Raw genomic sequence first — 111,948 nt, forward strand, 5'->3', positions numbered from 1 at the left:
GTCCGTCGCCGCCGGGGCACGTCCGCCCTCCTTCCCTGCCCCGCCGCCCGCGCAACGGTAAAATGACGCCTTTCGATTCGCCCTTTCCCATCACGTCATGACGCAATTCCGCATCGCTCCCAGCATCCTGTCCGCAGACTTCGCGCGGCTCGGCGAAGAAGTCCGCAACGTTGTCGCCGCCGGCGCCGACTGGATTCACTTCGACGTGATGGACAACCACTACGTGCCCAACCTGACGATCGGCCCGCTCGTGTGCGAGGCAATTCGCCCGCACGTCCAGGTGCCGATCGACGTGCATCTGATGGTGCGCCCCGTCGACCGCATCGTGCCCGACTTCGCCAAGGCCGGCGCGAATCTGATCAGCTTCCATCCCGAAGGTTCGGACCACATCGACCGCACGCTCTCGCTGATCCGCGATCACGGCTGCAAGGCGGGCCTCGTGTTCAACCCGGCCACGCCGCTCAACTACCTCGACCACGTGATGGACCGGGTCGACCTCGTGCTGATCATGTCGGTGAACCCGGGCTTCGGCGGCCAGTCGTTCATTCCCGAAGCGCTCAACAAGCTGCGCGAGGCACGCCGCCGCATCGACGCCTATCGCGACAAGACCGGCCGCGAGATTCACCTCGAGGTGGACGGCGGCGTGAAGGTGGACAACATCGCGGAAATCGCGGCAGCCGGAGCGGACACCTTCGTGGCCGGCTCGGCGATCTTCGGCAAGCCCGACTACCGCGCCGTCATCGACGACATGCGCGGCGCGCTCGCCACCGTGAAGCACGGCCAGTAATGCGCGCGCCTACCTTCACGGCGCCGCGCATCGAAGCCGCGATCATCGACCTCGACGGCACGATGGTCGATACGGCCGACGACTTCGCCGCGGGCCTCAACGGCATGCTGGCGCAGCTCGACGCGGAAGAAACCTCGCGCGAGGAAGTGGTCGGCTACGTCGGCAAGGGCTCGGAGCATCTGATCCGCAGCGTGCTCGCGCCGCGCTTCGCCGAAGACGAAGCGCAAAGCCGCTTCGACGAAGCTCTCGCGCTCTACCAGGACGAGTACGCACGCATCAACGGCCGTTACACGCGGCTCTATCCCGAAGTGGAAGCGGGCCTTGTCGCGATGCGCGACGCCGGCCTGAAGCTCGCCTGCGTCACCAACAAGCCGCACCGTTTCGCCATCGAACTGCTGCGGCAATATGGCCTCTTCGACTACTTCAGCGTGATCCTGGGCGGCGACAGCGTGGCGCGTAAAAAGCCCGATCCGCTGCCCATGCTGACGGCGTGCACCGCGCTCGGCGTGGCGCCGCAGGTCGCGGTGGCTATCGGCGACTCGGAAAACGATGCGCTCGCGGGCCGGGCGGCCGGCATGGCGACGCTCACCGTGCCCTACGGCTACAACCATGGCCAGCCTGTACACAAAATCGATTCGGATGGTATAGTCGCCACGTTGCTCGACGCCGCCAAGGCGATCGCGGCGCACAATTCACCGACTTGAACAGTCCTTCCTCATGTTTCTGAATAAAAAACGGAGTCTGAGCAGCATCGACCGGGGAGCATGGCCCTGGCGTCGCTGGTCGCACTAACCTCTGCTGAGGTACGCTGAAGCTCGTCTTCGGCGCTGTTTTTTACTTCGTTGCGCGTTCCATCCAGCCTTAGTCGTACAGAGGTCTTCCACACCTCGGGCTGCGCTGGACGCCAGTCCCCTCGCGTTATCCAACTTGTCGTCGTAGTCCCTTCCGGCCGTTCGGGTCATAGCCAGGCCCCTGCAGGCTGTGCGTGCCGCGCGAGCGTGTACCCTTACCCGGTATGCCGCGCGCCGCGCCGGAACAGGATCGCGCCAATGAGCCGGAGAATCGCCGGGACTGCCCGCAGCGCCGGTTCCGCAGGCAAAACGCCTGCCCCACGCCGGCAACGCAACGCCCCAGACCAGGCCCGTCGACCGGCCGCCAGTATGAACAGGATCGGAACATGACCGAACTCGAATTCCAGTCTCTCGCCAACGAGGGCTACAACCGCATTCCGCTCATCGCCGAGGCGCTCGCCGACCTCGAAACACCGCTCTCGCTCTACCTGAAGCTCGCGCAGACCGAACGCGCCGGCGCCAATTCGTTCCTGCTCGAATCGGTGGTGGGCGGCGAGCGCTTCGGGCGCTACTCGTTCATCGGCCTGCCCGCGCGCACGCTCGTACGCACACGCAACGGCGTGTCGGAAGTGGTGCGCGACGGCGAGGTTGTCGAAACGCACGAAGGCGATCCGCTCGAATTCATCGCGGCGTTCCAGGCGCGCTTCAAGGTAGCGCAGCGTCCGGGCCTGCCGCGCTTCTGCGGCGGTCTTGCAGGCTACTTCGGCTACGACGCCGTGCGCTACATCGAGAAGAAGCTCGCCCACACGGCACCGCCGGACGACCTGGGCATGCCCGACATCCAGTTGCTGCTCACCGAGGAAGTGGCCGTCATCGACAACCTCGCGGGCAAGCTCTACCTGATCGTCTACGCCGATCCCGCCACGCCGGAGGCTTATACGAAGGCGAAGCAGCGTCTGCGCGACCTGCGCCAGCGGTTGCGCACCACGGTTCAGCCGCCCGTGACGTCGGCGAGCGTGCGCACCGAAACCTATCGCGAGTTCAAGAAAGACGACTACCTGACCGCCGTGCGCAAGGCCAAGGAATACATCGCAGCCGGCGAACTGATGCAGGTGCAGGTCGGACAGCGTCTCACCAAGCCGTATCGCGACAACCCGCTTTCGCTGTACCGCGCGCTGCGTTCGCTGAATCCGTCGCCGTACATGTACTACTACAACTTCGGCGACTTCCACGTGGTGGGCGCATCGCCGGAAATTCTCGTGCGCCAGGAAAAACGCGGCGAAGACCAGATCGTTACGATCCGGCCGCTCGCGGGCACACGTCCGCGCGGCAACACGCCGGAACGCGACGCCGAACTCGCCACCGAACTGCTCAACGACCCGAAGGAAATCGCCGAGCACGTCATGCTGATCGACCTCGCGCGCAACGACGTGGGCCGCATCGCGCAGATCGGCTCCGTGGCCGTGACCGACAAGATGGTGATCGAAAAGTACTCGCACGTGCAGCACATCGTGAGTTCGGTGGAAGGCAAGCTCAAGCCCGGCATGACGAACTTCGACGTACTGCGCGCCACGTTCCCGGCCGGCACGCTTTCGGGCGCGCCGAAGGTGCGCGCGATGGAACTGATCGACGAACTCGAGCCCGTGAAGCGCGGCCTGTACGGCGGCGCCGTGGGCTACCTGTCGTTCAGCGGCGAGATGGATCTCGCCATCGCCATCCGCACCGGGCTCATCCGCAACGGCAATCTGTACGTGCAGGCCGCGGCGGGCATCGTCGCGGATTCCGTGCCCGAGTCCGAATGGCAAGAGACCGAGAACAAGGCCCGCGCGGTGCTGCGCGCGGCGGAGCAGGTGCAGGACGGCCTCGACAGCGACTTCTGACCGGAGACAGACCATGTTGCTCATGATCGACAACTACGACTCGTTCACCTATAACCTGGTCCAGTACTTCGGCGAACTCGGCGAAGACGTGCGGACCTACCGCAACGACGAAATCACGCTCGACGAAATCGTGCAGCTCAACCCCGAGCGCATCTGCCTTTCGCCGGGCCCGAGCAATCCGCAGCACGCCGGCATCACGCTCGACGTGCTGCGTCACTTCAGCGGCCGCATTCCGATTCTCGGCGTGTGCCTTGGCCACCAGGCCATCGGCGAAGCGTTCGGCGGCCGCGTGGTGCGCGCGAAGACCATCATGCACGGCAAGGTGAGCCAGATCGAAACCGACTGCAAAGGCGTGTTCGCCGACCTGCCGCGCCACTTCAACGTGACGCGTTATCACTCGCTCGCCATCGAGCGCGACACGCTGCCCGACTGTCTCGAAATCTCGGCCTGGACCGAAGACGGCGAAATCATGGGCGTGCGCCACAAGACGCTGCCCGTGGAAGGCGTGCAGTTCCACCCGGAATCGATTCTGTCGGAGCACGGCCACGCGCTGCTCGAGAACTTCCTGAAGCAGTCGAAACGCGTAGCAGCGGAGCAAGGTGCGTGATGAAGAGCGGAGCAGACATCATGATCACCCCACAGGAAGCGCTTCAGCGCACCATCGAACACCGCGAGATTTTTCACGACGAGATGCTGCACCTGATGCGGCTCATCATGCGCGGCGAGCTGTCGCCGGTGATGACGTCGGCCATTCTCACGGGCCTGCGCGTCAAGAAGGAAACCATCGGCGAGATCACCGCGGCCGCCACCGTGATGCGCGAGTTTTCGAATCGCGTGAACGTGCCCGATAGCGACAACTTCGTCGATATCGTCGGCACCGGCGGCGACGGCTCGCACACGTTCAACATCTCCACGGCGACCATGTTCGTGACGGCAGCCGCAGGCGGGCGCGTGGCGAAGCACGGCAACCGCGGCGTGTCGAGCAAGTCGGGCAGCGCGGACGTACTCGAAGCGCTCGGCGTGAACATCGACCTGCAACCGGACCAGGTAGCTGCCTCCATCGCCGAAACGGGCATGGGCTTCATGTTCGCGCCCAACCACCACCCGGCGATGAAGAACGTCGCGCCGGTGCGCCGCGAACTCGGCGTGCGCACCATCTTCAACATTCTTGGCCCGCTCACGAATCCGGCCGGCGCGCCGAATCAGTTGATGGGCGTGTTCCATCCGGACCTCGTCGGCATCCAGGTACGCGTCATGCAACGCCTCGGCGCGAAGCACGTGCTCGTGGTGTACGGCAAGGACGGCATGGACGAGGTCTCGCTCGGCGCGGCTACGCTCGTGGGTGAATTGCGCGACGACGAAGTGCACGAGTACGAGATTCACCCCGAGGACTTCGGCATGCAGATGGTGTCGAACCGCACGCTGAAGGTGGCCGACGCAAACGAGTCGAAGACGCTGCTGCTCGAAGCGCTCGACAACAAGCCGGGCGTCGCGCGCGAGATCGTGGTGCTGAACGCGGGCACGGCGCTCTATTCGGCGAACGTGGCGGCGTCGATTGCGGACGGCATCCAGGTGGCGCGCGAAGCGATTGCGAGCGGCCGCGCGCGGGCCAAAGTGGACGAGCTGGTACGTTTCACGCAGCAATTCAAGCGTTAACCCAAGCAACCATCGAAGCAGTAATCGAAGCGGTAAGGATCGCAAACCATGAGTGACATTCTCCAACGCATCATCGCGGTGAAACACGAAGAAGTGCGCGCCGCGCAAGAGAGCGCGCCGCTCGAAGAGCTGCGGCTGGCGGCGTCGGCGCGAGACTTGCGCGACTTCGTGGGCGCCATTCGCGCGAAACACGAGAGCGGCCTCGCCGCCGTGATTGCCGAAGTGAAAAAGGCGAGCCCCTCCAAAGGCGTGCTGCGCGAGCATTTCGTGCCGGCCGAGATCGCGCGCTCGTATGCCGCCCACGGCGCCGCGTGCCTTTCCGTGCTCACCGACGTGCAGTTCTTCCAGGGCAGCGCCGCTTACCTGGAAGAAGCGCGCGCCGCGTGCAACCTGCCGGTGCTGCGCAAGGACTTCATCGTCGATCCGTATCAGGTGCTCGAAGCGCGCGCCATGGGCGCCGACGCCATCCTGCTGATCGCCGCCGCGCTCGAAACCTCGCAGATGCAGGAACTCGAAGCGTACGCGCACTCGCTCGGCCTCGCCGTGCTCGTGGAAGTGCACGACAGCCGCGAATTGCAGGAGGCGCTCAAGCTCACCACGCCGCTCATCGGCATCAACAATCGCAATCTGCGGACGTTCGAAACGTCGCTGGAAACGACGCTCGGCATGCTGCGTTCGATTCCGCACGACCGTATCGTCGTGACCGAATCGGGCATCCTCTCGCGGGCGGACGTCGAGCGCATGCGCGAGCATTCGGTGAACACGTTCCTCGTAGGCGAAGCGTTCATGCGGGCCGCGGAACCGGGCGCGGAGCTTGCGCGCATGTTCTTCTGAACCCGCTCATCCGTCCCCTCAGCAGTCATGGCCATTGAACGCGAAATCAAGCTGGCGTTGCCGCAGGCGCAGGTCGCCACGGCGGCCCAGTTCTTCACCGCGCGCGCCGGGCACGCCGGCCGCGCCATCCGGCTCGAAAACGCCTACTTCGACACGCCGCAACTCACGCTTTCCACGGCCAGAAGCGCACTGCGTCTGCGCCGCACGCCGCAGGGCTGGCTGCAGACTTTCAAGACCGCGGGCAACGCCACCGGCGGATTGCACGCGCGGCACGAATGGGAAATGCCCGTGGCCGGCGCGGCGCTCGAAATCGACGCGCTGTTCGCGGCCTGCGACGAACCCTCGGCCGCCGCGGCACTGCAGAGCGCGGCGCCGCATCTGATCGAACTCTTCCGCACGGACTTCACGCGCACGCTGTGGGAGATCCACACGGATGCGGCCGACGTGGAAGCCGCCATCGACCAGGGCGAAGTCGTGGCCGAGGTAAGCGGCGGTTCGGCGGCTGAAGTGCGCCGCATGCCGATCTGCGAGATCGAGCTGGAACTCAAGCGCGGCGACGAAGCCGTGCTGCACGCACTCGCGGCCGAACTCGGCCGGCTCGTTCCTGGTCTCGCTCCGGACAACGTCAGCAAAGCCCAGCGCGGCTACCGGCTGCGCGAAGATTGAGCCGCCACGCTTTTGCTGCGACACTTGCGCGCCATGACCTCAGCCTCCCGCTCCCGATCCCGATCGCCGCAAACGTCCGCGGCATCGCAGCCCTCGCTCTTCGACGACGAGAACGCGTCCGTTGACGTGCAGCCGACCGCCGCTGCTTCCTCGTCGCACCCGCCGTTGCTCGAAGACCAGTTCGACGCGCTGCCGCCCGCCTGGCGCGAACATTTGCGTCCGTTCATGGAAAGCGACGCCTACGCGCCGCTGTGCCGGTTCGTGGACGGCGAGCGCGCCGCCGGCAAGACCGTCTATCCCGCCGACGTGTTTCGTGCGCTGCGCCTGACCTCGCCCGACGAGGTGAAGGTGGTAATCCTGGGCCAGGACCCGTACCACGGTGAAGACCGCGGCACGCCGCAGGCACATGGCCTCGCCTTTTCGGTGCCGCCGTCGGTGCGGCCGCCGCCGTCGCTGCGCAATATCTTCAAGGAGATCGCGGCCAATTTCGGGCATGACGTGCCGCATCACGGCTGCCTCGACACCTGGGCGCGCCAGGGCGTGCTGCTGCTCAACACGGTGCTCACGGTCGAACGGGACCAGGCGGCGAGCCACGCGAAGCGCGGCTGGGAGCAATGCACGGACACGCTGATCCACGAACTGGCCATGCGTCACGAGCATCTCGTGTTCATGCTGTGGGGCGCGCATGCGCAGGCAAAGCGCGCGCTGCTGGCGGGCCGGCCGCACTGTGTGCTGGAGGCGCCGCATCCGTCGCCGCTCTCGGCGCATCGCGGCTTTCTGGGTTGTCGGCACTTCGCGCTTGCGAACGACTATCTGCAGACACACGGCCGCGCGCCCATCGACTGGCGGTTGCCCGACGAGGCCGAAGTACTCGCCTGAACGGGGCGACACGCCGCCCGGCTCGATCGCCAAAGAAAAACGCCATGGAACGTCGTGTTCCATGGCGTTTTCATGTCCGGCGTTGCCGCCGGCAGATCTGATACGTGATCGCTCAGACCGTCGCAATCGCCTCGCGCGCGCCGGCCAGCGCGGCGCTTGCCGCATCGGGACCCATGTTCAGGCCTTCGGCGTAGATGAAGTCGACGTCCGTGATGCCGATGAAGCCGAGGAACGTCTTGATGTACGGCGTCTGCGAATCCGCGGGCGTACCGGCGTACTTGCCGCCGCGCGCCGAAACCACATACACCTTCTTGCCCTTCACCAGACCTTCGGGACCGTTCTCCGTGTAACGGAACGTGATGCCGGCGCGGGCGAGCTGGTCGAAGTAAGCCTTGAGCTGCGTCGACACGCCGAAGTTGTACATCGGGGCGCCGATCACGACGATGTCGGCGGCTTGCAGTTCGGCGATCAGCGCGTCGCTGCGCGCGGCGATGGCTTGCTGCTCCGGCGTGCGCTGCTCGGCCGGCGTGAAGAAGGCGCCCAGCACGGCGTCGTCGAGGTGCGGCAGCGCGTCGGCCAGCAGGTCGCGGACGACAACCTTCGCGCCCGGCTTCGACTGTTGCAGCTTTGCGGTGAGTTCGGTGGCGAGCAGCGTCGACTGCGCGCCTTGCGAGCGGGCTGCCGAGTTGATTTGCAGAATCGTGGTCATGTTTGGCTCCATCCGGTTTCGGAACGCGCAGATGTCGCGCGAGTGGGGCCATTCTGTGGATTCGCCGGCGCGCGAAAAAGTATCGCGGCGGCGAAGCATTGTTGCATCGGTGGAACAATCGGCGGCTGGAGGCTCGGCCGACGGCTGGCCGCAGGCGGGAGACAGGTCGCGGGCGTTTGCGCCCTGCCCGCCTCCCTGGGACCGTTCAGACGGCCAGCCAGCGCGAGCGCGCCGTGCGCGCCGCCGTGCGGTTATCCGCCACGGCAAGCTTGTAGCGTGGCACTTCCGGGCCGTCGAGCGTGAGACGCGCAACACGCAGCTCGTCGCGACGGAACGCGTGCACCTCGACCTTCGCGCCCGGCCGATAACGGGCGAGCAGCGCGTCCAGATTCGAACCGGTCACGCGCAGACCGTCGATTGCGACCAGCACGTCGCCTGCGGAAAGCCCCGCCTTCTGGGCCGCGCCGCCGTCATGAACCGCCGCGATCGTGCATTCGGCCGCGCCGCGCGTGCGCGCGCCGAGCGACGGCTTGCCGTCCCTGGCTCCGTTTTTGTCGCCGTTTTTGCTGCCAGGCTTGCCGAGGTCCGGTTCCAGCGACACACCAAACGGCGCCAGCAGTTCGGCGAGCGGCAGGTCGCGCGTGCCGCGCACGCCTTCCGCAAAGAGCACCGACAAGTCCACGCCCGTCGCTTCGGCAAACAGCGCCTCGACGGCGGATTCTTCGATGCCCGTTGCGCGGCCGCGATAGAAATCGCGCCCGTAGCGCTGCCACAAGAGACGCATCACGTCGTCGAGCGACTTGCGGTTGCCCGTTTGCGCGCGAATGGTGAGATCGAACGCGAGCGCCACGAGCGACCCCTTCGCGTAATAACTGACGATGGCGTTCGCGGCGTTCTCGTCCTGGCGGTAGTACTTCACCCACGCGTCGAACGAGCTTTCCGCCACGCTCTGCTTGAAGCGCCCCGCGCCGCGCAGCACGTTGCCCACGGTCTTGCCGACGAGATCGAAATACTCGTCCGGCGAAATCGCGCCGCTTCGCACAAGCATCAGGTCGTCGTAGTACGACGTGAAGCCTTCGAACAGCCACAGCAGCGTCGTGTAGTTTTCCTGCGTGAGGTCGTATGGCGCGAACGTGGCGGGCTTGATGCGCTTCACGTTCCACGTGTGGAAGTACTCGTGACTGCACAGGCCGAGGTAAGTCCGGTAGCCCTCGGTCATCGCGTCGCGACCCTTCACGGGCAGGTCGGTGCGATTGCAGATGAGCGCCGTGGACGCGCGATGTTCGAGGCCGCCGTAACCGTCCGCGACGGCTTGCGTCATGAAGACGTAGCGGTCCATTGGCGCCTTCTTCGACCTCGGCTCGAAGAGCGCGATCTGCGCTTCGCAGATGCGCTTCAGGTCGGCGGCGAGGCGCTCCGTGTCGAGCGCGATCACGCGACCGGCGATCACGATGTCATGTGGCACGCCGTGCGCGTTGAAGGTGGCGAGCGCGAACTCGCCGAGCGTCACCGGATGGTCGATCAGTTCGTCGTAGTCGGCTGCGCGGTACTCGCCGAATCCGTAGCGCTTCGTGCCGCGCGCTTCCGGCAGCGCCGTGGCGACGCGCCAGTGCCGATACGCCTCGCCCTCGGGGCGCTGGATGTCGACCACGCACGGCGCCGCTTCCTGCCCCAGCACGGCGAGGAAAACGCTCGTGCCGTTGAAGAAGCCCGTGGTGTCGTCCAGATGCGCGGCGCGCACGGAAAGGTCCCACGCGTACACCTCGTAGCGCAGCGTCAGCGCGCCGTTGACGGGCGCCGCCTGCCATGAATGCTTGTCGGTCTTTTCGATGCGCACCTTGCGGCCGGCTTCGTTGAACGCGCGCAGCGTGACGATGTTGCGGGCGAACTCGCGCACCATGTAGCTGCCCGGAATCCACACGGGCAGCATGAAGCGCTGGCCGGCGGGATCGGGGTCCGGCACGGTGACGGTGACTTCGAAGAGATGAGCGGCGGGATGCTTGGGAACGATGCTGTAGCGGATCGGCTTCATCGTGTGGGCTGGTTGGGGTGGCAAGTCGGTGGCAAGTCGGCGGCAGATCAGCGGCGGGCGGTGGCGGGTCAGCGGCTCGGCAGTGTGGCGAGGCGCCCTGGCCGCTGCTTGTGGCTGCCGGACGCCCGGGGCGGCGCCGGCGGCTCAAAGAGCGAGCGCCGTCCGGTTCAGAATCGACGATCCGGACGGCGGCGAGACGAGCGGTTTAGCGCACCGCCGACAATTCCTTGTCGAGCGTGGCGGCCGGCACGGCGCCGGGCAGGCGGCGGCCGTCGGCGAGGAACACGGTGGGCGTGCCGGTCACGTTCATCTTCTGACCCAGCGCGAGGTTGCTGTCGAGCGCGGCCGTGTCGCACGAACCGCCCGAGGGCGCGCGGCGATCGAGCATCCATGCCTCCCAGGCCTTCGCGCGGTCGGCCGAGCACCAGATCGCCTTGGCCTTCGCCGTCGAATCGGGCGAAAGCACGGGGTACAGGAAGGTGTAGACCGTCACGTTATCCACGGACTTCAGCGTGTTCTCGAGCTGCCGGCAATACGGGCAGTTCGGGTCGGAGAACACCGCGATCTTGCGCGAGCCGTTGCCCTTCACCACCTTCACGGCGTTCGCGAACGGCAGACTCGCGAAGTCGATGCGGTTGAGGTCGGCCAGACGCGCTTCGGTCAGATTCTTGCGCGACTTCGCATCCACGAGGTCGCCGAGCAGCAGATAGTCGCCGTTCGCGTCGCTATAGATGATCTGCGAGCCGAGGTTCACCTCGTAGAGCCCCGCGATGGGCGACTTCGCGATGCCCTTGATCTGGGCGTCCGAACCCAGACGCGCTTCGAGTGTGGCCTTCAGTTTGTCGGTGACCGGGTCGGCCTGCGCCACGCCACCCAGCAAGGTTGTGGCGGCCGCGAGTGCAAACGCCCAGTGTCGGATACGCATCTTCATTGCTGCTTCCTGGAGTTTCTGGATTAACTGCCTTGATTGACTGAGGCGAATCGCCTTGACGGGCCTTGACGAAACATCGGTCGCGGTGCCCGCACGCTGAATGGGCATTCACCCCAACGCCGCCGCGACGAGCCAGCGTTTGACGAGCGGCTGCGAGCCCACCAACGCCATGCCCGTATTGCGCACCGCGCGCGCAATGCTGCCGGGCACCGAAAAGAGCCGCTGCAGGCCGTCCGTGGCAACCACCAGCGAGCGGATGTCCTCACGCCGGCCGCGTTCGTAACGGCGCAGCAGCACGGTGTCGCCGAGGTCGCGGAACGACTCCTTCTTCGCGATCACGTCGGCGAGCACGGCGACGTCGCGCAAGCCAAGGTTCATACCCTGGCCGCACAGCGGGTGGATCAGGTGCGCCGCATCGCCCACCAGCGCCACGCGCGGCGCGATCAGCTTGTCCACGGTTTGCAGCGCGAGCGGAAAACCGCGCGCGGGCGTCACGCATTCCAGCGCGCCGGGGTGGCCGTGCGTGGCGCGCTCCACTTCGGCGGCGAGCTGCGCCGGCGTCAACCGCAGCAGTTCGTTCGCGTGCTCCGTGCGCGCCGACCAGACAAGCGACACGTGCGGACCCGGCAACGGCAAGAGCGCGATGATTTCGCCGTCGCGGAACCACTGGTAGGCCGTCTCGCCGTGCGGCCGCTCGGCGCGGAAATTCGCCACCACGCCGGTCTGGCGATAGTCGCGCCGCTCCACCTTCGAGCCGATCTGCGCGCGCACCCACGAGTGCGCGCCGTCGGCGCCCACCACGAGATCCGCTTCGAGCACCTGGCCGTTCGCGAGTCCGATCGTGGCGGCATCGGCCTTCACGTCGAGCCCCTGGGCGCGCGTGTCGAGCCACGTGAGATTCGGCTGGAAACGCAGCGCGGCGTCGAGCGCACGCTCGATCAGCGACGACTCCGCAATCCACGCCAGTTGCGGCACCGCAGCCTGGAAGGCGGAAAAGTGCAGCTCCGCATGAGCGTCGCCGTACACCCGCATGTCGTAGACGGGCGAGACGCGTGCGAGGTCGATTGCCTGCCAGACACGCAGCCGCTCGAGCAACGCATGAGAACTCGCCGAGAGCGCGTAGACGCGTGCATCGAACGCCTCGTCGGCGGGCAGCGGCGAAGAGGGCTGCGCGAGCAGCGCGACACGCAGGCCACCCTGCGTGAGTGCAAGCGCCGCAGTCTTGCCGACCAGCCCGCCGCCGATCACGGCGACGTCAAATGTCTGAGGATGGGTAGTCATCCGGCCATTATAGCTTTGGGGGGTGATGCGGCCGTGGCGGGAAAGACGGGTAGCGCACCGATAGCGAGCCCGCCGATTCCCGCCAGGACGAGCCGCCGCGCGACACAGCGCCGCGGCTTCTCCGGTCGGCCGTGCGCAGACGGAAAGCATGCCGACAGGACAGCCGTCGGACCACCACCGGGACAGGGTTACAATTACGGTTTTTGGTGACAGCCCACGTCACCGCCTCCCGACGTGCCGCCCGCGGCGCGCCGCCCGGCACGGCGCACTCAGCCCGGCCGACTGCGCGGCGCAAGACCCACCCGCCGCCCCGGCAAGCGCGTCACCACCTGATTGCAGAGAATTCCATGAGCCTCAAATGCGGCATCGTCGGCTTGCCTAACGTCGGCAAGTCCACCCTGTTCAACGCGCTGACCAAGGCGGGCATCGCCGCGGAAAACTACCCGTTCTGCACCATCGAGCCGAACGTCGGCGTGGTCGAAGTGCCGGATGCGCGGCTTCAGGCGCTCGCCGAAATCATCAAGCCCGAGCGCATCGTGCCGGCCGTCGTCGAGTTCGTGGACATCGCTGGCCTCGTGGCGGGTGCGAGCAAGGGCGAAGGACTCGGCAACCAGTTCCTCGCCAACATCCGCGAAACCGATGCCATCACGCACGTCGTGCGCTGCTTCGAAGACGAGAACGTGATTCACGTGGCGGGCAAGGTGGATCCCGTTGCGGACATCGAAGTGATCAACACCGAACTCGCACTGGCCGACCTCGGCACGGTGGAAAAGGCGCTCGCGCGGTACTCGAAGGCGGCGAAGTCCGGCAACGACAAGGAAGCCGTGAAGCTCGCCGCCGTGCTCGAAAAGGTGCGCGCGCAGCTGGACCAGGCGAAGCCCGTGCGCGGCCTCAGCCTCTCCGAAGACGAGCAGGCGCTCATCAAGCCGTTCTGCCTCATCACGGCCAAGCCCACGATGTACGTGGCCAACGTGAAGGAAGACGGCTTCGAGAACAACGCGCACCTCGACGCCGTGCGCCGCTATGCCGAGACCGAGAAGGCGCCGGTGGTGGCGGTCTGCGCCGCGATCGAAGCGGAAATTGCCGATCTCGCCGACGAAGACAAGGAAGTGTTCCTCGCCGACATGGGCATGGACGAGCCGGGCCTGAACCGCGTGATCCGCGCTGGCTTCAAGCTGCTGGGCCTGCAGACGTACTTCACGGCGGGCGTGAAGGAAGTGCGCGCGTGGACCATCCACATCGGCGACACGGCACCCCAGGCCGCGGGCGTGATCCACACCGACTTCGAGCGCGGCTTCATCCGCGCGCAGACCATCAGCTACGACGACTTCATCGCGTACAAGGGCGAACAGGGCGCGAAGGAAGCCGGCAAGATGCGCGCCGAAGGCAAGGAGTACGTGGTGCACGACGGCGACGTGATGAACTTCCTGTTCAACGTGTGACGTAACGTCCCGGCCATGGCTGCATGGCCGCACTCACCACACAGAGCCGCGCCACCCGCGCGGCTTTTTCTTTTCCACGGCGGCGAGGCTCATACAATCCGCTGAATGCGGCATCCGGCATCGGCCGCCCGCGCGGCCATCCAACAACATTACGCCAGCAAGCGAGAAGACCATGAGCCTGCTCACGCGCGTCCGTCCACGACGCCTCGACTTGAGCGCGATATGCGCGGCCGGACTCACGGCCCTCGCCCTCGCGCTGCCTTGCGTGCCGGCCTTCGCGTTCCAGCCGTCGTCCGTCCAGCCCGACGAAAGCAATCTCGACAACCATCAGACCTACCGCAACCGTGACGGCGCCACGGTCCATTCGCCAGCCCATTCGCTTTCGGGCAAGGCGCCCGAAGGTGCCACGGCGCGCTGCCGGGACGGCACCTACAGCTTCAGCCGACATCGCAGCGGCACGTGTTCGCGGCACGGCGGCGTGGCATCGTGGCTTTGAGCCCGGCCTCCCACGGCCACGCCCCGGCTCAACCCCGGCGGTGCGCCACCGCTGCCCGCAACATGGCGCGCAAGCGCTAGCCGGCACCCACGCCACCACCCCTTACAATACGGGCTTCGGACCCACGCGCCGCGCTTTGGCGCCGCCGCTATCCGGCCCCATTCTGCATCCTCCTTCCTCATCCCTTTACAGGTTCCAGACAAGACTCACATGGCCCAATACGTCTTCACCATGAACCGGGTCGGCAAGATCGTGCCGCCCAAGCGCCAGATCCTGAAAGACATCTCGCTCTCGTTCTTCCCGGGCGCGAAGATCGGCGTGCTCGGCCTGAACGGTTCGGGCAAGTCCACGCTGATTCGCATCATGGCCGGTGTCGACAAGGACATCGAAGGCGAAGCCACGCCCATGCCGAACCTCAACATCGGCTATCTGCCGCAGGAGCCGCAGCTCGATCCGCAGAAGACGGTGCGCGAGGCGGTGGAAGAGGGTCTCGGCGACATTCTCCAAGCGCAGAAAAAGCTCGACGAGATCTATGCCGCCTACGCCGAACCCGATGCGGACTTCGACAAGCTCGCCGCCGAGCAGGCGAAGTACGAAGCAATCCTTGCCACCGCCGACGGCAGCGCCGAACAGCAGCTCGAAGTAGCTGCCGACGCGCTGCGCCTGCCGCCGTGGGACGCGAAGATCGAGAACCTCTCGGGCGGCGAGAAGCGCCGCGTCGCGCTCTGCAAGCTGCTGCTCGAAAAGCCCGACATGCTGCTGCTCGACGAGCCGACCAACCACCTGGACGCCGAGTCGGTGCAGTGGCTCGAGCAGTTCCTCACGCGCTTTCCCGGCACCGTGGTGGCCGTCACCCACGACCGCTACTTCCTCGACAACGCCGCCGAGTGGATTCTCGAACTCGACCGCGGCCACGGCATTCCCTGGAAGGGCAACTACAGCAGCTGGCTCGACCAGAAGGAAGAGCGCCTGAAGCAGGAAGAGTCGTCGGAGTCGGCGCGCCAGAAGGCGATCAAGAAGGAACTGGAGTGGGTGCGCCAGAACCCGAAGGGCCGCCAGGCGAAGTCGAAGGCGCGTATTGCCCGCTTCGAGGAACTGAGCAGCCAGGAATACCAAAAGCGCAACGAAACGCAGGAAATCTTCATTCCGGCCGGCGAGCGGCTCGGCAATGAAGTGATCGAGTTCAAGAACGTGAGCAAGTCGTACGGCGACCGCCTCCTCATCGACAACCTCAGCTTCAAGATTCCGGCGGGCGCGATTGTCGGCATCATCGGGCCGAACGGCGCGGGTAAGTCGACGCTGTTCCGCATGCTCACCGGCAAGGAGCAGCCCGATTCGGGCGAGATCGTGGTGGGCCCCACGGTGAAGCTCGCTTACGTGGACCAGAGCCGCGACGCGCTGGACGGCTCGAAAACCGTGTTCGAAGAAATCTCGGGCGGCGCGGACGTGCTGGCCGTGGGCAAGTACGAGACGCCGTCGCGCGCGTACATCGGCCGCTTCAACTTCAAGGGCGGCGACCAGCAGAAGATGGTGGGCAACCTCTCGGGCGGCGAGCGCGGCCGTCTGCATCTCGCGAAGACGCTGATTGCGGGCGGCAACGTGCTGCTGCTCGACGAACCGTCGAACGATCTCGACGTGGAAACGCTGCGTGCACTCGAAGACGCGCTGCTGGAGTTCGCCGGCTCCGTGATGGTGATTTCGCACGACCGCTGGTTCCTCGACCGCATCGCCACGCACATCCTGGCGTTCGAAGGCGACTCGCAGGTGGTGTTCTTCGACGGCAACTTCCAGGAATACGAGGCGGACAAGATCAAGCGCCTCGGCGAAGAAGCCGCGCGGCCCAAGCGCATCCGTTACCGTCCGATCACGCGTTGATGCGTGCGGGGCGCTTCATGAAGCGCCCCCGTTGAACGGCGCGGCGCGCAGGCTTTCGAACTGCGCGCCGCGCCGTTTTTCTCCTGCACCCGGCGCCGTCCTGGCGGCCGCCTCTCTCTTCCCTTCACCACTTTCGCGCAACGCTTCGCGAGATCGCCTCGCGGGCTCGCGCATGCCTCGTCCCGCTCCACCATCCCACTATTTCGGCACTGCATCGCCAGGTTGACAGCGCCGCGCCAACGGTTCGACCATTTGTCCACAATACGATCTATAAATCCATATTATGGACAACCGGAGACACTATGCCCGCCCCAGCCGCCGGCGCTGACGCCCTGACGCCTTATCAGTTGCCGAACCCGCCCGAAGCGCTGCCCGAAATCGTCGTGGCGCCCGCCATTCCCGAAGACGAGCGCGTCTGGGTGCCGCAGGCCGAGAACGTATGGTTCCGGCCGCTCTGCCTGAACGTCTCCACCGGCTACTGGATGAACCTGCTGCGCGTGCGCAAGTCCGGCGTGCTGAGCCGGCATCGTCATCCGCAGGCGGTGCACGGCATGGTGCTCAAGGGCAAATGGCGCTACCTGGAACACGACTGGATCGCCACCGAAGGCAGCTACGTCTTCGAGCCGCCCGGCGAGACGCACACGCTCTACGTGCCCGAAGACGTCGAAGAAATGATCACGTACTTCCAGGTGAACGGCGTGATGTTCTACTGCGACCCGCACGGCAACTTCACTGGCTACGAGGACGTCTTCACGAAGCTCGACATGTGCCGCGCGCACTACGAGCGCGTGGGACTCGGCGCCGGTTACGTCGATCAGTTCGTGAGATAGCCGCGCCCGCAGCGATACCCGCAGCCGCAGCGGCAACACCACCGAAGGTACCCACAGCGGCCCTGCACGGCCGCCGCATTTCGAAGGATTGCAGCACCTTCCACTCACAGACTCGAAAGAGCGCAGGAGGAGACACATGCAGGTGAAGACACCGCGCCTTGGGCGCATCCAGCGTATTGCCGTGACGTTTCTCATGCTCGCGGGCATCGTCAACTATCTCGACCGCAGCACGCTTTCCATCGCCAATCACTCGGTGAGCGGGGAGCTCGGTCTCTCCGCATCGCAGATGGGCTTGCTGCTCTCGGCCTTCTCGTTTGCTTACGCGTTTTCGCAGTTGCCGGTGGGCGCGTTGCTCGATCGGTTCGGCGCGCGGCTCATGCTGGGACTCGGCATGCTGGTGTGGTCGGTCGCGCAACTGTGCGGCGGCCTCGTGCAGACGTTGCAGCAATTTCTCGTGGCGCGCATCGCGCTCGGCATTGGCGAAGCACCGCAGTTTCCGGCCGGCGCCAAGGTGGTGAGCGAATGGTTCGCGCTGCGCGAGCGCGGCCGGCCCACCGGCATTTTCACGACGTCGTCCACCATCGGGCCCGCGCTCGCGCCGCCCATTCTCACCGCGCTGCTGCTCGCGTTCGGCTGGCGCTGGATGTTCGTCGTGATGGGCGTGCTGGGCATCGCGGTGGCGCTGGGCTGGTACATCGTCTATCGCAACCGGGGCGACGTAACGCTCGCGGAAGAGGAAGTCGCCCACCTCACCGAAGACGAGCCGCACGCGCGCGCCGAGCGCCGCATGACCTTCGCCGAGTGGCGCGGCCTGTTCGGCTCACCCACCACGTGGGGCATGATCTTCGGCTTCATGGGCGTGATCTACATGGTGTGGCTGTACCTCACCTGGCTGCCCGCCTACCTGGAGCACGAACGGCATCTCTCGATTGCGAAGACGGGCTGGGTGGTCTCCATTCCCTACCTCTTCGGCACACTCGGCATGCTCTCCAGCGGCTATGTGGCGGACGGCCTGATGGCGCGCGGCATGGCGCCCATCCGCAGCCGCAAGTGGCCCATCTGCACGGGCCTCATCTGCGCGGCCGTGTTCACGGTGCCTGCCGCGTTCACGCCGAACACGACGCTTGCCATCGTGTACCTCTCGCTCGCCATGTACTTCGTCAACATGGCAAGCGGCGGCGCCTGGGCGCTCGTGAGCGTGACGGCGCCGCGCCATCTGGCGGCATCGCTCGGCAGCATCCAGAACTTCGGCGGGTATTTCGGCGGGTCGTTCGCGCCGTTCATTACGGGCATCGTCGTCGACCGGACGCACTCGTTCGTCAACGCGTTCCTGATCAGCGCGGCCGTGTCGTTTGCCGCGGCGCTCGTCTACATGTTCGTCGTGCGAGCGCCCATTGCCGAGCGCAGCAGCAGCGAGGCCGCCGTCGAGCTCGCATGACGCCGCAGGGCGGCGCGGCCGCCCTGCTTCTTCGTTCTTCGCCCCTGCGCGAGACAAGACACGCTTCCTGTTCCCATTCGACATGACCTTTCGACCCGACCTCTTCACCGGCAAGACCGCCGTCGTCACGGGCGGCACCCAGGGTATCGGCGCGGCTATTGCGCGCCAGTTCGCAGCGCTCGGCGCGCGCGTCATTGCGGCGGGGCTCTCGCCCACCGACGCCCAGCGCGACGCGCTCGGGCCCGGCATCGAGATCGCCGCAGCCGACGTGCGTCTTGCGAGCGATATCGAAGCGCTCTTCGCTCCGCTCGATTCGCTCGACGTGCTCGTGAACTGCGCGGGCATGATCCGTCGCGGCGAGGAGCACCAGCCGGAGGTGTTCGAGCAGGTGATCGACGTCAACCTCAACGGCACGCTGCGCGCCTGTGCCGCGGCGCGCCCGCTGCTCGCGGCAAGCCGCGGCGCAATCGTGAACACGGCGTCGATGCTGAGCTTCTTCGGCGGCGGGCTCGTGCCGGCGTACAGCGCGAGCAAGGGCGGCGTCGCGCAGCTCACGAAGTCGCTCGCCATCGCCTATGCCAGAGACGGCATTCGCGTGAACGCCGTGGCGCCCGGCTGGATCGCAACGCCGCTCACCCAGGCGCTACAGGCCGACGACGCGCGCTCGCAAGCCATTCTGGAGCGCACGCCGCTCGCACGTTGGGGCGAGCCCGAGGACATCGCGCCCGTGGTCGCGTTCCTCTGCTCGCCGGCCGCCGCGTTCGTCACCGGCACTGTGCTGCCCGTGGACGGCGGCTATCTCGTATCGTGACGAGCACACGGTAACGGCGTGATACCGTTGCGTCCGCTTACGCCCGTCTAGCCCACGCTACACATTTGTTCCGACCATGCCGAACCCCGCTGCCGACGCCGTCGAAGCCGCCCGTGCCACCGGCACCGCCGCCTTCTCGAAGTTCATGGCGATCCTGCAACTGATCGCCGACGCCGGCACGCCGCCCACCATCGCGCGGCTCGCCACGCAAAGCGGTTTTCCGCGGCCCACGGTGTATCGCATCGTCGGTGCGCTGATCGCGGAAGGCCTCGTAGCGGAGAGTTTGGGCGGCAGCACGTTGATTCCGGGCCCGCGTTTGATGACGCTCGCCAGCCGCAGTTGGGAGCGCTCGGACCTGCGCGTGGCAGCCATCGATGCGCTCCAGCAACTGCGCGACGCCACCCAGGAAACCGTGCACCTCGCCGTGCGCAGCGGCACGGAGATGGTCTACATCGAGAAGCTCGAAAGCCCGCATGCGGTGCGGATGGCGTCGCGCATCGGCACGCGCGTGACGCTCTATTCGAGTTCGGTGGGCAAGGCGTACCTCGCGGCCCTCGATGCGGCCACGCGCGACGCCTTGCTGCGCACGCTCACGCTGGAGCGCCTCACGCCCAACACGATCGTGGAGCGCGCCGCGCTTGCCGCGGAACTCGACGCAACGCGCGAGCGCGGCTATGCCGAAGACCGCGAAGAAAACGAGGCGCAGATCTTCTGCTACGGCTGCGCGATCATCGGCCCAGGCGGTGTGCCGGTGGGCAGCATCAGCGTGAGCATTCCGCTCTTTCGCAAGAGCGCGACGCCGCTCGAAACCTACGTTGCGCCCTTGAAGACGGCGTGCCGCGCCGTGAGCGAACGCATCGCGCCGCTGCCCGCCGGCAGCTTCTGAGCGCGGGCGCGAATATTGCGCCTCGGCGCCATGCAAAGGCGCAGCAGCACAGAACTCAACGAGCGACGAGGATGACGAGGCAATGGACACGGCCATGTCCCGCAGCAAACGCATCGCGGCGATTGTCGCGGGCGCTGTCGTCGTGGTGCTCGCGGGGGCAGCCATCGCGGTCTACATCGCCGAACGCGAAGTCAGGGAGTACGTGGTGGCCGCGCTCGGTCCGCAAGGCAGCGCCGCGCGCATCGACGTGGGACTCACCGCCATCGCACTCACCGACGTGCGGCTCAAGGCGCCGGCCGGCTGGCCCGCGCAGGACGCGCTGCGCGCCGCCCACGTCACCATCGTTACCGACCTGCGCGACCTGATGGCGCGAAGGCTCCACGTGCGCGAGGTCGCGGTGAGCGGTTTCGACCTGACGGTGCGGCGTGCGCCCGACGGTCGCATCGAACTGCTGCCGGGACTGCGCCAAACGCTCGCCAGCCCGGGTGACGCCGCTCCGACAAGCAGCGACGAGGACACGCTGCCGCGCGAGAAGCGCATCGACCGCATCGCCTTCGAAGACGGCACGTTCGATTTTTACGACGAATCGGTGAGCCGGCCGGCATGGCACATCGCCGTGACGAACGCGCGCGCCACTGTCGGGCCGCTGCACTTTCCCGCGCTGGCCGAACCATCGAACGTGAACGTGACCGGCGCCATTCGCGGACCATCGCACACGGGCACCCTCTCGTTCGCGGGCTGGATCGCCCTTGCGAACCGCGACTCACAGACCACGACGAAGCTCGCGGGCGTCGATGTCGTGCGGTTCGCGCCGTATCTGCTCAAGAAAGTGGGCACGAAAACGCAGATCGCGGCCGGCACGCTGGATGCGTCGGTGGAAGCCTCGGTGCGTAATGACCAGTTGCGCGCGCCCGGCACGATCACGCTGCACCACCTCGAACTCGCAGACACGGGCGATCCGCTCGACACCTTCCTGTCGATTCCCACCAAGGCCGCCGTGGCCGCGCTCAAGCGCCGCCACGACGACATCACGCTGCACTTCGTGCTGGCGGGCAATCTGCACGACCCGAAGTTCTCGCTCAACGAGAACCTCATGACGAAGATGGGGAGCGGCTTTGCGAGCGCCCTCGGCGTGAGCGTCGAGGGCGTGGCGAAAGGCGTGGGCGAAACGGCGAAGGGGCTGGGCGGCGCGCTGATGAATCTGCTCGGGCAGTGATGCCCTTGCTGTCACGTCAGTCACGTCATGTCACATACGCAGCGTGCGTAAAGGCGCGCCTCAGATGGGCAGGCCGAGGGCGCGCAGCTTCGCGTCGGTCTCGGCGTTGCTGGTGTGATGCACACCGTGCCAGCCCAGCGCGGTGGCGGCTTGCGCGTTCTTGAGGTTGTCGTCGATGAAGACAAGTTCGCCGGGCTGCACGCCGGGCAGATGCGCGTCGATGCGGCGAACCATTTCGGCGAAGATCGCGGGGTCCGGCTTCACCAGCTTCACGCGGCCCGACACCACGATGTCGCGGCAGCGGCGCAGGATCGGAAAGTTCTCCCACGCGTACGGAAACGTCTCCGCCGACCAGTTCGTGAGCCCGAACAGCGGCACGCCCGCCGCCTCCAGTCTCTCGAAGGTTTCGACGCCGCCATCGAGCAGCCCGCCCAGCATCTCGTGCCACCGTTCGTAGAACGCGCGAATCAACGGCTCGTGATCGGGAAACTTCGCGATGAGTTCGGCGGTGCCTTCCTCGATGGTCTGGCCGCCGTCCTGCTGGATGACCCAGTCCATCGCGCAGACGTGCGTGAGAAACCAGCGGCGCTCGGCTTCGTCGGGAATCAGTTCGCGGTAGACGTACTCAGGGCTCCAGTCCACGAGCACCCCGCCGAAATCGAAGACGACTGCCTTGATGGTCATACGAGCTCCATAGCGAGGATATCGGTGAGTGAGCGTAGGGTCGGCGCGCCGGCGGGTCCAGTGAGCGAGCGCCACTCGCCGCAATGCTGCGCGACGACGTCGGCCGCACGCGTGTCGCCCACATCGTGCGTGGTGTGCAGATCGTCCGCGACGGTGACGCGATAGCCGAGTTCGACTGCACGGCGTAGCGTGGCGTTGACGCAATACGGCGTGGCGTAGCCGCACAGAACGAGATGCCGCGCGCCTATGTCATCCAGCCAGTCTTCGAGATTCGTTTGGTGGAACGCATCACGCACGGTCTTGCGCACAATGCCGTCGCCGTCGTGGCGTGTGAGACGCGCAGCGATTTGCCAGCCGGGCGTACCCGACTCGACCTCACCGTCCCCCGGCGCGCCGTCGTGCTGCACGAAGCAGACCGGTACGCTCGCCAAGCGCGCTGCGGCAGTCAGACGGTTGATACCGTCGATCACTTCATCAGCGCGATACGCAGGCTTCGGGCCAGTGAAGAATTCTTGCTGCACGTCGATCACGATCACGGCGACATCGGTCATACGGCGCACTCCTCGTTTTCAGCTACTTGTTTGTGTTACCCGCGCCCTCACACCGCCTGCGTGCGCGCCTCAAGCCACGTCTTCGCCTCACCGCTCACGTGCGGCGAGACGCGCGCGCGCACCGTCTCGTGGTACGCGTTGAGCCACGCCCGTTCGTCGTCGCGCAAGAGCGGCAAGGCGAGGCAGCGCGTGTCGATGGGGCAAAGCGTGAGCGTTTCGAACTTCAGGAAGTCGCCGAATTCCGTGGTTTCGGACGCCACGTTCAGCACGAGGTTCTCGATGCGCACGCCCCACTTGCCGGGCCGGTAGATGCCCGGCTCCACCGAGGTGATCATGCCCTCTTCCATCGCCGTCCACGGCTCGGGCGGCGCGTAGTAGGAAATCACCTGCGGCCCTTCGTGCACGTTCAGGAAGTAGCCCACACCGTGGCCCGTGCCGTGACCGTACTCGGCGCCCGCTTCCCAGATGGGCGCGCGCGCAATGGCGTCGAGCATCGGCGAGCGCACGCCGCGCGGAAACTGCGCGCGAGAGAGCGCCATCATGCTTTTGAGCACCACGGTGAAGTCGCGCTTCTCGGCGTCGCTGATTGTGCCCACGGGCACGACGCGCGTGATATCCGTCGTGCCGTCCAGATACTGGCCGCCCGAATCGATCAGCAGCAAACCGTCGCCTTCGATCACGCTGTGCGATTCCGGCGTCGCCCGATAGTGCGGCATGGCGCCGTTCGCCTTGAAGCCCGCGATGGTCGCGAAGCTCGGCGAGATGAAGCCGGCGCGGCGCGCACGGGCAGCGGTGAGCCGCTCGTCGATGGTGAGTTCGGTGATGCGTTCGCGACCCAGCGCGCCTTCGAACCACGCGAAGAATTCCGCGAGCGCGGCGCCGTCCTGCTCCATGGTCGCGCGCACGTGGCCGGCTTCCGGCCCGGTCTTGCACGACTTGAAGAACGTGGACGGATTGATGGACTCCACGATCTTCACGTTCGCCGGCACCTTCTGCATGAGGCCGAACGTGACGCGGCGCGGATCGACCAGCAGCGCAGCGCCGGCCGGCAGCGCGGCGAGCGCGCCGGCTGCCCCGGAGTACGGTTCGATGCGCACGCCGTCGCGCGCGAGCGCCTCGGCGAGCGGCTCAGGCACTTTGCCGTCGGCGACGAAGAGCGTGGCGCGATCGAGCCCGATCAACGCGTGCGCGACGAACACCGGGTTGTAGTTGACGTCCGCGCCGCGCAGGTTCAGCAGCCAGGCGAGGTCGTCGAGCGTGGAAACGAAGTGCCATTGCGCGCCCTTCTCCTGCATGGCGCGGCGCACGCGGTCGAGCTTGCCCGCGCGGGTCACGTCCGCGTGCGGGGCCGCGTGCTCGTAGACGGCGGCAACAGGAAGCGAAGGGCGGTTCGGCCAGACGGCGTCGAGCAGATCGAGGTCGGTGCGCAGCTTCACGCCGCGCGCGCCCAGCGCGCCTTCCAGCGCCCGCGCAGCCGCCACGCCCAGTACCGCGCCGTCCACGGCAACCGTCGAACCCGCAGGCACGTTCTGCGCGAGCCATTCGACATGAGGCTGCGTCTGCTGGCCACCCGTCATCTTCATGAGCTGCACGCCGGTGCCCGCCAGTTGCGCCTGCGCCTGGACCCAGTAGCGGCTGTCCGTCCACACGCCCGCGAAGTCGCCGGTCACGACGAGCGTGCCCGCCGAGCCCGTGAATCCGGATAGCCACTGTCGCGCCTGCCAGCGCTCGGGCAAGTACTCGGACAGATGGGGGTCGGCGGATGGCACGAGGCAGGCCGCAACGCCCTGGGTGGTCATGGCGGCGCGCAGCGCGGTGATCCGTTCGGGAATGGAGGAGGTTTCGGGAAGTCGGGCGTTCATTGTTTCACCTGCGGGATTCAGCGACGCGACGCAAGGCCGGCCGTCACGGCAACGGCGAGAAGCGCGGCGGCCGTGCAAACCGGCCATTCGAGCGTATCGCCGTCAAGGAAGATGCCGGTCACGCTGCCGGCCATTTTGGCGACTGCCGCGCCGGCCACACCGGCTGCGATCGCAATGGCCATCTGCATGCCGCGGCGGCTGCGTGCACTACGATTACGCCGCGGGTGGAGCCACCAGCCGGCCAGACCGACCGCGGCACCCAGCACGACGATGCCAGTCCAGCCCATCAGCAGCCGCGCGCCTTCGCTATTTTCTGGCCTGTCGGACGGAAGGGAGGAACGCGGAGGCTTGCGGAGCGTGACATATTGTTCTCGGAGATTTTCACAGAAACCCGCCCCAAACGGGGGAATCCGACTGGACATTGGCGTGCAGGTCGACGTCGCACGCCGGACGCGGGCAGGCGTCGAGTGTAGGGGGCCAGATGTCCCAAAGCAAGCGCAAGCGGGTAAGCGCCGCGAGGCCGCACGACCACGCCGGCACTCGCGCCTGCCGGTGCGCCCCGCCCCATGCGGCAAAGCGGGAAACGCTATAATGGAGCCTTCGACCATAGCCCCACGTATGCAGCTTCTAACGATCGGAATTAATCACCACACCGCGCCCGTCGCCTTGCGCGAACGCGTGGCGTTTCCGCTCGAACAGATCAAGCCTGCACTCGATACGTTCCGCGAGGCCTGGTCGGCGCGCCGCTCGCTGGCCGCGCCGGAAGCCGCGATTCTTTCCACCTGCAACCGCACCGAGCTTTACTGCGCCACCGACGACCGCGCCGCGCGCGACGCAGCCATCCAGTGGCTCTCGGCGTACCACAACGTGGCGGTCGACGAACTCGCGCCGCACGTCTACGCGCTGCCGCAGTCCGAAGCCGTGCGCCACGCGTTTCGCGTCGCGTCCGGGCTCGATTCGATGGTGCTCGGCGAAACGCAGATTCTCGGTCAGATGAAGGACGCGGTGCGCACCGCATCCGAAGCGGGTGCGCTCGGCACGTACCTGAACCAGCTGTTCCAGCGCACCTTCGCCGTGGCGAAGGAAGTGCGCGGCACGACCGAAATCGGCGCGCAGTCGGTTTCCATGGCCGCCGCCGCCGTGCGGCTCGCGCAGCGCATCTTCGACAAGATTTCGAATCAGCGCGTGCTCTTCATCGGCGCGGGCGAAATGATCGAACTGTGCGCCACGCACTTCGCCGCCCAACAGCCGCGCGAACTCGTGGTCGCCAACCGCACCGCGGAACGCGGTCAGCGGCTCGCCGAGCGCTTCAATGGCCGCGCCATCCCGCTTGCCGACTTGCCCGCGCGCATGCACGAGTTCGACATCATCGTGTCGTGCACCGCGTCCACGCTGCCCATCATCGGTCTGGGCGCCGTGGAGCGCGCGGTGAAGGCGCGCAAGCACCGTCCCATTTTCATGGTCGACCTCGCCGTGCCGCGCGACATCGAACCCGAAGTGGGCCAGCTCGAAGACGTGTTCCTGTACACCGTGGACGACCTTGGCGCGATCGTGCGCGAAGGCAACGCCTCGCGCCAGGCAGCCGTCGCGCAGGCGGAAGGGATTATCGAAACGCGCGTGCAGAATTTCATGCAGTGGCTAGAGGCGCGCAGCATCGTGCCGGTGATCCGCCATATGCATACCCAGGCCGACGCGCTGCGCCGCGCCGAAGTCGAACGCGCGCTGCGCATGCTGGCGCGCGGCGACGACCCGACGGCCGTGATCGAAACGATGTCGCAGGCGCTCACGAACAAGCTGATCCACGGCCCGACTCACGCGCTGAACCGCGCAAGCGGTGAAAACCGCGATACGCTCATCGAACTGATGAGCGGCTTCTACCGACACTCAGGCCCGTCCGAGCGTTAGCGGCACTGCAGCACGCCGCGCCGAGCCTGCTGAAGCTCGCTCGCGGCTCACAACGCCTCGGGTCGCTACCCGGCCCCACCCATTCCCGCAGTCCTTTACGGAGCCCCTGGCACCGCCCGATGAAGACGAGCATGCAAAACAAGCTCGACCAGCTCACCACCCGGCTGGCCGAACTGAACGACCTGTTGAGCCGCGAGGACATCACCTCGAACATCGATCAATACCGCAAGCTCACACGCGAGCATGCGGAACTCGGCCCGGTCGTGGAGCACTACGCGCTCTGGCGCCAGGCGCAGAACGACGCGGCCACGGCGCAGGAACTGCTGGCCGACGCGTCGATGCGCGAGTTCGCCGAAGAAGAAGTGCGCGCCTCGCGCGAACGCATGGCGCAGCTCGAAGGCGAACTGCAGAAAATGCTCCTGCCGAAGGACCCGAACGACGAGCGCAACATCTTCCTCGAAATCCGTGCGGGCACGGGCGGCGACGAGTCGGCGCTGTTCGCGGGCGACCTGCTGCGCATGTATCTGCGCTACGCGGAACGCAACCGCTGGCAGGTGGAGATGATCTCCGCGAGCGAGTCGGACCTGGGCGGCTACAAGGAAGTGATCGTGCGGATCGCGGGCGAGAAGGCCTACTCGAAGCTCAAGTTCGAGTCGGGTGGACACCGCGTGCAGCGCGTGCCGGCCACCGAAACGCAGGGGCGCATCCACACGTCGGCCTGCACGGTGGCGGTGATGCCGGAAGCGGACGAAATCGGCGAAGTGGAAATCAATCCCGCGGACCTGCGCATCGACACATTCCGCGCCTCTGGTGCGGGCGGTCAGCACATCAACAAGACGGATTCGGCCGTGCGTGTCACGCACATTCCCACCGGCATCGTCGTGGAATGCCAGGACGACCGTTCGCAGCACAAGAACAAGGATCGCGCGCTCAAGGTGCTCGCCGCGCGCATCAAGGACAAGCAGTACCAGGAGCAGCACGCGAAAGAAGCGGCCACGCGCAAGAGCCTGGTGGGCTCGGGCGACCGCTCGGAGCGCATTCGCACCTACAACTTCCCGCAGGGCCGGCTCACCGACCACCGCATCAACCTTACGCTGTACCGCCTCGACGCCATCATGGACGGCGAGCTCGATGAATTGATCGCGGCGCTCGTGACCGAGCATCAGGCCGAGCAGCTTGCGTCGCTTGGCGACGCGGATTGACGGGTAGCCGTAGAACATGAACCACGACGCGCGACAACAGGACGACGCCAGCGCGAGTGCCTGCCCGAAGGCCGGCGAGCCTGGCGCGACGGCGGCCGAGTTGCTGCGCGCGTCGCCGCTGCCCGCGCTCGAAGCACGCATCCTGCTCGGTCACGCGCTGGGCTGGCGCCGCACGGACCTGATCACGCGCGGGGCCGAACCGCTCGACGAAGACGCCATCGCGCGGTTCCATTCGCTCGAATCGAGGCGCGTGGCCGGCGAGCCCGTCGCGCAACTCGTGGGCCAGCGCGAGTTCTACGGACTGGATTTCGAAGTCACGCCGCACGTGCTGATTCCGCGGCCGGAAACCGAACTGCTGGTGGAAACGACGCTAGCGGCCATCGCGGCTACGAACCGTCCGCGCGTGCTGGACCTCGGCACGGGCACCGGCGCCATCGCCGTTGCCATTGCGTCCACGCGGCCCGACGCGCTCGTCTGGGCCGTCGACCGCTCCAGCGAAGCCCTCGCGGTGACCCGACGCAACGCGGCACGGCTCGCTGACCCGGCTCGGCCTGGCGGGCCGCTCACGCTGATCGAAAGCGACTGGTACGCCGCGCTCGACCCGGCGCTGCGCTTCGACGCGATCGTGAGCAATCCGCCGTACATCGCGAGGAACGACCCGCACCTGGTTCAAGGCGACCTGCGCTTCGAACCGCGCGGCGCGCTCACCGACGAAGCCGACGGACTCGCGGCCATCCGCCGCATCGTGGCCGGCGCGCCGGCCTGGCTCGCGCCGCGCGGCGCGCTGTGGATCGAGCACGGCTACGATCAGGCCGAGGTGGTGCGTACGCTGCTCGCAGCAGCGGGCTTTCGCGAGGTGCGCTCGGAGCGGGATCTCGCCGGTATCGAACGCATCAGCGGCGGCGCGCTGGCCGGCTAGACACGGCTCGCCGCGAGGTCGGCCGCCGCGTGGCACGCTCAGCCCGCTTGAACGAAATCCGCTATCATTTCCATCTATCTCGCACAAAACCGTACACGCAAGGGCGCTTATGGACACGCAACAACGCATCAAGCAAATCGTCGACGAAAACGCGGTCGTGCTCTTCATGAAGGGCAACGCGCAGTTTCCGATGTGCGGCTTCTCGGGCCGCGCGGTGCAGATTCTGAAGGCCTGCGGCGTCGACCAGTTCAAGACGGTCAACGTGCTGGAAGACGACGAAATCCGCCAGGGCATCAAGGAATTCTCGAACTGGCCGACCATTCCGCAGCTTTACGTGAAGGGCGAGTTCGTCGGCGGCTCGGACATCATGATGGAGATGTACCAGAACGGCGAACTGCAGCAGCTTTTCACCGCTGCCTGATAGACGTCCAAGCGAGACGTCCGAGCGGGAGCGGGGCTGATCGTCGTACGGTTGGCGTCATTGATGCCGTTGGTGCCATTGGTGCCATTGGTCCGGCTTCCCGGTTGCGGCGCGGCGGCATAACGTACGCCGGCCCTCCCGCCCAACGCCTTTCCGTTTCTCTCCGCTCTCCAAGGCGCCGCCTTTCATGGATTCGAACGCAGTGCGCCGCCCCGGTCCCCGACGGCTGATCGTCGCCATCACGGGGGCGACGGGCGCCATCTACGGCGTGCGCACGCTCGACATGCTGCGCCGCATGGGCGGCGTCGAAACCCATCTGCTGATCTCCAGCGCTGGCTGGCTCAACATCCAGCACGAACTTCAGCTGACCAAAGACGACCTGCACGCCCGCGCCGACGTCGTTCATTCGGTGCGCGACGTGGGTGCGAGCATCGCGTCCGGTTCGTTTGCGACTGAAGGCATGATCGTCGCGCCGTGCTCGATGAAGACGCTCGCGAGCGTCGCCCACGGTCTCTCCGATAACCTCATCACGCGCGCCGCCGACGTCACGCTCAAGGAGCGCCGTCGCCTCGTGCTGCTCGTGCGCGAAACGCCGCTCAATCTCGCGCATCTGCGCAACATGACGGCCGTCACGGAAATGGGCGGCGTGATCTTCCCGCCGTTGCCCGCGTTCTACAACCGCCCCACTACGCTCGACGAAATGGTGGACCACACTGTGGGCCGCGTGCTCGATCTATTCGCGCTGGGGCCGGCGCTCTCGCCGTCATGGCCGGGCTTGCGCGGCGAAGAGGGATAAGCGGCGCTCGCACGCGTTGCGCAGGCCGTTATTCGCAACGCCGGCGAGGCAATCAAATCCGCGCAGACTCGTTTATCAAACGGCAGTGCGGCTTTATATTCGAGTCAACGAAACCTCGTCTGCCGCCTGCAAGGCGGCTCGCTGACATGACCCAATCCACGCCGCACGCCGACCGCGTGCCCAGCCTTTATCTCTCGCACGGTGCGCCGACGCTGCCTATCGATCCGGCTCTGCCCTCGGCTGGATTCACCGCCCTCGCGGCACACCTGCCGCGCCCGCAAGCCATTCTGATGCTCTCCGCGCATTGGGGCACGGCGCGACCGCTCGTGAGCACCGCGACGAAACCCGAGACGATCCACGATTTCTACGGCTTTCCGCGCGAACTCTACGAAATCGAGTATCCCGCGGCAGGCGCGCCGGACGTTGCGCGCCGCGCCGCGCAACTGCTCACTGCCGAAGGCATTCCGACCGGCGAGGAAGCGCACGGGCTCGATCACGGCGCGTGGGTGCCCATGCTGCTGATGTTCCCGCAGGCGGACGTGCCGGTCGCGCAGATCTCGATCCAGCCGCACATGGGTCCCGCGCATCATTTCCGTATGGGACGCGCACTGCGTGCGCTGCGCGACGAAGGCGTGATGGTGGTCGGATCGGGCCAGATCACGCACAACCTGCGCGCCGCCGACTTCGGCGCACGCCCCGAAGACGCCGACCCGCGCGTTGCCGAATTCACGGACTGGTTCGAAGCGCACCTCGCCGCCCGCGACATCGACGCGCTGCTCGACTACCGCGCCCGCGCCCCGCACGCGGCGCTCATGCATCCGACCGACGAGCATCTGCTGCCCGTCTTCGCGGCCCTCGGCGCCGCGGACGACGACTACACCGTCGGCGTGCAGTCGCTCGGCACGTACCAGCGTGCGCTCGCCATGACGAACTACGTGTTCGGTCACGCGTAAGCGTTTCATCGCGGGCGAAAAGTACAGTCGCTGCAGCCCATAAAAAAGCCTGCCTGAGCAACTCAGGCAGGCTTTTTCGTCACTGCGCGGCGCGGCGACTACACGCCGCCCTTACCGGAAGGATCAGCCCCAGATCACACGCCGATACCCTCAAGAATCTCGTCGTGTTTCTCGCGCTCGTCCAGGTACTCGGTGCGGTAGCCCGTACGCACACCCCAGTAATAGAAAACCAGCGAAAACGCGATCACGACGACCATGTCCCAGCCGTAGGGAATCAGGTTGTGTCCGCCGAACTCCTTGCTGCCGATCAGCGAGAGCAGCGCCATGATGGGCAGATACGCCACGAGCCACCACGCCGCTTTCAGGTCGCGGCCCCAGCCGCTCCAGCCCGACTTGCCCTGGAAGTAGAAGTACACCGGCAGTGCGACGATCATCAGCAGAATAATCTCGCCCGTCAGCGGCCACTTCGCCCAGTACAGGATCAGCGACGCGCACACGAACGCGAACGGCGCGATCACCGACATGCCGGGAATGTGCAGCGGACGCTCGAGGTCCGTAGCCGAACGGCGCAGCGCCATCAGACTGATCGGGCCCGTGAGGTACGAGATCACGGTGGCAACCGAAATCACCGCCGCGAGCGAGCTCCAGCCGCGGAAGAAGAACAGGAAGATGAACGACACGAGCAGGTTGAACCACATCGCCTGACGCGGCACGCCGTAGAACGGATGCACGTTGCCGAAGATCTTCGGCATCGTGTTGTTGCGCTCCATCGCGTAGATCATGCGCGTCGTGGTCGCCATGTAGGTCGTGCCGGTGCCGCTCGGGCTCACGAACGCGTCTACGTAGAGCAGGATGGCGAGCCAGTTCAGGTTCAGCGCCATCGCCAGTTCGGCGAACGGCGACTTGAAGTTGAACTGGTTCCAGCCCTTCATGACGTCGGACGGGCTCACCGCGCCGATATAGGCGATCTGCAGCAGCACGTAGATGACAAGCGCCAGCAGGATCGAGCCGATCACCGCGAAAGGCACGCTCTTCGCCGGGTTGCGCGCTTCGCCTGCAAGGTTGATCGGGCTCTGGAAGCCGTTGAACGCGAACACGATGCCGCTCGTCGCCACGGCCGTCATCACCGCAGACCAGCCATACGGCGCGAACGTGCTGGCTTCACCGAAGTTCTCGTGATGGAAGCCTGTGGCCATGAGACCGGCGATGGTCAGGCCCGGAATCAGGAACTTGAACACGGTGATTGCCGAGTTCGCGCGCGCGAAGACCTTCACGCCCCAATAGTTGAGCAGGAAGTACACGATCACGAGCAGCGCCGAGAGCAGTAACCCTGTTGTGGTGAGTTCACCGCCCACGAAGAGCTGGTGCGCCCACTCGTACGGCCAGGTGCTCATGTACTGGATAGAAGCTTCCGCCTCGATGGGGATCACCGACACAATGGCGATCCAGTTGGCCCACGCGCTGATGAAGCCTACGAGCGAGCCGTGCGAGTACCGCGCATAGCGCACCATGCCACCGGACTCGGGGAACATCGCACCGAGTTCGGCATAGGTGAGCGCGATGGCGAGAATCACGACAGCACCGATGATCCATGCACAGATCGCGGCGGGCCCGGCAATCTTGGCGGCCTTCCATGCACCGAAGAGCCAGCCGGAGCCGATGATGGAACCCAGCCCGGTCAGCATCAGCGCGATCGGACCAATGTTCCGTTGAATAGAACTTTTCACGTCATCTCCTGTATCAAGCGCAGCTTGACGCTGCGGCGCCCCCTCTGACGTGGGGCTCTCGCGGGCGTCGCACATGCATGCGCGAGCGTGTTTTCTGGGTGCAACCGCCGCGCGGCGCGTAGTTTACCGGTTGCACCAGCCGAATGCAGTCAAAATCCGGGTTGTCCCTACAAAAAAATGCGCTTTAGCGCAAGCTTTGTAAGAGTGAATGCGGCCCCATTCAGGCACGTCAGATAGAAAAGACCCTGCAATTTCCTCGGTTGCGGTTGACCTTCTTTGAAAATCGCCGTATAAAGTCCGGGCAGGATTTCAAGCGGCGAGTGTGAATTGGTCTTTCGTGGTTCGCCCATCAACGGTACTCCGGCTGTCCTATTACCCCCTTCCTTGATTTTCGTGCACATCCCAACGGGCTTCGGCTCAAATTCATCTTTAGGAAAGTAATATGGAAACCGGTACCGTCAAGTGGTTCAATGACGCTAAGGGCTTTGGCTTCATCACCCCGGACGGCGGCGGTGAAGACCTGTTCGCGCATTTCTCGGAAATCCGCGTGGAAGGCTTCAAGACGCTGCAAGAGAACCAGAAGGTTCAGTTCGAAGTGAAGACTGGCCCGAAGGGCAAGCAAGCCGCGAACATCAAGCCGCTGTAAGCAGGAGCAAGCGGCACGCCCAAGCCACATGCGGCTTGGGCCTCTGCGCTTCCTGACGCGGGAAAAACCCCACGCTTCGTTCGAAGGTGGGGTTTTGTCATTTCTGGAGCGTTGCAAGGGGGCGTTGCAGGTGCGTCGCCGGGACAGGTGACTAGCATCCAGCAACCGTGCTCGACCGGCGGATCGTCCGCCGGCCCGTAACCGTTCTCTCAGTGCTCAGCCGAACTCAGCCGAACAGCCGTCGGGCGTGAATGCCGAGCCCCGTCGCCACGCTGGCAAGCCGGTCGCCGAAGACCGGGCGAGCGTCAGGAAACGCGGCGGCAAGCGCGTTCGATAGAAAGGCGAGCCCCGTCGAGCCCCCCGTGAAGTACACCGCGCTCACCTCGCGCGGCGCGACGCCTGCGGTGCGCACCGTCTCGCGCGCCGCCTCGACGATGCGGCGGGTTTCCTCGATGCCGGCCTCGATGAGTTGCGCCTCGTCGAATGCGAGGCGCAACCCTTCTTCCACCTCTTCCAGATCGATCATCGTTTCGCCACCGGCGGCCACGCCGATCTTGGCCTCCTCGGCACGCGCGGCCAGCGCATGACCCAGCCGCCGTTCGACCACGCGCATGAGGCGGTCGTGCTGGCGCGTATCGCAGAACAGATGGCGCATCAGCTTCAGCTCCGTCACCCGCTTGGGCGTGTAGACGGTGTTGATCAGATGCCACGTCGCGAGATCGAAATAGATACGGTTCGGCATCTCGCGCCCTTCGGGGTCGAGCGCCCGATTGCCGAATTCGGGCAGGATGGCCGTGAGCTCCACGCGACGGTCGAAGTCCGTGCCGGCCACGTGCACGCCGTGGTGCGCGAGCACGTCGTCCTTGCGCTCGATGCGTGCCATCCGATCCGGGCCGACGCGCACGAGCGAAAAGTCCGACGTACCGCCGCCGATGTCGGCCACGAGCACGAGCCCCTCTTCCGCGAGGCGCGACTCGTAGTCGAACGCCGCTGCAATCGGCTCGTACTGAAAATGGATTTCCGCGAGCCCGATGGAGCGCGCCGCCGCTTCGAGCTGGCGCTGCGCGAGCGCGTCGGCGCGAGGGTCGTCGTCGACGAAGAACACGGGGCGGCCCAGCACGGCGCGCGCGATCGGGCTGCCCGCGCAGGCTTCCGCGCACTGTTTCAGGTGCGCGAGGAAGGTGGCGATCACGTCCGTATAGCGGATGGCGCTGCCGTCGCCGAGGTCCGTCGTGGTTTCGGCGAGCGGCGAGCCGAGGATGCTCTTCATCGACCGCATGAGCCGACCGTCGAAGCCGTCCACGTACGCCGCCAGCGCGGCGCGGCCGAATTCGCGCGTGTGTTCGTCGGTATTGAAGAAGACCGCGGTGGGCAGCGTGGTGTACGCACCCTCCACCGGGGCAAGGCGCATCGACGCGCCATCGGGCAAGGCAACGGCCGAATTGGACGTGCCGAAGTCAATCGCGCAGAAGTTCATGGCTGGACTCGCCGCTCACGGCTGACGCGGAAAAATGAGGACGGGCTTTGTATCATGAAAACCGCTTGGCGATCAACCGGATAGCCGCGCAGGCAGCGGCCGGGAACGGCGATTGCGGCACCGCTTGGCTACGCCTGCTGCGGCCCCGAAGCAAGGAGATGTACGGAAGCGGAAGCGCGCCGTGAAGCGTGTTCTGGGCGGCCGCACTCCGGCGCGGCATGCCGCACCGTGCAGCAACGCCGCGACCACATCGCGACAACACTGCGCTACCTATCCGGCAACCAGCGCCACCACGCCGCGCCACCCACGCAGCACCAAGGAGACGCCACGCCATGTCCCGGCTACCCCGTGCCTCAGCAGGCGATTCGTCGCCCGCCGCCGCGGTCGTCCAGACCGATCTGCCCTCGCGGCTCGACCGGCTGCCGTGGGGCCGGTTTCATACGCTGATCGTCGTGGCGCTTGGCGTCACATGGCTGCTCGACGGCCTGGAAGTAACGCTCGCCGGCGCCGTGGCGGGCGCCTTGAAGGCGAGCCCCGCGCTGCGCTTTTCGAATGCCGACGTCGGGTTGGCCGGCAGCGCGTACATCGCGGGCGCCGTGCTCGGCGCGCTCGGATTCGGCTGGCTCACCGACCGCCTCGGCCGCCGGCGCCTTTTCTTCGTCACGCTCGGTCTCTACCTCACGGCGACCGCGGCCACGGCGCTGTCGTGGAATCTCGCGAGCTTCATCGCGTTCCGCTTTCTCACGGGGGCGGGCATTGGCGGCGAATACACCGCCATCAACTCGACGATCCAGGAGTTCACGCCGGCGCGCGCGCGCGGATGGACCGATCTGGGCATCAACGGCACGTTCTGGGTGGGCGCGGCGCTTGGCGCGACCGGATCGCTGGTGTTGCTCGATCCCAACCTGCTGCCGGGCGACTGGGGCTGGCGCGCCTGCTTTCTGATCGGCGCCGCGCTCGCGCTCGCCATCCTGCCCATGCGCCGGTGGATTCCCGAAAGCCCGCGCTGGCTTATGACGCACGGCGAGCACGAGACGGCGAAGTCGGTGGTCGAGGACATCGAGGCCCGCTTTCGCCGCGCCGGCCACACGCTCGCCGACGACGTGCTGTGGCCGCTGCGTCTGCGCGCCCGACACCGTACGCCGCTCGGCGAAGTGCTGCGCGCACTCTTCGTGCTGCACCGGCGCCGCTCGCTCGTGGGCCTTTCGCTGATGACCGCGCAGGCGTTCTTCTACAACGCGATCTTCTTCACTTATGCGCTCGTGCTTACGGACTTTTACCGCGTACCCAGCGCACACGTAGGCTGGTATCTGCTGCCGTTCGCGGCAGGCAACTTCATCGGGCCGATCGTGCTGGGGCGGCTCTTCGACATAGCGGGCCGGCGCACCATGATCGCCGCCACCTATGCCATTTCGGGCGTGCTGCTGACGGTGAGCGGCTATCTGTTCGAGCAGCAGTGGCTCACCGTCACGACACAGACGGCAGCGTGGATGGTGATCTTCTTCTTCGCCTCCGCGGCGGCGAGTTCGGCCTACCTGACGGTGAGCGAGTCGTTCCCGCTTGAGATCCGCGCGCTCGCCATCGCGGTGTTCTATGCGTTCGGCACGGCGCTGGGCGGCATCGCGGGGCCGGTCTTCTTCGGGCGGCTGATCGACACGCATCAGCGCAGCGAAGTCTTCACCGGTTATCTGACAGGGTCGATGCTGATGATCGCGGCCGCGGTGATCGCGGCGATCTGGGGCGTGGACGCGGAGCGCAAGTCGCTAGAGACGGTGGCGGCGCCGCTCTCCGAGGTGAGCGACGAAGAGGCGGACAACGGCGCCCGGCAGGTGCGGAAAAATGCGCCGACAGACTCGATGGGCACCGTTGCCCCAGGTGTCGCCCACGAAAGCGGCCCCGCGAACGAAGTCCGGGGAAGCGGCAAACGCGCATAGCAGAACGCGGTGCGGGGGCGCGCGGCGAGTATGGCAATGAGATGCCGCAGTGGGACGCGGCGGTGGCACTCCGGCGCGGGGCCTCACGCGGCTTGACCGCACGGCGCTGCGTGGTCCGCGAGCGCAACGCCAATGCGATGCGATGCGATGCGATGCGATGCAATGCAATGCAATGCAATGCAATGCGGGCACCTTGGCACAGCCAACACCAACCATCCATGCAAGCCTACCCTTTCACCCCACACCCACCACGCCGCCCCGCCCCCTCAAATCCTCAAAACGCCTTGTTCCACGCCCCGCCGTAGGCGATCTCACCCACCGGCAAGCGCGCACGTTCCGCCTTTTCGCGGTCGCGCAACACCGGCTCCAGCTTCTGCGCGTCGCCATGGTGGGCGAGCGAGATAACCGCGATCACCTCGACGTCTTCCGGAATCGCGAATTCCTTGCGGAACGCCGGCACGTCGACGCCGCTCATCTGATGCGCGGCGAGACCGAGCGCGTGCGCCTGGAGCACGAGCGACATCGCCGCCGCGCCTGCGTCGTAAAGCGCCGTGCGGTTCACGTCGCCCTTGGCATTGCGCGTGTGCGCCGTGACGGCGATCAGCACGGGTGCCGACGCATTCCACTGTTGATTGAACGGCACGAGCGTGCCGAAAGCGCGCTTGAAAGCAGCCTCGTCGGCGAAGCGGTCGAAGACGATAAAGCGCCACGGCTGCGCGTTGTATGCCGACGGCGCCCAGCGCGCGGCTTCGAGCACGGCGCGCAGTGCGTCGCGGGAAAGCGGCTCGGCGGTGTAGGCCCGCGGGCTCCAGCGGCCGGCGAGCAGTTCGTGGATGGGCACTTCGGTAGGGGCGGGTTTGTGGCTCATGGCGTCTCTCGGTGCAGTGGGTCGTGATGATCCTGATGCCCCGCGGCCCGAAGATGCCGACCGCGGAAATATGAACGGCCGACGACCGGCGCCTGGCAGACGCCGGCCGTCAAAGGGCCATAGCATAACCGGGAGACACGACAGGTGCTGTGCAATCTGTTCCGATGCTCAGCACCTCAGAGGGAATAGACGCGCAGCGCCTTGCGCCTATACCGCCGCAGCGACCGCCCGCTGCTCGCCGCGATTGATCCGCAGCACGATGACAGATGCAATGAGACACAACCCGCCTGAAATCATCGACGCCACCGTGTAGGTGCCGAGGCTTGCGCGCAGCATGCCGGCGCCCAGCGCCGCGAACGCCGCGCCCAGCTGGTGGCCCGCCACCACCCAGCCGAACACGACCGGCGCAGCCTCTTTGCCGTAGACGTCGGTGGCGAGTCGCACGGTGGGCGGCACGGTGGCGATCCAGTCGAGCCCGTAGAAGACAGCGAAGATGGGCAGCCCGAAGAAGTCGATACCGAAAGCATGCGGCAGGTAGATCAGCGAAAGGCCGCGCAGTCCGTAGTACCAGAAGAGCAGCACGCGGCTGTTGAAGCGATCCGAGAGCCAGCCCGAGAGCGTCGTGCCGAACAGATCGAAGATGCCCATGGTGGCGAGCAGCGACGCGCCCTGCACTTCGGTCATGCCGTAGTCGCCGCACATCGCGATCAAATGGGTACCGACATAGCCGTTCGTGCTCGCGCCGCAGATGAAAAAGCTGAAGAACAGTAGCCAGAAGTCGCGCGTGCGGCTCGCCATCGCGAGCGTGCCGAAGGCGACTTTGAGCGGATTCTGGGCGGCGGCCATGGGCGCCGGCGGCGCGTCGTGCGCTTCGCCGAACGGGCGCAGCTTGAGGTCCGCAGGACGCTCCGGCAGCAGGAATGCCACAAGCGGCAGCACCACCGCAGCGGCAGCGGCCACAACGAACACGACCGCCTGCCAGCCGTGCTTCTCGGCGACGGCCGCGAGCAGCGGCAGGAACACGAGCTGCCCCGTGGCGGAACTCGCGGTGAGAATGCCCATCGCGAGGCCGCGATGCGTGCTGAACCAGCGGTTCACCACCGTCGCCGACAGCGTGAGCGCCGCCACGCCCGTTGCGCCGCCCACCATCACGCCCCAGACGAGAATCATCTGCCACGGGTGGGTCATCATCGAAGAGAGCGCCACGCCCGCGCCCATCGTGCCGACCGCCGTGAGGATGGTGGGACGCACGCCGAAGCGCTGCATGGCGGCGGCCGCGAACGGCCCCATCAGGCCATAAAGCGCGATGTTCACCGATATGGCGAGCGAAATCGTCGCGCGGCTCCAGCCGAACTGGTGCTCGAGCGGAATCATCATCACGCTGGGCGTGGCGCGCGTTCCGGCCGCCGCGAGCAGCACCAGAAACACCACTGCCACCGCCAGCCAACCGTAGTGAAAGCGTCCGCCTACCATCCTTGCTGCCCAGTTCATCCGCGCTCCTTTGTGTTCTTGTTGGGCGCGCTTTCGGCGCCGCACTCCACCCGCCATCCGATGATTGTTACCGGTCAGTAACAAGATTGTTGCGATCTTAGTTACCGCTCGGTAACATGTCAAGGCATCGCCCCGACGTCACTACAGGCAGCATGGACATGTCGCAACACGAATCGTCACCTGGAACCGGCACGCGCCGCCCGCCCACCGCCGCATCACAGGCGCAGGAGCATCTGCTCTCCGCTGCGGCCGATCTGTTCTACCGCGAAGGCGTGCGGGCCGTCGGCGTGGAAGCCGTGGTGGAACGCGCGGGCGTGAACAAGATGAGCCTCTACAGGCAGTTTTCGTCGAAGGACGATCTTGTCGTCGCGTACCTGAAGCGCTCCGACGAACGCTTCTTCCAGCGCTTCGAGCGCAGCATCGAGAAGCATCCCGGCAACGCCGCGAAGCAACTGCTCCAGTATTTCGAAGACCTCGCGGAACGGGCGTCCGTGAAGGACTATCGCGGGTGCCCGTTCGTGAACGTCTCCGCCGAGTTTCCCGACACGAACCACCCCGCGCGGCGATGCGTGACGGACAACAAGACGAAACTAATGGCGCGGCTCACCGAGCTGGCCGCCGAGGCCGGCGCGAACGACGCAGCCGCGCTCGCCAACGCGCTCGCGCTCTTGATCGAAGGCATTTACGCGGCCAGCCAGACCTATGGGCCGGGGTGCGGTCCGGTACTCGCCGCGCCGAAAGTAGCCGCGCAGTTGATCGCAGCGGCCCGCCCGCAGGCACCCACCCAAAGCGCGCCGTAACCGCATCTAGAATGACGGCTTTCGTTCGCCCCGTCGCCCCACCACCATGCCGCTTTCCCCCGCCTCCCGCGAAACGATCCTGAGCGACACGCGCCACTGGCTCACGCGCGCCGTGATCGGCCTGAACCTGTGTCCGTTCGCGAAGAGCGTGCACGTGAAGAACCAGATTCGCTACACGATCAGCGAAGCGACGGACCTGGAAAGCGTGCTCGCCGATCTCGAAACGGAGCTGAAAACGCTGGCCGAAGCGGACCCAGCGGATATCGACACGACGCTGCTGATTCTCCCCAACGCGTTCGCCCACTTCGCCGATTTCAACAACTGCACGCACTTCGCCGACCGGCTGCTCCGGCAACTGCGACTGGAAGGCACGCTGCAGATTGCGAGCTTCCATCCGCAGTTCCAGTTCGAAGGAACGCAAGCCGACGACATCGAGAACTACACGAATCGCGCGCCGTATCCGATCTTGCATCTGCTGCGCGAGGCGAGCATCGACCGCGCCGTGGAGGCCTTTCCCGACGCCGCCCAGATCTACGAGCGCAACGAGGCTACGTTGCGCGAGATGGGACTCGAAGGCTGGCGTAAATGGATGAGCGAGAAAGACTGACTCGCCCTTTGCGGCACGTTCGCTCGTCCCTGCCGCACCGGGTCGCCCGTCAGGCCTCCACGAAAAACCGCTCGCGCAGTTCGGCGATGCCGAGCGTATCCAGAATCTCGTTGAGACGCTCCGCAGGCTTGCGGCGCGGCAAATTCTTGTACTGGGCAATGATGAGTTCGTTCTTCATCGAATGCTCCCAGCCCACCAGTTCGGTGACGCTCACCTGGTAGCCGTGCGCCTCGAGTTGCAGGCAGCGCAGCACGTTCGTGATCTGGCTGCCGAATTCGCGCGTATGCAGCGGATGCCGCCAGATTTCCGTCAGCGCGTTCGCGAGCGACTTGCCCTTGTTACGCCGCAACACGCCCGCCACCTCGGCCTGGCAGCACGGCACCACCACGATGTACTGCGCGTGTTTCTTCAGTGCAAATCGGATGGCGTCGTCGGTCGCGGTATCGCAGGCGTGCAGTGCCGTGACGATATCGACCGTTTCCGGCAGTTCGCTCGACGCGATGGACTCCGCCACCGAGAGATTCAGAAACGACATCCCGCCAAAACCCAGCCGCGCGGCAAGCTCGCGCGACTTCGCGACCAGTTCTTCGCGCGTCTCGATGCCGTAGATATGCGAGCTATCGCACTGCTCCTTGAAAAACAGGTCATAGAGAATAAAACCAAGGTATGACTTGCCGGCGCCGTGATCGACGAGCGTGATGTTCGCTTTCTCGTTCTTCAGTTCTTTGAGCAGGGGCTCGATGAACTGGAACAGGTGATACACCTGCTTGAGCTTGCGCCGGCTGTCCTGGTTCATCTTGCCGTCGCGCGTGAGGATATGGAGTTCCTTCAGGAGTTCGACAGACTGATTGGGGCGGACTTCGTAGGTCTTGGCGGCAGTGGACATCGTAAGCGGATCGTGAGGCAGCACAGACGCAGCGACGCGTGGCGAAGGGCCACGAAACGTGCGACAGAGGACAGAAGGAACGGAAAGTACCTGTCATTTTACGGAAAAAGCCGGACGGAACCGGCGGCGCGGCACCATCTTGCCCGAGTGCGCCTGGAACGCTTCGTGCAAGACCCGGTCGCCGGACGGCCGGCAGGGAACGCCGCACCGGTGGGCCGTGCGTAGAACCCGCATAAACAAGACATCAGAGGGACCAGACTCGCCCGCCGGCGCAACAAGCCGGCAGGCATGTGGGGAGGACGCGCCGGAACATGGGCGCTCATGTTACGTAACCTGCAGTGCGCCGGACAGCGTCGAACACGCCCAGAAGCGCACGCGGCATGAAATGAGGCGGCAATGGACGCACTACCCGACGGAAAGGCCGAGCAGAAGTTTCAGGAACTGCTCGCGAAGCTCACGGCCACGCCTGAGTGGACGGAGAAGCAGCAGATCGAACTCGAAATGGCTCGCGACATTTCGGTGGAGATGCTGCAGCTCGCGGAACACATGCGCGACGGCGAAGCCAACCTGGAAACCTGCCTGATCCTGCTGAAATACGCGAAGGTGCTCGACTTCGTGATGACCTCGCTTGCCGCGCGCCGCGACATCAAGCCCCAAACGCTGCGCGTGATCTTCAAGCTCGCCGGGCTGAAGGTCGACGAGGCTTATCCGGGTTGATGCAGCCTGACGCGGGCTGACGAAGGCGAGCCTGGCTGGACAGACTCAGCGGCACCAGCACGCACGCGTTGCGCGCACGGTCTACCGCATGGCCGCGCGCAGCACGATTTCGGCACCGGCAACAGCGAGCCCCGCGGCAGGCGAAGGCGAGTGCCACGCAGCGCGCGCCGGAAAATGCCTTGACCGCCTCCCCCTCCCATTCCTACTATCAATGACCGCGACAGCCGCCTGTCGCGTGGCGCGGCGCAGCACGCACACAGCCAGCGCCACGCCGCAAGCAGGCTATGGCGCAAGACGCGCTCGTCGAAGGCTCCGCCCAACGCATCGTTTAGCGTCACTGTCGGGCGATACAAGAAGCCGATTCACCCGAACCGTCCGCCATGCGCGTCGCGCGAGTTTTCCGTTCTCGCGCGGCACGTCCCATGCTGTAGTCATCCGCACGCTTTCAGAACAAGACACCGGCGCCGAACGCAAACGCGGCGCACCAGTGTGGTCCGCTGTCCGGCATCGCAGCGGGCCGCCATGCATCGCCATGATGCCGTTCGAGGAGGAGACAAGAGACATGAGGAAAATGCGCTGGGTCGTCGTCCTGTTGTGCTTTCTTGCGATCGCGGTGAACTACGTCGATCGCGCCAACCTCGCCGTCGCGGCGCCGCAGATCCAGCACGCGCTCGGCATTGGGCCCGCCGAAATGGGGCTCATCCTGAGCGGCTTCTTCTGGACCTATGCGTTCATGCAAATGCCGTTCGGCTGGTTCGTCGACCGCGTGGGCGCGCGCATCGCGCTACCGCTCGCGGTGGGCTGGTGGTCGCTCTTCACGGCGGCTACCGCGGGCGCAACCAGCGTGGCGTCGATGTTCGGTTGCCGGTTGATGCTCGGCGTGGGCGAGGCAGGCGCGTACCCGTCGTGCGCAAAGCTCGTCGCGCAGTGGTTTCGTCCCGCCGAACGTGCGCTCGCCACGAGCATCTTCGACAGCGGCTCGCGCGTGGGCTCGGCGCTTTCCATTCCGCTCGTCGCGCTCATCATCAGCACGCTCGGATGGAAGGCCTCGTTCATCATCACAGGCGTTGTGGGCTTCGTGTGGGTGGTGGGCTGGTTCGCCATCTACCGCGCGCCCGCACACGCCGACATGACTGGCGCCGACGGCGAAGTCCCCGCACCGCAATCCGCCGAGCGCCGCGCCGGTCCCGAAGAGCCCTCCGTGAGCTGGGGCTCGCTGTTTCGCTACCGCACGCTGTGGGGCATGATGCTCGGCTTCTTCTGCCTCAACTTCGTGATCTATTTCTTCATCACGTGGTTTCCCAGCTATCTCGTCGCCACGCGTGGCTTTTCGCTGAAGTCGCTCGGCACGCTCGGCATGATTCCGGCACTGATGTCGATTCCGGGTGGCTGGATAGGGGGCCTCGTTTCGGACGCGCTGTTCCGCCGCGGCTGGAGCCTCACCGCGGCGCGCAAGACGTGCATGGTGGGCGGCATGCTGATGTCGTCCGTGATTACGCTTTGCGCGTTCACCTCGAACATCTGGCTCATGCTGGCGTTCTTCGGCATTTCGTATGGCAGCCTCGCGTTCGCCGCCGCGAGCATCTGGTCGCTGCCCGCGGACGTGGCGCCCACGCCGCGGCACGTCGCGTCGATTGGCGGCATCCAGAACTTCGCGTCGAATCTCGCCGGCATCGTCATCACGACCTTCACGGGCGCGATGGTTCAGCTCACCCAGGGCTCGTTCACCATTCCGCTCGTCGTGGCAGGCGGCTTCTGTTTTCTCGGAGCGTTCAGCTATCTCGTCATCGTGGGCCGGATCGAACCGCTTTCCGCAGCCGACGACCGGCGCCAGCAGATGGACGGTGAAGCGCGGTCGGCCATGTAGTCGCGTTGCTGCCTTGCCGCGCTCCAACGGAAGTCACGCCAGTCACGCCGCTCGCACCACTTCGACGGGCGGCGCGCCGTCATGGAACAGCGTCTTCAGTTGCGTGCGCAGCGCCGGCGTATCGGTGTGCTGATGCACACTCACGGCGTGCTGCAACTTGCTTCAACGCACCTTGAGCCGCCACAGCGAAGTGACTTCCGCGGCGCGCGCCTTGAAGAGCGGATCGGTTGGATCGGCGGCTTTGGGATGACGCGGGCGGATATCCTCGCGGCCGGCCACTTCGAGGCCTGCGGCATCGATCGCCGCAAGCAGTTCATCGCGCGTGCGCAGGCCGAGGTGCTCGGCGAAGTCCGAGAGAATCAGCCAGCCCTCGCCGCCAGGTTCCAGATGATCCTTCAGACCGTTGAGAAAACCGAGCAGCATGCGGCTCTCGGGATCGAATACAGCGTGCTCGACGGGCGACGACGGTCGCGCGGGCACCCACGGCGGATTGCACACGACGAGCGGCGCGCGGCCTTCGGGAAAGAGGTCCGCCTGCACCACGTCCACCTGCGACGCGTAACCGAGCCGCGCCAGGTTCTCGCGGGCACACGCGAGCGCGCGCGGATCCTGATCGGTCGCGACGATGTGCTTCACGCCGCGCTTTGCGAGCACCGCGGCAATCACGCCGGTGCCCGTGCCGATGTCGAATGCCTTCGCCTGCGAGGGCAGAGGCACGCTCGCGACGAGATCGAGGTACTCGCCGCGCATCGGCGAAAAGACCCCGTAGTAAGGATGAATCCGGTCGCCCAGCGCGGGAATCTCCACGCCCTTCTTGCGCCATTCGTGCGCGCCGATCAGACCGAGCAGCTCGCGCAGCGAAACGACGGAGCCTGTGTTTCCTGAAGGGCCTGCCTCACCGTACACCTCCTCGCATGCCTGCTTCACGTCCGGCGCGCGACGCAGGGCGATCGTGTAATCCGCGGCGAGCGGAATCAGCAACATGCCGAGCGTGCGTGCGCGCTGCGCCTGCGCGAGACGGTGCAGGTTGAACGCGTCGCGCGGCGACGGCGGAGGCGATTTCGCTTTCTTGTGAGGCTTGCGCTCCATGCGCCGCGCCATAGCCTGAAGCAGCTGACGCGCGTTCTGGAAATCGCCGTGCCACAGCAGCGCCGTGCCCTCGCAGGCGAGGCGCCACGCGGCGTCGGCCGTGATGCGGTCGTCGGCGACGACGACGCGTTTCGGCGCGGGCACGCCCGCTTCGGAGCGCCAGCGCGCGACGTGCGTGCCTTGTTCGTCGGACCAGTTGAGGGTGGGGAAATCGGTCATGGCGGATGCGATGGGAACTCGATGACGAGTGATGACGAGAAGCGCGCGTGCCAGGCGGCCGCGAGCGCGTCATCTTAAAGCATCGGTATAGCACGTCGGGGGGCGGGGCTTGCCGGCCAGGAAGCGATGCGTGGAACGGGGGGAGCCGGCCCCAGCCAAATGCGGATCACCGCGCGTCCTGCTGGTGCGGAACGCCTCAGCGCGCGCGTTACTGGCCCGAGCCTTCCGCGGATTTCCCCGGCGCCGCATCCAGCGCATCCCTCACCGCCCGCGCCAGGTCTTCCAGACGGTACGGCTTGCCGATGAGCGCCACGCCCTCGTCGAGCTTGCCGTCGTGGAAGATCACGTCGCGCGTATAGCCAGAGGCGAACAGAATGCGCGCGTTGTGCGGCGGCCCGCTTGCAATGCGCGCGAGCTCGCTGCTCCTCACCGTGCCGGGCATCACCACGTCCGTGAACAGCAGATCGACGCGCTGCCCGCCCTGAAGCTGCGCCAACGCGGCATCGCCATCCTGCGCGGAGATCACCTTGTAGCCGAGTTGGGCGAGCATCTCGATCGCGGCGATCCGCACGTCGGCGTCGTCCTCCACGACGAGGATGGTTTCCCCGCCGCGCGTGGCCAATCTGCCGATGGGCGCAGCGGCGTCACTCGCGGGGTCGAGGCTGCGCGGGAAGTACAGATCCACCGTGGTGCCGCGGCCTTCGGCGCTCAGCAGGTCGACGTAGCCCGCGCTCTGCGAGACAAAGCCGAACACCATGCTCAAGCCCAGGCCGGTTCCCTGCCCCTCGGCCTTGGTCGTGAAAAACGGCTCGATGGCGCGCGACTTCACGTGCTCGGGCATGCCGGTGCCCGTGTCGGAGACCGAGATACGCACGTACTCGCCGGCAGGCACGCCGGCCACGCAAGCGCGTTCGTCGCTCGCGGCATGCACGCACCCGATCTCGATGCGAATGCTGCCGCGACCGTGAATCGCGTCGCGCGAATTGATGACGAGGTTGAGCAGCGCGATTTCCAGCTGGTTGCGATCCGCGCAGATGTTCCACCGGTCAGCGGGAACCGCCGTCGTAAGCTCCGTCGTTTCGGGCAGCGTGCGACGCAGCATTTCGGCCATGCCTTCGACAAGGCGGACGGGGTCGAACACCGTGGGCACGAGCGGCTGCCGCCGCGCGAACGCGAGAAGTTGCGCCGCGAGCTTGGCGCCGCGCGCAACCGCGTTGCTCACCGCCGACACCCGACGCTTGAGTGCGTCGTTGCCTCGCGTGGCTATTTCGATGAGCTGAAGATTTGCGGAGATGACCTGCAGGACGTTGTTGAAATCGTGCGCAACACCACCCGTCAGACTGCCGATGGCTTCGAGCTTCTGCGACTGGCGCAGCCGCTCTTCCATCGCGACGCGCGCCGATACCTCCTCGGCCACGCGTTGCTCCAGCGTCTGCGTGAGCTTCAGCAGTTCCTCTTCGGCACGCTGGCGCTGCCGCAGCGCCAGCACCTTCGCCGTGGTCTCGAAGACGATGGCGAGCACGCCCGCGGGACGGCCGTCGTCATCGGCGAGCGGACTGTAGCTGAGGTCGAGCCACACGTCTTCCGCGCGACCCTCGCGATACAGCACCAGGTCCTTGTCCCGGTACGAAAGCGTGCGCCCGGCGAGGCAACTGTCCACCACATTGCGATTGAACGACGCCACCTCCGGCCAGCCGATCTCCACCGGTTTGCCCAGCAGAAACGGGTGGCGCCCGCCTGCAAAAACGGCATAGGCGTCGTTGTAAAGCATGGTGCCCTCGCGGCCCCACAACATGACAAGCGGCGTGGGGGAAGCGAGCACCAGCCGCACAGCGGCGAGCAGGCTCGCGGACCACGCCTCGCGCGGACCGAGCGAGGTGCCGCTCCAGTCGAACTGGGCGATTCGCTGGGCCATCTCGCCCTGCCATCCTGGGCACTGCGGGTCGACGGGAATCGGAGCGACGGACGCCATCGTAGGAGGAATGTGCGCGGAAGAAAGTCAATTCAGTGGACCGCCGCAATTCTTGTGCCGCGGCGACGAGACCGGGGAGCGGAGAAGCTGCAGCGTATGCCTTGCGTCTTTACAGGCATACGTTCGCGCAGCGGGTCATTCGTTCGAACTTGCCGCGCGGCGGTGGCGGGCGTTGCGGCAGGAACTACAGGCAGGCGAGAAGTTGTTCGAGCGTGGCCGGCTTGGTGATGTTTTGTTCGAATCCGGCGTCTGCGGCGCCTTGCCCGATGTCGGGCAGCGACGATCCCGACAGCGAGATGAAGCGCGTGCCGGACAGCGCGGGATTCAGCCGCAGGCGCGCCACGACGTCGCCGCCGCTCATGTCCGGCAGGTTCCAGTCGATGAACGCCACCTGCGGCACGAACGATTCGACCACACCCAGCGCTTCGCCGCCGTCGCAGGCATACCGGACGTCGTGGCCCTCGAGCTCGAGGAGTAGCGCGAGGGCCTCGGTGGCATCGCGGTTGTCGTCTACGAGGAGGATTCGTGTCGGCATGAGGCGAAAGGATGGGGGGTGCGGGCGCGGGGCGGCGGGATGGGGAGCGGCGCGCGGGGCGTGTCCGTTATGGTACGCGGGAGTGACGGTGGGTGTGCGAGAGGACGTTTGAAGATTCACGCGCAGGCTGAGAGGAGGAGCCGGCCCGGAAAAGAAAAAAGGGGTTACGCAATGTTTGCGTAACCCCCTTGCTTTCGGCTGCAGGACTCACGATCTCCCGCTAATCGCTTGATTATAAATTTATTTATTAAAGGCTCTGACCAAATATACTCCCAAACTGTTCCGTTAATACAAACGTTGTCCCCGAAAGGAGAGAGGTTTTCCATAAGAAGTAGCGCGGTCACGTCCCTGTGAAAAGCGGGGACTTAGATTCCTCTGTACCGTCACCGCCCAGACGGAACTGCTCGATAATCCGTTGGTTATAGTCGTCAAGGTAGGCCTGCAATTCACGGCGGCCCGTCAGGCGTACTGATGCAGCGTTGGCGAGTTCGATAGCTGACCGTGTGAAATACGAGTTAGTGACGACCATGGCATCATCGCAATCATAGAAACTCTTCGCGGAGATGGCTTCTTGGACTGCCGAATTACCAACGTTTCCTGAGTAATTTTTCGCCTGGATCACCATCTTCTTGCCAAACTTGCTTACAAAAAGGTCTGCACCCTGATCGCCGCTCAATTTGGTTCCCTCGACATCGTAGCCCGCTGTCAGAAAGATCTTGGAGAGAAATTTCTCAAATTCGTACCCATTCATGGAGTCTACGTGGTACATCGTGACGAACTGGTTGGGATCGAAGAACTCCAGTTTCGTTGCCAACCTCTCGACGAGGATGTCGAAGTTGATCTGTTCGCAGACTTCAAGCCAAGTTTCCACGGTCTGCCAAGGTAAAAGCGGCGTGCCGAATGTCGAGGACGCCTGATCCACGTACTGTACTTCCGGATGTCGGATGTTGTTGTCCCAGAGAAAATAGAATAACAGGCTGAGATCATCACGGTAGCTAACCCCTGCTTCCGCAATCCACGACCGGAGAATTTCACGCAGCGAGCCCTTGATGTGTCTCGATATCTCGGTGGAGAAACCAAGGTATGCCGAATTGAACCCAGTCGTCAGCAGGAGTTTGTCCAACAGATGCGGGAGCTCTTCTAGTTCTGTAAAACCCTTGCGAATCAAAACTTCGCGAAAAAGCTCACGGTTAGAATATGCCCCGTTCTCTCTTGCGCCAGGCGTCTCGGCATCACTTGGCTCAACGCCGACGTTTCGAACTGTGTAAAAGAAGTTGACAAAGTAAGGTTTTTTGAGCTCGGAGTATTTTCTGAGTACCGCACGAAGGAGGTCGTTGAGCTGGGCCTGCTCTTTCTTCTTGCCGAGCAGATCTTTCAGAAACCCCTTTGTCTGATACTGGAATTCCGGGTAAAAGGAAGGGTCGAGCGGGACCTGCAGCGGCACATTCGCTGACTGACCCGATGCTTGGACCGGGGCATTCGTACACCACGGACACTTAATTTCGAATGATTTTCGTCTGCATGAAGTACATTGGTAAATCACGAACTCTCTCCAGACCGTAAATCAGTTGCTTTGGTAGCCATCAACCAGCCAATTTAATCTACGCTGCAGCGCGCGGAACTAAAAGACGCCACGCATCAATTGCGTTGCAAGGGCCAAGGCCTGAATTCGGCACATGCCGAAGCATAACCGCCCGCCCGCTTCGCTTCAATCGCAAAGCCGACCTGAAAGATTGACCGTAAACGCGGGCCATTCGGGTCGAAATTGCAAGTTGGTGCTGCGTGGAGCGGCCGCCTAGCTGCTTGAACGCTATCTGCGTCAGCAACCTAATCTATCCAGGACGCCCAAGCGAGCCTCCTCAAAGGCCAACCAATGGTCGGCGACGATTCGCACGCGGTTGAGCGCTTTACTTAGGAATTCGATAGTCGGGCCACGGCGGGAAAATTGGGCGAGAAGGGGGCGCGTTATGCTTTTTGCATTGCGCGCACGCTTAAGCCGATAGTTGCGGACGGTCGTCGAATTGCGGCCCTCGGCCCGCACTACCTAGCAGATATTTGAACGTCCGCACGGCTCAAGCAGCGAACTTCGCGCATCAGTCAGATTCGTCACAACGTTGGACTGATCGACGTTTGTTGCGTGAGGCGACCGCAGCGAGCGCCGTAAACTGCGTGCTCTTTCAGCGTGGCTCACTCTTCTCGAACTCATGTGCGTAAGCGCGAATCTCGGCGAATAGCTTTTCATCGCCGAAAGCCTTCGCGGCTATGCCAAAGGACAAAATACCGCGATATATGTAGTTCCAGAGGTCGTCGGCGTGGTCACGCCATAGAGGAGTGTGGCGCATTCCCGCCATATGAAACCTAGCCGGCTCACCACCATACATCTCCATTAGATGAGGTGACGCGCCGTGGATGTAGCCCGAATAAGCCTTGTGGATGGTCTGCATCGTCGCGGAGGCCGTGCTTGGGTCCGACACGGCGGCTAGGCTTTGGGATAGGTATGCATGGATCCGAGCCCGTGGAATATTGCCACGCTTGATCCTCGTTTGGACCGGGCGAGCTGGATCCTCAAACTCTTCTTGATAAAAGTCTTCGAGGAACTTCCTATGCAGATCTTTATCGCCATACACCATTCCAAGCGAAAGAAAGCTTATGTCTTCCTCTGCTTCATCAATCATTCGGTGCATGGCGGCCTGCTCTCCGATGAACCCGTGCGCAAGGAGCAGCCTCGCCGCCCTAAGCGAGCTCACTACCCGGGCCATCTTCTGCACGATCGCCTCAGCAGCACCTTTACTGGAAAAACGAAAACCGATGGCAATGCCCCCAACGGTAACCATCTCCGGATGGGAAAGGCGGCTAGCAAGGCCATGGACTGTGCGCTCCATATTTCCGATTGCTTGATCGTACAGCTCATCACGTGTCATCTCGTGAGCCTCCGGGCCAAATACAGGCTATCGATGCGGCAGTGCGTTTTCATCTTGAGCGTACCGTAAGAGCGGGACGCAGACCGAGAACGTTCGAGCGAAGGAAGTCACAAAGCATTACCGATGAAGAAAAGGTCAATGCTATCGATAGATCTCATTCAATTGATGTGCAACGCGACTCTCTGGATCGATATTCGCATAAGTTGATCCATTGAAGAATATCGAAATAGATCTTCTTCCGTCGTCCGTCCGGAAATGCCAAATCTATTACATCAAATCGTATTTTTTCTGATTCACTATCCGACGTTTCTGCCAACTTCAAACGACCCAGTGAACGTCAGCAGGCTTTCCTTTTCGTCAAACCGAAACTTGAGGCGCCACTTCTTTGTGCCGCTCGGCCGCAAGTCAAGAAACAACCCGCCACCGTCAAAAAGCTTATTGCCACCAGCCTCGCCGTACTTCGCGTATCGGCATCTGGCGTCTGTAAGAGGTTTCGATTTCATCACATGCCTGGGTAAAAACCATACCCCCAAATCGGGGAGCCATACTCCAAACCTCCCCCCCAAATCTTGGGGACTTACCGAAGCCTTACGGAGTGACCAGAAACAAAAAACCCGCGCCAGCACTAGGCTTGGCGCGGTTTCGGGACTTCCGGGTGCTACTTGGTGCGATATGTTGGTGCGGCTGCAGGACTCGAACCCGCCACCTGATGATTACAAAGCTTCGCAATTATCAAGCATACTCAAAGGGTTAGCGTCAGATCTGTTCTACTAACCTATACAGTCGCCGTCGCGCGGCGCCCTGTATTCCGGGCTAGAGGCGCGTCTTTGTAGATCACTCTGCGTGACTCGTAAGCGCTAGTGTAAGGTGGGCCGAGTAAATGAACTGAGTTTGGCTTTTTACATTGTGTTTGCGAATCGCGTTATAGAAGATGACTAAATGTCGCTATCCAGATAAGTATTACATCCTAGCCTCAAATGCTTCAAAGCGGATTTTGCATCGGGACGATAAAACTCTCAGCGCGGCTTCTTTTAATGAACGAGCGGCGTTCTACCGCGTTCCAGGTGTTATCACCGAACCGGAGCTATATCTAGTTCGCACGGGGAGGAAAAGTTGTTTCTGGTGCGATTGTGTCTTCACTGCCACATGCCGCCCTACTGTTGACCATATATGGCCGTTGTCGAAAGGTGGCTGGAATGTCGCTTCGAACATGGTGGCAGCGTGCAAGTCGTGCAACTCATCGAAGGGGAGCCGGAGCCCACTCGACTACGCCGTTGAACGGGTTAGCCCCGTTAGACTTGAGGAGGCGCAGCATCGTATCGCATTAGCTGCTGAGGGAGCGGGCAGCACCTCGGCGTTGATGCAGATGGAAACAACGAAAGTGTGCGTCTACTATCAGTTCCACACTGGGGAGCGTCTGCATTTCTACATCGCACCGAACTATCTTGCATTTAGTAAGGCGCTCTATCCGTTTTATCTGGAGCTAGGCAATGATCGGCACCAAGTCCGAATCATCGTGTCCAGGGAGGCGCTTCGGGGCCGGCCGTGGCGAGCCTTGCTCATCACGGATGACAGTGTGTCTAGCGCAGCTCGTAGCCATATCGGTGCTTCAAATAGGCTTATACCGATGCCTGAGTTCGTGCCGAAGTCGTGATTGGGCGGGTGAGGATCGAACGATTTGCTGAGCAACTCTGATGCGTGCGGCGACGCTGTAGATGCGCGATGAGCGTGAGAGTAGACGGAAGGGCACAAAGAGGCCCGGCTCGTTGTGGCGGGTGCTGGGGAGCCCGCGCCAGCAGCCCATCCCGAAATTTCGCCGCGCCGGAGGCGGGGAACACTTCGGGGCCACCAGCAGTGGTACCACTTAACCCTGACGGGCCTTGGCGATTCTTTCCATTATGCGGCGATGCCGCATAGTTTGCTCATCAATTTCGTCGACCCTGCTCTTTAGCCTTTGCATTTCGGCCACCATTCCGTGTTTTTCGTAGCTTTTCATTAGTTCAGCAAGTAGACGCCTTAGTGGTTTCAAGCCGCCCTCCACCTCGTCGAGGTCGAGGAACGGCATATTTCCGAACAAGGCAATTTCGGCTTGTCGCAACTTGTCCGCGAAATCGGCACGTTTCAGACTGTCCGAGAGCTCCGCCGTTACGGCGTGCATTTGGTGTGTTCCCCTGAGTAAGTCATCGCTCGACGCCACCGCGGCCGCCAGTTCTGGGTCTTCAAATCGTGCATCCAGCCATTTGATCAATGCGGATTCAGCTGCTGCTCTTGCTGCCAAGGCCTCGCGGAAATATCGGGTGCTAGAAGGCTGTTCTTCTCCACCTTTCGGGAAACCGTAACCGCCGGGAGCGACGTGCCCGTGTTGCGGATCTGAGATCCCGGTGGCTAGCCAGAACGCGTACTGCGGCCACACGACGCTAACGGCTTCGATCATGTCAGCCGTTGCGCGTTTCTTTCCACGGTTGAAGTCAACCCAGCTGGTGGACGCGATGCCCGTGAGCTTTTCAAGCTCCTTCCACTTCTTCTCCGTCGAAATTGCTTGCTCGATCAACATGCGAAGCCGCGCTTCTATGCGTGCAGGATGGCTCATTTTTGCCTTGACAGATGGCTATCTATGGATATAATCCATCCGTCAATGGAATATTTCCATCGACGGATGGATTTCCTCCCATTCTACGCCCAGCGGTTGCGGCCGCATACATAGGGAATTGTCATGTCCAAACAAAAGCTAACGATCCTGTCCGTAAACACCCGCAGCGGCGTATCGCAAAAGTCCGGGCGCCCCTACACGATCCGAGAAGCGCAGTGCATCCTGGAACAGTCGGTAGACGGCGTCTCAAATATCGTCGTCGGCGTCATCAACCTGCCGGAAGCATTGGCTGACAGGGATGCCGGCGAGTACCTCGCAGAGTTCGCGCTCGCGCAGGGCAACGGTCAAGACGCTGGTCGGCTTGTGCCTCGGATTGTCTCCCTTGTCCCGTACGGGAACGTCCGGGCTCAAGCCAAGCAAGACGCAAAGGCGGCTTAACGTGGCTGCGGGAACGCTTCAGTTGGTAACGATCTGCTCGGCGTCGGCGGGCACGGTATCAACTAGCGGTCGCCCCGTGGCGTGCGGCACTGACGCAAGCGGCAACACGCTGTATCTCAGCACTATTCAGGCCTATGTGCTTTCTCCGGAAAGCGCAGGCTATATTGACTCAATCGTTCAGCCATTTGACTACACGGCAGCGGCTGGCTTTTGGGGCTTGGCTTTCACCACCATCATCACGTTGTGGCTGGTGAGCCATGGTTCGGGTGCGATCGTAAATTTCCTACGTCGTTCCTGATTTTCTTCGCGGGTGAGACCGCTTTCTATAGGACTCCAAAGTATGAAGACGAAACTCAAGATGTTGGCTGCTCGCGGCGCGGCTCTGACTGCTGCCGGTGCCGCCTCGGTAGCGCATGCGGGGGTTGCGGCGGCGGCTGGGCCGGACTTCTCGACGCTGACGAGCGGCATCGACTTCTCGACGGTCACGACCGGCATTCTCGCGGTTGCGGCAACGCTCATCACGGTTTACGTCGCCATCAAAGGCGCGAAGATCTTGATGTCGATGGTACGCGGGGGTTAAGCGACCGCTAGTGACTATCGGTGCGGGGGGCTGCGGCCTCCGTTTTTGTTTGCGGGGGGTGCATGGACTCGAATAGTGCCTGGTACCTGGTGATGTTCATTTTCGGCATGGTCTGCGCATGGGCCGTGATTGTCGGTTTTAAGGAATCGTGATGCGGATCCCGAATTTGGTTTTGCTCGTCTCGCTCAGTTGTGTCTTTGGTGCGCAGGTCGCGCAAGCGCAGGCGCTCCCGATTGCGAGCTTCGCCATTAACCGGGCAGAGGCGGCGATCGTTTCTCGCGTTGCAATTGCTCGTGGTTTTGCGGCCAATGATCCGCGTATCGCGGCGACGTTGACGGGCATGGGCGAGGTTTCGACGGCGTTGAATGTCGCGTCGACTGGCGCCTCGGTGGCGTTGGGTTTTGCTGGTGCGCCGGTATGGCTCACGGTGGCGGCCGGTTTAGGGATTCTCGCGGCAGGGTCGTATCTGTATGCCAATGGTGGCCAGCTGTCGTTCTCGCGCTCGGCGGACGGGAAGGTGATTACGGTTCAGCAACCGCTTCCGGCGTCAGCTAGCGCCGGTTATGTTCCAGTTTCCGGTTCGGCGCCTGGGTCGTTCGATCAGACGATGTTTTTGCTTTCGGGTTCCGGTGTTCCTGTCTATCACACGTCGTCGTGTATGTCCGGTTCCCCGTGTGCGGCTATGCCTTCGGAACCAACAAGTGGCAATAAGAATTTTTACTGGAGCTATTCTGGTTATTCGATTATTGCCGGCTCGCTTTCTCAGGTTCAGCAGGCCGAACAGTTACTGGCAAGCAATCCGCCGAGTAATAATAAGTAGGGCGTTTCTACGTATGTTTATTTTGTGCCGAATGCCGATGGTACGACTTACACTCTGGGGGAGCAATTAACCGAAGGCATTTGTACTGTTTTTGGTGGCGAGGATGGCAATACCTGTGTTTCGGGTAAATACGACTATCAAACATTCACCTACGCCAATGCGGGTTTGGTTTCGGGTTGGCTTGTCGGCACGGGTGCGGCGCCTGTTGGTGGCACAGACCTTTCCCAGATTTACCCGAAGTTGTCGTCGGCGTCTCTGAATACCCCACTCGATCCCAGTACTTTGATGCAGATTACTAACCAGACGTGGCAGCAGGCTGCGAGCCTGCCTGATTATCAGGGATTGCCATATTCGGTTACAAACCCGGTTCAGTATCAGGATGTGCAGTCGTGGGCACAGGCAAATCCGAGTGCTGTGCCTGATATCGGTGATTTGTTTACACCAGCCAGTAATCCAGGGACGTCGGTTGTTATCAGCCCGACGGTTTCGCCGACAGGTAGCGGCGACCCGGCGAGTAGTCCGACTACCGGCACGGGCAATGATGTGAACGTGGTCAACACGCCGAATGTCAACGTGACGAACAAGGTTTCGGTCGATCTTGGGCCTGATCCGGGTGTGGGGACACCGGGCATGGAATCGACGCCGACGATTTCGATGATCCTTTCGCCGCTTCTTAACCTTTTTCCCGACTTGAAGCATTGGGCGGTGCCTACGCATGGTGCTGCGTGTCCCGAGCCTTCGTTTTCTGTCGTCGGGCATTCGTTCACATTGACGGCCCAATGCGACTTGGCCGAATCGAACCGTCCGGCGATCTTTGCGGCGTTTGCCGCGATGTTCACGCTTGCGGCGCTGTTTGTCGTATTGCGTGCGTAAAGGGAGAAATATGTTTGCCATTCTCGTTTCTGCGGCCAATGTTGCACTGGGTTTTCTACTGCGCTCGGTGGTTGCGAAGTTCCTTCTGTATTTCGCGCTCTACTTTTTCGTGACCGAGGCGGTTTCTTTTCTTCAGTCTGCCGGAGTTCTTCCTTCTGCTGCGTCGCTGGCCGGGGCTTTCGGCTCGCTTGGCAATGACGTCTGGTATTTCCTCGATCTGTGTGCGTTCAGTTACGGTGCGCCGGCACTGGTTTCCGCATATGTGACGCGCTTCATTATTCGTCGCCTTCCTATTATCGGGTGATTTATGAATCGGATATTTAACGCGCTTGAATACATTCGCGATGGGTTGAGTGAATGTCACTACGTCTCTTTATTTCAGCTTTTCCTGTTTGCGGTAGGATTCATTGCTTTAGGTTTTGCTGTGCCGATGTACTGGATTTTTCGCATTTCCCGCATTTGCCTGAGTTGAGGTTGCGATGGCGATTAATGCGTATTGCGGCGTGATGGGTTCGGGCAAGTCGTACGAGGTCGTCCAGGGTCCGCTGCTCGATGCAATCGCCAGCGGTCGGCGCGTCGTAACGAACGTGGACGGCATCAGCGAGGAGCGAATCCACCAGTTCTTGATCGCTAAAGGGCGTGGCGACGGTTCGAACTTCGGCACGGTGGTGCACGTGCGGACTGACGACATCAGCGAGCCTGCGTTTTTTCCGGTTGAGCATGAGTCGGCGGAAGGGGCGACCGTTACGCCTGGGCTCGTGAAGCCAGGCGATCTGCTGGTGGTCGACGAAGCGTGGAAGTTGTGGGCGTCGGATAAAAAAATCTCCGACGAGCACATGGCGTTTTTTCGGATGCACCGCCATTTCACGCACGCCGAGACCGGCGTGGCCTGCGACGTAGTGTTGATGGTGCAGGACATTGGCGACCTGCATCGCAAGGTAAAGCCGGTTGTTGAGCTGTCCTTTCGAATGCACAAGCTCAAGTCGTTGGGACTGTCGTCAGGGTATCGCGTTGAGCAATACGAGGGCTGGAAGCAGAACGCGAAGACGCGCGTTGGAACCTATGTGCGCAAATACAGCAAGGACATTTTCCCGCTGTACAAGAGCTATGCGGGCGTGGGTGGCAAGGAAGCTGTGGTTGACAGGCGCCAGAACATCCTTCGCAACAAGCGCTTGTGGCTCATCGTTGCGGTGCTTGTGGTGATGCCGATTGTGTCCGTTCGATTCCTCTGGTCATTTTTCCACCGGGCAGCGCATGGCACGACGGCGACCGCTCCCAAGGCCGCTTCGTCGCCGTCCGTCGGTGCCGTTGGGTCGTCCGAGGGCGCTGGAGGCGGTCCTAAGCCGTCGTTTTCGGAACGCTGGCGCATCGCCGGCAGTTATAGCGGTTCGGGTCGGGCGTGGGTTGTGGTGGCTGATGGCGCGGGACGGTTGCGGATGGAAAGTCCCTCTATGTTCCAGAACACGGGGGTCGTGCGTGTTGGCACGATTGACGGCGAACGGGTTTCGACCTTTTCCGGCGCGAAGCCCGCTGGCGGTGACGGGGGCGCGGCGGCTAGCGCCGGACTCGGCGGGGTGACGAAGTGAGGAGGCTCGCGGCAGTGCTGTTGCTTGTGGCCAGTGTGGCAAACAGTGCTGAGCCAGTTGTACCGGCTTTGATGCCAACGATTCCGCCTCTTCCGCCGACGCTCTCCGCGCAGTCGGGTGATGGTGTAGGTTCGGCGCCGCTGGCTGCGGCGCCTCTGATGCCCCTGAAGATGGGCAACGCGAAATCGGTGGATCTTCGGTTCGTGAATGTCGCTCAGGTGATTGATCTCGTATATGCGGACATGCTCCAGTCGCAGTACGTGATTGCGCCCGAGGTGCTGGCCGACACGCGCACGGTGTCCTTCCGCTTCGACCGCACGAAGGGCGACATTCGCGACGTGCTGAACGATTTTCTTGCGTCGCTGGGGTTCGGCGTGTCCACCAAAAACGGCGTCGATTATGTGTTCAAGCGCAAGGACGACGACAAGGTGGACGCTGACAAGCAGGTATTTGTGTACACGCCTAAGTATCGGACGGCGGACTATCTAGCGCGGCTGGTGCAGCCGCTCTTTAACGGACAGTTCACGATGAACCGCACCATACCGGCAGCCGCTGGATCGCGTGCGCGCGCCGATGCGTCGCCTACCTCGGCGGCGGCAATGGTCGATCAGTCGTCAGACACGATGGTGTTTCTCGGCTCGGCCAGGGAAATTGCCATGCTCAAGTCGGTGCTGCCGCAAGTGGACACAAAGACTGGCGAAGTCGCAATCCGCGCGTGGGTGTATGAGGTCTCGACGGAAAACGACAGGACAACGGGCTTTCAGCTGGCGGCAAGCATCCTCGGCGGGCGGTTGGGGATCTCGTTGGGCGCCGGCACGGTGGACGACAAAGCGAACACGCTACGGTTGCGCTCGGGGTTTCTGGATGCCGCGATTGCCGCGCTCGATTCCGACAGCCGGTTCCATGTAATCACGTCGCCGAACGTACGGGTGGCGTCCGGCAAGCATGGGCGGCTCAACGTCGGCCAGTCGGTGCCGGTGATTGATTCGGTGCTGTATCCAAACTCAAGCGCGGCTCCGGTGCAGTCCGTGACGTACCAGGACGCGGGGGTGATCTTCGACGTGCTTCCAACCGTGAAGGACGGTGTGATCGATACGGAGGTGACTGTTGAGATTTCCGACTTCCAGAAGACGAGCACGGGCGTGAACAATTCGCCGACAAAGAACACGCGTAAGTTAGAAACGAGCGTAGCGCTGCACGATGGCGAATTGGTTGTGATGGGCGGGTTGAGCGAGGGCAAGGATTCGCACGTGACCAGCGGTATTCGTTGGCTGCCGTCGTTCATGGATGGGGTGTCCAGCGGGGCGAGCAGGTCTGACATCGTGTTGGTGTTGCAGGTTCAGAGTATCTGATAGCGCGCGGCGGCTAGCGCCGGGGTCAAGGCTCGCGTAGCGACCCGAAGGGCGTGGCCTTGACGCTGGCTATACCGCCGAATGCTGTGGTCATGGGTTGTGTCGGCCATAGGACGGCACAACCCATGTTAGCCGGGTGCGGGAGCTAACCGAAGGAGCGGCAGTGTATATCGAAGAGAGATTGCGTGACGGAAGGCGGAGGCGCGTATGGGTGGGGCGTCGTCCAGCGTTCGTTATCGACAGAGGCGACCGGTCACTATTTGTGGTGCGTCCAAGATTGGCGCGGTTGGCGAAGCTGCGTGTGGGCGGCGTCGTTTCGCTGAACTCGGTGGCGGGCGGCGGACTAGCGATTAAACGGATGGCGGCTCTGAGGCGCTAGCGATTCGCCGCCCGACTGCCCGCAGCGGGAGCGAGGACAGCCGGGCGCGCGAAGCGCGCCTAGATTTATATCAGGGACACTTAACGTACGAGGGACACAAGTAGCTGTGCGAGAGAGGTAGAGACACACGGACGTTGAAAAAGAAAAAGCCCCGGCCGCTGGAACGGTTCGGGGCTCATACAACAGCATTACAAGGACAATTTGCAATGCACGGCGAGAGTATAGGAGATTTCTCGGCGTTTCGCCGGGAATGGGTGGTTCGTGGGCGCAATTTCGGCGATGGGCAGGTCGAGGTCACGGCCACAAGGTTTGATCGATACATGGGCGCTCAACGGCTCAGCTATCTTCCACGCGCCAAGCGCGGCGAATCTGAGAATACCGAACAAAACCTCATGGATGCCGCGAAGCGCGCGAAGCAGCAAGTGCGCCTTCGTTGCAAGGCGATCGGTGCAGATCGGATGATCACGCTGACCTACAGGGAAAACATGGTGGATAAGGTTAGGCTGAAGAAGGATTTCGACGCGCTGCGAAGACGGCTTGGAAAGATTCAGAGTTTTCAGTATGTCGCGGTTGCTGAGCGTCAGAAGCGCGGGGCGTGGCATCTGCATGTCGCAGTGAAAGGGCGACAGAACTATCGAGTGTTGCGATCGATATGGAGAAGCATCGTCGGAGAGGACAACGGAAACATCGACGTGCGGAATCCTTTTAGAGAAAAAGGTCTTCGGCACAAGCTAGCGTCGTATCTCAGCAAGTACATCACCAAGGATTTCGCGGAACACGCTCTTAACGAAAAGCGTTACTGGACGAGTCGAGGCGTGGACGTACCGGCGCTGCACCCGATTGCCCACCTGATTTCCAACGATGTCGTCGGAGCGATCAAGACTGCATTCGATGCCGCAAGCAAGGTGGGGGCAACGCTCGATCGTTGCCAGACATACTGGAACGAGGAGCTTGGTTGCTTCTGGTTATCAACAAGGGAGGCTTAAAGTGACAGACATGTTTTTGTCTCCAATTGAATTAGCAGTACTTACTGGAAGAAAAGTCAAGTCCAAACAAGTGGAAGCTCTCCGTCGAATGGGCGTACCGTTCTTCATCAATGCTTGCGGGCGCGCCATCGTTGCTAGGTCTGTAATCGAGGGACGCACAAGTATTGCAGGTCGCGCGGAAAGCGGTGCCCGCTCAGGTTGGAACCCTGCTGTTCTTGGAGTGTGATCGGTGGGACGCAAGCCAACAAAGAACCTACATTTGCCGCCGCGCATGCGACTGAAGCAGACGTCGCGCGGCAAGACATACTATTACTACGACATGGGTGGCAAGCCACGTCGATGGAAAGCGCTTGGCGGTGATTTTGTCGAAGCTCTGCGTCTGTACGCCGACCTTGAGCAAGGCAACAGGACGGCACGGGCACTGGTTACGTTTCGGAACGTCGCTGAGCGCTATCTGGTCGATGTCTTGCCGAGTAAGGCGGTCGAGACACGGCGAACCAACTTACTGCAACTAGAGAAGTTGTACTCGTTTTTCGATTCTCCGCCGGCTCCTCTGGGCGAGATCAAGCCCATTCATATTCGAAAGTATCTGGACTGGCGCAAGGCGTCACCCGTCTCGGCCAATCGCGAGATCGCCTTGTTCTCGCACATCTTCAACAAGGCTAGAGAGTGGGGGCGACCGACCGTCCGAACCCGTGCATCGGGGTCCGAAAGCATCGCGAAACGGGCCGGGACGTCTACGTCGGCGATGGCTTGTACAAATCAGTCTGGGAAAAGGCTGACTTGCCGCTGCAAGAGGCGATGGACTTGGCCTATCTGACTGGGCAGCGTCCGGGGGACGTGTTGAAGATGGACGAGCGCGATGTGCGCGATGGAGTTATTTCGATCCGACAGAACAAGACCGGGGCACGGCTACGGATTGAGGTTGTTGGAGAACTCGCCGCTCTCATTGACCGATTGGCGATACGAAAAACCGCACATAACCCGCGCTCAACTCGGTTGATTGTTGATGAACAGGGCAAGCCGTTGGGGCGCTCGGCGTTGCGATTCAGGTTTGATCGGGCACGCGACGCGGCTGGCATTCCCAAAAGCGAATTTCAGTTTCGCGATCTACGGGCGAAAGCTGGTACCGACAAGGAGAGTACTAGCGACATAAGGGGAGCGCAGTCATTGCTTGGCCATGGAAGTGTATCGATGACGGAACATTACGTACGTAGGCGCGGGGCGAAGATCACCCCGACCCGTTAGAGAATCGCCGACTCATTGCGCGGCCGGCGGCGCCTCGTCATTCCACTCGGTAGGCGGCAAGTTCTCGGGACGATATTTAATCCCGTCATGGTGGTGATCTTGCAAGCGATCCTTATGTCGGACGACCTGCCGGTCAAGTTTGTCAATTAACAGGTCAATAGCGGCGTACAGATCACTATCAGCGCTCTCAACAAAAATATCGCGGCCCTTAACGCGGAGATTGATTTCGGCTCTTTGATTGGATTGCTTATGGTTATCGACCGACAGCAATACAGTGGCGTCGATAACTTGTTCGAAATGCCGCAAGACTCTTTCAAGCTTTGTAGTCACGTATTCGCGCAGTGCAGGCGTAACGTCGAGATGATGTCCACTTATCTTGAAGTTCATAAACACTCCACAAGGCTGAGAGTCCAAGCAGCGCCCCGGCGTTCGAGCGCCGCCTATGCATAGTCGTCTGCGAATCACCAACTCTTCGCGCGACTGTCACACACGATACACCTAGACGCCGGAGTTGTGGGCGGCTTGCGATCGATCGGCCTTGGTGCCCTCTGACTTTTTGGGTACCATACGTCAACTATATGCACCTGTATGTATACAATGAAAGCTGAACGGGACCAACTGTCTACCGCCGAGGTCGCTCGACAGGCTGGAATTCACAAGGACACGCTTCTCCGTTGGCTTCGCTCCGGTGTGGTCGCCGAACCTGGCAGAGATCGGCACGGGTGGCGGCTGTTCACTCGCGACCAAGCGCGGTCCGTTATCGCACTCGCCCAATCGACCCTGAGCGGTCCGCAGGCGGCCGAAACCAAGGCGTCGTCTACATACGCTGAGCGGTTGAGGGCCATTGACTGGGATTTCGCTGGAGCAAAAACCGGGTACCTCACCCACGGGATCCACCCGTACCCGGCCAAGTTCATTCCGCAGATCCCGAATGCTCTGATTCAAGAGCTGTCTAGCGTAGGGGACACTGTAGCCGACATCTTCTGCGGCAGCGGAACCACTCTCGTTGAGGCGCTCACACTCAAGCGTCATGCGGTTGGAATTGATGCAAATCCGCTTGCGTGCCTCATGAGCCGGGCCAAGACAACCGCGATATCGGAGAGCGACGCCCTTGCACTGAGGCAATTGGCTACGGACATGCGCACTGCGGGAGATGCACTTGCTCTCGGCGGTGACGGCCAGCTATTTCCAACCGAGAAATTTGTGTCGTCGGCATGGAGACCGGAGAGCGAAACGCTTTCGTTCTGGTTTGAGCCGTTTGTGATTGAAGAACTTGCCGAGTGCTTAGCTCGGTGTCGCTGCTTGCCGACCGAGCCAGCCCGAACGCTTGCACTCACCTCGTTTTCCTCCATCGTCGTGGCAGTGTCAAAGCAAGACTCCGACACGCGGTACGTGCGGCGCGAGAAGGGTTTGAGTTCAGGAGAGGTATTTAGAAAATTTGCGCGTGCTCTTGATGTGTCAGTGCGAGCAGCGTCCGAGTATTCCGATCTTGTCGAGCCGCGCTTTCGTTGTGCAGTGGTCGAGTCTACTCTATTGGACACTCCTGAGATCCCACCAATCGATTTGATGGTTTGCTCACCGCCCTACCCAAACGCATTTAGCTATCACCTTTACCACATGACGCGGATGCTTTGGCTCGGCATGGATCAACCTCGATTCAAGAAAGAGGAGATCGGCAGCCATCGGAAATACAGCAGCAACGGAAAAAATGCGGCCACTGCTGACACCTTCAAGCTTGAGTTTGAAGGAATAATGACGTGGCTACGCGACAAATTAAAAAAGAACGGATACGCCTGTTTCGTAGTTGGTGACTCTACACTAAAGGGTGAACGAATTGATAATGCAGAAATAATTTCGCAAGCCGGCAAGATCGCCGGCTTCTCGGAAGTCGCAAGAATCAATAGAACTTTGCAATCAACCAAGAAATCTTTCAACCCGTCGATCGGGAAAATCAAGACCGAGAAGATTTTGATTCTAGAGAATTGCGGAGGCGCGTCGTGAATCGACTGCAATGCAAAATTAAAGATTACATTCAGCCGTTTGAGCGAGAGCTTGCCCTGCAAGAGCTTAGAGCTTTGTCAAACGCGGAGCCGACGTACCTAGATGGAACGGAGGGAGACGGCGGGAATTTTGTCGTAAACACGACTGAAACGATGGAATCGTTGGCAGAACGACTCGCGTATTGGGAAACCGTTACTTATAAACAGGATTCGATTACCACGCGACAATCTCTGCGCGAGGCAACAGTAAATGTCGTCCGAAACGGCATTGATCTTGCGACGCTTGAAAAATCACTCCCCTTTGGTGAATTTGTACCTCTTCCGAATCGTCGCTGCCTTCGATACGGTACACACGGCATCCACGAGTACCGGGGGAAATTCTTCCCTCAATTGGTGCGCTCTCTAATAAACATTTCAAATACACCCGCTAGCGGAATTGTCGCCGATCCAATGAGCGGAAGCGGAACGACAGCAGTCGAAGCGTCTCTCGCAGGATGTCGAGCGCTCGGGCTTGATATGAATCCGTTGTCGGTCTTTTTGAGCAGGACTAAATGCGAACTCCTCTCCGCCGATCCAGAGAATCTTCGAATCGCGTATCAAAATGTGCGCGATAGCCTGCTCCAACCAGAGGTACGTGCAACAAAGAGCCTAGACTATTTCCGATCATTGCCATCGGAAGACCAAGAATATTTAGAGGATTGGTTTGCACAAGATGTCTTAACGGGCCTTGACGATATAGCACGACGCATATCTGACGTGAAATACAAGCCCGCCCGCGATCTGATGTGGGTATCGCTGAGCAATATCCTACGTTCAGTATCTTGGCAAAAGGACGCCGATCTAAGGGTTCGCAAGGAAATTCGACTCGACATTGAAATTGATCCTAAGCGCGCATTTCTCGAAGAACTGGGCCGCTCAATTCGCGCTGTATTGGCATTTCTTTATCAACGTCCTAAAACAGAAAATTCATACACATTTAGCATCGGCGAGGGTGATGCGCGCAAGTGTGCGACAACATGGGAAATGTATCAAGGCAAGGTTGACACAGTAATTACCTCTCCGCCCTACGCGACCGCACTCCCATATCTCGATACCGATCGACTTAGCCTCTGCTACTTGGGTCTTCTGCCGAGACCCGAACACCGAACGCGGGATCAGAAAATGATCGGGAATCGTGAAATCACCGAGCGCCTTAAACGCGAACAGTGGTCGCAATTCGTAGAGATGGGTGGAATTTTGCCTTCAGATGTTCGAGCATTGATCAATAGCATTGAAACTCTGAACGAAGGCACCGGCGCCGGCTTTCGTCGAAAGAACCTTCCCGCCCTGCTATCGAAATACTTCTTTGACATGCGTGAAGTGCTGGAAGGAATCCAAAAGTTACTTAAACCCGGCGGGGTCGCATTCGTAGTGGTTGGAAACAATCACACGATTGCCGGCGGTCAGCGAGTAGATATATGTACCGCGAAGCTTTTGTCACAAATCGCCGAAACGCTGAATTTTGAAATTGCCCCATCGCTCCCCATGGAAATGCTCGTATCGCGAGACATTTTCAAAAATAACGCAATGGAGTCAGAAGAAATTCTAGCGTTTCGGCGACCAAATTAATTATAAATACGCCCAACGCTTAAACGAATTCCGCACGGTATTAACGCACATGGCTAGATAAGCTCCATGTTGCGTTGTTCCTTGCGGAATAACGTTGACATAGTAGTCGTAAGAAGGGTTGGAGCTTGCCTCCACGTAAAGGATGTCTCCAACCGCCCCGGCGCTGCGAAGATCTTCACTCCTAATGCGCATATCTCTCTTGTCCGAGTTATACCAAATGGTTACGGCAACAATGTTTCCATTAACGTTTAACCGGACACCTGTGCGATCCATTTTCCCTCGCCCCTGTGCGTCGCGTGCTCCCGTGTAGCTGGGATCTGCCACAAAGAGGTTTGGCCATCCCCAAAACACCGGATCGTGATCACGACAGACTAGCGGAACAAACACCTCGGCCGATCGCCGCTGCGTGTTCGGATTAGTCTGCCCTACGCCGACGTCGGTGTTTTGCAGGGTCATAAGAAAAATCCGACGTTGCGCGGTCACCGCTCCTGGCACGGGATATCCAGCGGGATTGCCGACCGCGGTAGCAGGAGTAGCGAATCCGCCCTGGTACTGCGCTCCGGGATTAGCGTTGCCGCTCGGTGCTATCACCGGAGCGTGCGGCACGGGAATGCTGGTGAAAAGGGGATTGCCTGCGCCCACTGAACCGCTGGTGAAATTGTGATTGCCACCGCTAGTGTAAGCTTCGTCGGGCACCCATCCTTCTGACGCCAGCCGGTTCAGCAGAACACCATCTAACAATATGCAGTTGCCAGTGGCGGGGGTACTCCAAGCGTCCAGCGCCGTCTCGACTTCGTGTAAAAACGCGCGGTCTTCGTCTACCCGAAGGTCTAGCTCAATGACAACGCCCGCCTCGTAGTTCGTGTACAAACCTCCCTCGGTCAAATTGCCAGATCCGATCAGTAGCCGAGCCGCTAACTGATGCTTAAACAGATAGACCTTTGGGTGGAATGTTGAACTATTGGCGTTCTTGAATACGTAAAGCTGGCCGGTCGCGCCAACTGCAGAAAGTAGGTCCTCAAGGCCCTCGCGCGAAGTTCCGCCGGCATCTATACCAGCCGACATTCGAATCGCGCCTCCCCGTTGCGCGAAAGCTCGAAGCGAATCGACCACGTGTTTCGTACCAGACCGCTTGACGAAAGCAACCGAGGCTCTGAATTCGGCCCAGATCGGTTCCGAAAGCGATTGGAGCAGCACATCCCCTAATCGAGCCGCCCCGAAGGGCTGGAGCGTAAACCTTAATGCCATGTCTTCCTCGTTTTTATCAGTTTGGAGGGTTTTTAGACACCAGCCGGGGAGCGCCACGTACTCGGTTTGTAGAACACGCCCCGGTTTGTAGAACAAAAAAATGCGGGTCCCATCTCTGGAACCCGCATGGGTACTGGTGCCGGCTGCAGGACTCGAACCCGCCACCTGATGATTACAAATCAACTGCTCTACCAGATGAGCTAAGCCGGCGTAAGACCGCGATTCTACTTCATTTCACGACCTTGAGGTGCCCGCGGCCGCCCTTCGCGCCGTCGTCGCCGTTGTGGGGCCCCGGGCCCTCTCCCGCTTCGGCCACACCGGCGTCCCGCGCCGTAACGCCTGCAGCCGCGCCCTGCTCCTCTTCGCTCGCCGGGAGTTCGTCCAGAACGTCCTCTTCTTCGGACGAAAGCACTGCGTCGCCGGCGCCGCCGGCCGGTGCGTCGACGGGAAACGCCATGCCCTGACCGTTCTCGCGCGCATAGATGGCCAGCACGTTGGCCACCGGCACTTCGATCTTGTGCGACTTGCCCGAGAAGCGGGCATTGAATTCGATCAGCTCGTTGCCCATCTGCAGCTGGCTCGTGGCCTGGAAGCTGATGTTCAACACGATCTCGTTGTCCCGCACGAACTGGCGCGGCACACGGGTGTGGTTATCGACGCGCACGGCGATGTGCGGTGTGTAGCCGTTGTCGGTGCACCATTCGTACAGCGCCCGCAGCAGATAAGGCTTCGTGGAAGTCTCTTGCATCAACAATCCTTTTGCGAGGACAGCGGCAACGCCCCGAATGTCCGCTCGCCCACCGTGAGCAGCGGGCGGACGTTCGGCCGCGGCGTTGCCGCCCCTGCCGTCCCGCCGCCGCAAATCAGCGGCGCATCACCTTCTCGGAAGGCGTCAGCGCTTCGATGTAGGCCGGACGGCTGAAAATACGCTCCGCGTACTTCATGAGCGGCGCGGCGTTCTTCGAAAGCTCGATGCCGTAATGGTCGAGGCGCCACAGCAGCGGGGCGATGGCCACGTCGAGCATCGAGAACTCTTCGCCCAGCATGTACTTGTTCTTCAGGAAGATCGGCGCGAGTTGCGTCAGACGGTCGCGAATCGCGAGGCGCGCCTTCTCGTGATTCTTCTCCGCAGCCTTGCCCTTTTCGTTTTCGAGCGTGCCGACGTGCACGAACAGCTCTTTCTCGAAGTTCAGCAGGAACAGGCGTGCGCGGGCGCGTTGCACCGGGTCGGCCGGCATCAGCTGCGGGTGCGGGAAGCGCTCGTCGATGTACTCGTTGATGATGTTCGACTCGTACAGAATCAGGTCCCGCTCCACGAGAATCGGCACCTGACCGTACGGATTCATCACGGCGATGTCCTCCGGCTTGTTGAACAGGTCGACATCGCGGATTTCGAAGTCCATGCCCTTTTCGAACAGCACCAGCCGGCAACGCTGGGAGAACGGGCAGGTAGTGCCGGAGTACAGAACCATCATGATTTACGTTTCCTCAAAAAACTCAAAGGCCAGCGCGCGAAAAACCGTCCAGATGGTTTTTCCCTGCGCCGGCCCCACGTCGGTCAGGACGTGACTATTTGATCTCTTTCCAGTAAGCGGCGTTCAGTCGCCAGGCAAAAAAGCTCAGCAGGCCCAGGAACAGCAGCACCCACACCCCGATCTGCCGGCGCGCCTTCTGCTGCGGCTCGGACATCCACGACAGGTACGCCACCAGGTCCGCCACCGCAGAATCATAATCCACCCGCGACAGCGTCCCCGGCGTGAGCTGGTCGTAGCCCGCAAAGCGGTGCTCCTTCTCGCCCGTGCGCTCGTCCACCACGTCCTCGAACTTCGCCGCGCGCTGCCCCTGCAGCTGCCACAGCACGTGCGGCATGCCCACATTGGGGAACACCAGGTTGTTCCAGCCCGTGGGCCGCGTCGGGTCGCGGTAGAAGCTGCGCAGGTACGTGTACAGCCAGTCGCGTCCGCGTGCCCGCGCCTCCACCGACAGGTCCGGCGGCGCCGCCCCGAACCACGCCTTCGCGTCATCGGGCCGCATGGCCACCGTCATCGTGTTGCCCACCTTGTCGGTGGTGAACAGCAGGTTCGCCTGGATCTCCTTCTGCGCAATGCCGATGTCCTGCAGCCGGCTGTAGCGCATCAGGTTCGCACTGTGGCAGTTCAGGCAGTAGTTGACGAACAGCTGCGCCCCATGCTGCAGCGAGGCAAGATTTTCGCCGTTATCGGGCGCGCGGTCGAGCGGAATATTCTCCTGGGCCATCACCCGCCCCGGCACCGCTGCCACCAGCAGCGCCAGCACCAGTGCAACCCCGGCCGCGCACGCACGCGCGAACCCTGCAAGCAATGTCTTCATGTCCGGTTGTCCTCGTTCGCGGTTAATGGGGCTTGTACCGCACCCGTTCCGGCGGCTCCCTGAACGTGCCAAGCCGCGTCCAGAACGGCATGCCGAGGAAGAACGCGAAGTACACCAGCGCGCACACCTGCGCCACCAGCGTGGCCGCCGGCGACGGCGGCTTCGTGCCGAGGAACGCCAGCGTCAGGAACGCCAGCACGAAGATCCCGTAGAACACCTTGTGGAACAGCGGCCGGTAGCGGATCGACTTCACCGGCGAGCGGTCCAGCCACGGCAGGAAGAACAGCGACACCACCGCGCCGCCCATCACCACCACGCCCCAGAACTTCGACTCCGTCAGGTACATCGCGACGATCACCAGCACCGCGAGCACCGGCAGCCCCAGCCGCCATTTCCCGCGCGCCCTCGCCAGCGCCAGCAGCCCGAGCAGCCCGATCACGACCATCAGCACAATCTTGAACGGGTCCGTGGTCGCGCGCAGCATCGCGTAGAACGCGGTGAAGTACCACACCGGTGCAATCTCCGGCGGCGTCTGCAGCGGGTTGGCCGGGATGAAGTTGTTCGCCTCCAGGAAGTACCCGCCCATCTCCGGCGCGAAGAACACGATCGCGGCGAACACCATCAGGAAGATGCACACGCCCATGAAGTCGTGCACCGAGTAGTACGGATGGAACGGGATACCGTCCAGCGGGCGCCCCTGCGCGTCCTTCTTCGCCTTGATCTCGATGCCGTCCGGGTTGTTCGAGCCCACCTGGTGCAGCGCGATCAGGTGCACGAACACCAGCCCCAGCAGCACCAGCGGGATCGCGATCACGTGGAACGCAAAGAACCGGTTGAGCGTGACGTCCGAGACCACGTAGTCGCCGCGGATCCACAGCGACAGGTCCGGGCCGATGAACGGGATCGCCGAGAACAGGTTCACGATCACCTGCGCGCCCCAGTACGACATCTGGCCCCACGGCAGCAGGTAGCCGAAGAACGCCTCGGCCATCAGGCACAGGAAGATCGCGCAGCCGAAGATCCACACCAGCTCGCGCGGCTTGCGGTACGACCCGTACAGCAGCCCGCGGAACATGTGCAGGTACACCACCACGAAGAACATCGACGCGCCCGTGGAATGCAGGTAGCGGATCAGCCACCCCCACGGCACCTCGCGCATGATGTATTCCACCGAGCCGAACGCCAGCGTCGCGTCGGGCTTGTAGTTCATCGTCAGGAAGATGCCCGTGACGATCTGGTTGACCAGCACCAGCAGCGCCAGCGAGCCGAAGAAGTACCAGAAGTTGAAGTTCTTCGGCGCGTAGTACTCCGAGAGATGCGCCTTCCATGTCTCGGTCAGCGGGAAGCGCCGGTCGATCCAGCCGGTGAGCCCCGTGGTCTCCACCTCGTGTTCAGTGCCGCTCGCCATTTACGCTTCTCCTTTTTCGTCCCTGCCGATCACCAGCTGCGTGGCCGAGGTGAACATGTAGGGCGGGATGTCGAGGTTCTGCGGCGCGGGCTTGTTCCTGAACACGCGGCCCGCGAGGTCGTAGGTCGAACCGTGGCAGGGGCACAGGAAGCCGCCCGGCCAGTCGTCGGGCAGGTTCGGCTGCGCGCCCTCCTGGAAGCGCGGCGTCGGCGTGCAGCCCAGATGCGTGCACACGGCCACCGCCACGAGGATGTTTTTGTGCTCCGCACGCGAGCGGAACTCGTTTTTGCAGTACGCCGGCTCGGGCATCGAAAAGGGATTTTTGCTCTGCGGGTCGGCCACCTCGCTGTCGGCCTTCTGGATGTCCGCGAGCATGCGGTCCGTGCGGTTCAGGATCCAGACCGGCTTGCCGCGCCAGGCCACCGTCATCATCTCGCCCGGCTTCAGGTTGCTGATGTCGACCTCGACCGGCGCACCCGCCGCTTTGGCCTTCTCCGATGGTGCAAACGAACTAACGAAGGGTACGACAGTGGCCACGCCTCCTATGCCACCTGCTACGGACGTCGCTATCAGCCACGTACGGCGGCTGCTGTCGACGCGGTCATCTTCTTTGTCTCGCATCACATCGCCCCACTTCTGAGTTGGATTTTTTCCGTCACGCCGTTCTACCGCCGCTAGTGTGCTCGAATGGAGTCGCCATTTACAAGGCCCGGCCTCCAAAAAGCGTGCGAAGTGCTTGAAAAATCAGGGTTTTCCCGCACGCACAGCAAACTTTTTTCTATCGTGCTTTTAAGCGCGTTCTGCGTTCCGGTAAATTTTTGCCAATCAGACGGGATTATGGATATCGATAAAGACATGCTCGATGTCGAAAGCCTCGGACAAATGCGCACCGAGCGCCTGTACGCCGAAGCGTTCGGTGGCGTGATGCCCCGCGGCAACGAACGCGACGCCGCTTTCGGCCGAGGTATGGGTGGTCTGCTCCGAGATTTCGCCTGTCAGGTAGACGTCCGCGCCGGCCTCGATGGCGTCGTCGAAGTAGCCCTGCGCGCCGCCCGTGCACCACGCGATGCGGCGCAGTTCCCAGTCTGGGTCGCCCAGCACGAGTGGCGCCCGGCCCAGCGTGTGCTCGACCTGCGCCACGAGGTGAGCGAGGGTGACGGGCATGGGCAGAGTCGTCATCCAGCCGATACCGTTCTCGCCGAAGCGCGTCTCGCCGATCAGGCCGAGCCGCGCGCCCAGTTGCGCGTTGTTGCCGTACTCGGGATGGTCGTCGAGCGGCAGGTGATAGGCGAACAGATTGAGGTCGTTGGCAAGCAGCGCGCGCAGGCGTCGATATTTGCGGCCCGTGATTTGCGGCTGCTCATTGCGCCAGAAGTAGCCGTGATGGACGAGTAGCGCGTCAGCGCCCCACTCCAGCGCGGCTTCGACGAACGCAAGCGACGCGGTGACACCGGTGGCGATTTTCTCGATGCGGCGCCGGCCTTCCACCTGGAGCCCATTCGGGCAATAGTCCTTGAACCGCGCAATATCGAGAAGATTGTTCAGATACAATTCCAGTTCGATGCGATCCATATAATTCCTCTATCTTCAGATGCTTAGACGCTTTTGGCTGTTCTTCGCCCAGGCGGTGACGGTATTGCTCGCGCTGATGTTCATTATCGCGACGCTGAAACCGCAGTGGCTGCAGCGTCAGGGACAATTCGGCAAGCAACTCGCCGCGCCTATTGTCGCGTTGCGGGAAGTGGCGCCAGGCATCGGCAACGGCCCGGCACAAGGCTCTTATGCCGACGCGGCCCAGAAAGCGATGCCCGCGGTCGTCAACGTGTTTTCCAGCAAGGACGGCTCCCTGCCGCCGGACCCGCGCGCCAAAGACCCGCTGTTCCGCTACTTCTTCGGCGACCGCAACAACAGCCGCAAGCAACAGGACCAGCCGGCGGCGAATCTCGGTTCGGGCGTCATCGTGAGCCCGGAAGGTTACATTCTAACGAACCAGCACGTGGTGGACGGCGCCGACCAGATCGAGATCGCGCTCTCCGACGGACGCACCACCACCGCAAAAGTGATCGGCGTGGACCCCGAAACGGACCTCGCCGTGCTGAAGATCGATCTGCCGAATCTGCCGGTCATCACGCTGGGTCGCATGAACCAGACGCGTGTGGGCGACGTGGTGCTCGCCATCGGCAACCCGTTCGGCGTCGGCCAGACGGTGACGATGGGCATCATCAGCGCGCTCGGTCGCAATCACCTCGGCATCAACACGTTCGAAAACTTTATCCAGACCGACGCGCCCATTAATCCGGGTAACTCGGGCGGCGCGCTCGTCGACGTGAACGGCAACCTGCTCGGCATCAACACGGCCATTTACTCGCGCTCGGGCGGCTCACTCGGCATCGGCTTCGCCATTCCGGTTTCCACGGCGCGCAGCGTGCTGGAAAGCATCATCACGACGGGTACGGTGACGCGCGGCTGGATTGGCGTGGAGCCGCAGGACGTGACGCCGGAGATTGCGGAGTCGTTCGGTCTCGACCAGAAGTCCGGCGCGATTGTGGCCGGCGTGCTGCGCGACGGCCCCGCGGACAAGGCCGGCATCAAGCCCGGCGACATCCTGCTGAGCGTGAACGGGGAAGAGATCACGGACACCACGCGCCTGCTCAACGTGATCGCGCAGATCAAGCCGGGCACGGACGCGAAGGTGCACCTCGTGCGCAAGAACCGGCCGCTGGACCTCGACGTGATGATCGGCAAGCGGCCTCCGCCGCCGAAGCAGCAATCCGATCAGGATGACGGCTCGGACGACGGGGGCTGAGGAATTCGGATGAAAGGGCGGCCCGGGCGGGAGAACTAAGTGGGCGCCCTTCGCTTCAGTTGGCCGCTTCGCTGCTGTCGGCAGCCGGCGCGGGCTTCGAGACGAAGAGCCGCGCGGCAATAATCCCCGCCTCATACAAAACGATGAGGGGCACCGCGAGAATCAGTTGGGAAAAGACGTCGGGCGGCGTCACGACCGCGGACACGACGAACGCGCCCACAATCACGTAAGGCCGGATCTCCTTCAGCTTCTTCACCGAAAGCACACCCATGCGCACCAGCAGCACCACGACGATGGGCACCTCGAACGTCACCCCGAACGCGAGGAACATGGTGAGCACGAAGCTCAGGTAGTTATCGATGTCGGTGGTCATCTCCGCGCCCAGCGGCGCGTTGTAGTGCGCCATCACGCGGAAGATGGTGGGAAACACCACGAAATACGCGAATGCCATGCCGCACAGGAAAAGCGAATAGCTGCTTACCACCAACGGTGCCACGAGCCGCTTTTCGTGCTGGTAGAGCCCGGGCGCGATGAACGCCCAGATCTGGTACAGCACCACGGGCAGCGCGATGACGAATGCGACCATCATCGTCACCTTCATGGGCACGAAGAACGAGCCGGTGACGTCGGTGACGATCATCTTTCCGTCTTTCGGCAGGTTCTGCATGAGCGGCCGCGCGAGCAGCCTGAAGATGTCCGGTGCCCAGTAGACAAGCCCCACGAACACGACAATGACGGCAATACCGGCCCGGATGATGCGGTCGCGCAGTTCGACGAGATGGGAGATGAAGGTCTCTTCAGTGCCTTCGTGCTGGTTATGCTGGGGGTCGCTCACACCGGCCCTCGGTTGGAGATGGTCGCTCGGGACATCAGAAGAAGAAGCGCGTAGGGCGGCGCAGGCTTTCGGGCGTGTGCCGTGCAACGCGCGCGGCACCCGACTGCACGCGCGTGCGGCGCAACGTGGCGCGTTTGTACCATACCGGCGTGGCAGTCGTTTTGACGCGCCAGCTCTTGCCGCCCCGGCTGCGCCTCGATCCGCCCGCGGATGCCAGGCTGTTGTTCCAGAAGCTGCCGGTGCTGCCGCCCGTGGTACCGGAGGTGTCGCCCCCCAGCGCGGCCGGATCTGCACCGCCCGCCACACTCGGCGAAACCGATGTCCCTGCGTTCCATGCCTCGTTCAGCTCGGTTTCGTGCTTGCGCAGGTTGTCATGGATGGTGGTCTCCACGTTCTGCGCCGCGTTTTCGAACTCGGTCTTCATGCGACGCAGTTCGTCGAGTTCGATTTCGCGCGTGACTTCCGCCTTCACGTCGTTGATGTAACGCTGCGCGCGACCGAACAGCGCACCTGCCGTGCGTGCGACGCGCGGCAGCCGCTCTGGCCCGAGAACAACGAGCGCGACGACGCCGATCAGCGCCATCTTGGTGAGACCGAGGTCCAGCATGAATGGAAGCTTCCGTCAGTCCGGAACAGGAAAGGGAAAAGGCGTACGCCGCTAAGGCGGGCGCCGTGCGAAACCTTAGCGCGAGTCGCCCGAACGCGCTTTTTCCTTCGCGTCGACGTCCACCGTGTTCGACTCGGCCAGCTCGCGCTTTTGCGCGTCCGACGGCGCGTCGGCGTCGCGCATGCCTTCCTTGAAGCCCTTCACCGCACCGCCCAGATCGCTGCCGATATTGCGCAGTTTCTTCGTGCCGAACACGAGCGCCACGATCAGCAGAACAATCAGCCAGTGCCAGATACTCAACGAACCCATGATCAAAACTCTCCTTAACCCCGCTGCCGCGCTTTGGCGCGGCGATTGACGATCCGGACGGTTGCCGGACCTGGAGCCTCAAAAGCTCCTTCAATGCTCTTCGTACTGAACGCAGCCATCATGCCTCGCGCACGTGTACCAACCGTGTCGTGCCGCGACCTTCAGCCCATGCGCTGCCACGGACGCGGCCCCGCCAGGATATGCGCGTGCAGATGGTATACCTCCTGCCCGCCACCGGGACCCACGTTGACCACCGTCCGGAAACCGGTTTCGCCGCCCGTGTAGGACACACCCAGCTCCTTTGCGATGCGCGCGACCACCACAAACATTCTACCAAGCAGAGGGGCGTCGCTTTCGGTGCAATCGGAGAGCGTGGCGATGTGCTGGCGCGGGATCACGAGCACGTGCGTTTCGGCCGCCGGACGGATATCGCGAAAGGCGAGGAATTCGTCGTCCTCATAGACGCGGTTGCTGGGAATCGCGCCATCGGCGATCTTGCAGAAAAGACAGCTGCTGCGGTCGTGACTCATGGGTATTCCTGATGCGCTTTGGGGCACGCTGTGTGCAAATAGGGACGCAAGGTAGCTCGCAACGACCGGTCAGAACCACCCGCGCGGGTTCAGCAGGGGTTTGTTGTCGTACAGAAACAGCCAGCCCTTGATAATACGGTACAACGTCCAGATGGCGACAGCCCACAAAATCGGAATGCCGATCACGACGATGATGAGCGCGAAGCCGATCAGATGAGCGATCAGTCCCATCCAGAAGGTGCGGATCTGCCACTCGAAGTGCTGTTCGTACGGCGTGCCGGCCACGTCGCCGCGCTTCAGGTAATTGATGATGATCGCGACCAGCACCGAGATGCCGCCGGTGAGCCAATACACGGCGTAGAGCGCGTAGAGCACGTGTGTGAGCGTACGCAGGCCGCGCAGGCGATCCGCGTCCAGCGCGTTGTGGTACGAGGGAGGCGGATATCCGCCGGGCGATTGCTCCATCTTTGTCTCCCTGTTGCGATGGCAAGCTGGTATTGAAGATGGTAGCAGCCGCGCGCCCGGCTGCATCCCGGCAGCGTCAAAACCGCGTGCGCTTGTGGTCCGCTAGCGGCGTGCTCGTGCAGAAGCCGGCTTCAGTCGCCGTTCTGCTCGCGCTCGCGGCTCTTGCGCAACGCCTTTTCCTCGAGCCCGGACAGCCCTTCCCGGCGCTCCAGCTCGGCCAGCACGTCGGCCGGACTCAGGTCGAAATGCGAAAGCATGACGAGGCAGTGGAACCACAAGTCCGCGACTTCACCCACGAGGCTTGTGGGCGCGCCGCCCTGACGCACGTCCTTGGCGGCGAGCACCACTTCGGTGGCCTCCTCGCCGATCTTCTTGAGCACTGCATCGTCGCCCTTGTGGAAAAGGCGCGACACGTACGAAACGTCGGGGTCGCCGCCCTTGCGGCTATCGATCACGGCCGCGAGGCGCAGCAGCGTGTCGGTGGTGGATTGCGTCATTTGTAGATGTGTTCAGGATCTTTCAGCACGGGATCGACCGCGACCCACTCGCCGTCGTCTGCCGTGCCTTCGAATTTCTGGAAAAAGCAGGAGTGGCGGCCGGTGTGGCAGGCGATTCCGGAGACCTGCTCGACCTTGAGCAGCACCACGTCCTCGTCGCAGTCGAGCCGTACTTCGTGCACGTGCTGTACGTGCCCCGACTCTTCGCCCTTGAACCACAGCCGCTGCCGCGAGCGCGAGAAGTACACCGCCCGGCCCGTTTCGACCGTCTTCGCGAGCGCCTCGCGGTTCATCCACGCGAACATCAACACGTCGCCCGTGGCAGCTTCCTGGGCGATCACGGGCACGAGTCCGTTCGCGTCCCAGTGAACCTTGTCGAGCCAGCTTGCCTCGCTCGCCTTCGTTGCCGGTGCGTTCGTCACGTCACAACCTCACCGAAATGCCGCGCTCGGCCATGAAGCGCTTGGCCTCGCCCACGGTGTGCTCGCCGTAGTGGAAGATGCTCGCGGCCAGCACGGCGTCCGCGTGACCTTCGGTGATGCCGTCGGCAAGGTCCTTGAGCGAACCGACCCCGCCCGACGCGATCACCGGCACCGGCACCGCGTCCGACACGGCGCGCGTAAGCGCGAGGTCGAAACCGCTTTTCGTGCCGTCGCGGTCCATGCTGGTGAGAAGAATTTCGCCCGCGCCGTGCTCGGCCATCTGCTGCGCCCACTGCACGGCGTCGAGGCCGGTCGCCTTGCGCCCACCGTGCGTGAACACCTCCCAGCGCGGCGTTTCGCCCTCGGCCGAGACACGTTTCGCGTCGATCGCCACGACGATGCACTGCGAGCCGTACTTGCCGGTGGCATCGCGCACGAGCTGCGGATTCGCAACCGCCGACGAGTTCATGCTGATCTTGTCCGCGCCCGCGTTCAGGAGGCGCCGCACGTCTTCCACGGTGCGCACGCCGCCGCCCACGGTGAGCGGAATGAACACCTGCGAGGCGACCGCCTCGATGATCGGCAGGATCAGATCGCGCTGGTCGGAGGTGGCGGTGATGTCGAGAAAGGTGAGCTCGTCGGCGCCCTGCTCGTCGTAGCGGCGGGCGATTTCGACCGGGTCGCCGGCGTCGCGCAGTTCGACGAAGTTGACGCCCTTGACCACGCGTCCAGCCGTGACGTCGAGACAGGGGATGATGCGTTTAGCCAGAGCCATGATCGATCGTGCCAGTGGTGAGCCGTGCGGCGCTGTGCCGCGTGATAAGGCGTTGTTTGAGACGGTTTTCGGTGCCTGTGCCGGGGCGCCTATCGCGTCGTTTCGCACCGTTTCGTGCCGTTTTCTCGCCGCCCGTAGACGACGTATCGAGCGTATCGGGCGAATCGTGTGCCGCTCGTGGGCAGCCTATGTGCAGCCCGCCGAATACCGCCGCCGCGGCGCGAGCCGCGCCTCAGGCGTCGTCTGATTCGCGCAGGCTGTCCGCGCGGGCCTGCGCTGCCGCGAAGTCCAGATCGCCGGAGTAGATCGCGCGGCCGCAGATCACGCCTTCAATGCCTTCGTCCTCGACTTCGCACAGCGCGTCGATGTCGCCCAGATTCGAAAGGCCGCCGCTCGCGATCACCGGAATCTTCACGGCGCGCGCGAGGCGCACGGTTGCTTCGATGTTGATGCCCTGGAGCATGCCGTCCCGGCCAATGTCCGTATAGACGATCGACTCGCAGCCGTAGTCTTCGAACTTGCGTGCGAGGTCGATCACTTCGTGGCCCGTGAGCTTGCTCCAGCCGTCCGTGGCAACCTTGCCGTCGCGCGCATCGAGCCCGACGATGATGTGGCCGCCAAACGCCGTGCACGCTTCCTGCAGGAAGCCCGGGTTCTTCACTGCGGCCGTACCGATGATCACGTACGAGAGGCCGTCGTCGAGATACCGCTCGATCGTGTCCAGATCGCGGATGCCGCCGCCCAGCTGCACCGGAACTTCGTCGCCCACTTCCGCGATGATCGCGCGGATGGCCTCCTCGTTCTTCGGCTTGCCGGCAAACGCGCCATTCAGATCCACGAGGTGGAGCCGCCGCGCGCCACGGGAGACCCAATGCCGCGCCATGGCTGCCGGTTCCTCGGAAAAAATGGTCGCCTGGTCCATATCGCCCTGTTTGAGGCGCACACATTGACCGTCTTTGAGATCGATGGCCGGAATCAGCAGCATAGCAATCGGTGTTGTCTGGGAAGAATTTGGGTACCGCCGCCCTTGACGGGCACATACAGCCCGTCGGGACGACGTTTCGCTAGTTTAGTACAAGTCTTTCGGCGCCCTTGCAGGCGTCACGCCGGTTTGGACACGCGGCATTCCGGCAGAAACCGGTTGCCGCCACAGGTGGCCGAACGCGCTTATGGATTCCATTGCACGAAGTTGCGATACAGCCGCAATCCGGCCTCGGCGCTCTTTTCGGGGTGAAATTGGGTCGCAAAAATGTTATCCCGCGCCACCGCCGAGGTAAAGGTCACGCCGTACACCGTCTCGCCTACCGTGTGCGCCTCGTTGTCGGGCACCACGTAGTAGCTATGCACGAAGTAGAAGAAGCTGCCGTCGGGCACGCCGTCCCACATGGCATGCGGTTGCGTCTGACGCACGCGGTTCCAGCCCATCTGCGGCACCTTGAAGCGAGACCCGTCGTCCTGCAACTGGCCCTCCAGCGCGAAGCGCACCACCTTGCCGGGCAGCAGGCCGAGGCCAGGCGTGTCGCCTTCGGCGCTCCAGTCGAACAGCATCTGCTCGCCCACGCAAACGCCCATCAACGGCTTTTCACGCGACGCTGCGATCACGGCTTCCTGCAGCCCCGATTCGCCGAGGCAGCGCATGCAGTCAGGCATCGCACCCTGGCCGGGCAGCACGACGCGGTCTGCGGCGCGAATCGCCTCGGGCCGGTCGACGATAGCCACGTCGGCTTCCGGCGCCGCTTTCTTCAGCGCCTGGGCAACCGAGCGCAGGTTGCCCATTCCGTAGTCCACAATCGCAATCGAAGTTTTCATGTCGAATCAGGCCGCGGCCTTGTCTGGCGACAGCATAGCTGGAAGCTGTGCCGGGAAAGTCAATGTTTGCTGCTGACGGCGGATGGTGCAGCGCGCGTCTTGCTGGTCCAGGGCCGCCTTCCGTCTGTACTGCTTTACGGTTATCCGGCCGGACGTCGAATCACGGCGCGCACGCAACGCCGAGTAAGTCCCAGCGCTACAGCGCCCCATTTCGGCACACGCGCCTGGGACGCCGGCTCGCGCAATCCTAGAGGCTGCCCTTAGTGGACGGAATCTGCCCCGCTGCACGTTCGTCGATTTCGACGGCCATGCGCAGCGCGCGGCCAAACGCCTTGAACACAGTTTCCATCTGATGGTGGGCATTGAGCCCGCGCAGATTGTCGATATGAAGCGTCACGCCGGCATGATTCACGAAGCCGCGAAAGAATTCGATCGACAGGTCCACGTCGAACGTGCCGATGCGCGCGCGCGTGAACGGAACGTGAAATTCGAGGCCCGGACGGCCGGAAAAGTCGATCACCACACGCGAGAGCGCCTCGTCGAGCGGCACGTAGGCGTGGCCGTAACGGCGAATGCCCTTCCTGTCGCCCACGGCTTTCGCCACCGCCTGGCCCAGCGTGATGCCGACGTCTTCGACAGTATGGTGGTCGTCGATATGCAGGTCGCCATGCGCCTCGATGTCCAGATCCACCAGACCATGCCGGGCGATCTGGTCGAGCATGTGGTCGAGAAACGGCACGCCGGTGGCCAGCTTCTGCTGACCCGTGCCGTCGAGGTCGATCTTCACACGGATCTGCGTTTCGCTGGTGTTGCGAACGACTTCCGCCACGCGCATGGTCATTTCTTCAGTCGAGCCAAATAGGGAGATGAGAGGCAAAACGGCGACCACTCGCTTCACGAGCGGTCAGCCAGTCAGTGCAATATGAGTTTCAGGGCTGCGAGAAGCTGCGCGTTTTCGTCGGGGGACCCCACCGTCAGGCGCACGCAATTTGCCAGCAATGGGTGCATTTTACTCACGTTTTTGATCAGCACCCGCGCGGTGAGGAGCGTCTCGAAGGTTGCCGCCGCATCGGGCACGCGCACCAGCAGGAAATTGCCCGCGCTCGGAAACACCTCCGCGCCGGGCAGCTGCGCGACGGCTGCCGCCAGCTTCGTGCGTTCGTCGCGCAATTGGGCCGCTTGAGCGTCGAGCACGTCCACGTGATCGAGCAGGAAGTCGGCCGCCGCCTGGGTCAGCACGTTCACGTTGTACGGGGGACGTACCTTGTCGAACTCGTTGAGCCACGCGGGCAGGCCCGCCAGATAGCCGAGCCGGATGCCGGCGAGGCCAAGCTTCGAAACCGTACGCATCACAACGACGTTGTCGAATGCCGCGGCGCGCGGCATCCAGCTGTGCTGCGCAAACGGCTGGTAAGCCTCGTCGATCACGACGAGGCTCTTCGTCGCCGCCGCGATGATGCGTTCCATCTCGCCGCCGTCGAACAGCGTGCCCGTGGGATTGTTCGGATAGGCGAGCCAGACCACGGCGGGTTGATGCTCCGCGATCGCGGCCAGCATCGCATCGACGTCGAGCGTGAAGTCGGCCTTGAGCGGCACGCCCACGAATTCCACGTTCGCGAGCTTCGCACTCACCTGATACATCACGAAGCCGGGCACCGGCGCGAGAATCTTCGCACCAGGCTTCGCGCACGCCGTGCTGATGATGCTGATGATCTCGTCCGACCCATTGCCGAGCAGCACGTCGCACTCGGCCGGAATGTTCATCGTGCGCTTGATCTTCGCGATCAGCGCTTCCGGGCGCGGCGCGGGATAGCGATTGAGCGCGACAGCGGCCAGGTGCTCGCCGAGCTTCGCCGCGAGCGCCTCGGGCAGCGCGAACGGGTTCTCCATCGCGTCGAGCTTCACGAAGCCGCTCGCGTCCGGTACCGGGTAGCTCGTCATGGCGAGCACGTCGCGGCGAATGATGTCTTGTGGTGTAGTCATGGTGGGGGACCGGTCCGTGCGAGGAAGCCGGTCTCACAGGGCGGCCGCACACGCTGCGCGCCGCCGGGGTTGCTGTCTCTGTCTGCGCGTCAGTTGTGCTTCATGCGGTATTCGGCACTGCGCGCGTGGGCCTGCAGCCCTTCGCCGTACGCGAGTTCCGCAGCGATCTCGCCGAGCGTCTGCGCGCCTTCGGCGCTCACCTCGATCAGGCTCGAACGCTTGATGAAATCATAGACGCCGAGCGGCGACGAAAAGCGCGCGGTGCGCGACGTAGGCAGCACGTGGTTCGGGCCGGCGCAGTAGTCGCCCAGGCTTTCGCTCGTGTAACGGCCAAGGAAAATGGCGCCCGCGTGACGGATCTCGTTGGCCCACTGCTGCGGTTCCAGCGCGGAGATTTCGAGGTGCTCCGGCGCGATCTCGTTGGCAATCGCGCACGCTTCTTCCATGTCGCGCACCTTGACGAGCGCGCCCCGCCCTTCGAGCGAGGCGCGGATCACGTCGGCCCGCGGCATGATGGGCAGCAGCTCCGTGATAGCGTCTTCCACGCGGCCGATAAAGGCCTCGTCGGGACACAGCAGGATCGACTGCGCCAGCTCGTCGTGTTCGGCCTGCGAGAACAGGTCCATCGCGACCCAGCGCGGGTCCGTGGTGCCGTCGCAGAGCACGAGGATTTCGGAGGGACCGGCGATCATGTCGATGCCCACCGTGCCGAACACGCGGCGCTTGGCCGAGGCCACATACGCATTGCCCGGCCCGCAAATCTTGTCCACCGCGGGCACCGACTCCGTGCCATACGCGAGTGCACCCACCGCCTGCGCGCCGCCGATCGTGAACACACGATCCACGCCGCCCAGGAGTGCCGCGGCCAGCACGAGCGGGTTCTTCACGCCGTCGGGCGTAGGCACGACCATCACGATTTCGCGCACGCCGGCCACGCGCGCCGGAATCGCATTCATCAGCACCGACGACGGATACGCCGCCTTGCCGCCCGGCACATAAATGCCGACGCGATCGAGCGGCGTCACCTTCTGGCCGAGCACCGTACCGTCGGCTTCGGTGTATTGCCAGCTATGGCTGCCGCATTCGATACGCTGCTTCTCGTGGTAAGCCCGCACGCGCGCCGCCGCGGCCTCGAGCGCTGCGCGCTGCTTCGGCTCCAGCCCTTCGAGCGCCGCTTCGAGCTCCACGAACGGCAGTTCGAGCGCAGCCACGCTCGACGCCGCGAGGCGGTCGAAGCGGTTGGTGTATTCGAGCACCGCCGCATCACCGCGCGACTTCACGTCCGCGAGAATCTGCGCAACGGAGCGCTCGATCGCTTCGTCTTCGCTCGCCTCGAACGCGAGCACCGCGTGCAGCGCGTCGCGAAACCCGTTGGCGCTGGAATCGAGTTTGCGAATGCTGATAGCCATGTTGATATCCGTCCGTTTCGGCCGCACTCAGGCGGCGTCCGCTGCGCGCCGCGACGCGCGTTCGAACGCGTCGATGAACGGGCGCAGCGCCGCGCGCTTGAGCTTCAGCGCGGCCTGGTTCACCACGAGGCGCGAGGAGATATTCATGATCTCCTCGACCTCGACAAGATTGTTCGCGCGCAGCGTGCCGCCCGAGCTCACCAGATCGACGATCGCATCGGCAAGACCGACGAGCGGTGCAAGTTCCATCGAGCCGTAGAGCTTGATCAGATCGACGTGCACGCCCTTGGCCGCGAAGTGCTCGCGCGCGGTGTTCACGTATTTCGTCGCCACGCGCAGGCGTGCGCCCTGGCGAACCGCGCTCGCGTAGTCGAAGCCGGCCTTCACCGCCACCGACATGCGGCAGCGCGCAATGTCGAGGTCGATGGGCTGATACAGACCACTGCCGCCGTGTTCGAGCAGCACGTCCTTGCCTGCTACGCCGAAGTCGGCTGCGCCGTATTCGACGTAGGTCGGCACATCGGTTGCGCGCACGATGATGACGCGCACGTTGGCATCGCTCGTGGGCAGGATCAGCTTGCGCGAGGTTTCCGGGTCTTCCGTCACGTGTACGCCGGCCGCGGCGAGGAGCGGCATCGTCTCTTCGAAGATGCGACCCTTGGAAAGCGCGAGCGTCAAAGGCGCGCTCGCCGCGCTCGACGACGACGTTTGCGGCACCGAACTCATGCCGCGCTCCCTTTGATACGTCTCACTTCGGCGCCCACCGCCGTGAGCTTCGCTTCCATACGGTCGTAGCCGCGGTCCAGATGGTAGATGCGATCGATCAGCGTCTCGCCTTCGGCCACGAGGCCCGCGATCACGAGGCTTGCCGACGCGCGCAGGTCGGTGGCCATCACCTTGGCGCCCGAAAGCTTGCCCACGCCGTTCACGAGTGCCGTATTGCCGTCGATGGTCACGTTCGCGCCCAGCCGGTTCAGTTCCTGAACGTGCATGAAGCGGTTTTCGAAGATCGTCTCGACAACCTGCGACGTGCCGTCCGCAATCGCGTTGAGCGCCATGAACTGCGCCTGCATGTCGGTCGGGAACGCCGGATATTCGGAAGTGCGCACGTTGACGGCACGCGGACGCGCCTCCATGCGCACGCGCATCCAGTCGTCGCCTTCCTCGATGCTCACGCCCGCTTCGCGCAGCTTGTCGATCACGGCGTCCAGAATCTGCGGACGCACGCGGCGCAGCACGACGTCGCCGCCCGCAGCCGCGACCGCGCACAGGAACGTGCCGGCCTCGATGCGGTCCGGAATCACCTTGTGGTGCGCGCCCGAGAGGCGTTCGACGCCCTGGATCACGAGGCGGTCCGTACCGATGCCCTCGATCTTCGCGCCCATCTGCACGAGCAGCGTGGCGAGGTCGCCCACTTCGGGCTCGCGCGCGGCGTTTTCGATCACCGTTTCGCCATCGGCCAGCACCGCGGCCATGAGCAGGTTTTCGGTGCCCGTCACGGTGATCATGTCCGTGATGATGCGCGCGCCCTTCAGGCGCTTCGCGCGGGCTTCGATGAAGCCGTGCTCGATGTTGATCTCGGCGCCCATCGCCTGCAGGCCCTTGATGTGCTGGTCCACCGGACGCGCGCCGATCGCGCAGCCGCCCGGCAGCGACACCTTGGCCTCGCCGAAGCGCGCCACGAGCGGACCGAGCACGAGAATCGACGCGCGCATGGTCTTCACCAACTCGTACGGCGCAACGAGGTTGTCGACCTTCGATGCATCCAGATGCACGCGGCCGTCCGCGTATTCGGTGCGCACGCCCATCTGGCCGAGCAGCTTGAGCGTGGTGCGCACGTCCTGCAGATTCGGCACGTTGTCGAGATCCACCGGGTCCGCCGTGAGCAGGCTCGCGCACAGGATGGGCAGCGCCGCGTTCTTCGCGCCCGAAACGGTGATCTCACCTGCGAGCCTGCGGCCCCCGACTATCGCGAGTTTGTCCATACCTCTGGTTTCCTCTTCTGCCCGGCCCGCGGCCGGCGTCGAACGTTGTTCGTTCGCGGCGCCGCTCGCGGCGTCGCCTTGTTCCTGTGTGATTCGCACTGATGTTCCAGATTATGCGTTCTGCCATTCGGCAGGCGTCAGGGTTTTCATGCTGAGCGCGTGGATTTCCTCGCGCATGCGGTCGCCGAGGGCGGCATACACGAGTTGATGTCGCTGAATGAGGCGTTTGCCCTCGAAATTCGCCGAAACGATGGTCGCGAAGAAATGCTGACCATCGCCCTCGACTTCGAGGTGCTGGCAGGCGAGGCCTGCCGCGATGTACTGCTTGATCTGCTCGGGAGTCGGCAACATGGAAGAGGCTCCTCGTCAGTGACGCAGCTTGTAGCCGGATGCGAGCATGCGCATCGCGAGCACGGCTAGCGCCACGAAGAAACCGGCGACGATCGCAAGGCTTGCGAGCGGGTCGATGTCCGACACGCCGAAAAAGCCATAGCGAAAGCCGTCGATCATGTAGAAAAACGGATTGAGCCGCGACACCTCGCGCCACACGGGCGGCAGCGTGTGCGTGGAGTAGAACACGCCCGAAAGGAACGTGAGCGGCATGATCAGAAAGTTCTGGAATGCGGCGAGCTGATCGAACTTCTCGGCCCAGATGCCGGCAATGAGCCCGAGCGTGCCGAGAATCGCCGAACCGAGCAGCGCGAACAGCACGATGTAGAGCGGCGCCGCGAAGCTCACCGGAATGAACCAGATCGTCACCACGAATACGCCTGCGCCCACCGCGAGGCCGCGCACGACGGAAGCCAGCACGTAAGCACCGAACATCTCCCAGTGCGACAGCGGCGGCAGCAGCACGAACACGAGGTTGCCCGTGATCTTCGACTGGATCAGCGACGACGAGCTATTGGCGAACGCATTCTGCAGCACGCTCATCATCACGAGGCCGGGTATCAGGAAGCTCGTGTACTCGACGCCCGCATACACCTGGACGTGGTCGCGCAGTGCGTGGCCGAAGATGGTGAGATAAAGCAGCGCGGTGATGACGGGTGCCAGCACGGTCTGGAACGACACCTTCCAGAAGCGCAGCACTTCCTTGTAGAAGAGGGTGCGAAATCCGCTCATGCCAGCCCCTCGACCACTTCGGGACCGTTCATGATCTGCACGAACACGTCTTCGAGATCGGCCTTGCGGACTTCGATTTCGTCGAATGTGCAGCCCGCCGCGCGGCACTGTGCGAGGATGCGTTCCACGTCGTCGTAGCTCGACAGACGCAGCAGATGTTGGTGTCCCTGTACGTTGGTGGAGTCCACTTCGAGCGCGCGCAGTTCGACCGGCAGCACGCCGGTCGCAAAACGCACGAAGAGCTGCATGCCCGCGAAGCGCTGCAGCAAGGCGCTCGTACGGTCCAGGGCGACCACTTCACCGCGCCGCAGCATCGCAATGCGATCGCACAGCGCCTCGGCTTCTTCCAGATAGTGCGTCGTGAGCACGATGGTGTGTCCCTCGCGATTCAGGCGCGATACGAATTTCCAGAGTGTCTGACGCAGCTCGACGTCCACGCCCGCCGTGGGTTCGTCGAGCACGATGACGGGCGGCCGGTGCACCAGCGCCTGCGCTACGAGCACGCGGCGCTTCATGCCGCCCGAGAGCGCGCGCATGTTGACGTCCGCCTTCTCGGTGAGGTCGAGGTTAGCCATCACCTCGTCGATCCAGGCGTCGTTGTTGCGCAGGCCGTAATAGCCAGACTGGATGCGCAGCGTTTCGCGAACCGTGAAGAATGGATCGAAGACGAGTTCCTGCGGAACGACTCCGAGCGCGCGCCGCGCGGCGCGAAAGTCGCTCACCACGTCGTGGCCCAGTACCTTCACCGTGCCTTCGTCGGCGCGCGAGAGCCCCGCGAGAATGCTGATGAGCGTGGTCTTGCCCGCGCCGTTCGGGCCGAGCAGCCCGAAGAATTCGCCTTCTTCTACCGTGAGACTGACGCCCTTGAGCGCCTGCAACTCCTTGAAGCGCTTCCTGACGTTGCGGATTTCTATGGCTGGCATGACTGGTGCGCCGCTTCGCAGGGCGGCGGCGCCTGATAGGTGCGATAGGTGTGGTGCAAAGGTCTGCTGTAACCGCATGCTTTTGGGGCCAGCTCACGCGGCCTGAAGCCCCAAAAAAACGCTTGATTATAGGGCAAAGTGGCATGCCCTCGCCCGCATGGGGAATCTGGAGAAGCAGCAGAGGAAGGAGATGGCCCGGCTCGGCGTGCGCCGGTGCCGGGCATCAATGTCGGGCGGGTTGCGACGTGAGCAGCGTGTCGACGCCGTAGACCTGCGCGAGGCTGGCGAGCCCCGTGGGGAGATTGACGATTTCGAGCGCCGCGCCGCGCTTCGTCGCGGCGCGCTGCCATGCGAGCAACACGGCAAGCGCCGACGAATCGAACTGGGTGAGCGGCGTGCAGTCCACCACCGTGGCGCCGGCGGCAATGCGTTGGAGGCCAGCCGCAAGCGCGGCGTTCGCGCTCGCGTGGGTCAGCGCGCCGCCGGTTTCGAAGCGACTCACGACGAGACCTTGCCCGATGCCAGCTGCTGGTTACGCTGCGTGAGGAACTGGATCAGACCGTCCACGCCGCCTTGCTGGATCTTCTCGTTGAACTGCTGCTGGTAGGCCTGGATCAGCCATGCGCCCAGCACGTTGATGTCATACACGCGCCAGCCTTGCGGTGTCTTGTACAGACGGTAGTCGAGCTCGACCGGCGAGCCGTTGTTCATAACCACCGAGCGCACGACGACGTCCGTATCGTCAGGATTCGCACGGAACGGCTTGTACTGGATCTGCTGGTCGCGAACCTGGGCAAGCGCGCCGGCATAGGTGCGAATCAGCAGCATCTTGAACTGGTCGACGAGCTGGGCCTGCTGTTCCGGCGTGGCCGTGCGCCACGCGCGGCCCATGGCGAGCTGTGTGGTGCGGCGGAAATCCGTGTAGGGCAGGATCTTTTCGTTGACGAGCTTCGTGATCTCGCTGATATCGCCCTTCTGGATGGACTTGTCGCCGCGGATCGTATCCATGACCTGCGTGGTGACCGTCTTGATCAGGCCGTCAGGCGAGGTGGTGTCCGAACTCTGCGCGGACGCGACGCCAGTGAAAGAAAAGAACGCGAGAAGCAGCGGAATGAGGAAGAACTTTTTCATGTGGGTTCCTGCTGTTGGAAAAACGCAGTTATTGGAGCCGACGATAGCACGCAAGTTCTGGCCGGCTCCATACGCAAACTGCGACAGTCGTTTCCAGGTGTTACGGTGCCCGCTCAGTGCAGTTTGAGCGACGGATAGCCGAAACGCGCGGGCGGCACGATCTGGCCGGCCGGCACCGTCGTTTCGGTTCCGGGCACAAGACCCGGTACGGCCGTATCCGATGCGGGCGAAGCATTGGCCGCCGTACCGGAAGCGCCCGCAGGCGCAGCAGCACCGCTGGCGGCCGCCGCTGCGGCAGCACTGGATGCGCCTGCGGCCGGTGCGGCGCCGTCCTCGACGTTTTCGTACTTCGGCAGCGGTGCACCTTCGTCGTAGTTCGGCAACGCGGCGGAGGACCCGTCGGACAGCAGCGACTGGCGCCGTTGCAGATACGTGTTGCGCACGAACGAATACTTGTCGATGGCGGCCGCTTCCAGCACGTCGCCCGCGCCCAGCAGGTTCGCGCGCGTATTCACGATGTTGAGACCGTAAAGCCCCCAGCTGAGGCCCGGCGGATCGATGTAGCTGAGCGGGTTCACATAATAGTTGCCGATGGAACCCACGGCGTCGCGCACCGTGCTCGGCCCGAACAACGGCAGCACGAGGTACGGGCCCGCGGGCACGCCGTAATGGCCGAGCGTCAAGCCCAGATCCTGGTTGTGCTTGGGCAGCTTCGCGAGCGTGGCCACGTCGAACAGGCCGCCCACGCCGAACACCGTGTTGATCACGATGCGCATGATGTCTTCCACGCCGTCCGTGATCTTCAACTGCAGCAGGTTGTTGGCAGCGATATAGACGTCGCCGATGTTCGAAAAGAAGTTCGTGACGCTGTCGCGCACGGGCTGCGGCGTGACTTTGACATAGCCGCGCGCCACGGGCTTGAGCGCGTACTGGTCTACCTTGTCGTTGAAGGTGAAGATCGTGCGGTTCAGGCCTTCGAGCGGGTCTTCCTTCGTCGGCGTCTGCACCGTCGAGCAGCCTGCCAGTGCGACCACCCCAAGAGCCACCGCAGTGCGACGAATGGGTGCGTTTTTCATCGTTCTTGTTCTCCGTGTTCTTATTGGGTGCCGGAGGCAGGCGCCGCCACCGCGGGCGCCGCCGGAGCGGGTGGTGCTGCGCCTGCGGCGGGCTTCGCGGCCCCCGAGTCCGCCGCCTTGCTGTACAGGAACTGCCCGATCAGGTTCTCGAGCACGATGGCCGACTGCGTCATGGCAATCGTGTCGCCGGCCTTCAGCATTTCGCTGTCGCCGCCCGGCTCGAGCCCGATGTACTGCTCGCCCAGCAGACCCGACGTGAGGATCTTGGCCGAGGTGTCCTTCGGGAACTGGTACTGCTTGTCCAGATCGATCGTGACGAGCGCCTGGTACGTATTCGTGTCGAAGTTGATCGACGCCACGCGGCCCACCGTCACGCCCGCGCTCTTCACCGGCGCACGCGGTTTCAGCCCGCCGATGTTGTCGAACTTGAGCTTGACCGGATAGGTCGCCTGAAACGACAGCGAGCTCATGTTGCCGACTTTCAGCGCAAGGAACAGCAGCGCAATGAAGCCCGCCACCACGAACAGGCCGACCCAGAAGTCGAGAGCAGTCTTTTTCATCGTCATCCCAATGAGAAACCGTTGCTGCGGCACAGCGCCGGGCGGCGGGGCGCGCTCAGGCGCTCCACAGGCCGCGCGGCGCATGCCGCGCTAGCTGAACATCAATGCGGTCAGCAGGAAATCGAGGCCGAGCACCGCGAGCGAGGCATACACCACTGTCTTCGTCGTGGCCCGCGATACGCCTTCAGGCGTCGGCTTTGCCTCGTAGCCCTGGAACAACGCCACGAACGTGACGGCGAAACCGAACACGACACTCTTGATCACGCCGTTGCCCACGTCGCTCCAGACGTCCACGCCGCCCTGCATCTGCGACCAGAACGCACCGGAATCGACGCCGATCAGCAGCACGCCCACCACGTAGCCGCCCAGCACGCCAATGGCGCTGAAAATGGCCGCGAGGACGGGCATCGCAATGACGCCAGCCCACATGCGCGGCGCGATCACCACGCGAACCGGGTCGACGGCCATCATTTCCATCGCGGTAAGTTGCTCGCCTGCCTTCATCAGACCGATCTCGGCCGTGAGCGACGTGCCCGCGCGGCCCGCGAACAGCAGCGCCGTGACCACCGGCCCGAGTTCACGCACGAGCGAAAGCGCGACGAGCAGACCGAGCGCCTGCTCGGAGCCGTAGCGATTCAACGTGTAGTAGCCCTGCAGACCGAGCACGAAGCCGACGAACAGGCCCGATACCGCGATGATCACGATCGAGTAGTTGCCGACGAAATGAATCTGCTTCGTCACGAGGCGCGGACGCCGCAGCAACGGGAAGAACTCGAGCAGCAGGCGCAGGAAGAGCCTCGTGCCGTAACCGGCGCGCACGAGCCCCGCGATGACGCGGCTTCCGATCAGACTGATCATGCGCTCCCCCCGCCCATGCCGAAATCCGCACCGAGGCTGGCAGCGGGGTAATGAAAGCGGAACGGGCCGTCCGGCGCGCCGTCGATGAACTGGCGAACGGTGGGGTCGCTCGATGCGCGCAGTTGATCAGGCGTGCCTTCCGCATGCACCCGGCCGTTCGCGAGAAAGTAGACGTAGTCGGCAATCGCGAACGATTCCGGCACGTCGTGCGTGACGAGAATCGAGGTCGCGCCGAGCGCGTGGTTCAGCGTGCGGATCAGATTCGCCGTGATGCCGAGCGAAATCGGGTCGAGGCCGGCGAACGGTTCGTCGTACATCATGAGTTCGGGGTCGAGCGCGATGGCCCGCGCAAGCGCCACGCGCCGCGCCATGCCGCCCGACACCTCGGACGGTGCGAGGTCACGCGCGCCGCGCAGGCCCACTGCGTTCAGCTTCATCAGCACGAGGTCGCGGATCAGTTCTTCGGGCAGGTCGGTGTGCTCGCGCAACGCGAACGCGACGTTCTCGAACACCGACATATCGGTGAACAGCGCGCCGAACTGGAACAGCATGCCCATCTTGCGCCGCAAGGCGTAGAGGCCTTCGCGCGTCTGCGCGCCGACGTCCTCTCCGTGAAACAGCACCTGGCCGCGCTGGGCGCGCACGAGGCCACCGATGAGCCGCAGCACCGTGGTCTTGCCGCCGCCCGAGCCGCCCATGACCGCTACCACCTGGCCACGCGCGAAGCGCATGTTCAGTCCGGAGAGGACGAGCCGGTCGCCGTAACCGAAATCGACGTCGCGAAGCTCGAGAAGGGTCTCAGAAGAAGAAGGCACGTGGGCTGACAATCCTTTTACACGAAGGCCGAATTATAGGGCCATCATGAAGTTGCTGCCGCGACGTGCCCCGCCCGCTTAACCAAATCTAAACATCGAGAGGTTAAGGCCAGATGTCTGGTCGGACGATTATTGCGTAAACTCCCGCTGCAATGCAGCAACAGCGGCCGCAGGGTCGGCGGCCTCCGTCACGGCACGCACGACCGCCGCAGAGCCCACGCCCGTCGCAAGAACCTCAGGCAGCAGATCGCCGCTGATGCCGCCAATCGCCACGAGCGGCACAACGCCGCCCAGCAACTGGACATAGCGCCCGAGCCGCACGAGCCCTTGCGGCGCCGTGGGCATCACCTTCGTGGTGGTGGGAAACACCGCACCGAGCGCGATGTAGCTGGGCCGGAAGTGCAGCGCCGTGAGCATCTCGTAATAGCTGTGCGTCGAGAGCCCAAGCCGCAGTCCAGCCGCGGCAATCGCATCGAAGTCGGCCACGCGCAGGTCTTCCTGGCCGAGATGCACGCCGTACGCGCCCGCCTCGATCGCTTCGCGCCAGTGATCGTTGATGAACACCTGCGCGTCGTGCCGGCGGCCGGCCGCCACGCAGCGCGCAATCTCCGCCTTCAGCACGTCGGGCTCGGCCTGCTTGAGCCGCAGTTGCACGGTCTTCACACCGTAGTCGAGCACGCGCTCCACCCAGTCGGCCGTGGGCAGCACGGGATAGAGCCCCAGGCGCGCGGGACACGCGGGGAACGGTTGCGCCGGCGCAGCAGGCAATCCGGTCACGCGTGGAAAGCGCGCGAGGTCCTTCGGCCAGGCGTCGGCTGCGGTCCGTTCGTCGCCGTCGCGCCAGGCCATTGCGAGCGTCAGCGCATCGTGGGGATCGAAGCCGCAATCGAGGAACGCTGCGAGCGCGGGTATCCAGTCTTCGGCGAGGTGGCCTTCGAGCGCATAGCGCTCGCCGCCCAGATGCAACGTGGCGCGTCCTTCGGCTGCTTCGATCACGCCGGCGCCGCGCACGAGCCAGCTCGCGAGGTGTTCGCCCGCGTGCGATGCATTCGACACGACGATCAGGTCGCCGCCGTTCGGCTCGTCTGGAGCCGTCAGGCAGACGCGCCAGGGCGCATGCGTGGGCGGCCAGTCGCCAAGACGGGCGCGGATGCGCTCGACGGCCTCGGTCAATTCATCGGCGGGCGGCCAGAACAGCTCGCGCGCCGGCAAGGGCAATCTTTCGGTCATGCTGCACTCCCATCCTGATGCCAAAACGGCATGCCCACCACGGGCGTGCTCGCCTGCGCCGTCTGCCGTTCGGCCATCGGCCCAGCAAGGTAGGCCTCGCGTCCGGCTTCCACGCCGAGCGCGAAGGCGCGCGCCATCGCCTCCGGATGCGTCGCCTGCGACACGGCCGTGTTCAGCAGCACGCCGTCGAAGCCCCACTCCATCACCTGGCACGCGTGCGACGGCACGCCGAGCCCCGCGTCGACGATGAGCGGTACATCGGGCAGCCGCTCGCGCAGCACGCGCATCGCGTACGGATTCATCACGCCTTTGCCGGTGCCGATGGGCGCGCCCCACGGCATCAGCGCCTCACAGCCCGCGTCGAGCAGACGCCGGCCGATCACGAGATCTTCGGTGCAGTACGGCAGCACCTTGAAGCCGTCCTTCACGAGCCGGGCGGCCGCTTCGATCAGCCCGACCGGGTCCGGCTGCAGCGTGTAGTCGTCGCCGATCAGTTCGAGCTTGATCCAGTCGGTTTCGAATACTTCGCGCGCCATGTGCGCGGTCGTCACCGCCTCGGCCACCGTCTGGCAACCGGCCGTGTTCGGCAGAAGCGGCACGGCATGGCGCTTGAGCAAATCGAAGAAGCCGGCTTCCGCGCCGCCTTCGGTCATTTGCCGGCGCAGCGCGACGGTCACCATGCCGGGGCGCGCGGCCTCGATGGAGCGCGACAGCGATTGCAGCGACGGGTAACGCGACGTGCCGAGCAACACGCGGCTCGCGAGGGTTTCGCCGTAGAGCGTGAGCGCGTCGGCAGGAATGGAGGTGGTCATGGCAGACAATCCTTTGCAGATGACGGCGAAGGTGCGGCGCCGCTCAGCCGCCCGCGACAGGGGTAACGACATCCAGCCGGTCGCCGGGCTGGAGCGCTCGCGCCGCATGCTGCGCGCGCGCGACGAAATCGCCGTTCAGCGCCACCGCAAACGGCGGACGCGCGCCGAACGCGGCGAGCGCGTCGGCAACGGTCGCGCCGTCGGGCAACGAAAACGGCTTCTGGTTCACGTGTATATCCATGGTTCGCTTTCTGTCGGTTCGCTCACGCGGGCTCGATCGCGTTCAGACCGGCTCCTCGGCGTGCTCGAGATGAAAAAGGCTGGACCAGCGGGCGTCGCTGCGCCACTGCGCGAACGCATCGGCATCCGCGATGCTGCCCTCAAGCAGCGTCTGTGCGAAGCGCGCTGCTGCGTTGGCCACTTCCGGCGCGATCATGTAGCCGTGCCGATACAGGCCGTTGACGCGCAAGGTGCGTGCGCCATCCCAAACGAGCGCGGGCCGGTGATCGGGCAAGGTCGGACGGCATTGCGAGTTCAGTTCCAGGATGCGCGCCTCGCCGAAGGCCGGATGCACCGAAAACGCCGCGCTCAGCAGTTCCAGCGCCGAGCGCACGCTGACGGGCGACATGTCTTCGCCTTCGATCTCCGTCGCGCCGATCACGTACACGTCGTCCTGTTTGGGCGCGATATAGATCGGATAGCGCGGATGCAGCAGCCGCACGGGCCGCGTAAGCGAAATGCCCGGCGCGTGCACGCGCGCCACCTCGCCGCGAATGCCGCGCAGCGTGGGCCAGACCGGCTTGCCGCCCAGGCCGCGGCAGTCGATCACGACACGTGCGTCGGGATACGCCGTGCCCTCGACCGCGCTGTTCCAATGCGTATCGACCTTACGCTGGGCGAGCCCGGCCGCGAGTGCACGCAAGGCCTGGCGGTTGTCGAGCTGACCTTCGTTGGGCAGCAGCCATCCTTTCGCGAAACGGCCAGCGAGCGCCGGTTCCGCGTCGCCTACCTCGGCGCCCGCCAGCGAGACGAACCCGCCTTCGACGAGCCCCGCCGGCGCATTGGCGCGAACGCGCCGCTCGAACAGCGGCGCCTCGGCGCGGTCGGCATGGTGCCAGACGACGAGCGTCCCGTTGCGCTGCAAGAAGACGGGTTCGGGCAATTCGGCCAGGATGCGCGGCCAGCTTTCCAGCGAAGCCACGCCGAGTTCCGTAATGAGCACTTCGGCGACGGCGGCTTCCGCAAGCGGCGCGAGCATGGCGGCAGCCACCCACGCGGCCGAGCTGCTGCCGTCGGCGTCACCGCGATCGTAAAGCGCCACGCGATGTCCCGCGCCGGCAAGCTGCCACGCGACGAGGCGGCCACAGAGCCCGCCGCCGACCACGGCGAAATCCGGTCGGACAGCGGCGTTCATGAGCGCGCTCCAAGCGACGCGCGTTGCGTGACCATAAGCGCGGCAGCGCGACGAACGCGCCGGTGAAAGCAAAGAACTGGAGAATGAGCGGTCATCGTATCCTTTCCGTACGGCAGGCTGCACACGTACACAAGGACGAAACCGGCTGGCGAGGCCGGCCGGACGCACTCCGATATGTGATGAAGGAGCGCCGCCCGGCGGGAGACTGGACGCATGGGCATCCAGCGGGACTTTCCCGAAACTTCCCGCGCCGGTATTACCCGGATCGGGTGCGAAGGGTCTCTCTCAGCCTCGTCGCTGGCCGCCGCGTGCTGCCGGCCGGCGCGAAGCACCCCTGTTTCGTCAGCGGCCATTAGACCATAAAAGACAGAACCGCCGCAAACGAGGCAGGACGCCGCAGGGCGCGCGGCAGGGCCGCCGAATAGGGAACGCGCGGCGGGCTCTGGCACAATGCCGTGGACCCGATTAAGGCGTGTTTAAGCGGTGCCGGCCAGAATCCGCCAGGTCACCGCGCGCGGGGAATGCCCTCACCGCCCGCGCCGTGTCAGGATCCGCAAACCCGCCGTTGGGCCGGCATCTCAATCCGATATCAGGAAGCTCATGACCAATCCCACCTCCAGCCCTACGTCCAGCCAGACCGACCGCGTCTCGGCGTGGAGCCTCATCAAGCCCTACTGGGTGTCCGAGGAACGCAAGATCGCCTGGGGTCTGCTGATCGCGATCATCGTGATGAACCTGCTGCTCGTGGGCATCAATGCATGGTTGAACAACTGGAACCGCGATTTCTACAACGCGCTGCAAAGCAAAAACGTGCATGAATTCCCGCACCTGATGCTGATCTTCACCGGCCTCGCGTTCGCATTCATCATCATCGCGGTGTACACGCGTTATCTGCGCCAGATGCTCGGCTTTCGCTGGCGCCAATGGCTCACCACGAAGTATCTGCAGGAGTGGCTGGGTGAAGGCACGTTCTACCGCATCGAGCGTGACCGCCTCACCGACAACCCCGACCAGCGTATCGCCGTCGACCTCGATTCGTTCGCGACCACGACGCTTGCCCTCACCCTCGATCTGATCTCCACCATCGCCACCCTCGTGTGGTTCTCGATCGTGCTCTGGAGCACCGCGGGCGCGTTGACGGTGATGCTGGGCGGCACACCGGTCCAGATTCCCGGCTACATGCTGTGGGCCGCTATCGCGTACGCCGTAGTGGGTTCGATCCTCACGCACAAGGTGGGGCATCCGCTGGTGTCGATCAACTACCAGCAACAGCGCGTTGAAGCCGACTTCCGTTTCGGCCTGATCCGCCTGCGCGAGAACGCAGAGCAAATCGCCTTCTACGACGGCATGCGCACCGAAGAAGCCAGCGCGAAGGACCTCTTCAGCCGCATTCGCGACAACTGGTGGCGCGTGATGAAGTACACGAAGCGGTACTCCTTCGTCGTCAACTTCTATGGCCAGATTGCGAATATCTTCCCGATCGTCGTGGCGTCGCCGCGTTATTTCGGAGGCGCAATCAGCTTCGGCACGCTGATGCAGATTGCCGGTGCCTTCGGCTCCGTGAGCGACTCGCTGTCATGGTTCGTCAATAGTTACGGCACCCTGGTCGAGTGGCGCGCCACCGTCAACCGTCTTCGCGAATTCAAGCGCGTGATGCACCAGCCGCATCTCAAGGAATCCGTATTGCCGGCCACCGAGCACGGCGGCATCAACCTCCATTACGTCGACGAAAGCCAGCTCGTCACGCGCGGCCTCACGCTCGCGCTGCCCAACGGCGAAACGCTCGCGCACGTGCGAGACGTCGCCATCAAGCCCGCTTCGCGCTGGCTCGTGCGCGGCCCGTCCGGCTCCGGCAAGAGCACGCTGCTGCGCGCGCTGGCGGGCCTCTGGCCGTTCGGCAGCGGCTCGATCGACGCGCCCGTGGGCGCTCGCATGATGTTCATCCCGCAGCAAAGCTATCTGCCCATCGGCACGCTGAAGGCGGCGCTTGCCTACCCCGCCACGAGCGACACGTTCAGCGACGACGACTGCCGCGAAGCGCTGCGCCAGTGCCGGTTGGAAGACTACGTGGACCGGCTGCACGAATCGGCACACTGGACGCGCGTGCTCTCGCCCGGCGAACAGCAGCGGCTTGCGGCGGCGCGCGTGCTGCTGCACAAGCCCGACTACGTGTTCCTCGACGAAGCGACGAGTGCGCTCGACACCGAAAACGAAGCGCACGTGTATCGCGTGATGAACGAGCGGCTGCCGAACGCCGCGATCGTGAGCGTGGCGCACCGCGAGTCGCTGGCGCAATTCCATGACGAGACGCTTATCATCGAACGGGCGCTGGAGCAGGCGGCCGCGTAAATGCGGCCATGCCGCTCACGTGACCGCCACGCTCGCCAGCGCCTGATACCGCGCCCCTTGCCGCGCGAGCGTGCTCGAATACAGCACTAGCGATTCGAAGCGCGCGAACGGCGGCAGGCGAGCGTCTGCGGGAATCGTCGCGGCAGTCGCACCCCGGGCGAAGCGCGCGAGCGTGATGTGCGGCCGAAAGGCCCGTGCATCCACGGGCAAGCCCAGTTCGATCATCAGCGAGCGCACGCGCCAGTCGAGCGCCACGAAGTCATCGGACATTGCCAGCGTAGCCACCAGTAATCGCGGATGCGCTGAGCCCGGCCAGCACTCGATGCGTTCGAACGCAGCCGGCGCAAGCGGCGCGGTGCTCCCGTGCAAGGCGGCGGCGAGCGCGTCGGCCGTGTCTGCCCGAAGCGCACCGATGAAGGTCACCGTGAGATGAAGCTGCCCGTCGGGCACGCGTCGCGAGTCCGGCGGTACGGGCACCGCAGCCAGCGCCTCGCGCGTGGCCGCATCGGGCGAGAGCGCGATGAAGCAGCGTTGCCACCCTTCGGCGGCGCGGGTGTCGTGATCGAGCATTGTCGGCGACCGGCTGTCCGTACACAGTGTGATCTTATCCGCAACGCCGTGTGCGAGGCTGGCGCGGAAAGAAGGCAATAAGCGGAAGGCAACAAACGAAAAAAACCGGGTCGCCCTTTCGGGGCGCCCGGCTTTTTCGTTACGGCACTGTCGTCTCCACCTGGTCCTGCGAATCTCCTCTCGCAGTCTGTTCGCAGGGCGCCTGCACGAAGCCGGCGCCCGTGAGCGCAGAGGCTTATCGCGGCAGGCTGGAGCTGCCCATCAGGTAGGCGTCCACCGACCGCGCACACTGCCGGCCTTCGCGAATCGCCCACACGACGAGCGACTGGCCGCGCCGCATGTCGCCAGCGGTGAACACCTTGTCCACCGACGTGTAGTACGACTTGTCGCCTTCGGTCGCCGCGCGCACGTTGCCGCGCGGGTCCTTGTCCACGCCGAACGCTTCGAGCACCGGCGACACCGGCTGCGTGAAGCCCATCGCGAGCAGCACGAGGTCGGCCTTCATCTCGAACTCGGAACCCGGCACTTCCTGCATCTTGCCGTCCTTCCACTCCACGCGCGCGGCGATCAGCTTCTCCACCTTGCCGTTCTTGCCTTCGAAGCGCTTCGTGGCCACCGACCAGTCGCGCTCGCAGCCCTCTTCGTGCGACGACGACGTGCGCAGCTTGACCGGCCAGTACGGCCACACGAGCGGCTTGTTCTCTTCCTCGGGCGGCTGCGGCAGCAGTTCGAACTGCGCGACGCTCTTGGCCCCGTGACGGTTCGAGGTACCGACGCAGTCCGAGCCCGTATCGCCACCACCGATCACTACAACGTGCTTGCCCTTCGCGAGCAGTTGGTCGGCCACCTTGTCGCCGGCATTGACCTTGTTTTGCTGCGGCAGGAATTCCATCGCGAAGTGAATGCCCGCGAGTTCGCGGCCCGGCACCGGCAGGTCGCGCGGCGTTTCGGAACCGCCAGCCAGCACGACGGCGTCGAACTGCTCCTTGAGGTCCTCGGGCGAAAGCGTTTCTTTCGCCGTGTTGCCGATGTGGGCCGGCAGCGCGTCTTTGCCGATGAACACGTTGGTGCGGAACGTCACGCCTTCGGCTTCCATCTGGCGCATGCGGCGGTCGATCAGCCACTTCTCCAGCTTGAAGTCGGGAATGCCGTAACGCAGCAGGCCGCCAACGCGGTCGTTCTTCTCGAACACGGTCACGTCGTGGCCCGCGCGCGCCAGTTGCTGTGCAGCGGCGAGACCCGCGGGGCCGGAGCCCACCACGGCCACCTTCTTGCCGGTTTTGTGCTTCGGCGGCTGCGGCGCCACCCAGCCTTCGGCCCATGCTTTGTCGATGATCGCGTGCTCGATCGACTTGATGCCGACCGGGTCGTTATTGATGCCGAGCGTGCACGCCGCTTCGCACGGCGCCGGGCAGATGCGGCCCGTGAACTCCGGGAAATTGTTCGTGGAATGGAGCACTTCGATCGCGCTCTTCCAGTCCTGGCGGAACACCAGGTCGTTGAAGTCCGGAATGATGTTGTTGACCGGGCAGCCGTTGTTGCAGAACGGAATGCCGCAGTCCATGCAGCGCGCACCCTGGACCTTCGCGTCCTCGTCGGTGAGGGCCGCGACAAATTCCTTGTAGTGCTTCACCCGCGTGAGCGGTGCTTCGTACGCCTCGTGACGGCGTTCGAATTCGAGAAAACCGGTTGCCTTACCCATGTGGCTCTCGTCTATCCATGTATTCGGTGGGGGATCGGCGTGTGCCGCGCACGCTCTCGCGTACGGGGCACACGCCTCGTCGATCGTGTCGGGCTAACGCTGCGAAGTTATGCGGCCAGAACTTCCTTGCTCGCCTTCTTCGCGCCGATCTCGCCCAGCGCGCGCCGGTATTCGGTCGGGAATACCTTCACGAACTGGCGCCGCGCCGCGTCCCAGTTTTCCAGCAGCGCCTTCGCACGCGGCGAGCCGGTGAACTGGAAGTGACGCTCGATCAGCCCCTTGAGCAGCGCCTCGTCCGTCTGGCCCGCGTGCCACAGCGCGCGGTCCACGGTGTGCTCCTGCTCGGCTTGCTGCAGCACCGGTTCGAGCGCGACCATCGACTTGTTGCACTTCGGGCCGAAGGTGCCTTCGGGGTCGTAGACGTAGGCCACGCCGCCCGACATGCCGGCCGCGAAGTTACGGCCCGTCTCGCCGAGCACGACCACCGTGCCGCCCGTCATGTACTCGCAGCCGTGGTCGCCCGTGCCTTCCACCACCGCCGTGGCGCCGGAATTGCGCACGCAGAAGCGCTCGCCGGCCACGCCGCGGAAGAACGCTTCGCCTTCCAGTGCGCCGTACATCACCGTGTTGCCGCAGATGATGTTTTCTTCCGACTTGCCGCGGAAGTCGTTGGTCGGACGGATGATGATGCGTCCGCCGGAAAGCCCCTTGCCGACGTAGTCGTTGCCGTCGCCGACGAGGTCGAGCGTGACGCCCTTCGCGAGGAACGCGCCGAAGCTCTGGCCCGCCGTGCCCTTCAACTGGATGTGAATGGCGTCGTCGGGCAGGCCGTCGTGTCCGTACTTCTTCGCCACCACGCCCGAGAGCATGGCGCCCACCGTCCGGTTCACGTTACGCACAGGCTGGATGAACGAGACGTGCTCGCCGCGCTCGACAGCGGCCTTTGCCTTCTCGATCAACGTGTGGTCGAGCGCGCGGTCGAGGCCGTGATCCTGCGACTCCAGATGCCGGCGTGCCACGTCTTCCGGCACGACCGGCTGATAGAACACGTTCGTGAAGTCGAGACCCTTCGCCTTCCAGTGCTCGATGCCCTTCTTCATGTCGAGCAGATCCGCGCGGCCGATCAGGTCGTCGAACTTGCGGATGCCGAGTTGCGCCATGATTTCGCGCACTTCCTCGGCCACGAAGAAGAAGTAGTTCACCACGTGTTCGGGCTGGCCCTGGAACTTCGCACGCAGCACCGGATCCTGCGTTGCCACGCCCACCGGGCAGGTGTTCAGGTGGCACTTGCGCATCATGATGCAGCCTTCCACGACGAGCGGCGCCGTCGCGAAGCCGAACTCGTCCGCGCCCAGCAGCGCGCCGATCACCACGTCGCGGCCCGTCTTCATCTGGCCGTCGGCCTGCACGCGGATGCGGCCGCGCAGGCGGTTGAGCACGAGCGTCTGTTGCGTTTCGGCAAGGCCCAGTTCCCACGGCGTGCCGGCGTGCTTGATCGACGAGAGCGGCGATGCGCCCGTGCCGCCGTCATGGCCCGCGATCACGACGTGATCGGACTTCGCCTTGGCGACGCCCGCGGCCACCGTGCCGACACCGCTTTCCGACACCAGCTTGACCGAAATGCTGGCCGAGGGATTCACGTTCTTAAGGTCGTGAATCAGCTGCGCCAGGTCTTCGATCGAGTAGATGTCGTGGTGCGGCGGCGGCGAAATGAGACCGACGCCCGGCACCGAGTAACGCAGCTTGCCGATGTACTCGGAGACCTTGTGGCCCGGCAACTGACCGCCTTCGCCAGGCTTTGCGCCCTGCGCCATCTTGATCTGGATCTGGTCTGCCGAGACGAGGTACTCGGCCGTCACGCCGAAGCGTCCCGAGGCTACCTGCTTGATCTTCGAGCGCAGCGAATCGCCGTCCTTGAGCGCAATGTCGCGCACGATTTCCTTGCCGATCACCGAAGCCAGCGTGTCGCCGTTCTTGATCGGAATGCCGCGCAGTTCGTTGCGATAGCGGTTTTCGTCCTCGCCGCCCTCGCCCGTGTTCGATTTGCCGCCAATGCGGTTCATCGCGACGGCGAGCGTGGCGTGTGCTTCGGTGCTGATCGAGCCGAGCGACATCGCGCCCGTCGCAAAGCGCTTCACGATCTCCTTTGCGGACTCCACTTCGTCGAGCGAAATGGCGCGCGCCGGATGCACCTTGAACTCGAACAGGCCGCGGAACGTCATGTGACGGCGGGTCTGGTCGTTGATCAGGTTCGCGTACTCCTTGTACGTCTGGTAGGAGTTGCTGCGCGTGGAATGCTGGAGCTTCGCGATGGCGTCCGGCGTCCACATGTGGTCTTCGCCGCGCACGCGATACGCGTACTCGCCGCCCGCGTCGAGCATGGTGGCGAGCACCTGGTTTTCACCGAAGGCGTCGCGATGCAGGCGAATGGCTTCTTCGGCCACTTCGAAAAGGCCGATGCCGTTCACCTTCGACGCCGTGCCCTTGAAGTACTTCTGCACGAGGTCTTCAGCGAGGCCAACGGCTTCGAAAATCTGCGCACCCGTGTACGACATGTACGTCGAGATGCCCATCTTCGACATGACCTTCTGCAGGCCCTTGCCGATCGCCTTCGTGAAGTTGTAGACCGCCTTTTCCGGCGACAGGTCGCCCTTGAAGCCCGAAGCGAGCTGCGCGAGCGTTTCCATCGCGAGGTACGGGTGCACGGCTTCCGCGCCGTAACCCGCGAGCAGCGCGAAGTGGTGCACCTCACGCGCAGAACCCGTTTCGACCACGAGGCCCGTGCTCGTGCGCAGACCTTGCTGCACGAGGTGTGTGTGGATGGCCGAGGTAGCGAGCAGCGCCGGAATGGCGACGTTGTCGCGGTCCGTCTTGCGGTCGGACACGATCAGGATGTTGTAGCCCGAGCGCACCGCGTCCACGGCTTCGGCGCACAGCGACGCGAGCCGCGCCTCGATGCCTTCCTTGCCCCACGAAACCGGATAGCAGATGTTCAGTTCGTACGAGCTGAACTTGCCGCCCGTGTACTGATCGATGGCGCGGATCTTCGCGATGTCCTTGAAGTCGAGCACAGGCTGCGAGACTTCGAGACGCATCGGCGGGTTGATGTTGTTCGTGTCGAGCAGGTTCGGCTTCGGGCCGATGAACGAGACGAGCGACATCACCAGGTTCTCGCGGATCGGGTCGATCGGCGGGTTCGTCACCTGGGCGAACAGTTGCTTGAAGTAGTGGTAGAGCGTCTTGTTCTTGTTCGACATCACCGCGAGCGGCGAGTCGTTGCCCATCGAGCCGATGGCCTCCTCGCCGGCCTGGGCCATGGGCGCCATCAGGAACTTGAGGTCTTCCTGCGTGTAGCCGAATGCCTGCTGGCGGTCCAGCAGCGCGGCGGCCTCGCGGCGTTCCGTGGCGACTTCCTCGGCCTTCGGCTCGATCTCGTCGAGCTTGATGCGCACGGCGTCGATCCAGCTCTTGTACGGCTTGGCGTTGGCGAGGTTGTCCTTGAGTTCCTTGTCGTCGATGATGCGGCCGTGTTCCATGTCGATCAGGAACATCTTGCCCGGCTGCAGACGCCACTTCTTGACGATCTTCGATTCGGGAATGGGCAGCACACCCGATTCGGACGCCATGATGACGAGGTCGTCGTCCGTGATGATGTAGCGGGCCGGACGCAGGCCGTTACGGTCGAGCGTCGCGCCGATCTGGCGGCCGTCCGTGAACGCGATGGCGGCGGGGCCGTCCCACGGCTCCATCATGGCGGCGTGGTACTCGTAGAACGCGCGGCGGTTGTCGTCCATGAGCGTGTGCTGTTCCCACGCCTCCGGAATCATCATCATGACCGCGTGCACGAGCGGGTAGCCCGCCATCACGAGCAGCTCGAGGCAGTTGTCGAACGACGCCGTATCCGACTGACCGGGATAGATCAGCGGCCAGAGCTTCGGCAGGTCGTCGCCCAGCACGTGGCTGGCAATGGCGCCCGTGCGGGCGTTGAGCCAGTTGACGTTGCCCTTCACCGTGTTGATTTCGCCGTTGTGGGCAATCATGCGGTACGGGTGGGCGAGTTCCCAGGCGGGGAACGTGTTGGTCGAGAAGCGCTGGTGCACCAGTGCGAGCGCCGACACGACACGCTCGTCCTGCAGGTCGCGGTAGTACACGCCCACCTGGCCCGCGAGCAGCAGCCCCTTGTAGACCACCGTGCGCGCCGAGCACGACGGCACGAAATATTCCTTGCCGTGCTTGAGCTTGAGCGCCTGAATGCGGTGGCTCGCGGTCTTGCGGATGATGTACAGCTTCCGCTCGAGCGCGTCCGTGACCATGATGTCCTTGCCGCGGCCGATGAAGATCTGGCGGATCACCGGCTCGGTCGCCTTGACGTTCGGCGAGATGGGCATGGCGTGGTCGACCGGCACGTCGCGCCAGCCCAGCACCACCTGGCCTTCGGCCTTCACCGTGCGCTCCAGTTCCTGTTCGCAGGCGAGACGCGAAGCGTGCTCCTTCGGCAGGAAGATCATGCCGACGCCGTACTCGCCGGCGGGCGGCAGCGTCACGCCCTGCTTCGCCATCTCTTCGCGATAGAAGCCGTCCGGAATCTGGATCAGGATGCCGGCGCCGTCGCCCATCAGCGGGTCCGCGCCCACGGCGCCCCGGTGATCGAGGTTCTCGAGAATCTTCAGGCCCTGCTGAATGATCTCGTGGCTTTTCTTGCCCTTGATGTGCGCAACAAAACCGACGCCGCACGCGTCGTGCTCGTTCTGCGGGTCGTACAGACCCTGGGCGGCGGGGCGCAGGGCACCCGGGTGCTCGTGGTGGTCGTTCATGGGGACACCGTCTGAAAGAGGGCCGGTACGCAGACGTACCAGCCGTTGAAACCATGTTCTTGTTCCCGCTGAACGCTGACGCCCGAGTGAGGGCCGCGCTGGGGAGCGGATTTCCCGCGTCGTGCGCCCAGGAATCGCCGGAATTCGGAATATACGCGACGAATCAATGAAATAGCAAACAAAATGTGATGATATGGAACCAATTATCGTATTGGTGCATTTTCTGCCGTTTTAATTGGTTCCATATCAAAACAGGGCAAAAGAAACGGCATCTTCCGATGCCGTCTTCCGGATGCGCGCCGGCCCGCCGCTATTGCGTCTGCGGCGTCTCCCGAACCTTGCGTGGACGCCCGCGCGGTAGCGGCGACACGCGCCGGTTCGCCGTACGCGACGCCCATTCGCGATACGACTCGCCGCCCAGCACCCAACCCTTCAGCGTGGCCTGAAGCAGTTGATTCGCTTCGCGTTCGTCGAGCGGCTGCTCGCACAGTTCGCGGTAGGCCCGCTGCCGTTCGAACGGCGTATTGCCAAGCGACCAGTAGAGCGGATGGTCGGTGATGAGGCTGTCGACCGTCAGCCCGATGTGATGGCGATAGCTCGACCAGCGGTAATCCTCGGGCGCTGCCACGAGCTTGTTACGCACCGGCGAGAGTTCCACCACGCGGCTCGCGAGCAGGAAGTACCGCTCGCCCTCGATCACCGTTGCGCGATAGCGGCCCTCCCACAACGTGCCACGCCGCGAGTAGCGGCGATTGAAGTGAGCCACGTAGCGGCGGCCCACGGCCTGCATCGCTTTGGGCAGGCTCGCTTCGTCGGACGGTGTCACAAGCAGTTGCACCGCACCCGGCATGAGCGCCCAGGCGTGCACGGCGAGATGATGATCGCGCGCCGCCGCCTTCAGGCAATCGATGAACAGCTCGTAGTCCTGGTCGTCGACGAAAGCGGGCTGCTGGTCGAGTCCGCGCAGGATCACGTGCTGAGGCTGGTCTGGGACATAAAGACGTGCAAGCCGTGCCATGCTGGATTTTCCAATAGTGGCGTTAGTAAATACCCGCGGGTCCGCGCAACGGCCGCCGCGCGGCCTTCGGCGTGGCGCGGCTCGCGCGGAAACCCCGCAGCGCTTAGGGAGAAAGCTCTAACCGTGCCATATGGTCTGTTTGAAACGTTCTGGTCATAATGAGCACGCCTTTTATGGAGGAGCACAAATGAAATTAAAACAGGCCTTGACGGGGATGGCGGCGCTCGCCTGCATGACCGCAGCGCACGCGCAGACGGCCAATACGTTTTACGTTACGACGGGGTGGTTTCATTTCATGCCCCAAGACAGCAGCGATCCACTCAAAGTCACCAACGTCGGCGGGTCACCCGTCAACATCACGATTCCGAACACCGGTGCCGGCATTGACGATTCCGACACGATCGGTTTGAGCTTCGGTTACTACATCACCGACCACATCTCGACGGAGTTGGAACTCGGCATTCCGCCCAAATTCGACCTGAACGGCAAAGGCACCTTCGAACAGTTCGGCAAGCTCGGTTCGGCAAAACTGTGGAGCCCCGCCCTTCTCTTCAAATACAACTTCAACGACGCCCAGGCGAAGTTCCGGCCATATGTGGGTCTTGGCGTGACGCGCGTCTGGTTCACCGACGCCAAGATCACCAACGGCCAGTTCGAGCAGGGCGTACTGAACGGTCCGACCAGCGTGTCGACGGATCGTTCCTGGTCGCCGGTATTTAATCTCGGCTTCAACTACGCGTTCACCAAACACTGGTTCGCCGGCCTCTCCATCTCGTACATTCCGGTCAGCGTAAAGGCTACCCTCAACACGGCTCGCTCGACACCGGTGGGTACGCTCAACGCGACGTCGGAAACGAAGATCAAGCTGAACCCGATCGTTACTTACGTCAAGGTCGGCTACGCGTTCTAAAGCATCGGCACCGACGAAGGGACGCAATTCAGCGGCCCGCCCGGACCTTCGCACATTCTTCGCTTTTCACCTGAACGCCGCCACGGAACCTCGCCGGTTCCGTGGCGGCGTTTTTCGATTCTATGCCTGCCTGATCAAATGTGCTGACCCCGTAACGGGTTGTAATTCCGACAGTGCCCGCAATCGTCTACACCCGCCCCGCAACGCCCTGATGGCAGGCGCGACGCGGCGTGTTGCGCTGCAGCGGTATCGCGGGCACCCAAGTTGCGTGATACTGGGCTTCCCGCGAATATTCCACGCAAGGCGCGCGGGACACCCCCTTCATTCTTCATCGACGGAGCGATCATGACTGCATTTCCCAACACTCGGGACGCCATCGGAGAATCCTGGAACACCACCGGCCGCCACGCGCGCCGTATCGCGCGGCACACGCGCCACGCGGCCGAAGACGTGGCCGGCGAACTGCGCGCGTTGCTCGCCGAACTGGAAACCACACTCGCCGACGGCACGCAGGCCGACGCCGTGACGCTGCGCGCCGACATGCGCAAGCGGCTGGACGCCGCGCGCTCCCGGCTCGATGAAACACGCGCCGCGGTGCGCGACCGCGCCGGCGATGCGCTCGAGCAGGCGCAGGATTACGTCCGCGAGAATCCGTGGCAGTCGCTTGCGATCGTGGGCGGCGTGGCGCTGATCCTGGGCGCGGTCCTCGCCCGGTCGCGATAAGGCGGGACATGCCCGCCGGCGTGCGGGCCGAGGGGCGACCACACCTGGAGCGGCCTCGGTTCAGCCGCCCAGCGAGTCCGGCGCGATCAGGTCGATGCGGTCGGTACAGACCGTGTCCACGCCCCACGCGACGAGTTCTCTTGCGCGCTGCAGGTCGTTGACCGTATAGGCCAGCACGAAGAGGCCCGCCGCCTTGATTTGCGCGACGCGTTGCGCGTCGAGTTGCTCGTGGTCCACGTGCAGGGAGACGCAGCCGAGTGCGTCTGTCTGCGCGCGCCAGTCCGCGGGCAGCTGTTCAACGAGCAGGCCGCGCGGCAACGTGGGCGCGGCATCGCGAGCGGCAGCGAGCGCATCGAACGAGAAGGACGACAGGAGCGGCGCCGGTTCCGCGCCCGCCCAAAGCCGGGCCGTTTCGAACGCGACGAGGCGACCTGTGTCCTCGTCGCGGGTGGGACACGGCTTGATCTCGACATTCGCGGCGAGCCCCAACGCCTTGCAGCGCGCGGCCACCTGCTCGAGCGTCGGCATCCGTTCACCCACGAAAGCTGCGTCGTACCAGGCGCCGGCGTCCAGCGCCGCGAGCGCGTCGTAGCGCATGCGCGCGGCCGCGCCGCTGCCGTTCGACGTGCGATCGACCGTATCGTCATGCAGCAGGAAAACGACGTTATCGACGGAAAGCTTCGCGTCGAACTCGACCATTCGGTGTCCGAAGCGCGCCCCTGTCTCCAGCGCGGCAAGCGTGTTCTCGGGAGCCAGCGTGCCGCCGCCGCGATGGGCAGCCACGTGCGGATACGGCCATGTTTTCATCGGATGAGCTTGCATGGGCAGACGTCCATGGGTGGATGCGGTATTGGAAAGACTGCGAATGCGAAACGGGCGCGAGGCGCTGGCGAGCTGGCGTGCAACCGCGCCCCTCGCTTAGTTGTCGGCGATCACGAAGAGCCGCTGATACTCCTTGAGCGCATAGCGGTCAGTCATCCCCGCGATGTAGTGCGCGACGAGGCGCGGCTGAACCGCCGGATCCTTCGACTGATACGCGGGCGGCAACAGCCGCGAGTCCTCGATGAACGCGTCGAAGAGCCCGACCACCACGCGCCGCGCCTTGTTCGCCATGCGCATCACGCGATAGTGACGGTAGAGATTCACGAACAGGAAGCGCTTCAATTGCGTGGCTTGTGCCGCGACGGTCTCGCTGTGCGCGACGAGCGGCGGCGCAGCGCGCACGTCGTCGAGCGACGCGGGTGCATGCTGGGCGAGATTGCGGCGCGTCGTGTCGATCAGGTCGACGATCAGCGTATTGATGATCCGGCGCACGGTTTCATGAATCAGGCGACGTCCCTCGATCTGCGGATAGTCGCGGCGCGCGGCCTCGTAATGCGTTTGCCAGAGTTCGACCTCGGCAAGCTGGTCGATGGAGAGCAGGCCGGAGCGCAGGCCGTCGTCGACGTCGTGATTGTTGTAGGCGATCTCGTCCGCGACGTTGGCGATTTGCGCTTCGATGGAAGGCTGGCGACCCAGCAGGAAACGCTCGCCGAGCGCGCCGAGGCGCCGGGCGTTTTCGCGCGAGCAATGCTTGAGAATGCCTTCGCGCGTTTCGAAGCACAGGTTCAGGCCATTGAATGCGCCGTAGTGCTCCTCGAGTTCGTCGACCACGGTGAGGCTTTGCAGATTGTGTTCGAAGCCCCCATGCTCGCGCATGCATTCGTTGAGCGCGTCCTGGCCGGCGTGGCCAAACGGCGTGTGGCCGAGGTCGTGCGCGAGCGAGATGGCCTCGACGAGATCCTCGTTCACGCGCAGGTTGCGAGCGACCGAGCGGGCGATCTGCGCGACTTCGAGGCTGTGCGTGAGCCGCGTGCGAAAGAGATCGCCCTCGTGATTGACGAACACCTGCGTCTTGTATTCGAGGCGCCGAAACGCGGTGGAGTGAACGATGCGGTCCCGGTCGCGCTGAAACTCGGTGCGCGCGGAAGGGGGCGGCTCATCGAAATGACGTCCACGAGACTGCGATGAACGGGCCGCGTACGGCGCAAGATGCGCTTCGAGCGCGGCAACCGTGGGAGAGGCCACCGCAGCAGCCGTTGCGTGGCCGTGTTGTTCGCCCGGGATGTCGCTGCGCCTTTCGTTCACCGGCTCCTCCAGTTGTTGCGCCGTCGCGAGCCTTGCGGTCCCGCCTTCGGCAGACCGCGCCCGTATCAGGCGGCTACCGTTGCGGCAAGCGTAGCGTGAACGGCCTCATCGGGCGCGCGGGTGATCAGCGTCTCACCGAAACGCTTCAGCAAAATGAATTTGATCGCGCCGGCTTCGGCCTTCTTGTCGACCTGCATCAGCTGCATGTAGCGCGCTTCGCCGAGTGAGGGCGCCTGCGTGGGCAGATGCGCAGCCTCCACCACGCGCACGATGCGCTGACGCGATGCTTCGTCGAGATAGCCGAGACGTACCGAGAGATCAGCCGCCATCACCATGCCGCAACCCACGGCCTCGCCGTGCAGCCACTCGCCGTAGCCCAGACCTGCCTCGATCGCATGGCCGAACGTATGCCCGAAATTGAGAATGGCGCGCAGGCCACCTTCGCGCTCGTCCGCGGCGACCACGGACGCCTTGATTTCGCACGACCGCTTCACCGCATACGCAAGCGCTTCGGGCGCGCAACGATTGAGCGCTTCGACGTTGCTTTCGATCCACTCGAAGAACGCGGCATCTGCAATGGCACCGGTCTTGATGACCTCGGCCACGCCGGCGGCCAGTTCGCGTTGCGGCAGCGTGCGCAGCGTCCCGATATCCGCGATCACGGCCTGCGGCTGGTAGAACGCGCCGATCATGTTCTTGCCGAGCGGATGGTTAATGCCCGTCTTGCCGCCCACCGACGAATCCACCTGCGAAAGCAGCGTGGTCGGCACCTGGATGAACGGCACGCCACGCATGTAGCACGCGGCCGCGAAGCCGGTCATGTCGCCGGTCACGCCGCCGCCCAGCGCGATGAGCGTGGTCTTGCGATCGGCCCGTGCACCGAGCAGCGCGTCGAAGATCTGGTTCAGCGTTTCCCAGTTCTTGTGCGCCTCGCCGTCGGGCAGTACCACGGTGGAAACCTGCTTGCCGAGCGGGGCAAGTGCGCGCCGCAACGTCTCGCCGTAGAGGGGATCGACCGTCGTGTTGGTGACGATGGTGACGGCTGCGCCGGCGATGTGCGGAGCGAACAACTCGGTACGTCCGAGCAGATCGGCCCCGATATGGATGGGATAGGCGCGCTCGCCCAGGTCGACGTTAACTGTAATCATGCTGGCCATTATGGATGACGAGGGCTCATGACGCAGTGCTGCGGGCCACGCCCGCCATCTCCAGCTGCATCAGCACCATGTTGACGAGCCCGTTGACGGAAGGCCGCCCTGTCTCGATGACGAAATTGGCGCATTCGCGATAGAGCGGGTCGCGCACTTCGTACAGCGCTTCGAGACGTGCTTTCGGGTCTTCGGTCTGCAGCAGCGGACGGTTCTTGTCGCGGCGGGTACGCAACCACAGGTCGTGCGGATTCGCGCGCAGATAGACAACAATGCCGCGGCTCTTGAGCAATTCGCGATTCTCGGGACGCAACACGGCGCCACCGCCGGTGGCCAGCACGATGTTTTCGCGACTGGTAAGGTCTGCGATCACCTGCGCTTCGCGGTCGCGGAAGCCCGCTTCGCCTTCCAGTTCGAAGATCAGGGGAATGCGGGCGCCGGTGCGGGCCTCGATTTCATGATCCGAATCGAAGAAAGGCCGCTCCAGACGGCGCGCCACCGCCCGGCCCACGGTGGTCTTCCCCGCCCCCATGAGCCCTACGAAAAATACATTGGCGTGTGCGTCCCGCGGTTGCAACGGTTTCCTCTGGTCAATCCGGTATGGTTCGTGCCGCAGCTTACTGGCAAAGCGACCGCCTTGTCGAGCCTGCGGGCACGGCCTGCGGGCCCGTCCCGCCCGCGCGGCAGGCGGCAGCCGGGTATGGGGTTTCAGCCACAAATGCGCGTCGCGCCGCCGCTCAATTCGTCTGCACAACATGCGGCGTAATGAAGACAACGAGTTCGCTGCGCTGATTGCGCTGCGCGCGGTGACGAAAAAGTGCGCCCAAAACCGGTATTTTGCCCAGGAGCGGCACGCGAGTCACATCGAGGCGCTCGTCGGTGGCGTCGATACCCCCAATGGTAACCGTGCCGCCGTCCTCCACTTCGACACGCGTCTGCACGTGCTTCGTGTTGATAGCGGGGCCCGATGTGGTCTGCTCGCCGACACTGTCCTTCGCCACGTCGAGGTCGAGAATCACCCGGCCGTCGGGCGTGATACGCGGTTCCACCTCCAGCTTCAGGCTCGCACGACGAAACTGGACGCCGGACACGCCCTGCCCCACCTTGGCCTGATAAGGCAGTTCCGTACCCTGCTCCACGATGGCCTTCATCCGGTCCGCGGTCACCACGCGCGGGCTGGACACCACGTGTCCGCGGCCCTCGGCCTCGAGCGCGCTCAGCTCCACATCGAGCAGCCGCGTTGCACGCGCCGCGAGCAGCGTCATGCCGATATTCGCGGCGTCGAAGCCCGAAAGCGCCGAGGCGCCGAGATTCAGCAGCGTGCCCTCCGTGCCGCCATGCAGTCCCGTGGACGGCGCATCGTTTCTCGCCGACATCGCGAGCTTCACTCCGAGATTGCGCGACAGACCTTGTTCGCCTTCCACGATGCGCGCTTCGATCAGCACTTGCCGCGACGGCTGGTCGAGGCGCCGGACGAGTTCGGCAAGCTGATCGAGTCGCCCCTGCAGGTCCGTTACGAAGAGCAGGTTCGTGCGGGCGTCGGCCATGACGGCGCCGCGCTTCGAGAGCACGCGTTGGGCGCCTGAGCCGGTGAACAGGCGGCGAAGCTCGTCGGCGCGGGCGTAGTGCAATTCGAAGGTGCGGCTCACGAGCGGTTCGAGTTCCGCGGCGCGGGCATGGGCTTCGAAGCGCCGCCGCTCGCGCGCGGCGAGGTCGGCGGCCGGGACCACCCAGACGATGTTGCCGTGGCGCTCCATGGCGAGCCCCTGAAGGTCGAGCAGGGTATCGAACGCGGCCCGCCACGGGACATTGTCGAAGCGCAACGTCACTTCGCCGCGCACGCGGTCGGACGCGACAATGTTGAGCCCGGTGAACTTCGCGAACGCGTGGAGCACGGCGCCGAGTTCGGCATGACGGAAATCCAGCGTGATGGGGCGATCCGGTGGAAGGCCGGCGTCGCTGGAGGTCGGGCCGCCGGTCGAAAGCCGCTGTTCGGCGGCCAGCGGAATCGGCGGTCCTTCGAGCACACTGGTTTGCAGGCTTTCGCGGTCCGCGGCGCGTGATGCCATGCCGGACCGTTGAACACGTGCGTTGTCCCGATCTGCGTCTGCGTCTGCGTCGAAGGGCGCTCCGTCTTCCGGCAGTTGCCGATCCGGAGAGGCGGAGAAGGCATAGGTCGCGTCGTCTTCTGTATCGGCACTGCCGGGCAAGCTGCCGGAGTCTTCGGAAACGAACGGATTCTTGAGCATGCGCGTCGCGG

111 protein-coding genes, 1 tRNA gene and 1 riboswitch (1 of these 113 cut by a window edge) are annotated in these 111,948 nt (G+C 63.7%); of the genes, 46 read left to right on the forward strand and 66 right to left on the reverse strand.

The window, feature by feature from the left end:
- The first annotated feature begins 97 nt into the window (after window positions 1-97).
- The 8 genes from rpe to PXJ20_RS00285 all read left to right on the forward strand — a co-directional run bounded on the left by rpe (window position 98) and on the right by PXJ20_RS00285 (window position 7,493).
- Window positions 98-787, forward strand: coding sequence for a ribulose-phosphate 3-epimerase (rpe, locus tag PXJ20_RS00250; protein ID WP_126879627.1), 690 nt, complete (start codon window positions 98-100; stop codon window positions 785-787).
- The gene (locus tag PXJ20_RS00255) at window positions 787-1,491 is read left to right on the forward strand and encodes a phosphoglycolate phosphatase (RefSeq protein WP_126879628.1); all 705 of its coding nucleotides are present in this window, start codon (window positions 787-789) and stop codon (window positions 1,489-1,491) included. Before rpe ends, PXJ20_RS00255 begins: the two co-directional genes overlap by 1 nt.
- A gap of 473 nt (window positions 1,492-1,964) precedes the next feature.
- A complete protein-coding gene (gene trpE / locus PXJ20_RS00260; protein ID WP_042302705.1) occupies window positions 1,965-3,458 on the forward strand; it encodes an anthranilate synthase component I in 1,494 nt (497 codons plus the stop codon).
- 13 nt (window positions 3,459-3,471) lie between these two features.
- Window positions 3,472-4,065 carry an aminodeoxychorismate/anthranilate synthase component II gene (locus PXJ20_RS00265; protein WP_421029902.1) on the forward strand — a complete coding sequence of 198 codons (594 nt, stop codon included), beginning with the start codon at window positions 3,472-3,474 and terminating at the stop codon, window positions 4,063-4,065.
- A 17-nt stretch (window positions 4,066-4,082) separates the two neighbouring features.
- Window positions 4,083-5,114 (forward strand): anthranilate phosphoribosyltransferase, encoded by a 1,032-nt coding sequence (trpD, locus tag PXJ20_RS00270; RefSeq protein WP_026121724.1) that lies wholly within the window; start codon window positions 4,083-4,085, stop codon window positions 5,112-5,114.
- A gap of 48 nt (window positions 5,115-5,162) precedes the next feature.
- Window positions 5,163-5,948, forward strand: a complete 786-nt coding sequence (gene trpC / locus PXJ20_RS00275) for an indole-3-glycerol phosphate synthase TrpC (RefSeq protein ID WP_421029903.1) — start codon at window positions 5,163-5,165, stop codon at window positions 5,946-5,948.
- Window positions 5,949-5,975: 27 nt separating this feature from the next.
- Entirely contained in the window at window positions 5,976-6,614 is a 639-nt protein-coding gene (locus PXJ20_RS00280) for a CYTH domain-containing protein (RefSeq protein ID WP_421029904.1), read from the forward strand.
- Window positions 6,615-6,647: 33 nt separating this feature from the next.
- Window positions 6,648-7,493 carry a uracil-DNA glycosylase gene (locus PXJ20_RS00285; RefSeq protein WP_421029905.1) on the forward strand — a complete coding sequence of 282 codons (846 nt, stop codon included), beginning with the start codon at window positions 6,648-6,650 and terminating at the stop codon, window positions 7,491-7,493.
- A gap of 112 nt (window positions 7,494-7,605) precedes the next feature.
- Here PXJ20_RS00285 and PXJ20_RS00290 read toward each other — a convergent pair whose 3' ends face one another.
- The 4 genes from PXJ20_RS00290 to PXJ20_RS00305 form a co-directional block, all read right to left on the reverse strand.
- Window positions 7,606-8,202 (reverse strand): FMN-dependent NADH-azoreductase, encoded by a 597-nt coding sequence (locus tag PXJ20_RS00290; RefSeq protein WP_277596912.1) that lies wholly within the window; start codon window positions 8,200-8,202, stop codon window positions 7,606-7,608.
- A gap of 205 nt (window positions 8,203-8,407) precedes the next feature.
- Window positions 8,408-10,234: a M61 family metallopeptidase gene (locus PXJ20_RS00295; protein ID WP_421029906.1), complete on the reverse strand. Its 1,827-nt coding sequence runs from the start codon at window positions 10,232-10,234 to the stop codon at window positions 8,408-8,410.
- Window positions 10,235-10,439: 205 nt separating this feature from the next.
- A complete protein-coding gene (locus PXJ20_RS00300; protein WP_017776122.1) occupies window positions 10,440-11,165 on the reverse strand; it encodes a DsbC family protein in 726 nt (241 codons plus the stop codon).
- A gap of 108 nt (window positions 11,166-11,273) precedes the next feature.
- Window positions 11,274-12,446 (reverse strand): UbiH/UbiF family hydroxylase, encoded by a 1,173-nt coding sequence (locus tag PXJ20_RS00305; protein WP_126879636.1) that lies wholly within the window; start codon window positions 12,444-12,446, stop codon window positions 11,274-11,276.
- Window positions 12,447-12,793: 347 nt separating this feature from the next.
- On the opposite strand from PXJ20_RS00305, the gene ychF reads away from it, so the two are divergent.
- From ychF to PXJ20_RS00345, 8 genes are all read left to right on the forward strand, one after another.
- Window positions 12,794-13,888: a redox-regulated ATPase YchF gene (gene ychF, locus PXJ20_RS00310; protein ID WP_017776124.1), complete on the forward strand. Its 1,095-nt coding sequence runs from the start codon at window positions 12,794-12,796 to the stop codon at window positions 13,886-13,888.
- Between the two features lie 172 nt (window positions 13,889-14,060).
- Window positions 14,061-14,384: a DUF3761 domain-containing protein gene (locus tag PXJ20_RS00315; protein WP_017776125.1), complete on the forward strand. Its 324-nt coding sequence runs from the start codon at window positions 14,061-14,063 to the stop codon at window positions 14,382-14,384.
- Between the two features lie 210 nt (window positions 14,385-14,594).
- Complete coding sequence (ettA, locus tag PXJ20_RS00320; RefSeq protein WP_421029907.1) at window positions 14,595-16,259, forward strand: energy-dependent translational throttle protein EttA; 1,665 nt, start codon at window positions 14,595-14,597, stop codon at window positions 16,257-16,259.
- 302 nt (window positions 16,260-16,561) lie between these two features.
- Window positions 16,562-17,089 carry a 2,4'-dihydroxyacetophenone dioxygenase family protein gene (locus PXJ20_RS00325; RefSeq protein ID WP_199544856.1) on the forward strand — a complete coding sequence of 176 codons (528 nt, stop codon included), beginning with the start codon at window positions 16,562-16,564 and terminating at the stop codon, window positions 17,087-17,089.
- Between the two features lie 136 nt (window positions 17,090-17,225).
- Window positions 17,226-18,527: an MFS transporter gene (locus tag PXJ20_RS00330; protein ID WP_277596916.1), complete on the forward strand. Its 1,302-nt coding sequence runs from the start codon at window positions 17,226-17,228 to the stop codon at window positions 18,525-18,527.
- Between the two features lie 82 nt (window positions 18,528-18,609).
- The gene (locus PXJ20_RS00335; protein ID WP_421029908.1) at window positions 18,610-19,338 is read left to right on the forward strand and encodes an SDR family NAD(P)-dependent oxidoreductase; all 729 of its coding nucleotides are present in this window, start codon (window positions 18,610-18,612) and stop codon (window positions 19,336-19,338) included.
- Window positions 19,339-19,414: 76 nt separating this feature from the next.
- On the forward strand, window positions 19,415-20,224 hold the full coding sequence (locus PXJ20_RS00340) for an IclR family transcriptional regulator (RefSeq protein WP_421029909.1): 810 nt from the start codon (window positions 19,415-19,417) through the stop codon (window positions 20,222-20,224).
- Window positions 20,225-20,318: 94 nt separating this feature from the next.
- Window positions 20,319-21,440, forward strand: a complete 1,122-nt coding sequence (locus tag PXJ20_RS00345) for a DUF748 domain-containing protein (RefSeq protein ID WP_421029910.1) — start codon at window positions 20,319-20,321, stop codon at window positions 21,438-21,440.
- A 60-nt stretch (window positions 21,441-21,500) separates the two neighbouring features.
- Here the strand turns inward: PXJ20_RS00345 and PXJ20_RS00350 are convergent, their stop codons facing one another.
- Genes PXJ20_RS00350 through PXJ20_RS00365 form a run of 4 tightly spaced genes read right to left on the reverse strand, consistent with a single transcriptional unit; the run spans window position 21,501 to window position 24,959 of the window.
- The gene (locus PXJ20_RS00350; protein ID WP_421029911.1) at window positions 21,501-22,124 is read right to left on the reverse strand and encodes an HAD family hydrolase; all 624 of its coding nucleotides are present in this window, start codon (window positions 22,122-22,124) and stop codon (window positions 21,501-21,503) included.
- Entirely contained in the window at window positions 22,121-22,675 is a 555-nt protein-coding gene (locus PXJ20_RS00355) for a cysteine hydrolase family protein (RefSeq protein WP_421029912.1), read from the reverse strand. The genes PXJ20_RS00350 and PXJ20_RS00355 overlap by 4 nt, the downstream gene beginning before the upstream one ends.
- Before the next feature lie 47 nt (window positions 22,676-22,722).
- Complete coding sequence (locus PXJ20_RS00360) at window positions 22,723-24,537, reverse strand: aminopeptidase P family protein (RefSeq protein ID WP_421029913.1); 1,815 nt, start codon at window positions 24,535-24,537, stop codon at window positions 22,723-22,725.
- 17 nt (window positions 24,538-24,554) lie between these two features.
- Complete coding sequence (locus tag PXJ20_RS00365) at window positions 24,555-24,959, reverse strand: hypothetical protein (RefSeq protein WP_421029914.1); 405 nt, start codon at window positions 24,957-24,959, stop codon at window positions 24,555-24,557.
- A gap of 196 nt (window positions 24,960-25,155) precedes the next feature.
- Here PXJ20_RS00365 and hemA point away from each other — a divergent pair, with 196 nt between their 5' ends.
- The 6 genes from hemA to PXJ20_RS00395 all read left to right on the forward strand — a co-directional run bounded on the left by hemA (window position 25,156) and on the right by PXJ20_RS00395 (window position 30,733).
- Entirely contained in the window at window positions 25,156-26,442 is a 1,287-nt protein-coding gene (gene hemA, locus PXJ20_RS00370; protein WP_017776135.1) for a glutamyl-tRNA reductase, read from the forward strand.
- A gap of 119 nt (window positions 26,443-26,561) precedes the next feature.
- The gene (gene prfA / locus PXJ20_RS00375) at window positions 26,562-27,644 is read left to right on the forward strand and encodes a peptide chain release factor 1 (RefSeq protein WP_017776136.1); all 1,083 of its coding nucleotides are present in this window, start codon (window positions 26,562-26,564) and stop codon (window positions 27,642-27,644) included.
- Between the two features lie 16 nt (window positions 27,645-27,660).
- Window positions 27,661-28,563, forward strand: coding sequence for a peptide chain release factor N(5)-glutamine methyltransferase (gene prmC / locus PXJ20_RS00380; protein WP_421029915.1), 903 nt, complete (start codon window positions 27,661-27,663; stop codon window positions 28,561-28,563).
- 109 nt (window positions 28,564-28,672) lie between these two features.
- Entirely contained in the window at window positions 28,673-28,984 is a 312-nt protein-coding gene (gene grxD, locus PXJ20_RS00385; protein WP_017776138.1) for a Grx4 family monothiol glutaredoxin, read from the forward strand.
- A 187-nt stretch (window positions 28,985-29,171) separates the two neighbouring features.
- Entirely contained in the window at window positions 29,172-29,780 is a 609-nt protein-coding gene (locus tag PXJ20_RS00390) for a UbiX family flavin prenyltransferase (protein WP_421029916.1), read from the forward strand.
- 146 nt (window positions 29,781-29,926) lie between these two features.
- Window positions 29,927-30,733 carry a DODA-type extradiol aromatic ring-opening family dioxygenase gene (locus PXJ20_RS00395; RefSeq protein WP_421029917.1) on the forward strand — a complete coding sequence of 269 codons (807 nt, stop codon included), beginning with the start codon at window positions 29,927-29,929 and terminating at the stop codon, window positions 30,731-30,733.
- 134 nt (window positions 30,734-30,867) lie between these two features.
- Here PXJ20_RS00395 and PXJ20_RS00400 read toward each other — a convergent pair whose 3' ends face one another.
- Window positions 30,868-32,460: an APC family permease gene (locus PXJ20_RS00400; protein WP_017776141.1), complete on the reverse strand. Its 1,593-nt coding sequence runs from the start codon at window positions 32,458-32,460 to the stop codon at window positions 30,868-30,870.
- Window positions 32,461-32,902: 442 nt separating this feature from the next.
- Between PXJ20_RS00400 and PXJ20_RS00405 the strand changes: the two genes are divergently transcribed.
- Entirely contained in the window at window positions 32,903-33,106 is a 204-nt protein-coding gene (locus PXJ20_RS00405) for a cold-shock protein (protein ID WP_017776142.1), read from the forward strand.
- 226 nt (window positions 33,107-33,332) lie between these two features.
- Here the strand turns inward: PXJ20_RS00405 and PXJ20_RS00410 are convergent, their stop codons facing one another.
- Window positions 33,333-34,583, reverse strand: coding sequence for an Hsp70 family protein (locus PXJ20_RS00410; RefSeq protein ID WP_421029918.1), 1,251 nt, complete (start codon window positions 34,581-34,583; stop codon window positions 33,333-33,335).
- Window positions 34,584-34,915: 332 nt separating this feature from the next.
- On the opposite strand from PXJ20_RS00410, the gene PXJ20_RS00415 reads away from it, so the two are divergent.
- Complete coding sequence (locus PXJ20_RS00415) at window positions 34,916-36,517, forward strand: MFS transporter (protein ID WP_421029919.1); 1,602 nt, start codon at window positions 34,916-34,918, stop codon at window positions 36,515-36,517.
- A gap of 274 nt (window positions 36,518-36,791) precedes the next feature.
- On the opposite strand, the gene PXJ20_RS00420 is transcribed toward PXJ20_RS00415, so the two are convergent.
- Together PXJ20_RS00420 and PXJ20_RS00425 are read right to left on the reverse strand one after the other, a co-directional pair.
- Window positions 36,792-37,385: a nitroreductase family protein gene (locus PXJ20_RS00420; RefSeq protein WP_017776145.1), complete on the reverse strand. Its 594-nt coding sequence runs from the start codon at window positions 37,383-37,385 to the stop codon at window positions 36,792-36,794.
- Window positions 37,386-37,592: 207 nt separating this feature from the next.
- Complete coding sequence (locus PXJ20_RS00425) at window positions 37,593-38,876, reverse strand: MFS transporter (RefSeq protein WP_421029920.1); 1,284 nt, start codon at window positions 38,874-38,876, stop codon at window positions 37,593-37,595.
- Window positions 38,877-39,028: 152 nt separating this feature from the next.
- Between PXJ20_RS00425 and PXJ20_RS00430 the strand changes: the two genes are divergently transcribed.
- Entirely contained in the window at window positions 39,029-39,676 is a 648-nt protein-coding gene (locus PXJ20_RS00430) for a TetR/AcrR family transcriptional regulator (RefSeq protein ID WP_421029921.1), read from the forward strand.
- Window positions 39,677-39,722: 46 nt separating this feature from the next.
- Complete coding sequence (locus PXJ20_RS00435; RefSeq protein WP_421029922.1) at window positions 39,723-40,283, forward strand: DUF1415 domain-containing protein; 561 nt, start codon at window positions 39,723-39,725, stop codon at window positions 40,281-40,283.
- A 49-nt stretch (window positions 40,284-40,332) separates the two neighbouring features.
- Here PXJ20_RS00435 and PXJ20_RS00440 read toward each other — a convergent pair whose 3' ends face one another.
- A complete protein-coding gene (locus PXJ20_RS00440; protein WP_421029923.1) occupies window positions 40,333-41,169 on the reverse strand; it encodes a class I SAM-dependent methyltransferase in 837 nt (278 codons plus the stop codon).
- A 396-nt stretch (window positions 41,170-41,565) separates the two neighbouring features.
- On the opposite strand from PXJ20_RS00440, the gene PXJ20_RS00445 reads away from it, so the two are divergent.
- On the forward strand, window positions 41,566-41,886 hold the full coding sequence (locus PXJ20_RS00445) for a hypothetical protein (protein ID WP_017776150.1): 321 nt from the start codon (window positions 41,566-41,568) through the stop codon (window positions 41,884-41,886).
- A gap of 562 nt (window positions 41,887-42,448) precedes the next feature.
- Complete coding sequence (locus PXJ20_RS00450) at window positions 42,449-43,753, forward strand: MFS transporter (RefSeq protein ID WP_421029924.1); 1,305 nt, start codon at window positions 42,449-42,451, stop codon at window positions 43,751-43,753.
- Between the two features lie 162 nt (window positions 43,754-43,915).
- On the opposite strand, the gene PXJ20_RS00455 is transcribed toward PXJ20_RS00450, so the two are convergent.
- From PXJ20_RS00455 to PXJ20_RS00480, 6 genes are all read right to left on the reverse strand, one after another.
- On the reverse strand, window positions 43,916-45,061 hold the full coding sequence (locus PXJ20_RS00455; RefSeq protein WP_421029925.1) for a methyltransferase: 1,146 nt from the start codon (window positions 45,059-45,061) through the stop codon (window positions 43,916-43,918).
- Between the two features lie 208 nt (window positions 45,062-45,269).
- Window positions 45,270-46,976, reverse strand: a complete 1,707-nt coding sequence (locus PXJ20_RS00460; protein WP_421029926.1) for an ATP-binding protein — start codon at window positions 46,974-46,976, stop codon at window positions 45,270-45,272.
- A 241-nt stretch (window positions 46,977-47,217) separates the two neighbouring features.
- Window positions 47,218-47,568: a response regulator gene (locus tag PXJ20_RS00465; protein WP_017776155.1), complete on the reverse strand. Its 351-nt coding sequence runs from the start codon at window positions 47,566-47,568 to the stop codon at window positions 47,218-47,220.
- A 340-nt stretch (window positions 47,569-47,908) separates the two neighbouring features.
- Entirely contained in the window at window positions 47,909-49,012 is a 1,104-nt protein-coding gene (locus PXJ20_RS00470; RefSeq protein ID WP_421029927.1) for a restriction endonuclease, read from the reverse strand.
- A 733-nt stretch (window positions 49,013-49,745) separates the two neighbouring features.
- Window positions 49,746-50,489, reverse strand: a complete 744-nt coding sequence (locus PXJ20_RS00475) for a hypothetical protein (protein WP_421029928.1) — start codon at window positions 50,487-50,489, stop codon at window positions 49,746-49,748.
- 296 nt (window positions 50,490-50,785) lie between these two features.
- Window positions 50,786-50,992: an Arm DNA-binding domain-containing protein gene (locus tag PXJ20_RS00480; protein WP_421029929.1), complete on the reverse strand. Its 207-nt coding sequence runs from the start codon at window positions 50,990-50,992 to the stop codon at window positions 50,786-50,788.
- A gap of 428 nt (window positions 50,993-51,420) precedes the next feature.
- Between PXJ20_RS00480 and PXJ20_RS00485 the strand changes: the two genes are divergently transcribed.
- The gene (locus PXJ20_RS00485; protein ID WP_421029930.1) at window positions 51,421-52,143 is read left to right on the forward strand and encodes an HNH endonuclease; all 723 of its coding nucleotides are present in this window, start codon (window positions 51,421-51,423) and stop codon (window positions 52,141-52,143) included.
- A gap of 210 nt (window positions 52,144-52,353) precedes the next feature.
- On the opposite strand, the gene PXJ20_RS00490 is transcribed toward PXJ20_RS00485, so the two are convergent.
- Complete coding sequence (locus PXJ20_RS00490; RefSeq protein WP_421029931.1) at window positions 52,354-53,079, reverse strand: hypothetical protein; 726 nt, start codon at window positions 53,077-53,079, stop codon at window positions 52,354-52,356.
- A 123-nt stretch (window positions 53,080-53,202) separates the two neighbouring features.
- On the opposite strand from PXJ20_RS00490, the gene PXJ20_RS00495 reads away from it, so the two are divergent.
- The 11 genes from PXJ20_RS00495 to PXJ20_RS00545 all read left to right on the forward strand — a co-directional run bounded on the left by PXJ20_RS00495 (window position 53,203) and on the right by PXJ20_RS00545 (window position 61,341).
- Window positions 53,203-53,517 carry a cellulose synthase gene (locus PXJ20_RS00495; protein WP_421029932.1) on the forward strand — a complete coding sequence of 105 codons (315 nt, stop codon included), beginning with the start codon at window positions 53,203-53,205 and terminating at the stop codon, window positions 53,515-53,517.
- 1 nt (window position 53,518) lies between these two features.
- Window positions 53,519-53,815, forward strand: a complete 297-nt coding sequence (locus PXJ20_RS00500) for a hypothetical protein (protein WP_421029933.1) — start codon at window positions 53,519-53,521, stop codon at window positions 53,813-53,815.
- 42 nt (window positions 53,816-53,857) lie between these two features.
- Window positions 53,858-54,097, forward strand: a complete 240-nt coding sequence (locus PXJ20_RS00505) for a hypothetical protein (protein ID WP_421029934.1) — start codon at window positions 53,858-53,860, stop codon at window positions 54,095-54,097.
- 151 nt (window positions 54,098-54,248) lie between these two features.
- Complete coding sequence (locus tag PXJ20_RS00510) at window positions 54,249-54,917, forward strand: hypothetical protein (protein WP_421029935.1); 669 nt, start codon at window positions 54,249-54,251, stop codon at window positions 54,915-54,917.
- Between the two features lie 24 nt (window positions 54,918-54,941).
- On the forward strand, window positions 54,942-55,790 hold the full coding sequence (locus PXJ20_RS00515) for a hypothetical protein (RefSeq protein ID WP_421029936.1): 849 nt from the start codon (window positions 54,942-54,944) through the stop codon (window positions 55,788-55,790).
- Between the two features lie 10 nt (window positions 55,791-55,800).
- Window positions 55,801-56,094, forward strand: coding sequence for a DUF2523 family protein (locus PXJ20_RS00520; protein WP_421029937.1), 294 nt, complete (start codon window positions 55,801-55,803; stop codon window positions 56,092-56,094).
- A gap of 175 nt (window positions 56,095-56,269) precedes the next feature.
- On the forward strand, window positions 56,270-57,376 hold the full coding sequence (locus tag PXJ20_RS00525) for a zonular occludens toxin domain-containing protein (protein ID WP_421029938.1): 1,107 nt from the start codon (window positions 56,270-56,272) through the stop codon (window positions 57,374-57,376).
- Between the two features lie 14 nt (window positions 57,377-57,390).
- Window positions 57,391-58,728, forward strand: coding sequence for a type II secretion system protein GspD (locus tag PXJ20_RS00530; protein ID WP_421029939.1), 1,338 nt, complete (start codon window positions 57,391-57,393; stop codon window positions 58,726-58,728).
- 585 nt (window positions 58,729-59,313) lie between these two features.
- On the forward strand, window positions 59,314-60,093 hold the full coding sequence (locus PXJ20_RS00535) for a rolling circle replication-associated protein (protein WP_421030952.1): 780 nt from the start codon (window positions 59,314-59,316) through the stop codon (window positions 60,091-60,093).
- A gap of 10 nt (window positions 60,094-60,103) precedes the next feature.
- Window positions 60,104-60,319: a DUF4224 domain-containing protein gene (locus PXJ20_RS00540; RefSeq protein ID WP_226118325.1), complete on the forward strand. Its 216-nt coding sequence runs from the start codon at window positions 60,104-60,106 to the stop codon at window positions 60,317-60,319.
- A 527-nt stretch (window positions 60,320-60,846) separates the two neighbouring features.
- Window positions 60,847-61,341, forward strand: a complete 495-nt coding sequence (locus PXJ20_RS00545; protein WP_421029940.1) for a tyrosine-type recombinase/integrase — start codon at window positions 60,847-60,849, stop codon at window positions 61,339-61,341.
- A 12-nt stretch (window positions 61,342-61,353) separates the two neighbouring features.
- On the opposite strand, the gene hpf is transcribed toward PXJ20_RS00545, so the two are convergent.
- Window positions 61,354-61,728, reverse strand: a complete 375-nt coding sequence (gene hpf, locus PXJ20_RS00550; RefSeq protein WP_251108593.1) for a ribosome hibernation-promoting factor, HPF/YfiA family — start codon at window positions 61,726-61,728, stop codon at window positions 61,354-61,356.
- Between the two features lie 210 nt (window positions 61,729-61,938).
- Here hpf and PXJ20_RS00555 point away from each other — a divergent pair, with 210 nt between their 5' ends.
- Both PXJ20_RS00555 and PXJ20_RS00560 read left to right on the forward strand, forming a co-directional pair.
- A complete protein-coding gene (locus PXJ20_RS00555) occupies window positions 61,939-63,342 on the forward strand; it encodes a DNA methyltransferase (protein ID WP_421029941.1) in 1,404 nt (467 codons plus the stop codon).
- Window positions 63,339-64,949 carry a DNA methyltransferase gene (locus PXJ20_RS00560; RefSeq protein ID WP_421029942.1) on the forward strand — a complete coding sequence of 537 codons (1,611 nt, stop codon included), beginning with the start codon at window positions 63,339-63,341 and terminating at the stop codon, window positions 64,947-64,949. The genes PXJ20_RS00555 and PXJ20_RS00560 overlap by 4 nt, the downstream gene beginning before the upstream one ends.
- Here the strand turns inward: PXJ20_RS00560 and PXJ20_RS00565 are convergent, their stop codons facing one another.
- The 8 genes from PXJ20_RS00565 to PXJ20_RS00600 all read right to left on the reverse strand — a co-directional run bounded on the left by PXJ20_RS00565 (window position 64,950) and on the right by PXJ20_RS00600 (window position 71,526).
- Window positions 64,950-66,293 carry a phospholipase D-like domain-containing protein gene (locus PXJ20_RS00565; RefSeq protein ID WP_421029943.1) on the reverse strand — a complete coding sequence of 448 codons (1,344 nt, stop codon included), beginning with the start codon at window positions 66,291-66,293 and terminating at the stop codon, window positions 64,950-64,952. It lies immediately after the preceding gene.
- A gap of 38 nt (window positions 66,294-66,331) precedes the next feature.
- Window positions 66,332-66,407: transfer RNA gene (locus PXJ20_RS00570), tRNA-Thr, on the reverse strand.
- A gap of 19 nt (window positions 66,408-66,426) precedes the next feature.
- Complete coding sequence (locus tag PXJ20_RS00575; RefSeq protein ID WP_277596935.1) at window positions 66,427-66,945, reverse strand: ClpXP protease specificity-enhancing factor; 519 nt, start codon at window positions 66,943-66,945, stop codon at window positions 66,427-66,429.
- 115 nt (window positions 66,946-67,060) lie between these two features.
- The gene (locus PXJ20_RS00580) at window positions 67,061-67,672 is read right to left on the reverse strand and encodes a glutathione S-transferase N-terminal domain-containing protein (RefSeq protein ID WP_006052302.1); all 612 of its coding nucleotides are present in this window, start codon (window positions 67,670-67,672) and stop codon (window positions 67,061-67,063) included.
- A gap of 94 nt (window positions 67,673-67,766) precedes the next feature.
- The gene (locus tag PXJ20_RS00585) at window positions 67,767-68,546 is read right to left on the reverse strand and encodes a cytochrome c1 (RefSeq protein ID WP_421029944.1); all 780 of its coding nucleotides are present in this window, start codon (window positions 68,544-68,546) and stop codon (window positions 67,767-67,769) included.
- 22 nt (window positions 68,547-68,568) lie between these two features.
- Window positions 68,569-69,954, reverse strand: coding sequence for a cytochrome b (locus PXJ20_RS00590; protein ID WP_017777236.1), 1,386 nt, complete (start codon window positions 69,952-69,954; stop codon window positions 68,569-68,571).
- Window positions 69,955-70,575 (reverse strand): ubiquinol-cytochrome c reductase iron-sulfur subunit, encoded by a 621-nt coding sequence (petA, locus tag PXJ20_RS00595; protein ID WP_277596937.1) that lies wholly within the window; start codon window positions 70,573-70,575, stop codon window positions 69,955-69,957.
- Window positions 70,576-70,779: 204 nt separating this feature from the next.
- Window positions 70,780-71,526: a Nif3-like dinuclear metal center hexameric protein gene (locus PXJ20_RS00600; RefSeq protein WP_421029945.1), complete on the reverse strand. Its 747-nt coding sequence runs from the start codon at window positions 71,524-71,526 to the stop codon at window positions 70,780-70,782.
- 19 nt (window positions 71,527-71,545) lie between these two features.
- Between PXJ20_RS00600 and PXJ20_RS00605 the strand changes: the two genes are divergently transcribed.
- The gene (locus PXJ20_RS00605) at window positions 71,546-72,760 is read left to right on the forward strand and encodes a Do family serine endopeptidase (RefSeq protein ID WP_017777233.1); all 1,215 of its coding nucleotides are present in this window, start codon (window positions 71,546-71,548) and stop codon (window positions 72,758-72,760) included.
- Window positions 72,761-72,815: 55 nt separating this feature from the next.
- Here PXJ20_RS00605 and tatC read toward each other — a convergent pair whose 3' ends face one another.
- The 28 genes from tatC to PXJ20_RS00745 all read right to left on the reverse strand — a co-directional run bounded on the left by tatC (window position 72,816) and on the right by PXJ20_RS00745 (window position 94,327).
- Window positions 72,816-73,595 carry a twin-arginine translocase subunit TatC gene (gene tatC, locus PXJ20_RS00610; RefSeq protein ID WP_421029946.1) on the reverse strand — a complete coding sequence of 260 codons (780 nt, stop codon included), beginning with the start codon at window positions 73,593-73,595 and terminating at the stop codon, window positions 72,816-72,818.
- 34 nt (window positions 73,596-73,629) lie between these two features.
- Complete coding sequence (gene tatB / locus PXJ20_RS00615; protein WP_413212620.1) at window positions 73,630-74,202, reverse strand: Sec-independent protein translocase protein TatB; 573 nt, start codon at window positions 74,200-74,202, stop codon at window positions 73,630-73,632.
- Between the two features lie 75 nt (window positions 74,203-74,277).
- A complete protein-coding gene (gene tatA, locus PXJ20_RS00620) occupies window positions 74,278-74,511 on the reverse strand; it encodes a Sec-independent protein translocase subunit TatA (protein WP_017777230.1) in 234 nt (77 codons plus the stop codon).
- A gap of 161 nt (window positions 74,512-74,672) precedes the next feature.
- Window positions 74,673-75,041: a histidine triad nucleotide-binding protein gene (locus tag PXJ20_RS00625; RefSeq protein ID WP_421029947.1), complete on the reverse strand. Its 369-nt coding sequence runs from the start codon at window positions 75,039-75,041 to the stop codon at window positions 74,673-74,675.
- A gap of 69 nt (window positions 75,042-75,110) precedes the next feature.
- Window positions 75,111-75,506 carry a DUF4870 family protein gene (locus PXJ20_RS00630; protein WP_413212621.1) on the reverse strand — a complete coding sequence of 132 codons (396 nt, stop codon included), beginning with the start codon at window positions 75,504-75,506 and terminating at the stop codon, window positions 75,111-75,113.
- A gap of 131 nt (window positions 75,507-75,637) precedes the next feature.
- On the reverse strand, window positions 75,638-76,003 hold the full coding sequence (locus PXJ20_RS00635) for a phosphoribosyl-ATP diphosphatase (RefSeq protein ID WP_017777227.1): 366 nt from the start codon (window positions 76,001-76,003) through the stop codon (window positions 75,638-75,640).
- On the reverse strand, window positions 76,000-76,425 hold the full coding sequence (gene hisI / locus PXJ20_RS00640; protein ID WP_042302628.1) for a phosphoribosyl-AMP cyclohydrolase: 426 nt from the start codon (window positions 76,423-76,425) through the stop codon (window positions 76,000-76,002). Before hisI ends, PXJ20_RS00635 begins: the two co-directional genes overlap by 4 nt.
- A gap of 1 nt (window position 76,426) precedes the next feature.
- Window positions 76,427-77,200: an imidazole glycerol phosphate synthase subunit HisF gene (gene hisF, locus PXJ20_RS00645; RefSeq protein ID WP_413212623.1), complete on the reverse strand. Its 774-nt coding sequence runs from the start codon at window positions 77,198-77,200 to the stop codon at window positions 76,427-76,429.
- Between the two features lie 232 nt (window positions 77,201-77,432).
- A complete protein-coding gene (hisA, locus tag PXJ20_RS00650; RefSeq protein WP_421029948.1) occupies window positions 77,433-78,185 on the reverse strand; it encodes a 1-(5-phosphoribosyl)-5-[(5-phosphoribosylamino)methylideneamino]imidazole-4-carboxamide isomerase in 753 nt (250 codons plus the stop codon).
- Between the two features lie 182 nt (window positions 78,186-78,367).
- On the reverse strand, window positions 78,368-79,009 hold the full coding sequence (gene hisH, locus PXJ20_RS00655; RefSeq protein ID WP_421029949.1) for an imidazole glycerol phosphate synthase subunit HisH: 642 nt from the start codon (window positions 79,007-79,009) through the stop codon (window positions 78,368-78,370).
- A gap of 247 nt (window positions 79,010-79,256) precedes the next feature.
- Window positions 79,257-79,844, reverse strand: a complete 588-nt coding sequence (gene hisB, locus PXJ20_RS00660; protein ID WP_026121934.1) for an imidazoleglycerol-phosphate dehydratase HisB — start codon at window positions 79,842-79,844, stop codon at window positions 79,257-79,259.
- Between the two features lie 77 nt (window positions 79,845-79,921).
- On the reverse strand, window positions 79,922-80,992 hold the full coding sequence (gene hisC / locus PXJ20_RS00665; protein ID WP_413212625.1) for a histidinol-phosphate transaminase: 1,071 nt from the start codon (window positions 80,990-80,992) through the stop codon (window positions 79,922-79,924).
- 89 nt (window positions 80,993-81,081) lie between these two features.
- Window positions 81,082-82,401 carry a histidinol dehydrogenase gene (gene hisD / locus PXJ20_RS00670; protein WP_413212626.1) on the reverse strand — a complete coding sequence of 440 codons (1,320 nt, stop codon included), beginning with the start codon at window positions 82,399-82,401 and terminating at the stop codon, window positions 81,082-81,084.
- Between the two features lie 27 nt (window positions 82,402-82,428).
- Window positions 82,429-83,127 carry an ATP phosphoribosyltransferase gene (gene hisG, locus PXJ20_RS00675; protein WP_017777219.1) on the reverse strand — a complete coding sequence of 233 codons (699 nt, stop codon included), beginning with the start codon at window positions 83,125-83,127 and terminating at the stop codon, window positions 82,429-82,431.
- Window positions 83,124-84,386, reverse strand: coding sequence for a UDP-N-acetylglucosamine 1-carboxyvinyltransferase (murA, locus tag PXJ20_RS00680; protein WP_017777218.1), 1,263 nt, complete (start codon window positions 84,384-84,386; stop codon window positions 83,124-83,126). The genes hisG and murA overlap by 4 nt, the downstream gene beginning before the upstream one ends.
- 111 nt (window positions 84,387-84,497) lie before the next feature.
- Window positions 84,498-84,737, reverse strand: a complete 240-nt coding sequence (locus PXJ20_RS00685; RefSeq protein ID WP_114814027.1) for a BolA family protein — start codon at window positions 84,735-84,737, stop codon at window positions 84,498-84,500.
- A 15-nt stretch (window positions 84,738-84,752) separates the two neighbouring features.
- Entirely contained in the window at window positions 84,753-85,508 is a 756-nt protein-coding gene (locus tag PXJ20_RS00690) for an ABC transporter permease (RefSeq protein WP_126879349.1), read from the reverse strand.
- Entirely contained in the window at window positions 85,505-86,431 is a 927-nt protein-coding gene (locus PXJ20_RS00695; RefSeq protein ID WP_421029950.1) for an ABC transporter ATP-binding protein, read from the reverse strand. The genes PXJ20_RS00690 and PXJ20_RS00695 overlap by 4 nt, the downstream gene beginning before the upstream one ends.
- Before the next feature lie 223 nt (window positions 86,432-86,654).
- Window positions 86,655-86,933, reverse strand: a complete 279-nt coding sequence (locus PXJ20_RS00700) for an STAS domain-containing protein (RefSeq protein ID WP_277596943.1) — start codon at window positions 86,931-86,933, stop codon at window positions 86,655-86,657.
- Window positions 86,930-87,562 carry an MlaC/ttg2D family ABC transporter substrate-binding protein gene (locus PXJ20_RS00705; protein ID WP_126879346.1) on the reverse strand — a complete coding sequence of 211 codons (633 nt, stop codon included), beginning with the start codon at window positions 87,560-87,562 and terminating at the stop codon, window positions 86,930-86,932. Before PXJ20_RS00705 ends, PXJ20_RS00700 begins: the two co-directional genes overlap by 4 nt.
- Before the next feature lie 113 nt (window positions 87,563-87,675).
- Window positions 87,676-88,638, reverse strand: coding sequence for a VacJ family lipoprotein (locus PXJ20_RS00710; RefSeq protein WP_421029951.1), 963 nt, complete (start codon window positions 88,636-88,638; stop codon window positions 87,676-87,678).
- Window positions 88,639-88,658: 20 nt separating this feature from the next.
- On the reverse strand, window positions 88,659-89,198 hold the full coding sequence (gene mlaD, locus PXJ20_RS00715) for an outer membrane lipid asymmetry maintenance protein MlaD (RefSeq protein WP_026121930.1): 540 nt from the start codon (window positions 89,196-89,198) through the stop codon (window positions 88,659-88,661).
- Between the two features lie 90 nt (window positions 89,199-89,288).
- Complete coding sequence (gene mlaE / locus PXJ20_RS00720; RefSeq protein ID WP_017777210.1) at window positions 89,289-90,056, reverse strand: lipid asymmetry maintenance ABC transporter permease subunit MlaE; 768 nt, start codon at window positions 90,054-90,056, stop codon at window positions 89,289-89,291.
- The gene (locus PXJ20_RS00725; protein WP_017777209.1) at window positions 90,053-90,871 is read right to left on the reverse strand and encodes an ABC transporter ATP-binding protein; all 819 of its coding nucleotides are present in this window, start codon (window positions 90,869-90,871) and stop codon (window positions 90,053-90,055) included. The genes mlaE and PXJ20_RS00725 overlap by 4 nt, the downstream gene beginning before the upstream one ends.
- A gap of 129 nt (window positions 90,872-91,000) precedes the next feature.
- Window positions 91,001-92,101: a thiamine phosphate synthase gene (thiE, locus tag PXJ20_RS00730; RefSeq protein WP_421029952.1), complete on the reverse strand. Its 1,101-nt coding sequence runs from the start codon at window positions 92,099-92,101 to the stop codon at window positions 91,001-91,003.
- Window positions 92,098-92,913: a thiazole synthase gene (locus tag PXJ20_RS00735; RefSeq protein ID WP_421029953.1), complete on the reverse strand. Its 816-nt coding sequence runs from the start codon at window positions 92,911-92,913 to the stop codon at window positions 92,098-92,100. Before PXJ20_RS00735 ends, thiE begins: the two co-directional genes overlap by 4 nt.
- Before the next feature lie 43 nt (window positions 92,914-92,956).
- Complete coding sequence (gene thiS / locus PXJ20_RS00740; protein WP_421029954.1) at window positions 92,957-93,154, reverse strand: sulfur carrier protein ThiS; 198 nt, start codon at window positions 93,152-93,154, stop codon at window positions 92,957-92,959.
- A 42-nt stretch (window positions 93,155-93,196) separates the two neighbouring features.
- On the reverse strand, window positions 93,197-94,327 hold the full coding sequence (locus PXJ20_RS00745) for an FAD-dependent oxidoreductase (protein WP_277596947.1): 1,131 nt from the start codon (window positions 94,325-94,327) through the stop codon (window positions 93,197-93,199).
- Between the two features lie 225 nt (window positions 94,328-94,552).
- A riboswitch (TPP riboswitch) is annotated at window positions 94,553-94,673 on the reverse strand.
- Between the two features lie 254 nt (window positions 94,674-94,927).
- Here PXJ20_RS00745 and PXJ20_RS00750 point away from each other — a divergent pair.
- Entirely contained in the window at window positions 94,928-96,676 is a 1,749-nt protein-coding gene (locus PXJ20_RS00750; protein WP_421029955.1) for an ABC transporter ATP-binding protein/permease, read from the forward strand.
- A 15-nt stretch (window positions 96,677-96,691) separates the two neighbouring features.
- On the opposite strand, the gene thpR is transcribed toward PXJ20_RS00750, so the two are convergent.
- The 4 genes from thpR to PXJ20_RS00770 all read right to left on the reverse strand — a co-directional run bounded on the left by thpR (window position 96,692) and on the right by PXJ20_RS00770 (window position 104,780).
- Entirely contained in the window at window positions 96,692-97,246 is a 555-nt protein-coding gene (gene thpR / locus PXJ20_RS00755; protein WP_421029956.1) for an RNA 2',3'-cyclic phosphodiesterase, read from the reverse strand.
- A gap of 235 nt (window positions 97,247-97,481) precedes the next feature.
- Window positions 97,482-98,948 (reverse strand): glutamate synthase subunit beta, encoded by a 1,467-nt coding sequence (locus PXJ20_RS00760; protein ID WP_017777202.1) that lies wholly within the window; start codon window positions 98,946-98,948, stop codon window positions 97,482-97,484.
- A gap of 107 nt (window positions 98,949-99,055) precedes the next feature.
- Window positions 99,056-103,762 (reverse strand): glutamate synthase-related protein, encoded by a 4,707-nt coding sequence (locus PXJ20_RS00765; RefSeq protein WP_421029957.1) that lies wholly within the window; start codon window positions 103,760-103,762, stop codon window positions 99,056-99,058.
- Window positions 103,763-104,072: 310 nt separating this feature from the next.
- The gene (locus PXJ20_RS00770; protein ID WP_026121928.1) at window positions 104,073-104,780 is read right to left on the reverse strand and encodes a transposase; all 708 of its coding nucleotides are present in this window, start codon (window positions 104,778-104,780) and stop codon (window positions 104,073-104,075) included.
- A 187-nt stretch (window positions 104,781-104,967) separates the two neighbouring features.
- Between PXJ20_RS00770 and PXJ20_RS00775 the strand changes: the two genes are divergently transcribed.
- The gene (locus PXJ20_RS00775; RefSeq protein WP_126879338.1) at window positions 104,968-105,690 is read left to right on the forward strand and encodes an OmpW/AlkL family protein; all 723 of its coding nucleotides are present in this window, start codon (window positions 104,968-104,970) and stop codon (window positions 105,688-105,690) included.
- A gap of 345 nt (window positions 105,691-106,035) precedes the next feature.
- Window positions 106,036-106,413, forward strand: coding sequence for a DUF883 family protein (locus tag PXJ20_RS00780; protein ID WP_017777198.1), 378 nt, complete (start codon window positions 106,036-106,038; stop codon window positions 106,411-106,413).
- A 60-nt stretch (window positions 106,414-106,473) separates the two neighbouring features.
- On the opposite strand, the gene ugpQ is transcribed toward PXJ20_RS00780, so the two are convergent.
- The 5 genes from ugpQ to PXJ20_RS00805 all read right to left on the reverse strand — a co-directional run.
- On the reverse strand, window positions 106,474-107,235 hold the full coding sequence (gene ugpQ / locus PXJ20_RS00785) for a glycerophosphodiester phosphodiesterase (RefSeq protein ID WP_421029958.1): 762 nt from the start codon (window positions 107,233-107,235) through the stop codon (window positions 106,474-106,476).
- Window positions 107,236-107,331: 96 nt separating this feature from the next.
- On the reverse strand, window positions 107,332-108,540 hold the full coding sequence (locus PXJ20_RS00790) for a deoxyguanosinetriphosphate triphosphohydrolase (protein WP_421057403.1): 1,209 nt from the start codon (window positions 108,538-108,540) through the stop codon (window positions 107,332-107,334).
- Between the two features lie 65 nt (window positions 108,541-108,605).
- Window positions 108,606-109,688 (reverse strand): 3-dehydroquinate synthase, encoded by a 1,083-nt coding sequence (gene aroB, locus PXJ20_RS00795; RefSeq protein ID WP_421029960.1) that lies wholly within the window; start codon window positions 109,686-109,688, stop codon window positions 108,606-108,608.
- A gap of 25 nt (window positions 109,689-109,713) precedes the next feature.
- Window positions 109,714-110,265, reverse strand: a complete 552-nt coding sequence (gene aroK, locus PXJ20_RS00800) for a shikimate kinase AroK (RefSeq protein WP_026121925.1) — start codon at window positions 110,263-110,265, stop codon at window positions 109,714-109,716.
- A 160-nt stretch (window positions 110,266-110,425) separates the two neighbouring features.
- A protein-coding gene (locus PXJ20_RS00805) for a type IV pilus secretin PilQ (RefSeq protein ID WP_421029961.1) crosses the window boundary here: on the reverse strand, window positions 110,426-111,948 show its 3' portion. It continues 193 nt past the right edge of the window; the window shows 1,523 of its 1,716 coding nt (coding positions 194-1,716); its start codon lies off the right edge, out of view; the stop codon is at window positions 110,426-110,428.

It is taken from the genome of Paraburkholderia sp. A1RI_3L, from assembly GCF_048957895.1.
In the GTDB taxonomy this organism is placed as follows: domain Bacteria; phylum Pseudomonadota; class Gammaproteobacteria; order Burkholderiales; family Burkholderiaceae; genus Paraburkholderia; species Paraburkholderia kururiensis.

Bases quoted from the DNA above. Each gene is read 5' to 3' on its own strand.
- PXJ20_RS00485 (WP_421029930.1), top strand. From the start codon at position 51,421: ATGACTAAATGTCGCTATCCAGATAAGTATTACATCCTAGCCTCAAAT.
- ugpQ (WP_421029958.1), bottom strand. From the start codon at position 107,235: ATGCAAGCTCATCCGATGAAAACATGGCCGTATCCGCACGTGGCTGCC.
- PXJ20_RS00775 (WP_126879338.1), top strand. From the start codon at position 104,968: ATGAAATTAAAACAGGCCTTGACGGGGATGGCGGCGCTCGCCTGCATG.
- PXJ20_RS00435 (WP_421029922.1), top strand. From the start codon at position 39,723: ATGCCGCTTTCCCCCGCCTCCCGCGAAACGATCCTGAGCGACACGCGC.
- PXJ20_RS00420 (WP_017776145.1), bottom strand. From the start codon at position 37,385: ATGAGCCACAAACCCGCCCCTACCGAAGTGCCCATCCACGAACTGCTC.
- PXJ20_RS00555 (WP_421029941.1), top strand. From the start codon at position 61,939: ATGAAAGCTGAACGGGACCAACTGTCTACCGCCGAGGTCGCTCGACAG.
- trpC (WP_421029903.1), top strand. From the start codon at position 5,163: ATGAGTGACATTCTCCAACGCATCATCGCGGTGAAACACGAAGAAGTG.
- prfA (WP_017776136.1), top strand. From the start codon at position 26,562: ATGAAGACGAGCATGCAAAACAAGCTCGACCAGCTCACCACCCGGCTG.
- PXJ20_RS00575 (WP_277596935.1), bottom strand. From the start codon at position 66,945: ATGCAAGAGACTTCCACGAAGCCTTATCTGCTGCGGGCGCTGTACGAA.
- PXJ20_RS00295 (WP_421029906.1), bottom strand. From the start codon at position 10,234: ATGAAGCCGATCCGCTACAGCATCGTTCCCAAGCATCCCGCCGCTCAT.
- PXJ20_RS00705 (WP_126879346.1), bottom strand. From the start codon at position 87,562: ATGAAAAAGTTCTTCCTCATTCCGCTGCTTCTCGCGTTCTTTTCTTTC.
- PXJ20_RS00350 (WP_421029911.1), bottom strand. From the start codon at position 22,124: ATGACCATCAAGGCAGTCGTCTTCGATTTCGGCGGGGTGCTCGTGGAC.
- PXJ20_RS00520 (WP_421029937.1), top strand. From the start codon at position 55,801: ATGTTTGCCATTCTCGTTTCTGCGGCCAATGTTGCACTGGGTTTTCTA.
- PXJ20_RS00525 (WP_421029938.1), top strand. From the start codon at position 56,270: ATGGCGATTAATGCGTATTGCGGCGTGATGGGTTCGGGCAAGTCGTAC.
- hisG (WP_017777219.1), bottom strand. From the start codon at position 83,127: ATGAGTTCGGTGCCGCAAACGTCGTCGTCGAGCGCGGCGAGCGCGCCT.
- PXJ20_RS00455 (WP_421029925.1), bottom strand. From the start codon at position 45,061: ATGACCGATTTCCCCACCCTCAACTGGTCCGACGAACAAGGCACGCAC.
- PXJ20_RS00695 (WP_421029950.1), bottom strand. From the start codon at position 86,431: ATGCCAGCCATAGAAATCCGCAACGTCAGGAAGCGCTTCAAGGAGTTG.
- PXJ20_RS00710 (WP_421029951.1), bottom strand. From the start codon at position 88,638: ATGAAAAACGCACCCATTCGTCGCACTGCGGTGGCTCTTGGGGTGGTC.
- PXJ20_RS00760 (WP_017777202.1), bottom strand. From the start codon at position 98,948: ATGGGTAAGGCAACCGGTTTTCTCGAATTCGAACGCCGTCACGAGGCG.
- thiS (WP_421029954.1), bottom strand. From the start codon at position 93,154: ATGGATATACACGTGAACCAGAAGCCGTTTTCGTTGCCCGACGGCGCG.
- hisB (WP_026121934.1), bottom strand. From the start codon at position 79,844: ATGCGCGTGGCGGAAGTCGTTCGCAACACCAGCGAAACGCAGATCCGT.
- PXJ20_RS00540 (WP_226118325.1), top strand. From the start codon at position 60,104: ATGTTTTTGTCTCCAATTGAATTAGCAGTACTTACTGGAAGAAAAGTC.
- PXJ20_RS00495 (WP_421029932.1), top strand. From the start codon at position 53,203: ATGTCCAAACAAAAGCTAACGATCCTGTCCGTAAACACCCGCAGCGGC.
- PXJ20_RS00255 (WP_126879628.1), top strand. From the start codon at position 787: ATGCGCGCGCCTACCTTCACGGCGCCGCGCATCGAAGCCGCGATCATC.
- PXJ20_RS00430 (WP_421029921.1), top strand. From the start codon at position 39,029: ATGGACATGTCGCAACACGAATCGTCACCTGGAACCGGCACGCGCCGC.
- PXJ20_RS00585 (WP_421029944.1), bottom strand. From the start codon at position 68,546: ATGAAGACATTGCTTGCAGGGTTCGCGCGTGCGTGCGCGGCCGGGGTT.
- PXJ20_RS00340 (WP_421029909.1), top strand. From the start codon at position 19,415: ATGCCGAACCCCGCTGCCGACGCCGTCGAAGCCGCCCGTGCCACCGGC.
- PXJ20_RS00625 (WP_421029947.1), bottom strand. From the start codon at position 75,041: ATGAGTCACGACCGCAGCAGCTGTCTTTTCTGCAAGATCGCCGATGGC.
- PXJ20_RS00685 (WP_114814027.1), bottom strand. From the start codon at position 84,737: ATGTTGCCGACTCCCGAGCAGATCAAGCAGTACATCGCGGCAGGCCTC.
- PXJ20_RS00600 (WP_421029945.1), bottom strand. From the start codon at position 71,526: ATGGATCGCATCGAACTGGAATTGTATCTGAACAATCTTCTCGATATT.
- PXJ20_RS00770 (WP_026121928.1), bottom strand. From the start codon at position 104,780: ATGGCACGGCTTGCACGTCTTTATGTCCCAGACCAGCCTCAGCACGTG.
- PXJ20_RS00280 (WP_421029904.1), top strand. From the start codon at position 5,976: ATGGCCATTGAACGCGAAATCAAGCTGGCGTTGCCGCAGGCGCAGGTC.
- PXJ20_RS00335 (WP_421029908.1), top strand. From the start codon at position 18,610: ATGACCTTTCGACCCGACCTCTTCACCGGCAAGACCGCCGTCGTCACG.
- PXJ20_RS00415 (WP_421029919.1), top strand. From the start codon at position 34,916: ATGTCCCGGCTACCCCGTGCCTCAGCAGGCGATTCGTCGCCCGCCGCC.
- mlaD (WP_026121930.1), bottom strand. From the start codon at position 89,198: ATGAAAAAGACTGCTCTCGACTTCTGGGTCGGCCTGTTCGTGGTGGCG.
- PXJ20_RS00735 (WP_421029953.1), bottom strand. From the start codon at position 92,913: ATGACCACCTCCATTCCTGCCGACGCGCTCACGCTCTACGGCGAAACC.
- PXJ20_RS00580 (WP_006052302.1), bottom strand. From the start codon at position 67,672: ATGATGGTTCTGTACTCCGGCACTACCTGCCCGTTCTCCCAGCGTTGC.
- PXJ20_RS00395 (WP_421029917.1), top strand. From the start codon at position 29,927: ATGACCCAATCCACGCCGCACGCCGACCGCGTGCCCAGCCTTTATCTC.
- tatB (WP_413212620.1), bottom strand. From the start codon at position 74,202: ATGCTGGACCTCGGTCTCACCAAGATGGCGCTGATCGGCGTCGTCGCG.
- trpE (WP_042302705.1), top strand. From the start codon at position 1,965: ATGACCGAACTCGAATTCCAGTCTCTCGCCAACGAGGGCTACAACCGC.
- hisC (WP_413212625.1), bottom strand. From the start codon at position 80,992: ATGACTACACCACAAGACATCATTCGCCGCGACGTGCTCGCCATGACG.
- prmC (WP_421029915.1), top strand. From the start codon at position 27,661: ATGAACCACGACGCGCGACAACAGGACGACGCCAGCGCGAGTGCCTGC.
- PXJ20_RS00285 (WP_421029905.1), top strand. From the start codon at position 6,648: ATGACCTCAGCCTCCCGCTCCCGATCCCGATCGCCGCAAACGTCCGCG.
- PXJ20_RS00290 (WP_277596912.1), bottom strand. From the start codon at position 8,202: ATGACCACGATTCTGCAAATCAACTCGGCAGCCCGCTCGCAAGGCGCG.
- thiE (WP_421029952.1), bottom strand. From the start codon at position 92,101: ATGACCGAAAGATTGCCCTTGCCGGCGCGCGAGCTGTTCTGGCCGCCC.
- PXJ20_RS00635 (WP_017777227.1), bottom strand. From the start codon at position 76,003: ATGACGCAATCCACCACCGACACGCTGCTGCGCCTCGCGGCCGTGATC.
- grxD (WP_017776138.1), top strand. From the start codon at position 28,673: ATGGACACGCAACAACGCATCAAGCAAATCGTCGACGAAAACGCGGTC.
- PXJ20_RS00510 (WP_421029935.1), top strand. From the start codon at position 54,249: ATGCGGATCCCGAATTTGGTTTTGCTCGTCTCGCTCAGTTGTGTCTTT.
- PXJ20_RS00450 (WP_421029924.1), top strand. From the start codon at position 42,449: ATGAGGAAAATGCGCTGGGTCGTCGTCCTGTTGTGCTTTCTTGCGATC.
- PXJ20_RS00360 (WP_421029913.1), bottom strand. From the start codon at position 24,537: ATGAACGCCCGACTTCCCGAAACCTCCTCCATTCCCGAACGGATCACC.
- PXJ20_RS00490 (WP_421029931.1), bottom strand. From the start codon at position 53,079: ATGAGCCATCCTGCACGCATAGAAGCGCGGCTTCGCATGTTGATCGAG.
- PXJ20_RS00480 (WP_421029929.1), bottom strand. From the start codon at position 50,992: ATGAAATCGAAACCTCTTACAGACGCCAGATGCCGATACGCGAAGTAC.
- murA (WP_017777218.1), bottom strand. From the start codon at position 84,386: ATGGACAAACTCGCGATAGTCGGGGGCCGCAGGCTCGCAGGTGAGATC.
- PXJ20_RS00410 (WP_421029918.1), bottom strand. From the start codon at position 34,583: ATGAACTTCTGCGCGATTGACTTCGGCACGTCCAATTCGGCCGTTGCC.
- PXJ20_RS00425 (WP_421029920.1), bottom strand. From the start codon at position 38,876: ATGAACTGGGCAGCAAGGATGGTAGGCGGACGCTTTCACTACGGTTGG.
- PXJ20_RS00405 (WP_017776142.1), top strand. From the start codon at position 32,903: ATGGAAACCGGTACCGTCAAGTGGTTCAATGACGCTAAGGGCTTTGGC.
- mlaE (WP_017777210.1), bottom strand. From the start codon at position 90,056: ATGATCAGTCTGATCGGAAGCCGCGTCATCGCGGGGCTCGTGCGCGCC.
- PXJ20_RS00750 (WP_421029955.1), top strand. From the start codon at position 94,928: ATGACCAATCCCACCTCCAGCCCTACGTCCAGCCAGACCGACCGCGTC.
- PXJ20_RS00300 (WP_017776122.1), bottom strand. From the start codon at position 11,165: ATGAAGATGCGTATCCGACACTGGGCGTTTGCACTCGCGGCCGCCACA.
- PXJ20_RS00390 (WP_421029916.1), top strand. From the start codon at position 29,172: ATGGATTCGAACGCAGTGCGCCGCCCCGGTCCCCGACGGCTGATCGTC.
- hisH (WP_421029949.1), bottom strand. From the start codon at position 79,009: ATGAAAACTTCGATTGCGATTGTGGACTACGGAATGGGCAACCTGCGC.
- ychF (WP_017776124.1), top strand. From the start codon at position 12,794: ATGAGCCTCAAATGCGGCATCGTCGGCTTGCCTAACGTCGGCAAGTCC.
- PXJ20_RS00745 (WP_277596947.1), bottom strand. From the start codon at position 94,327: ATGAACGCCGCTGTCCGACCGGATTTCGCCGTGGTCGGCGGCGGGCTC.
- PXJ20_RS00460 (WP_421029926.1), bottom strand. From the start codon at position 46,976: ATGGCCCAGCGAATCGCCCAGTTCGACTGGAGCGGCACCTCGCTCGGT.
- PXJ20_RS00780 (WP_017777198.1), top strand. From the start codon at position 106,036: ATGACTGCATTTCCCAACACTCGGGACGCCATCGGAGAATCCTGGAAC.
- petA (WP_277596937.1), bottom strand. From the start codon at position 70,575: ATGCGAGACAAAGAAGATGACCGCGTCGACAGCAGCCGCCGTACGTGG.
- PXJ20_RS00265 (WP_421029902.1), top strand. From the start codon at position 3,472: ATGTTGCTCATGATCGACAACTACGACTCGTTCACCTATAACCTGGTC.
- thpR (WP_421029956.1), bottom strand. From the start codon at position 97,246: ATGCTCGATCACGACACCCGCGCCGCCGAAGGGTGGCAACGCTGCTTC.
- PXJ20_RS00475 (WP_421029928.1), bottom strand. From the start codon at position 50,489: ATGACACGTGATGAGCTGTACGATCAAGCAATCGGAAATATGGAGCGC.
- PXJ20_RS00305 (WP_126879636.1), bottom strand. From the start codon at position 12,446: ATGACTACCCATCCTCAGACATTTGACGTCGCCGTGATCGGCGGCGGG.
- tatA (WP_017777230.1), bottom strand. From the start codon at position 74,511: ATGGGTTCGTTGAGTATCTGGCACTGGCTGATTGTTCTGCTGATCGTG.
- PXJ20_RS00465 (WP_017776155.1), bottom strand. From the start codon at position 47,568: ATGCCGACACGAATCCTCCTCGTAGACGACAACCGCGATGCCACCGAG.
- aroB (WP_421029960.1), bottom strand. From the start codon at position 109,688: ATGATTACAGTTAACGTCGACCTGGGCGAGCGCGCCTATCCCATCCAT.
- PXJ20_RS00535 (WP_421030952.1), top strand. From the start codon at position 59,314: ATGCACGGCGAGAGTATAGGAGATTTCTCGGCGTTTCGCCGGGAATGG.
- PXJ20_RS00505 (WP_421029934.1), top strand. From the start codon at position 53,858: ATGAAGACGAAACTCAAGATGTTGGCTGCTCGCGGCGCGGCTCTGACT.
- PXJ20_RS00690 (WP_126879349.1), bottom strand. From the start codon at position 85,508: ATGAGCGGATTTCGCACCCTCTTCTACAAGGAAGTGCTGCGCTTCTGG.
- rpe (WP_126879627.1), top strand. From the start codon at position 98: ATGACGCAATTCCGCATCGCTCCCAGCATCCTGTCCGCAGACTTCGCG.
- hisD (WP_413212626.1), bottom strand. From the start codon at position 82,401: ATGGCTATCAGCATTCGCAAACTCGATTCCAGCGCCAACGGGTTTCGC.
- ettA (WP_421029907.1), top strand. From the start codon at position 14,595: ATGGCCCAATACGTCTTCACCATGAACCGGGTCGGCAAGATCGTGCCG.
- PXJ20_RS00605 (WP_017777233.1), top strand. From the start codon at position 71,546: ATGCTTAGACGCTTTTGGCTGTTCTTCGCCCAGGCGGTGACGGTATTG.
- hisA (WP_421029948.1), bottom strand. From the start codon at position 78,185: ATGCTGCTGATTCCGGCCATCGATCTCAAAGACGGTCAATGTGTGCGC.
- PXJ20_RS00445 (WP_017776150.1), top strand. From the start codon at position 41,566: ATGGACGCACTACCCGACGGAAAGGCCGAGCAGAAGTTTCAGGAACTG.
- hemA (WP_017776135.1), top strand. From the start codon at position 25,156: ATGCAGCTTCTAACGATCGGAATTAATCACCACACCGCGCCCGTCGCC.
- PXJ20_RS00355 (WP_421029912.1), bottom strand. From the start codon at position 22,675: ATGACCGATGTCGCCGTGATCGTGATCGACGTGCAGCAAGAATTCTTC.
- PXJ20_RS00315 (WP_017776125.1), top strand. From the start codon at position 14,061: ATGAGCCTGCTCACGCGCGTCCGTCCACGACGCCTCGACTTGAGCGCG.
- PXJ20_RS00630 (WP_413212621.1), bottom strand. From the start codon at position 75,506: ATGGAGCAATCGCCCGGCGGATATCCGCCTCCCTCGTACCACAACGCG.
- PXJ20_RS00765 (WP_421029957.1), bottom strand. From the start codon at position 103,762: ATGAACGACCACCACGAGCACCCGGGTGCCCTGCGCCCCGCCGCCCAG.
- PXJ20_RS00590 (WP_017777236.1), bottom strand. From the start codon at position 69,954: ATGGCGAGCGGCACTGAACACGAGGTGGAGACCACGGGGCTCACCGGC.
- PXJ20_RS00330 (WP_277596916.1), top strand. From the start codon at position 17,226: ATGCAGGTGAAGACACCGCGCCTTGGGCGCATCCAGCGTATTGCCGTG.
- hisF (WP_413212623.1), bottom strand. From the start codon at position 77,200: ATGGCTCTGGCTAAACGCATCATCCCCTGTCTCGACGTCACGGCTGGA.
- PXJ20_RS00345 (WP_421029910.1), top strand. From the start codon at position 20,319: ATGTCCCGCAGCAAACGCATCGCGGCGATTGTCGCGGGCGCTGTCGTC.
- PXJ20_RS00440 (WP_421029923.1), bottom strand. From the start codon at position 41,169: ATGTCCACTGCCGCCAAGACCTACGAAGTCCGCCCCAATCAGTCTGTC.
- PXJ20_RS00365 (WP_421029914.1), bottom strand. From the start codon at position 24,959: ATGTCCAGTCGGATTCCCCCGTTTGGGGCGGGTTTCTGTGAAAATCTC.
- hpf (WP_251108593.1), bottom strand. From the start codon at position 61,728: ATGAACTTCAAGATAAGTGGACATCATCTCGACGTTACGCCTGCACTG.
- PXJ20_RS00325 (WP_199544856.1), top strand. From the start codon at position 16,562: ATGCCCGCCCCAGCCGCCGGCGCTGACGCCCTGACGCCTTATCAGTTG.